At 70.9% G+C, this 110,804-nt stretch carries 106 protein-coding genes (2 of these 106 only partly in view); 52 read left to right on the top strand and 54 right to left on the bottom strand.

Features of this window, described 5'->3' with window-relative positions:
• The 5 genes in view from ACIRRY_RS04980 to ACIRRY_RS04960 are tightly spaced (each overlapping or abutting the next) and all read right to left on the bottom strand, a layout consistent with a single transcriptional unit that may run on beyond the window.
• A protein-coding gene (locus ACIRRY_RS04980; protein WP_403967979.1) for a cytochrome P450 crosses the window boundary here: on the bottom strand, positions 1–174 show its beginning. Its footprint begins 1,080 nt before the window's first position; only the first 174 of its 1,254 coding nucleotides appear in the window; the start codon lies at positions 172–174; the stop codon falls past the left edge of the window.
• A complete protein-coding gene (locus ACIRRY_RS04975; protein WP_403967977.1) occupies positions 171–779 on the bottom strand; it encodes a GTP-binding protein in 609 nt (202 codons plus the stop codon). Before ACIRRY_RS04975 ends, ACIRRY_RS04980 begins: the two co-directional genes overlap by 4 nt.
• The gene (locus ACIRRY_RS04970; protein WP_403967975.1) at positions 760–1,131 is read right to left on the bottom strand and encodes a DUF742 domain-containing protein; all 372 of its coding nucleotides are present in this window, start codon (positions 1,129–1,131) and stop codon (positions 760–762) included. The genes ACIRRY_RS04975 and ACIRRY_RS04970 overlap by 20 nt, the downstream gene beginning before the upstream one ends.
• Positions 1,128–1,538: a roadblock/LC7 domain-containing protein gene (locus ACIRRY_RS04965; protein ID WP_019057749.1), complete on the bottom strand. Its 411-nt coding sequence runs from the start codon at positions 1,536–1,538 to the stop codon at positions 1,128–1,130. The genes ACIRRY_RS04970 and ACIRRY_RS04965 overlap by 4 nt, the downstream gene beginning before the upstream one ends.
• Positions 1,535–3,253, bottom strand: a complete 1,719-nt coding sequence (locus tag ACIRRY_RS04960) for an ATP-binding protein (protein WP_403967973.1) — start codon at positions 3,251–3,253, stop codon at positions 1,535–1,537. Before ACIRRY_RS04960 ends, ACIRRY_RS04965 begins: the two co-directional genes overlap by 4 nt.
• Positions 3,254–3,514: 261 nt before the next feature.
• On the opposite strand from ACIRRY_RS04960, the gene ACIRRY_RS04955 reads away from it, so the two are divergent.
• Positions 3,515–3,877, top strand: coding sequence for a DUF1304 domain-containing protein (locus ACIRRY_RS04955; RefSeq protein WP_403967971.1), 363 nt, complete (start codon positions 3,515–3,517; stop codon positions 3,875–3,877).
• Positions 3,874–4,437: a TetR/AcrR family transcriptional regulator gene (locus ACIRRY_RS04950; protein ID WP_403967969.1), complete on the top strand. Its 564-nt coding sequence runs from the start codon at positions 3,874–3,876 to the stop codon at positions 4,435–4,437. The genes ACIRRY_RS04955 and ACIRRY_RS04950 overlap by 4 nt, the downstream gene beginning before the upstream one ends.
• Positions 4,438–4,444: 7 nt before the next feature.
• On the opposite strand, the gene ACIRRY_RS04945 is transcribed toward ACIRRY_RS04950, so the two are convergent.
• Both ACIRRY_RS04945 and ACIRRY_RS04940 read right to left on the bottom strand, forming a co-directional pair.
• Complete coding sequence (locus ACIRRY_RS04945; RefSeq protein WP_403967967.1) at positions 4,445–5,266, bottom strand: hypothetical protein; 822 nt, start codon at positions 5,264–5,266, stop codon at positions 4,445–4,447.
• 57 nt (positions 5,267–5,323) lie between these two features.
• Positions 5,324–6,271 carry a GlxA family transcriptional regulator gene (locus ACIRRY_RS04940; protein WP_403967965.1) on the bottom strand — a complete coding sequence of 316 codons (948 nt, stop codon included), beginning with the start codon at positions 6,269–6,271 and terminating at the stop codon, positions 5,324–5,326.
• 71 nt (positions 6,272–6,342) lie between these two features.
• Between ACIRRY_RS04940 and ACIRRY_RS04935 the strand changes: the two genes are divergently transcribed.
• Positions 6,343–7,293 carry an NADP-dependent oxidoreductase gene (locus tag ACIRRY_RS04935; protein ID WP_403967963.1) on the top strand — a complete coding sequence of 317 codons (951 nt, stop codon included), beginning with the start codon at positions 6,343–6,345 and terminating at the stop codon, positions 7,291–7,293.
• A 9-nt stretch (positions 7,294–7,302) separates the two neighbouring features.
• On the opposite strand, the gene ACIRRY_RS04930 is transcribed toward ACIRRY_RS04935, so the two are convergent.
• Both ACIRRY_RS04930 and ACIRRY_RS04925 read right to left on the bottom strand, forming a co-directional pair.
• Complete coding sequence (locus tag ACIRRY_RS04930; RefSeq protein ID WP_403967961.1) at positions 7,303–8,409, bottom strand: NAD(P)-dependent alcohol dehydrogenase; 1,107 nt, start codon at positions 8,407–8,409, stop codon at positions 7,303–7,305.
• Positions 8,410–8,434: 25 nt separating this feature from the next.
• Entirely contained in the window at positions 8,435–9,889 is a 1,455-nt protein-coding gene (locus tag ACIRRY_RS04925; protein ID WP_403967959.1) for an aldehyde dehydrogenase family protein, read from the bottom strand.
• A gap of 115 nt (positions 9,890–10,004) precedes the next feature.
• Between ACIRRY_RS04925 and ACIRRY_RS04920 the strand changes: the two genes are divergently transcribed.
• A complete protein-coding gene (locus tag ACIRRY_RS04920; protein ID WP_403967957.1) occupies positions 10,005–10,454 on the top strand; it encodes a MarR family winged helix-turn-helix transcriptional regulator in 450 nt (149 codons plus the stop codon).
• A 156-nt stretch (positions 10,455–10,610) separates the two neighbouring features.
• Positions 10,611–10,991, top strand: coding sequence for an anti-sigma factor antagonist (locus tag ACIRRY_RS04915; protein WP_307781824.1), 381 nt, complete (start codon positions 10,611–10,613; stop codon positions 10,989–10,991).
• A 40-nt stretch (positions 10,992–11,031) separates the two neighbouring features.
• Here ACIRRY_RS04915 and tuf read toward each other — a convergent pair whose 3' ends face one another.
• Both tuf and ACIRRY_RS04905 read right to left on the bottom strand, forming a co-directional pair.
• Positions 11,032–12,225, bottom strand: coding sequence for an elongation factor Tu (gene tuf / locus ACIRRY_RS04910; RefSeq protein ID WP_403967954.1), 1,194 nt, complete (start codon positions 12,223–12,225; stop codon positions 11,032–11,034).
• A gap of 55 nt (positions 12,226–12,280) precedes the next feature.
• Positions 12,281–13,234 (bottom strand): ribose-phosphate diphosphokinase, encoded by a 954-nt coding sequence (locus ACIRRY_RS04905; protein WP_398995142.1) that lies wholly within the window; start codon positions 13,232–13,234, stop codon positions 12,281–12,283.
• Positions 13,235–13,430: 196 nt separating this feature from the next.
• On the opposite strand from ACIRRY_RS04905, the gene otr(A) reads away from it, so the two are divergent.
• From otr(A) to ACIRRY_RS04885, 4 genes are all read left to right on the top strand, one after another.
• A complete protein-coding gene (otr(A), locus tag ACIRRY_RS04900) occupies positions 13,431–15,290 on the top strand; it encodes a tetracycline resistance ribosomal protection protein Otr(A) (RefSeq protein WP_403967952.1) in 1,860 nt (619 codons plus the stop codon).
• Positions 15,291–15,544: 254 nt separating this feature from the next.
• Complete coding sequence (locus ACIRRY_RS04895; protein ID WP_403967950.1) at positions 15,545–16,207, top strand: DUF4230 domain-containing protein; 663 nt, start codon at positions 15,545–15,547, stop codon at positions 16,205–16,207.
• 41 nt (positions 16,208–16,248) lie between these two features.
• Complete coding sequence (locus ACIRRY_RS04890) at positions 16,249–16,845, top strand: VanZ family protein (RefSeq protein WP_403968351.1); 597 nt, start codon at positions 16,249–16,251, stop codon at positions 16,843–16,845.
• 152 nt (positions 16,846–16,997) lie between these two features.
• Complete coding sequence (locus ACIRRY_RS04885) at positions 16,998–18,239, top strand: ricin-type beta-trefoil lectin domain protein (RefSeq protein ID WP_403967948.1); 1,242 nt, start codon at positions 16,998–17,000, stop codon at positions 18,237–18,239.
• Positions 18,240–18,285: 46 nt separating this feature from the next.
• Here ACIRRY_RS04885 and ACIRRY_RS04880 read toward each other — a convergent pair whose 3' ends face one another.
• Positions 18,286–18,522 (bottom strand): hypothetical protein, encoded by a 237-nt coding sequence (locus ACIRRY_RS04880; RefSeq protein WP_403967946.1) that lies wholly within the window; start codon positions 18,520–18,522, stop codon positions 18,286–18,288.
• A gap of 80 nt (positions 18,523–18,602) precedes the next feature.
• Between ACIRRY_RS04880 and ACIRRY_RS04875 the strand changes: the two genes are divergently transcribed.
• Together ACIRRY_RS04875 and ACIRRY_RS04870 are read left to right on the top strand one after the other, a co-directional pair.
• The gene (locus ACIRRY_RS04875; RefSeq protein WP_403967944.1) at positions 18,603–19,625 is read left to right on the top strand and encodes a PHP domain-containing protein; all 1,023 of its coding nucleotides are present in this window, start codon (positions 18,603–18,605) and stop codon (positions 19,623–19,625) included.
• Positions 19,626–19,818: 193 nt separating this feature from the next.
• On the top strand, positions 19,819–20,781 hold the full coding sequence (locus ACIRRY_RS04870; RefSeq protein ID WP_403967942.1) for an SDR family NAD(P)-dependent oxidoreductase: 963 nt from the start codon (positions 19,819–19,821) through the stop codon (positions 20,779–20,781).
• 70 nt (positions 20,782–20,851) lie between these two features.
• Here the strand turns inward: ACIRRY_RS04870 and ACIRRY_RS04865 are convergent, their stop codons facing one another.
• Both ACIRRY_RS04865 and ACIRRY_RS04860 read right to left on the bottom strand, forming a co-directional pair.
• Positions 20,852–22,141 carry an ROK family protein gene (locus tag ACIRRY_RS04865; protein ID WP_403967940.1) on the bottom strand — a complete coding sequence of 430 codons (1,290 nt, stop codon included), beginning with the start codon at positions 22,139–22,141 and terminating at the stop codon, positions 20,852–20,854.
• Positions 22,142–22,207: 66 nt separating this feature from the next.
• The gene (locus ACIRRY_RS04860) at positions 22,208–23,173 is read right to left on the bottom strand and encodes a phosphotransferase family protein (RefSeq protein ID WP_403967938.1); all 966 of its coding nucleotides are present in this window, start codon (positions 23,171–23,173) and stop codon (positions 22,208–22,210) included.
• A 103-nt stretch (positions 23,174–23,276) separates the two neighbouring features.
• Between ACIRRY_RS04860 and ACIRRY_RS04855 the strand changes: the two genes are divergently transcribed.
• Positions 23,277–23,876: a DinB family protein gene (locus tag ACIRRY_RS04855; protein WP_403967936.1), complete on the top strand. Its 600-nt coding sequence runs from the start codon at positions 23,277–23,279 to the stop codon at positions 23,874–23,876.
• A 74-nt stretch (positions 23,877–23,950) separates the two neighbouring features.
• Positions 23,951–24,442 carry a DUF6234 family protein gene (locus tag ACIRRY_RS04850; RefSeq protein WP_403967934.1) on the top strand — a complete coding sequence of 164 codons (492 nt, stop codon included), beginning with the start codon at positions 23,951–23,953 and terminating at the stop codon, positions 24,440–24,442.
• A gap of 113 nt (positions 24,443–24,555) precedes the next feature.
• Here the strand turns inward: ACIRRY_RS04850 and ACIRRY_RS04845 are convergent, their stop codons facing one another.
• Complete coding sequence (locus ACIRRY_RS04845; RefSeq protein ID WP_403967932.1) at positions 24,556–25,521, bottom strand: DUF3626 domain-containing protein; 966 nt, start codon at positions 25,519–25,521, stop codon at positions 24,556–24,558.
• 89 nt (positions 25,522–25,610) lie between these two features.
• Between ACIRRY_RS04845 and ACIRRY_RS04840 the strand changes: the two genes are divergently transcribed.
• Positions 25,611–26,105, top strand: coding sequence for an FBP domain-containing protein (locus tag ACIRRY_RS04840; RefSeq protein ID WP_403967930.1), 495 nt, complete (start codon positions 25,611–25,613; stop codon positions 26,103–26,105).
• Positions 26,106–26,107: 2 nt separating this feature from the next.
• Here ACIRRY_RS04840 and ACIRRY_RS04835 read toward each other — a convergent pair whose 3' ends face one another.
• Positions 26,108–27,109 (bottom strand): zinc-binding alcohol dehydrogenase family protein, encoded by a 1,002-nt coding sequence (locus ACIRRY_RS04835; protein ID WP_403967928.1) that lies wholly within the window; start codon positions 27,107–27,109, stop codon positions 26,108–26,110.
• 150 nt (positions 27,110–27,259) lie between these two features.
• Between ACIRRY_RS04835 and ACIRRY_RS04830 the strand changes: the two genes are divergently transcribed.
• Positions 27,260–27,826: a CGNR zinc finger domain-containing protein gene (locus ACIRRY_RS04830; protein ID WP_403967926.1), complete on the top strand. Its 567-nt coding sequence runs from the start codon at positions 27,260–27,262 to the stop codon at positions 27,824–27,826.
• Positions 27,827–27,833: 7 nt separating this feature from the next.
• Here the strand turns inward: ACIRRY_RS04830 and ACIRRY_RS04825 are convergent, their stop codons facing one another.
• Positions 27,834–28,427 carry a TIGR03086 family metal-binding protein gene (locus ACIRRY_RS04825; RefSeq protein WP_403967924.1) on the bottom strand — a complete coding sequence of 198 codons (594 nt, stop codon included), beginning with the start codon at positions 28,425–28,427 and terminating at the stop codon, positions 27,834–27,836.
• 126 nt (positions 28,428–28,553) lie between these two features.
• On the opposite strand from ACIRRY_RS04825, the gene ACIRRY_RS04820 reads away from it, so the two are divergent.
• The 3 genes from ACIRRY_RS04820 (at position 28,554) to ACIRRY_RS04810 (ending at position 32,237) form a co-directional block, all read left to right on the top strand.
• The gene (locus ACIRRY_RS04820) at positions 28,554–29,807 is read left to right on the top strand and encodes an aromatic acid exporter family protein (protein ID WP_403967922.1); all 1,254 of its coding nucleotides are present in this window, start codon (positions 28,554–28,556) and stop codon (positions 29,805–29,807) included.
• Between the two features lie 54 nt (positions 29,808–29,861).
• Complete coding sequence (locus ACIRRY_RS04815; protein ID WP_403967920.1) at positions 29,862–30,893, top strand: hypothetical protein; 1,032 nt, start codon at positions 29,862–29,864, stop codon at positions 30,891–30,893.
• Positions 30,894–31,007: 114 nt separating this feature from the next.
• Entirely contained in the window at positions 31,008–32,237 is a 1,230-nt protein-coding gene (locus tag ACIRRY_RS04810; RefSeq protein WP_403967918.1) for a lactonase family protein, read from the top strand.
• On the opposite strand, the gene ACIRRY_RS04805 is transcribed toward ACIRRY_RS04810, so the two are convergent.
• On the bottom strand, positions 32,205–32,930 hold the full coding sequence (locus tag ACIRRY_RS04805; protein ID WP_403967916.1) for a DUF2470 domain-containing protein: 726 nt from the start codon (positions 32,928–32,930) through the stop codon (positions 32,205–32,207). The genes ACIRRY_RS04810 and ACIRRY_RS04805 overlap by 33 nt on opposite strands.
• Positions 32,931–33,039: 109 nt before the next feature.
• Entirely contained in the window at positions 33,040–33,648 is a 609-nt protein-coding gene (locus ACIRRY_RS04800) for a TetR/AcrR family transcriptional regulator (protein ID WP_403967914.1), read from the bottom strand.
• Between the two features lie 108 nt (positions 33,649–33,756).
• On the opposite strand from ACIRRY_RS04800, the gene ACIRRY_RS04795 reads away from it, so the two are divergent.
• Positions 33,757–35,283 (top strand): cytochrome P450, encoded by a 1,527-nt coding sequence (locus ACIRRY_RS04795; protein WP_403967912.1) that lies wholly within the window; start codon positions 33,757–33,759, stop codon positions 35,281–35,283.
• Here ACIRRY_RS04795 and ACIRRY_RS04790 read toward each other — a convergent pair.
• Entirely contained in the window at positions 35,245–36,075 is an 831-nt protein-coding gene (locus ACIRRY_RS04790) for a pentapeptide repeat-containing protein (protein WP_403967910.1), read from the bottom strand. The two genes, ACIRRY_RS04795 and ACIRRY_RS04790, sit on opposite strands and share 39 nt — an antisense overlap.
• 5 nt (positions 36,076–36,080) lie before the next feature.
• Positions 36,081–36,974 carry an RNA polymerase sigma factor SigJ gene (gene sigJ / locus ACIRRY_RS04785; RefSeq protein ID WP_403967908.1) on the bottom strand — a complete coding sequence of 298 codons (894 nt, stop codon included), beginning with the start codon at positions 36,972–36,974 and terminating at the stop codon, positions 36,081–36,083.
• 145 nt (positions 36,975–37,119) lie between these two features.
• On the opposite strand from sigJ, the gene ACIRRY_RS04780 reads away from it, so the two are divergent.
• Positions 37,120–39,288, top strand: a complete 2,169-nt coding sequence (locus ACIRRY_RS04780) for a hypothetical protein (RefSeq protein WP_403967906.1) — start codon at positions 37,120–37,122, stop codon at positions 39,286–39,288.
• 21 nt (positions 39,289–39,309) lie between these two features.
• Here the strand turns inward: ACIRRY_RS04780 and ACIRRY_RS04775 are convergent, their stop codons facing one another.
• From ACIRRY_RS04775 to ACIRRY_RS04735, 9 genes are all read right to left on the bottom strand, one after another.
• Positions 39,310–39,918 carry an FxLYD domain-containing protein gene (locus ACIRRY_RS04775; RefSeq protein ID WP_403967904.1) on the bottom strand — a complete coding sequence of 203 codons (609 nt, stop codon included), beginning with the start codon at positions 39,916–39,918 and terminating at the stop codon, positions 39,310–39,312.
• Between the two features lie 56 nt (positions 39,919–39,974).
• Positions 39,975–41,279, bottom strand: a complete 1,305-nt coding sequence (locus ACIRRY_RS04770) for an alpha/beta fold hydrolase (protein WP_403967902.1) — start codon at positions 41,277–41,279, stop codon at positions 39,975–39,977.
• Between the two features lie 101 nt (positions 41,280–41,380).
• Entirely contained in the window at positions 41,381–42,412 is a 1,032-nt protein-coding gene (locus ACIRRY_RS04765; protein WP_403967900.1) for a LacI family DNA-binding transcriptional regulator, read from the bottom strand.
• An 88-nt stretch (positions 42,413–42,500) separates the two neighbouring features.
• The gene (locus ACIRRY_RS04760; RefSeq protein ID WP_403967898.1) at positions 42,501–43,913 is read right to left on the bottom strand and encodes a BNR repeat-containing protein; all 1,413 of its coding nucleotides are present in this window, start codon (positions 43,911–43,913) and stop codon (positions 42,501–42,503) included.
• A gap of 19 nt (positions 43,914–43,932) precedes the next feature.
• Complete coding sequence (locus ACIRRY_RS04755; protein WP_403967896.1) at positions 43,933–44,253, bottom strand: L-rhamnose mutarotase; 321 nt, start codon at positions 44,251–44,253, stop codon at positions 43,933–43,935.
• A gap of 17 nt (positions 44,254–44,270) precedes the next feature.
• On the bottom strand, positions 44,271–45,353 hold the full coding sequence (gene rhaS / locus ACIRRY_RS04750) for a rhamnose ABC transporter substrate-binding protein (RefSeq protein ID WP_403967894.1): 1,083 nt from the start codon (positions 45,351–45,353) through the stop codon (positions 44,271–44,273).
• Between the two features lie 125 nt (positions 45,354–45,478).
• The gene (locus tag ACIRRY_RS04745; RefSeq protein ID WP_403967892.1) at positions 45,479–46,456 is read right to left on the bottom strand and encodes an ABC transporter permease; all 978 of its coding nucleotides are present in this window, start codon (positions 46,454–46,456) and stop codon (positions 45,479–45,481) included.
• Positions 46,449–47,489, bottom strand: coding sequence for an ABC transporter permease (locus ACIRRY_RS04740; RefSeq protein WP_403967890.1), 1,041 nt, complete (start codon positions 47,487–47,489; stop codon positions 46,449–46,451). The genes ACIRRY_RS04745 and ACIRRY_RS04740 overlap by 8 nt, the downstream gene beginning before the upstream one ends.
• A 43-nt stretch (positions 47,490–47,532) precedes the next feature.
• The gene (locus tag ACIRRY_RS04735; RefSeq protein WP_403967888.1) at positions 47,533–49,050 is read right to left on the bottom strand and encodes a sugar ABC transporter ATP-binding protein; all 1,518 of its coding nucleotides are present in this window, start codon (positions 49,048–49,050) and stop codon (positions 47,533–47,535) included.
• Between the two features lie 262 nt (positions 49,051–49,312).
• Here ACIRRY_RS04735 and rhaI point away from each other — a divergent pair, with 262 nt between their 5' ends.
• The 6 genes from rhaI to ACIRRY_RS04705 all read left to right on the top strand — a co-directional run bounded on the left by rhaI (position 49,313) and on the right by ACIRRY_RS04705 (position 57,161).
• The gene (rhaI, locus tag ACIRRY_RS04730) at positions 49,313–50,473 is read left to right on the top strand and encodes an L-rhamnose isomerase (RefSeq protein ID WP_403967886.1); all 1,161 of its coding nucleotides are present in this window, start codon (positions 49,313–49,315) and stop codon (positions 50,471–50,473) included.
• A 137-nt stretch (positions 50,474–50,610) separates the two neighbouring features.
• Entirely contained in the window at positions 50,611–52,650 is a 2,040-nt protein-coding gene (locus tag ACIRRY_RS04725) for a bifunctional aldolase/short-chain dehydrogenase (protein ID WP_403967884.1), read from the top strand.
• Positions 52,651–52,658: 8 nt separating this feature from the next.
• Positions 52,659–54,110, top strand: a complete 1,452-nt coding sequence (locus ACIRRY_RS04720) for a rhamnulokinase family protein (protein ID WP_403967882.1) — start codon at positions 52,659–52,661, stop codon at positions 54,108–54,110.
• Positions 54,111–54,238: 128 nt separating this feature from the next.
• The gene (locus ACIRRY_RS04715; protein WP_403967880.1) at positions 54,239–55,012 is read left to right on the top strand and encodes a (Fe-S)-binding protein; all 774 of its coding nucleotides are present in this window, start codon (positions 54,239–54,241) and stop codon (positions 55,010–55,012) included.
• The gene (locus tag ACIRRY_RS04710) at positions 55,009–56,496 is read left to right on the top strand and encodes a LutB/LldF family L-lactate oxidation iron-sulfur protein (protein WP_403967878.1); all 1,488 of its coding nucleotides are present in this window, start codon (positions 55,009–55,011) and stop codon (positions 56,494–56,496) included. Before ACIRRY_RS04715 ends, ACIRRY_RS04710 begins: the two co-directional genes overlap by 4 nt.
• The gene (locus tag ACIRRY_RS04705; protein WP_403967876.1) at positions 56,493–57,161 is read left to right on the top strand and encodes a lactate utilization protein C; all 669 of its coding nucleotides are present in this window, start codon (positions 56,493–56,495) and stop codon (positions 57,159–57,161) included. Before ACIRRY_RS04710 ends, ACIRRY_RS04705 begins: the two co-directional genes overlap by 4 nt.
• Here ACIRRY_RS04705 and ACIRRY_RS04700 read toward each other — a convergent pair.
• Complete coding sequence (locus tag ACIRRY_RS04700) at positions 57,134–60,181, bottom strand: family 78 glycoside hydrolase catalytic domain (RefSeq protein ID WP_403967874.1); 3,048 nt, start codon at positions 60,179–60,181, stop codon at positions 57,134–57,136. The two genes, ACIRRY_RS04705 and ACIRRY_RS04700, sit on opposite strands and share 28 nt — an antisense overlap.
• A gap of 178 nt (positions 60,182–60,359) precedes the next feature.
• On the opposite strand from ACIRRY_RS04700, the gene ACIRRY_RS04695 reads away from it, so the two are divergent.
• Entirely contained in the window at positions 60,360–61,514 is a 1,155-nt protein-coding gene (locus ACIRRY_RS04695; RefSeq protein WP_403967872.1) for a betaine/proline/choline family ABC transporter ATP-binding protein, read from the top strand.
• A 15-nt stretch (positions 61,515–61,529) separates the two neighbouring features.
• Here the strand turns inward: ACIRRY_RS04695 and ACIRRY_RS04690 are convergent, their stop codons facing one another.
• From ACIRRY_RS04690 to ACIRRY_RS04665, 6 genes are all read right to left on the bottom strand, one after another.
• The gene (locus ACIRRY_RS04690) at positions 61,530–62,108 is read right to left on the bottom strand and encodes a hypothetical protein (RefSeq protein WP_403967870.1); all 579 of its coding nucleotides are present in this window, start codon (positions 62,106–62,108) and stop codon (positions 61,530–61,532) included.
• A gap of 52 nt (positions 62,109–62,160) precedes the next feature.
• On the bottom strand, positions 62,161–63,096 hold the full coding sequence (locus ACIRRY_RS04685) for an ABC transporter substrate-binding protein (RefSeq protein WP_403967868.1): 936 nt from the start codon (positions 63,094–63,096) through the stop codon (positions 62,161–62,163).
• Positions 63,093–63,764, bottom strand: a complete 672-nt coding sequence (locus tag ACIRRY_RS04680; RefSeq protein WP_403967866.1) for an ABC transporter permease — start codon at positions 63,762–63,764, stop codon at positions 63,093–63,095. Before ACIRRY_RS04680 ends, ACIRRY_RS04685 begins: the two co-directional genes overlap by 4 nt.
• Positions 63,761–64,441, bottom strand: a complete 681-nt coding sequence (locus tag ACIRRY_RS04675) for an ABC transporter permease (protein WP_403967864.1) — start codon at positions 64,439–64,441, stop codon at positions 63,761–63,763. Before ACIRRY_RS04675 ends, ACIRRY_RS04680 begins: the two co-directional genes overlap by 4 nt.
• A 61-nt stretch (positions 64,442–64,502) precedes the next feature.
• Positions 64,503–64,871, bottom strand: a complete 369-nt coding sequence (locus ACIRRY_RS04670) for a hypothetical protein (protein ID WP_403967862.1) — start codon at positions 64,869–64,871, stop codon at positions 64,503–64,505.
• Positions 64,868–65,437, bottom strand: a complete 570-nt coding sequence (locus ACIRRY_RS04665; protein ID WP_403967860.1) for a DUF4232 domain-containing protein — start codon at positions 65,435–65,437, stop codon at positions 64,868–64,870. Before ACIRRY_RS04665 ends, ACIRRY_RS04670 begins: the two co-directional genes overlap by 4 nt.
• A 210-nt stretch (positions 65,438–65,647) precedes the next feature.
• On the opposite strand from ACIRRY_RS04665, the gene ACIRRY_RS04660 reads away from it, so the two are divergent.
• Both ACIRRY_RS04660 and ACIRRY_RS04655 read left to right on the top strand, forming a co-directional pair.
• Positions 65,648–66,430 carry an ABC transporter ATP-binding protein gene (locus ACIRRY_RS04660; protein ID WP_403967858.1) on the top strand — a complete coding sequence of 261 codons (783 nt, stop codon included), beginning with the start codon at positions 65,648–65,650 and terminating at the stop codon, positions 66,428–66,430.
• 3 nt (positions 66,431–66,433) lie between these two features.
• The gene (locus tag ACIRRY_RS04655; protein WP_403967856.1) at positions 66,434–67,744 is read left to right on the top strand and encodes an FtsX-like permease family protein; all 1,311 of its coding nucleotides are present in this window, start codon (positions 66,434–66,436) and stop codon (positions 67,742–67,744) included.
• A 91-nt stretch (positions 67,745–67,835) separates the two neighbouring features.
• Here ACIRRY_RS04655 and ACIRRY_RS04650 read toward each other — a convergent pair whose 3' ends face one another.
• Complete coding sequence (locus tag ACIRRY_RS04650) at positions 67,836–68,405, bottom strand: TetR/AcrR family transcriptional regulator (RefSeq protein ID WP_403967854.1); 570 nt, start codon at positions 68,403–68,405, stop codon at positions 67,836–67,838.
• A gap of 213 nt (positions 68,406–68,618) precedes the next feature.
• Between ACIRRY_RS04650 and ACIRRY_RS04645 the strand changes: the two genes are divergently transcribed.
• Both ACIRRY_RS04645 and ACIRRY_RS04640 read left to right on the top strand, forming a co-directional pair.
• Positions 68,619–69,476 carry an AAA family ATPase gene (locus tag ACIRRY_RS04645; protein ID WP_403967852.1) on the top strand — a complete coding sequence of 286 codons (858 nt, stop codon included), beginning with the start codon at positions 68,619–68,621 and terminating at the stop codon, positions 69,474–69,476.
• A complete protein-coding gene (locus tag ACIRRY_RS04640; protein WP_403967850.1) occupies positions 69,473–70,828 on the top strand; it encodes a VWA domain-containing protein in 1,356 nt (451 codons plus the stop codon). The genes ACIRRY_RS04645 and ACIRRY_RS04640 overlap by 4 nt, the downstream gene beginning before the upstream one ends.
• A gap of 24 nt (positions 70,829–70,852) precedes the next feature.
• On the opposite strand, the gene ACIRRY_RS04635 is transcribed toward ACIRRY_RS04640, so the two are convergent.
• A complete protein-coding gene (locus ACIRRY_RS04635) occupies positions 70,853–71,557 on the bottom strand; it encodes an SDR family oxidoreductase (protein WP_403967848.1) in 705 nt (234 codons plus the stop codon).
• 150 nt (positions 71,558–71,707) lie between these two features.
• Between ACIRRY_RS04635 and ACIRRY_RS04630 the strand changes: the two genes are divergently transcribed.
• On the top strand, positions 71,708–72,703 hold the full coding sequence (locus tag ACIRRY_RS04630; protein WP_403967846.1) for a D-cysteine desulfhydrase family protein: 996 nt from the start codon (positions 71,708–71,710) through the stop codon (positions 72,701–72,703).
• A gap of 110 nt (positions 72,704–72,813) precedes the next feature.
• Here ACIRRY_RS04630 and ACIRRY_RS04625 read toward each other — a convergent pair whose 3' ends face one another.
• From ACIRRY_RS04625 to ACIRRY_RS04615, 3 genes are all read right to left on the bottom strand, one after another.
• Entirely contained in the window at positions 72,814–73,173 is a 360-nt protein-coding gene (locus tag ACIRRY_RS04625) for a cupin domain-containing protein (protein WP_403967844.1), read from the bottom strand.
• Positions 73,174–73,350: 177 nt separating this feature from the next.
• Complete coding sequence (locus ACIRRY_RS04620) at positions 73,351–74,331, bottom strand: pyridoxal-phosphate dependent enzyme (RefSeq protein ID WP_403967842.1); 981 nt, start codon at positions 74,329–74,331, stop codon at positions 73,351–73,353.
• Positions 74,328–75,053 carry a transcriptional regulator gene (locus ACIRRY_RS04615; RefSeq protein WP_403967840.1) on the bottom strand — a complete coding sequence of 242 codons (726 nt, stop codon included), beginning with the start codon at positions 75,051–75,053 and terminating at the stop codon, positions 74,328–74,330. Before ACIRRY_RS04615 ends, ACIRRY_RS04620 begins: the two co-directional genes overlap by 4 nt.
• 137 nt (positions 75,054–75,190) lie before the next feature.
• Between ACIRRY_RS04615 and ACIRRY_RS04610 the strand changes: the two genes are divergently transcribed.
• Entirely contained in the window at positions 75,191–76,414 is a 1,224-nt protein-coding gene (locus tag ACIRRY_RS04610) for a metallophosphoesterase (RefSeq protein ID WP_403967838.1), read from the top strand.
• A gap of 21 nt (positions 76,415–76,435) precedes the next feature.
• Here the strand turns inward: ACIRRY_RS04610 and ACIRRY_RS04605 are convergent, their stop codons facing one another.
• Positions 76,436–77,401 (bottom strand): pirin family protein, encoded by a 966-nt coding sequence (locus ACIRRY_RS04605; protein ID WP_403967836.1) that lies wholly within the window; start codon positions 77,399–77,401, stop codon positions 76,436–76,438.
• A gap of 171 nt (positions 77,402–77,572) precedes the next feature.
• Between ACIRRY_RS04605 and ACIRRY_RS04600 the strand changes: the two genes are divergently transcribed.
• Genes ACIRRY_RS04600 through ACIRRY_RS04590 form a run of 3 tightly spaced genes read left to right on the top strand, consistent with a single transcriptional unit; the run spans position 77,573 to position 78,900 of the window.
• Positions 77,573–78,055 (top strand): MarR family winged helix-turn-helix transcriptional regulator, encoded by a 483-nt coding sequence (locus tag ACIRRY_RS04600; protein WP_403967834.1) that lies wholly within the window; start codon positions 77,573–77,575, stop codon positions 78,053–78,055.
• The gene (locus tag ACIRRY_RS04595) at positions 78,052–78,504 is read left to right on the top strand and encodes a MarR family winged helix-turn-helix transcriptional regulator (RefSeq protein WP_403967832.1); all 453 of its coding nucleotides are present in this window, start codon (positions 78,052–78,054) and stop codon (positions 78,502–78,504) included. The genes ACIRRY_RS04600 and ACIRRY_RS04595 overlap by 4 nt, the downstream gene beginning before the upstream one ends.
• 48 nt (positions 78,505–78,552) lie before the next feature.
• Entirely contained in the window at positions 78,553–78,900 is a 348-nt protein-coding gene (locus ACIRRY_RS04590) for a tetratricopeptide repeat protein (RefSeq protein WP_403967830.1), read from the top strand.
• 62 nt (positions 78,901–78,962) lie between these two features.
• Here ACIRRY_RS04590 and ACIRRY_RS04585 read toward each other — a convergent pair whose 3' ends face one another.
• Complete coding sequence (locus ACIRRY_RS04585; RefSeq protein ID WP_403967828.1) at positions 78,963–80,354, bottom strand: PepSY-associated TM helix domain-containing protein; 1,392 nt, start codon at positions 80,352–80,354, stop codon at positions 78,963–78,965.
• A 569-nt stretch (positions 80,355–80,923) separates the two neighbouring features.
• On the opposite strand from ACIRRY_RS04585, the gene ACIRRY_RS04580 reads away from it, so the two are divergent.
• Positions 80,924–81,568, top strand: coding sequence for a peptide deformylase (locus tag ACIRRY_RS04580; RefSeq protein WP_403967827.1), 645 nt, complete (start codon positions 80,924–80,926; stop codon positions 81,566–81,568).
• Between the two features lie 38 nt (positions 81,569–81,606).
• On the opposite strand, the gene ACIRRY_RS04575 is transcribed toward ACIRRY_RS04580, so the two are convergent.
• Entirely contained in the window at positions 81,607–83,037 is a 1,431-nt protein-coding gene (locus ACIRRY_RS04575) for a dihydrolipoyl dehydrogenase family protein (protein WP_403967825.1), read from the bottom strand.
• A 121-nt stretch (positions 83,038–83,158) separates the two neighbouring features.
• Between ACIRRY_RS04575 and trxA the strand changes: the two genes are divergently transcribed.
• Positions 83,159–83,545 carry a thioredoxin gene (gene trxA, locus ACIRRY_RS04570; RefSeq protein WP_403967823.1) on the top strand — a complete coding sequence of 129 codons (387 nt, stop codon included), beginning with the start codon at positions 83,159–83,161 and terminating at the stop codon, positions 83,543–83,545.
• 22 nt (positions 83,546–83,567) lie between these two features.
• Here trxA and ACIRRY_RS04565 read toward each other — a convergent pair whose 3' ends face one another.
• Positions 83,568–85,004, bottom strand: coding sequence for a benzaldehyde dehydrogenase (locus tag ACIRRY_RS04565; RefSeq protein WP_403967821.1), 1,437 nt, complete (start codon positions 85,002–85,004; stop codon positions 83,568–83,570).
• 221 nt (positions 85,005–85,225) lie between these two features.
• Positions 85,226–86,260 carry a LacI family DNA-binding transcriptional regulator gene (locus ACIRRY_RS04560; RefSeq protein WP_403967819.1) on the bottom strand — a complete coding sequence of 345 codons (1,035 nt, stop codon included), beginning with the start codon at positions 86,258–86,260 and terminating at the stop codon, positions 85,226–85,228.
• Positions 86,261–86,400: 140 nt separating this feature from the next.
• Between ACIRRY_RS04560 and ACIRRY_RS04555 the strand changes: the two genes are divergently transcribed.
• Together ACIRRY_RS04555 and ACIRRY_RS04550 are read left to right on the top strand one after the other, a co-directional pair.
• A complete protein-coding gene (locus ACIRRY_RS04555; RefSeq protein ID WP_403967817.1) occupies positions 86,401–87,078 on the top strand; it encodes a TetR/AcrR family transcriptional regulator in 678 nt (225 codons plus the stop codon).
• Between the two features lie 38 nt (positions 87,079–87,116).
• The gene (locus ACIRRY_RS04550; protein WP_403967815.1) at positions 87,117–88,256 is read left to right on the top strand and encodes an FAD-dependent oxidoreductase; all 1,140 of its coding nucleotides are present in this window, start codon (positions 87,117–87,119) and stop codon (positions 88,254–88,256) included.
• 62 nt (positions 88,257–88,318) lie between these two features.
• On the opposite strand, the gene ACIRRY_RS04545 is transcribed toward ACIRRY_RS04550, so the two are convergent.
• Positions 88,319–88,999 carry a TetR/AcrR family transcriptional regulator gene (locus ACIRRY_RS04545; protein ID WP_403967813.1) on the bottom strand — a complete coding sequence of 227 codons (681 nt, stop codon included), beginning with the start codon at positions 88,997–88,999 and terminating at the stop codon, positions 88,319–88,321.
• Positions 89,000–89,102: 103 nt separating this feature from the next.
• Between ACIRRY_RS04545 and ACIRRY_RS04540 the strand changes: the two genes are divergently transcribed.
• Positions 89,103–89,666: an NAD(P)H-dependent oxidoreductase gene (locus ACIRRY_RS04540; protein WP_403967811.1), complete on the top strand. Its 564-nt coding sequence runs from the start codon at positions 89,103–89,105 to the stop codon at positions 89,664–89,666.
• A 72-nt stretch (positions 89,667–89,738) separates the two neighbouring features.
• Here ACIRRY_RS04540 and ACIRRY_RS04535 read toward each other — a convergent pair whose 3' ends face one another.
• Positions 89,739–90,620, bottom strand: coding sequence for an LLM class F420-dependent oxidoreductase (locus ACIRRY_RS04535; protein ID WP_403967809.1), 882 nt, complete (start codon positions 90,618–90,620; stop codon positions 89,739–89,741).
• Between the two features lie 74 nt (positions 90,621–90,694).
• Positions 90,695–91,642 carry a TerC family protein gene (locus ACIRRY_RS04530; protein ID WP_403967807.1) on the bottom strand — a complete coding sequence of 316 codons (948 nt, stop codon included), beginning with the start codon at positions 91,640–91,642 and terminating at the stop codon, positions 90,695–90,697.
• A 249-nt stretch (positions 91,643–91,891) separates the two neighbouring features.
• Between ACIRRY_RS04530 and ACIRRY_RS04525 the strand changes: the two genes are divergently transcribed.
• The 3 genes from ACIRRY_RS04525 (at position 91,892) to ACIRRY_RS04515 (ending at position 96,516) form a co-directional block, all read left to right on the top strand.
• Entirely contained in the window at positions 91,892–92,878 is a 987-nt protein-coding gene (locus ACIRRY_RS04525; RefSeq protein WP_403967805.1) for an alpha/beta hydrolase, read from the top strand.
• Between the two features lie 698 nt (positions 92,879–93,576).
• Positions 93,577–94,671 carry a PucR family transcriptional regulator gene (locus ACIRRY_RS04520; protein WP_403967803.1) on the top strand — a complete coding sequence of 365 codons (1,095 nt, stop codon included), beginning with the start codon at positions 93,577–93,579 and terminating at the stop codon, positions 94,669–94,671.
• A gap of 504 nt (positions 94,672–95,175) precedes the next feature.
• Complete coding sequence (locus ACIRRY_RS04515) at positions 95,176–96,516, top strand: jacalin-like lectin (RefSeq protein ID WP_403967801.1); 1,341 nt, start codon at positions 95,176–95,178, stop codon at positions 96,514–96,516.
• Between the two features lie 107 nt (positions 96,517–96,623).
• Here ACIRRY_RS04515 and ACIRRY_RS04510 read toward each other — a convergent pair whose 3' ends face one another.
• On the bottom strand, positions 96,624–97,619 hold the full coding sequence (locus tag ACIRRY_RS04510; protein WP_403967799.1) for an Lrp/AsnC family transcriptional regulator: 996 nt from the start codon (positions 97,617–97,619) through the stop codon (positions 96,624–96,626).
• A gap of 142 nt (positions 97,620–97,761) precedes the next feature.
• On the opposite strand from ACIRRY_RS04510, the gene ACIRRY_RS04505 reads away from it, so the two are divergent.
• Positions 97,762–99,387, top strand: coding sequence for an MFS transporter (locus tag ACIRRY_RS04505; protein ID WP_403967797.1), 1,626 nt, complete (start codon positions 97,762–97,764; stop codon positions 99,385–99,387).
• 88 nt (positions 99,388–99,475) lie between these two features.
• On the opposite strand, the gene ACIRRY_RS04500 is transcribed toward ACIRRY_RS04505, so the two are convergent.
• The gene (locus ACIRRY_RS04500) at positions 99,476–100,438 is read right to left on the bottom strand and encodes an SMP-30/gluconolactonase/LRE family protein (RefSeq protein WP_403967795.1); all 963 of its coding nucleotides are present in this window, start codon (positions 100,436–100,438) and stop codon (positions 99,476–99,478) included.
• Positions 100,439–100,603: 165 nt separating this feature from the next.
• Positions 100,604–101,272 (bottom strand): hypothetical protein, encoded by a 669-nt coding sequence (locus tag ACIRRY_RS04495; RefSeq protein WP_403967793.1) that lies wholly within the window; start codon positions 101,270–101,272, stop codon positions 100,604–100,606.
• Positions 101,273–101,525: 253 nt separating this feature from the next.
• Here ACIRRY_RS04495 and ACIRRY_RS04490 point away from each other — a divergent pair, with 253 nt between their 5' ends.
• Genes ACIRRY_RS04490 through ACIRRY_RS04480 form a run of 3 tightly spaced genes read left to right on the top strand, consistent with a single transcriptional unit; the run spans position 101,526 to position 105,159 of the window.
• A complete protein-coding gene (locus tag ACIRRY_RS04490; protein WP_403967791.1) occupies positions 101,526–102,875 on the top strand; it encodes a flavin-containing monooxygenase in 1,350 nt (449 codons plus the stop codon).
• Complete coding sequence (locus ACIRRY_RS04485) at positions 102,872–103,750, top strand: SDR family NAD(P)-dependent oxidoreductase (protein WP_403967789.1); 879 nt, start codon at positions 102,872–102,874, stop codon at positions 103,748–103,750. Before ACIRRY_RS04490 ends, ACIRRY_RS04485 begins: the two co-directional genes overlap by 4 nt.
• Positions 103,747–105,159: an aldehyde dehydrogenase family protein gene (locus ACIRRY_RS04480; RefSeq protein WP_403967787.1), complete on the top strand. Its 1,413-nt coding sequence runs from the start codon at positions 103,747–103,749 to the stop codon at positions 105,157–105,159. The genes ACIRRY_RS04485 and ACIRRY_RS04480 overlap by 4 nt, the downstream gene beginning before the upstream one ends.
• A 46-nt stretch (positions 105,160–105,205) precedes the next feature.
• On the opposite strand, the gene ACIRRY_RS04475 is transcribed toward ACIRRY_RS04480, so the two are convergent.
• A complete protein-coding gene (locus ACIRRY_RS04475) occupies positions 105,206–106,285 on the bottom strand; it encodes an AraC family transcriptional regulator (protein ID WP_403968349.1) in 1,080 nt (359 codons plus the stop codon).
• A gap of 132 nt (positions 106,286–106,417) precedes the next feature.
• Here ACIRRY_RS04475 and ACIRRY_RS04470 point away from each other — a divergent pair, with 132 nt between their 5' ends.
• From ACIRRY_RS04470 to lanKC, 4 genes are all read left to right on the top strand, one after another.
• Positions 106,418–107,617, top strand: coding sequence for an MFS transporter (locus tag ACIRRY_RS04470; RefSeq protein ID WP_403967785.1), 1,200 nt, complete (start codon positions 106,418–106,420; stop codon positions 107,615–107,617).
• A gap of 102 nt (positions 107,618–107,719) precedes the next feature.
• Positions 107,720–109,306, top strand: a complete 1,587-nt coding sequence (locus tag ACIRRY_RS04465; protein ID WP_403967783.1) for a purple acid phosphatase family protein — start codon at positions 107,720–107,722, stop codon at positions 109,304–109,306.
• 112 nt (positions 109,307–109,418) lie between these two features.
• Positions 109,419–109,541: a hypothetical protein gene (locus ACIRRY_RS04460; RefSeq protein WP_403967781.1), complete on the top strand. Its 123-nt coding sequence runs from the start codon at positions 109,419–109,421 to the stop codon at positions 109,539–109,541.
• 95 nt (positions 109,542–109,636) lie between these two features.
• Positions 109,637–110,804: the 5' portion of a class III lanthionine synthetase LanKC gene (lanKC, locus tag ACIRRY_RS04455; RefSeq protein ID WP_403967779.1), read on the top strand. Its footprint extends 1,571 nt past the window's final position; only the first 1,168 of its 2,739 coding nucleotides appear in the window; it begins with the start codon at positions 109,637–109,639; its stop codon lies beyond the right edge, outside the window.

Raw genomic sequence — 110,804 nt, 5'->3', positions numbered from 1 at the left:
GCCCTCCAGCAACACCGGTGCCACGGAGCCGTGTTCCTCGCGCAGCCGCTCGTAGATGCCTCGCGGGTCGGTCGCCGCGTCCGGTCCGTACAGCCGGGTGAGGTCGTCGGACGGGCCGTGGGCGACGGGGCAGCCGCGCGGGGCATCCTGGCCGTCCAAGGTCTGGTCGGTCATCGGGGCTCCAGTGCGACGACGGCCGAGCGGTCCTTCAAGTGCCGTATCAGCGCGACCAGTACGTCACGGCTGGAGGAGCGGTCGCGGGCGTCGCAGGCCACGACCGGGATGTCCGGGGAGATGTCCAGGGCGTCGCGTATCTCGTCGACCGGGTGCTCCGGGGAGTCGGGGAAGACGTTCAGCGCGATGACGAACGGGACGTCCTGCCGCTCCATCTCCTCGATCGCCCGGAAGCTGGAGGCGAGGCGGCGGGTGTCGACGAGGACGACCGCGCCGAGCGCGCCCTTGAACAGGCCGTTCCACAGGAACCAGAACCGCTCCTGGCCCGGTGTCCCGAACAGGTAGAGGACCAGTTCGTCGTTGATGCCGATCTTGCCGAAGTCGAGGCTGACGGTGGTCTCCGTCTTGTCGGTCACCCCGATGAGGTGGTCGACGCCGGCGCTCGCCTGGGTGAGGGTCTCCTCGGTGGTGAGCGGCTTGATGTCGCTGACCGAGCGGACCATCGTGGTCTTCCCGGTGCCGAAACCGCCGGCGATCATCACCTTCACCGAGCGGGTGCCGTCACCGACCGGTGAGCCGGGATGGTCAAAGCCTTTGAAGTCCACTGAGTACCTCCTCAAGGAGCGCGAGGTCGGGCCCGCTGCCGGCGCCGTGCGCCGGGATGGGGTCGCGGGCTTCGACGCGGTCTGCCTCCAGCAGATCCGCCAGCAGCACCGCGAGAATGTTGAAGGGGAGTCCGAGGTGGGCGCCGAGTTCGGCCACCGACAGCGGCTCGCGGCAGCGCCGGAGGATCTCCTCGTGCTCGTGCTGCATGCCCGGTACGGGGGCGGTGCGGGAGACGACGAGGGTCGCCACGTCGAGGCTCGATGCCGAACCGCCCGGTCCGCTGCGCCCTCCGGTGAGGACGTAGTAACGCTCAAGGCCGGAGGGATCCGCGGGCCGGCGGGGAGCACTCATCCAGAGTGCTCCTCCAGGCGCGCGGTGGTGCCGAGGAGCTCACCCATCCTGCGGGCCAGGTCCCGCATCTGGTGCCCGAGCAGGCCCTGGTCGAGGCCCTCGCGGGCCAGCACGCCGAGATACGTCTCGACGCCCGCACGGACGACGAAGAGATGGCCGCCGTCGACCTCGATCATCGCCAGCCTCAACTGCCCGGCGTACTTGGGGAATTGCTCGGCGACCGGCTGGGCCAGCGCCTGCAGGCCGGCCACCACGGCCGCGAAGCGGTCCACGTCGTCGGGGTCCTCCGCGCCGAAGGAGGTGATCGCCTTGCCGTCGCTGGAGGCCACGAGGGCGAAGCGGATCTCCGGGATGCTCTCCACCAGATCGCGGAGCGCCCAGCTCACGTCGGTTCCCTGTTGCGTCATGTGGACTCGTCGCTCTCTTCCGTGCTGTGCTCGGTGAACTCACGGCCTGCGGACGCCGGTTCCTCCCCCGGGGTCTCCCGCCCGGCGGTGGCGAAGGCCGCCAGCCCGGCGAAGGAGGCGTCGGGCGGAACGACGGAGACGGCCATCACCCCGGTCCGCTCGACCCGTTCGGCCACCTGGGGCCGCGCCGTCTCACCGCGTCTGCTACGGCGCCTGGGTAGCCCGCCGGGTGTGGTGTCCGCCGTCTCGACAGGCTCGGCGGGGGTCTCGGCGCCGGCCGGTACACGTGTCAGCGCCGCACTCGCGGCGGCCTGGAACGACGGGGTTCCGGTCACGGCGGCCGGGGGCAGTTGGCTGAAGTACTTGTGCGGGACCACCACGACGACGGAGGTGCCGAGCCAGGGCGAGTCCGCGAAGGTGACGCGGATGCCGTAGCGGCGGGCCAGGGTGCCGACGACGCGGAGCCCGATGCTGGCGTCCTCCGAGATGCCGCCGAGGCCGGATCCGCCGCCGGTGCCGGCGAGGGCGTGCTCGGCCTCGCGCTTGGACTCCTCGCTGAGGCCCTTGCCGGAGTCCTGGATCTCGATGCCGACGCCGTTGGGCACCTCCTTGCCGGAGACGATCACCGGCTCGGTGGGCGGCGAGTAGCGGGCCGCGTTGTCCAGGAGGTGGGCGAAGATCAGCGTGAGGTGGTCCACCAGGCCGCCGTCGACGCCGAGTTCGGGCAACTGGCGTACGTCGACGCGGTGGAAGTCCTTGATCCGGCCGATGCCGCCGCGCACCACGCTGAGCAGTCGCTGCGGCTCCTGCCACTGCCGGCCGGGCCGGTCCGAGCCGCCGAGCACACCGACGCTCGCGGCGAGACAGTCGGCGGGGCCGATCTCCTGGTCCAGCTCCATCAGACCGCGGGCGACGGCGGGCAACCGCCCGTGCTCGCCCTGGAGTTCGTGCAGTCGGCCGCGGAGCTTGCTGGTCAGTACGTGGATGCGGTTGCCGATGCTGATGACGGCCTGCTCGGCGGCGGTGGAGCGGTTGAACTCCTCCTCGACGCCGATGAGCGAGATCCTCAGCACCTTGCGCAGTTCGGCCTGGAGTTCGGCGCTGACCTTCGCGCACTCGCTCGCGACCGGCAGCAGGTCGTCGATGGCGTCACCGGCGCGCAACTGCTGGAGCGCTGCGGGGAGTTGCTCGTCCGCGAGCTTCGACACCGCGGTGAGCTGGTAGGCCAGTTGTTCCTGCCACACCTCGGCCCGGTCGGCGAGCTGTGCCTCGTAGGACTCGGCCTGCGCGTTCAGCCGCTCCTCGTACGCCCGCGCCTGCTCGGCGAGTTGGGCCTCGTAGGCACCGGAGTGGTCGGTGAGCCGACTCTCGTAGGCGCTGGAGTGCTCGGTCAGTTGGTCTTCCAGCGCGGCGCGCTCGGCGCCGAACTTCCGCTCCAGGCCCGCCACATGCTGTTGCCACTGCTGGGAGTACTCGGCCTGCGCGGTGCGGAAACCGCTTTCGGCTCGGCGTAGTCGGGTCTGGGTGCGGACCAGCAGCCGGACGCACACGGCACTGGCCGCGGTGGCCGCCGCTCCGGCCACGGTCTCGGTTATTCGCTCCGGGCTCATGAACGTGGCGGCGACCGTCCCGCCGCCTAAGGCCAGTGGCATCAGCCACCAGCCGTACCAGGCGACAGGGGCCCGCGCCGCCGGTGGCGGAGTGGCGAGTTCCATCTGCATCCTTCGAAGCGACACGAACGAACAGGGGGGGGCGTGCGAGGACGGACCGCACTCGGGAGGACGCTCCACGTGCCGACCGGTCACGATCACGCCAACTCGCTGCGCCGCACGGGAGCTTATCGGGTCTGAACCCTAAAAGATCAACCTCACGGTCTCGCGGAAGTGAGGGTTCCGTCACTCTCCGGAAAGTCTGAACATGGACAGGTGTCCAGTTAGGATGGACACCTGTCCAAGACGACGAGGAGTCGACTGATCATGGAAACGCTGGCGAACGTGCTGGTCGGACTGGTGGCCGCGCTGCACCTCTACATCCTGGTGCTGGAAATGTTCCTGTGGGAGAAGAAGCCGGGGCGCGGACTGCACGGCTTCGACCCCGAGATGGCCAAAGCCACCGCACCGCTCGCCGCCAACCAGGGGCTGTACAACGGCTTCCTCGCCGCGGGTCTGATCTGGGGCCTGATCGCCGCCGACCCGACCGGCTTCCGCGCCCAGGTGTTCTTCCTCAGCTGCGTGGTGATCGCGGGCGTCTACGGCACGGTGACGGCGAACCGGCGCATCCTGTTCGCCCAGGCGCTGCCCGGCGCACTGGCCCTGGCCGCCGTCCTGATCGCCCGGTGAGCCGCGCCGAGCCCGAGGACCGGCGGACCGCCCGCACCCGGGCACGGCTGCGCCAGGCACTCCTCGACGAGTGCGCCGAACACCCCCTGGAGGAGATCGGCGTGGCCGCCCTGGTACGGCGGGCGGGGGTCGGCCGGGCCACGTTCTACGTCCACTACGACGGCCTGGAAGCGCTTGCGGTCGACGCCTGCGCGGATGTCGTACGGGACGCGGTGGAGGCACTGCACGCGTGGCGCGGACGGCCCGATCCGGTGCACGCGCCGCCCGCGCTGTCGGAGTTCTTCTCCGGTCTGCTCCCCCACGCGGCCCTGTACCGCGCCCTGTTGAGCCCGGGCGGCGGTGGCCCGCTCGGCCGGGTCCTGCACCGGGACCTGCGCGCCTACAGCCTCCGTGAACGTGAACTCGCGGGCGCGGCGGACGCCCCGCTGGTGGCCTCGGCCGTCGCCGGGACCTTCGGCGGGGTCCTCGCCGACTGGCTCCACGGGCTGCTGGAAGGCACGGCGGAGGAAATCGCCGACCAGGTATGGCAGTTGCTGGTCGCGCTGCACATGAGCCGGTGACGGGGGCTCACAGACAGCCCTGACCGTCCTTCACCGCAGGCCAGGCCTCCACACCGTCCGGCGTGCGAACGTACGCCTTCGACGCGTCGGCCGTCAGCCACAACTGCCGGTCCTGGTAGCGGTATCCGGTGTCGCGAGCACTCGCAGGCATGGAGACGTCGCCGTCGTAGGGGGCGGTGAGCATCTCGGCCGGGAGTACGTTGTCCGGATCGCGGGCGTACAGCTTGCCCTTCTCGCCGTCGCCGGTCTGCAGGAAGTGGGCCTTCTGCCAGTCGCAGTGCGCGGCCCCGACCGAGCTGCTCACCACCGTGGTCGGCACCCGCTTGCCATTCCTGTCGGTCCAGATCTCGTATCCGTGCGCCTCGGCGAAGCTCGCCGGGAGTTCGGCCGGGTCGCAGGAGGAGCTGGTCTCCGGGCCCCAACCCGGCCTGTTCTTGCGGTCCTTGGCGACGACGACGGCGACCTTCGTGCGGCCGTCGACGTCGTAGGAGAACAGCACGCGCCCGTCCGACCTGCGCTCGACGCGGTAGCCCGTGCGCGGCACATCCGGCTGCTCGATGTCGAAGTACGCCCGCAGGCCGCCCTCGGGCGTGCCGCCGCCGTCGCCCTTGCTCCATGTCTCGGCGTCGCCGCCCGCGTACATCGCGCCGTCGCACTCCAGCGCCCGGCCTGCGGCACCCGACTCGTCGGAGTCGGTGGGCGGCACATACAGCGGTCCGGCGTAGGGCGTGGCCGGCGCGGTGCCCGCGACCACGGTGTCTCCCCCGTCCTCGGTACCGCACGCCGTCACGGCCACCAGTACGGCGACCCCTGCGAGCCCTCTGCGCATGACTGCCCCCTCACGTCTCGTTCCTACGACGCACGGGCGGGCCGAAACGTTGGGGGTTCAGCGGGCTTCCTGGAACGTACGCCGGTAGGCCTGCGGCGAGACCCCGATCGCCGCGTGCAGGTGCTGGCGCAGGGACGCGCCCGTCGCGAAGCCGACGCGGCCGGCGATCTGGTCGACCGACAGGTCGCTGGCCTCCAGGAGGTCGCGGGCGCGGGCCACCCGCTGCTGGATCAGCCAGCGGCCGGGGCTGAGGCCCACCTCGTCGTGGAAGCGGCGGGCGAAGGTGCGCAGGCTCATCCCGGCGTGCCGGGCGAGATCGGCCAGGGCGAGGGACTCGTCGAGGCGGGTCAGGGCCCAGTCGCGGGTGGCGGCCGTGCTGGTGACCGCGCGGTCCGGCACCGGCTGCTGGATGTACTGGGCCTGCCCGCCCTCGCGGAACGGCGGGACGACACAACTGCGGGCGACCGCGTTGGCGAGTTCGCCGCCGTGGTCCGTGCGCACGATGTGCAGGCAGATGTCGACTCCGGAGGCCGCGCCGGCGGAGGTGAGGATCCGGCCGTCCTGGACGAAGAGCACGTCCGGGTCCAGGTCCACCTGCGGATACAGGGCCCGGAAGCGGTCCACGACCTGCCAGTGGGTGGTGGCGCGGCGCCCGTCGAGGAGACCGGCGGCGGCGAGCACGAAGGCGGCCGTACAGATCGAGACGATGCGGGCGTCCGGGCGGATCCGGGCGAGGGCGGCGGCGATCTCGGCGGGCAGTCCCTTCGGGATGCGCGGGGTCGCCATGGAGGCGACGACGACCGTGTCCGCCGTTTCGAGGATCTCCGGCCCGTGCTCCACCGCGACCGAGAAGTCGGCGTTGGTGCGCACCGGGCGGCCGTCGACCGTGCAGGTCAGCACCTCGTAGTGGCCGTCCGCCGCGCCGAGGATACGGCTGGGGATGCCCAGCTCGAAGGGGTAGACGCCGTCGAGCGCCAGGACCACGACCCGTTCCACATGCTGCATGGCACGATCCTATCGAAGCTTGGCCATCGTGCCATTTTCTTGCCGGGCGGGACCCGGCAGGCTCAATGAACATGAGCACTGTGAACACCATGCGCGTCATCACGCAGCACGCCCTCGGCGGTCCCGAGGTCCTCGAAGTCGCCGAGGTCGAACGCCCCGCGCCGCGCGCCAACGAGATCCTGATCAAGGTACGGGCCGCCGGGGTCAACCCCACCGACTGGAAGCACCGGGCCACCGGCGGATTCCTCGGCGAGCCCCCCTTCGTCCTCGGCTGGGACGTCTCCGGCGTCGTCGAGTCCGTCGGCGTCGGTGTCGCCCGTCTCCAGCCCGGCGACGAGGTCTTCGGGATGCTGTCGTACCCGTGGGGCCACGGCTCGCACGCCGAGTACGTCACCGCCCCGGCCCGCGCCTTCGTCCACAAGCCCGCCGGGATCGACCACGTCCAGGCGGGCGCGCTGCCCCTGGTCTCGCTGACCGCCTGGCAGGCCCTGGTGGAGAACGCCGAAGTCCGGCCCGGGCAAAGGGTGTTGATCCACGCGGCGGCCGGCGGGGTCGGGCACGTGGCCGTGCAGATCGCGAAGGCGCGCGGCGCGTACGTCATCGGTACGGCGAGCGCGGCCAAGCACGACTTCCTGCGCGAGCTGGGTGTCGACGAGGCGATCGACTACCGGGAGACCGACTTCGCCGAGGCCGTGAAGGACGTCGACGTGGTCCTGGACACGCTCGGCGGCGAGACCGGGCTCAAGTCGCTGCGCGTGCTGCGGCCGGGCGGGGTCGTGGTGTCGATCATTCCGATCGGCAAGAACGATTTCCACGAGGAGGCCGAGCGGCTCGGTGTGCGGGCGGTCCGCATGCTCGTCGACGCCGACCGCGCGGACATGGAGGCCGTCGCGGAACTGGTCGAGGCGGGCAGGCTGCGCGCGACGATCGCCGGGACGTTCCCGCTGGCCGATGCCGCCGAGGCACACGCGCTCGGCGCCACCGGCCGCACTGCGGGCAAGCTGGTGCTGACGGTCGGCTAGACAAGCGGGTCAGAAGGTGAGCACCGGCTTGATCGCCTTGCCCGCGCTCATGTCCCGCACCGCCTGGTCGATGTCCGCGAAGGGATAGGTACTGATCAGGCGGTGCAGCGGGAGCCGCCCCTCCTTCACCAGCCGCACGAGCGCGGGGATGAAGCTCTGCGTCTCGCTGTCGCCGAGGGTGAGGCCCACGATTCGCTTCCCGGGGATCAACCCGTTGACGTCCAGGGCGACTTCGCTGCCGAAGGGCGGTGCTCCTACGACGACCAGGGTGCCCCGGGCGGCGAGCGCGTCGGCGCCCTGGCGGAGGACCGCGACACTGCCGGTGGTCTCCACGATGCCGTCGGCGCCGTGTCCGTCGGTGAGTACCGCGAGGGTCTCGCCGAGATCGGCCTCGGTCGCGTTGACGGTGTGGGTGGCGCCCAACTCCTTTGCCAGGGAAAGGCGTTCGGCGACCTTGTCGACGGCGATGATCCGGGTGGCCGGGGTGAGCGCGGCGGCCATCACCGCCGAGAGGCCGACGGCTCCGGCACCGAGCACCACGATCGTGTCACCGAGCCGGGGCTTGAGGACGTTCCAGACGGCGCCGACCCCGGTCTGAACTCCGCAGCCCAGCGGGGCGATCGACTCCAGAGGCACCTCCGGGTCGACTTTCACGAGGCTGCGCTCGTCGACCAACGCCCGCTCGGCGAACGAGGATTGACCGAAGAAGTGCCCGCCGAGGGACTCGCCGTCGCGGCTGATGGTGCTGCTGCCGTCGGCACGGCGACCGCCGATGAGGTTCAGCGGCAGCCAGGTCGCACAGTAAGCCGGGTGCCCGCCTTGGCAGTTGCGGCAGTCGCCGCAGGACGTGAAGGACAGCACGACATGGTCGCCGGGTACGACACCGGTGACGGCCGAACCGACCTCCTCGACGACACCGGCGCCCTCGTGACCGAGAACTCCCGGGAGCGGAAAGGGCAGTCCGCCGCTCGCCACGCCGAGGTCGGTGTGGCACAGGCCGGTTGCGACGACCCGGACCAGTGCCTCGTGCGGGCCCGGCTCGGTCAGCTCGACGTCGGTGAGGGTGAAGGGTGCGCCGCCCGACTCGACGACGGCCGCGCGCGTGATGGTGGACATCGCAGGAACTCCTAGGTGGGCGTGGTCAGTCGAGCGAGACGACGACGGACTTGGTCCGGGTGTACGCGGCGAGGCCCTCGGGGCCGTACTCGCGGCCGAAGCCGGAGTCCTTGACGCCGCCGAAGGGGACGTTTGGGTCGAGCATCGCCCAGTCGTTGATCCAGACGATGCCCGCCTGGAGCCGGTCGGCGATGCGGTGGGCGCGGCCGAGGTTGCCGGTCTGGATGCCCGAAGCCAGGCCGTAGGGCGTGGAGTTGGCGAGTTCGACGGCCTCGTCCTCGGTGTCGAAGGGCTGCACGGTGAGGACCGGGCCGAAGATCTCCTCCTGGATCACCCGGGAGTCGTTGGCGAGGTCGGCGATGACGGTGGGCTTGTAGTAGTAGCCGCCGTCCAGGTCGAGGCGTTCGCCGCCGCAGACGATGCGGGCGCCCTCCTTGCGGGCGAGGTCGACGTACTCCTCGACCTTGCGCAGGTGCTTCTCCCCCGCCATCGGGCCCACGACGGTCTCGGGCAGCCGGGGGTCGCCGAGCGGTACGCCGGGGACGGCGTCGGCGAGGATGTTGAGGAGGGTGCTGTAGACCGGGCGGGCGACCAGCAGGCGGGGGCCGCCCATGCAGAACTGGCCGGTGTTGAACACGAAGCCCTTGATGACCGCGCCGACGGCCTTCTCCAGGTCGGCGTCCTCGAAGACGAGGTGGGCCGCGTTGCCGCCGAGTTCCATGGTGACGGGCTTGAGGTTCTCGCCCGCGACGCTCGCGGCGTGCCGGCCGACGGCGGTGGAGCCGGTGAAGGCGATCTTGTCGATGCCGGCGTGCCGCAGCAGGGCCTCGCCCGCGACCGGGCCCGCGCCGGTGACGACGTTGACGACACCGTCCGGGACGCCGGCCCGCTGGAGCAGTCCGGCCATGTAGAGGGCGCTGAGCGGGGTCTCGTCGGCGGGCTTGTGGACCACGGTGTTGCCGGCCGCGAGGGCGGGGGCGAGTTTCGAACCGGCCAGAATCAACGGGAAGTTGAAGGGCGTGATCGCGGCCACCACGCCGAGCGGCTCGCGCTTGGTGTAGGCGAGGGCGTTGAGCGGGGTGTCGCGGGTGGCGCCGTCCAGGGAGTGGGCGAGGGCGGCGTAGTGCTCGTAGTCGTTGGCCGCGTTGGTCACGTCGACGGCGTGGCACAGGGTGATGGGCTTGCCTACGTCGAGGCTCTCCAGGTGGGCCAGTTCGTCGGCGTTCTCGCGGATCAGCTCGGCGACGCGGTGCAGGATCCGGCCGCGTTCGCGGCCGCTGAGACCGGACCAGCGGCCGCTGTCGAAGGCCTCACGGGCGGCGCGGACGGCCGCGTCCACATCGCCGGGGCCCGCCTCGGCGACCGTGGTGAGGACCCGGCCCCGGGACGGGTCGACCACCTCGGTGCGCGCTCCGTCGGCGGCCTCGCACCACCGCCCCCCGACGAACAGGCGGCCGGGTTCGATCTCGAAGGCGGTCATCGCCACTCCTCAGCATCGTTGCCAAGATTTCAACCAACAGGATTCCTGTTGGTTTCTCGTCTGGTTCGCAGTCTCATTACAGACAGGTTTCCTGTCAATGCTCTAGGGTGAATCCATGGCTGAATCCCTGGTTGGCGCCCACGCGACAAAGGCACCCCCGTCCCTGCTGTACATGGTCAAGCAGGTGGAGCTGGTGGTCCGCTCCCGCCTGGACGAGCTGGTCAAGCCGTACGGGATCACCGCACTCCAGTACACCGCGCTCACGGTCCTGGAGCGACACGACGGCCTGTCGGCGGCCCAGCTGGCCCGGGACTCCTTCGTCACCGCGCAGTCCATCGCCGATCTGGTGCGCTCACTGGAGGGACGCGGGCTGATCCGCCGGGAGCGCAATCCGCGCAACCGACGCGAGCTGCTGATCCTGCTGACCGACGAGGCGCGCGAGCTGCTGGCGGGGTGTGCGGCGCCGGTGCGGGAGCTGGAGGAGCGGATGGTGCGCGAGCTCACAGCGCACCAGAGCGAGCAGTTCCGTCAGGCACTTTCCAAGGCCTGGCACGCGCTGTCGTAGTGCTACCTGGAACATCTCAGAAAGCTCTGGCTCGATTCGAAGACATATGTCAATCGAACATGCTCAAATTCACTCCATCGAGGGTAACTTGCAGGGCGGGGAGCGCTTCTACGCTCAACCCCGCTTCACCGAGGGCCGGTTGGAGGCGATGTGGACGTGCAGCAGGAACCCGCGCCGCTGACCCGGCATCTGCGGATCCACCGGGAGCGTGGGTTCACGGTCCTGGAGTTCCGCGGGGAGATCGACATCGCCGCGGCGATGGAGATCCTGCCCTGGCTGGACCGGGTGACCGGGCTGCCCCGCGCGCGGATCGTGATCGATCTCCGGCAGGTCGAGTTCTTCGACTGCTCGGGGCTACGGCTGCTCTACCGGGCGCGGCAGCGGGTGCTGGAGCGAGAGGGCCGGCTGCGTCTCGTCTGCACCCACCCGCTGACGCTGCGCATCCTGCGGGTCACCGGACTGGGCCGGCTGCTGCCTCCGCAGCCGACACTGGACGCGGCCCTGGGGCAGCCCGAGGCCACGTCCGGCACGTTATGACGCTCGCGGGAAGAGCCGCTCATCCCCCTTGCGGGAAGGGCTACTTGAGGATCTTCGTGACCTGACCGGCGCCCACCGTCCGCCCGCCCTCACGGATCGCGAACTTCAACCCCTCCTCCATGGCGATGGGTTGGATCAGCTCGACATGCATGGTCGTGTTGTCGCCCGGCATGACCATCTCGGTGCCCTTCGGCAGGGTCACCACACCGGTCACGTCCGTGGTGCGGAAGTAGAACTGCGGCCGGTAGTTGTGGAAGAAGGGTGTGTGCCGGCCGCCCTCGTCCTTGGACAGGATGTAGGCGCGGGCCTCGAACTCCACGTGCGGGGTGACCGATCCGGGCTTGATGACGACCTGGCCGCGCTCCACGTCCTCGCGCTTCACGCCGCGCAGCAGCAGTCCGACGTTCTCGCCGGCCCGGCCCTCGTCGAGGAGTTTGCGGAACATCTCGATGCCGGTGACGGTCGTCCGGGTCTTCTGCTGGTGGATGCCGATGATCTCCACCTCGTTGTTGACCTTCAGCACCCCGCGTTCGATCCGGCCGGTGACGACCGTGCCGCGCCCGGTGATGGTGAAGACGTCCTCGATCGGCAGCAGGAACGGCCGGTCCACGTCCCGCACCGGCTGGGGCACGAACTCGTCGACGGCGTCCAGGAGTTCGAGCACCGAGGCGGTCCACTCCGGGTCCCCTTCGAGCGCCCTGAGCGCGGACACCTTGACCACCGGGAGGTCGTCGCCGGGGAACTCGTACTCGGTGAGCAGCTCCCGCACCTCCAGCTCGACCAGTTCCAGGATCTCCTCGTCGTCGACCATGTCCGTCTTGTTGAGGGCGACGACGATGTACGGCACGCCGACCTGCCGGGCCAGCAGGACGTGTTCCTTGGTCTGCGGCATGGGTCCGTCGGTGGCCGCGACGACGAGGATCGCGCCGTCCATCTGGGCGGCGCCGGTGATCATGTTCTTGATGTAGTCGGCGTGGCCGGGGCAGTCGACGTGCGCGTAGTGCCGGCGTTCGGTCTGGTACTCGACATGGGCGATCGAGATGGTGATGCCGCGCTGCCGTTCCTCGGGCGCCTTGTCGATCTGGTCGAACGGCGTGAAGGGGTTGAGGTCGGGGAACCGGTCGTGCAGCACCTTCGTGATGGCCGCCGTGAGGGTGGTCTTGCCGTGGTCGATGTGGCCGATGGTGCCGACGTTCACATGGGGTTTCGTCCGCTCGAACTTCGCCTTCGCCACGGCGAGTCCTCCTGATCACCTCGGTGCTGCCGAGCGTTGCTCCGTCCCCTCATGTCTATTCGTTCGGCGGCGCGTCGAACAGGGCGCTGACGGACTCGCCGTTGTGAATGCGGCGCACGGCCTCGGCGAGCGCCGGGGCGATGGACAGGATGCGCAACTTCTCGGTGCGCTCCTCCTCGGGGACCGGCACCGTGTTGGTGCAGACGATCTCCAGTACGTCGGGCTGCTCCCCGATCCGCTTCAGCGCGCCCGCCGCGAACAGGCCGTGGGTACAGGCCACTCGGATCGAGCGGGGCCCCAACTCCCTCAGCCGGTCAAGGAGTTCGAGGACGGTGCTGCCCTTGGCGATCTCGTCGTCCAGGACGATGACGTCCCGGTCGGCGATGTCACCGATGACGGAGCTGATGACGACCCGGTCGTCCGCGTACCGCTGCTTGGCGCCGGCCGCGACCTGGGCGCCGATGAGCCGGGCGAACGCGGCGGCCTCCTTGGCGTTGCCGAGGTCCGGGGAGACGACGGTGGTGCGCGAGAGGTCGTACTGCCGGAAGTGCGCGGCGAGTTCGCGCAGCGCGTGCAGGTGGTCGACCGGTACCGAGAAGAAGCCGTGCACCTGCGGCGAGTGCAGGGTCATGGCCAGGACGCGGCTCGCGCCCGCCGCGACCATCAGATCGGCGACCAGCCGGCCGCCGAGCGAGATCCGCGGGGCGTCCTTCTTGTCGGAGCGGGCGTAGGAGTAGTGCGGCATGACGACGGTGATCCGCCCGGCGGAGGCGCCGCGCGCCGCGTCGCACATCAACAGCAGCTCCACCAGGTTCTCCTGGACCGGTTTGACGAGCGGCTGGATCAGGAAGACGTCCCGTTCCCGGCAGTTGGCCTGGAGCTGTACCTCCAGGCAGTCGTTGGCGAACCGGCTGACCCGGGTCGGGCTGAGCGGTACACCGAGATGCGCGCAGACCTCCCTGGCCAACTCGGGGTGGGCACTCCCGCTGAACACGGCGATGTCTCGCACGAACGGCTCCTCGCATGATCATTCCCGGCCGTGCCTCATGCTACTGACCCGGAAAACCGCTTGCGGACCCACCGGCAAGGGGCGCCATGATGGCCGCGTCCGTGCCCTCTCCCCGTCAGGAACCCTCACATGCGCCGACTCCTCGGAATCCACCGCCCTTCCCACTGGACGACGGTTCTTGAGGACTCGACCACGCATGCACACCCTGAACATCGGAATTCTGGCCCACGTCGACGCCGGTAAGACCAGCCTCACCGAGCGGCTGCTGTTCGACCACGGCGCGATCGACCGGCTCGGCAGCGTCGACGCGGGTGACACCCGTACGGACGACGGCGCGATCGAGCGGCAGCGCGGGATCACCATCCGCTCGGCCGTCGCCGCCTTCACCGTCGGCGACACCCAGATCAACCTGATCGACACCCCCGGCCACTCGGACTTCATCGCGGAGGTGGAGCGCGCCCTGGAGGTGCTCGACGGCGCGGTCCTGCTGCTGTCCGCCGTGGAGGGTGTCCAGGCGCAGACGCGGATCCTGATGCGGACCCTGCGGCGGCTCCGGCTGCCCACGCTCGTCTTCGTCAACAAGATCGACCGCGCGGGCGCCCGCGCGGACGACCTGTGTGCGGACATCCGGCGTCGACTGACCCCGCACGTCGTGCCGTTGACGGACGTGACCGGCCTCGGCACACCGAACGCCCGCGTGCTCCCCCGCCCGCCCGACGACCCGGACCTGGCCGAAGCCCTGGCCGACGTCGACCCGTCCGTCCTCGCGGCGGTGGTCGACGGCCCGCACCCCACCCCGGACGACCTCCGCAAGTCCCTCGCCATCCGCACCGCCGACGGCTCGATCCACCCCCTCCTCTTCGGCTCGGCCCTCGGCGGCCAGGGAATCCCCGAACTCGTCGAGAACTTGGTCCGGTTGATCCCGCCCGCACCACCCGGCCCGGGCACCCCTCGGGGCACGGTCTTCGCGGTACGCCCCGGCCCCGGCCGCGAACGAACGGCGTATCTGCGGCTCTACGACGGTGAGGTGGCCCCGCAGCAGCGGCTCACGTTCCGTCGCCACGGGGCGGACGGACGGACCGTCGAGGTCTCCGGGCGGGTCACACGGCTCGATGTGGTCGGCCGCGCGGGCCCGCTCACCGCCGGGAACATCGCGGCGCTGACCGGTCCGAGGGACCTCCGGGTCGGCGACCGGCTCGGCGAACTCACCGAGCGGGCACCGCAGTTCGCGCCGCCGACGCTGGAGACCGTCGTACGGTCGCGGCGGCCCGAGCAGGCCGCGGCGCTGCGCTCGGCGCTGCTGGCGCTGGCCGACCAGGACCCGCTGCTGCACGCGCGGCCGGCCGCTTCCGGGGCGACCGTGCTGCTGCTGTACGGCGAGGTCCAGAAGGAGGTGCTCGCGTCGACCCTCGTCCAGGACTTCGGCGTCGAGGCCGACTTCGAGCCGAGCCGGGTGCGGTTCCTGGAGCGCCCGGCCGGGACCGGTGAGGCCTGGGAGGAGCGGCCGTGGCACGACGGCACCCGTTACTGGGCCACGATCGGGCTGCGCGTCGAACCGGCGGGGCGCGGCTCGGGCGGGGTCTTCGGCTACGAGACCGAACTCGGCGCGCTCCCCCGCGCGTTCCACCAGGCCGTCGAGGACACGGTGCACGCGACCCTGCTCAGCGGGCTGCACGGCGCGCCCGTGACGGACTACCGGGTCACGCTCACCCGGTCCGGGTTCGTCGGCCCGCTCAGTACGGCGGCCGACTTCAGGGGTCTCACCCCGATCGTGCTGCGCCGGGCGCTGCGGCGGGCACGGACGCGGCTGTACGAGCCGTACGTCACGTTCGAGACGGAGGTCCCGTCGGCCGCGCTCGCTCCGGTGACCGCCCATCTCGCCTCCTGCCGCGCCGAGTTCACGGGGACGACGGGTGGCGTCGGCACCTGGCTGATCACCGGCGAGCTGCCCGCGCGCCGGGTGCGGGACGTGGAGACGGCGCTGCCGGGGCTCACGCACGGCGAGGGGACGTGGTGGTCGCGCCCGTCCGGTGACCGCGAACTGCGCCCGCACTGACGCCTGTTCGGGGTGGTCGGGGCCAGTGTCACGACATGGAACGGACCGTGCTCCGGATAGGTCACGAGACGCATGGGACGAAGCCGCCGGGAAATGTTGTAGGCGGTCGGCCGGTACGCCCGGCGGGCCGGAACTGTGACTTTTCACCCCTGTGCGCCCTCCGTGCCCCCGTCAGACGGACCGTTCGACCAACAGGTCGGTCTGACAGGGCATTTGGGGGGCATGCGCATACCGAGGAAGGGAGGGCCGTCCCCATGACGACTTCCATCAGCCGTATAAACCGGCGTATGCCGGGCTGGGCGAAGGTGCTCACCGCCGTCGTCGTTGTCATCGCCGTGCTGTTCGCCGGGCTCCGGTTGGCCGTACTCCCGGGGCTGCGGGACATCTTCGGCACCGAGACCCATGACCGTTCGGGTCCGGCTCTGCTCAAGTCCATTCAGGACATGAGCCGTTACGACGCGGCCTCCGGCAACTTCCAGGTCGTGGTGGACCTGGAGAAGGACGCCAAGTTCCTGCCCGACGCGATCCGCGGCACCCGCACGCTGTACGTCGGCGCGGGCACCGTGGAGGGCTATGTCGACCTGGGCAAGCTGGGCAAGCAGGACGTGACGGTCAACGCGGACCGCACGACGGCCAGCATCAAGCTGCCGAAGGCTACGCTCGGCAAGCCGGCGCTGGACCCGGACCACTCCTACACGGTCTCCAAGCAGCGCGGTCTGCTGGACCGGCTGGGCGACATCTTCTCCGACAACCCCAACAGCGAGCAGGCCGTGCAGAAGCTCGCCTCCAAGCACATCGCCGAGGCGGCGAAGACCAGCGGCCTGACCACGCGTGCCGAGACCAACACCACCAACATGCTCAAGGGTCTCCTCGGCTCGCTCGGCTTCAAGACCGTGACCATCTCGTACAGCGCCTGACCGGACGCTGCTGAACCATGGAAAAACTGGAGGCCCCCCGCATGGCCCGTACCGTCTCGCGCCTGCGCTCCGCCAAGAAGTCGGAGGCCGAGTCGAAGCCGACCCGCCCCGATCGCGGACGCCATCGAATGTCCCTCCCCGTGCGCCTGTTCGCGATGCTGATCGGGTTCATCCTCATGGTGGGCTTCGCCGTCGTCCTGGCCAAGCTCACCCTGGAACCGTCCCCCGCGTCCAAGGCGCTCGTGCACACCAATCTGCACCCGGGCCGCTCCCTGAAGGCCTATCTCGACCAGCCGGCCATGCGGGACGCCATCAAGCAGATCGGCGGGAACGTGGTGCTCGGCATCCCGTTCGGGGTGCTGGTGCCCGTGTTCGCGCCACGGGCACGCGGCATCCTGAAGGTGCTGCTGCTGACGGCGACGGTGATGCTCCTGGTGGAGTTCGCGCAGGGCGCGCTGATCACCGGGCGGGCCTTCGACATCGACGACGTCATCCTCAACACCTCGGGCGCGCTGATCGGTTGGGTCCTGCTGGGGCGCCGGCTCGGCCGGGCGGTGCACGCGCGGAAGCCCGCCGCGAAGGCGGCAAGGACACCAAAGGCAGCGAAGGCGTCCAAAGCGCCGAAGGCCACTTCGTAACGATCAGCTACTGGCCCTAACGTTCAACTACTGGTCCGTACCAAGGTATTGACGCTCTCCTTATCTCACTCCTTAAATCAAGAGGCGACGCTTTCACCCCCCACCTCAGTCGGCGTGTCGGTCCCCACGTCCGCCGTACAGAAGGGAATGCCGTGGCCTCCCCACGCGTACTCCGCAGATGCCTCTTCGCCGCCCTGTCCGCCGCACTGATCGCGTCCGCCGCGATCGGTCCGGCGCGGGCGGCTTCCACGTCGGACGCCCAGGCCGACGCCGTCACGTTCTCCGACACCTTCGACGGGGCCGCCGGCAGTGCCGTCAACTCCTCGCGGTGGACACAGGAGACCGGCGACAACGTCAACAACCACGAGCGCGAGTACTACACGTCCGGCACCAACAACGCGGCCCTGGACGGCCAGGGCCATCTGGTGATCACGGCCAAGAAGGAGAACCCGGCCAACTACCAGTGCTGGTACGGGACTTGTCAGTACACCTCGGCGCGGCTGAACACCTCCGGGAAGTTCAGCGCGCAGTACGGGCATGTCGAGGCGCGGATGAAGATCCCGCGCGGGCAGGGCATGTGGCCCGCGTTCTGGATGCTCGGCACCGACATCGGCTCGGTCGGCTGGCCCAACTCGGGTGAGATCGACGTCATGGAGAACGTCGGCTTCGAACCCTCCACGATCCACGGCACGATCCACGGCCCCGGCTACTCCGGCGCCAACGGGATCGGCGCCGGCTACACGCTGGCGAACGGCGCGGCCTTCGCCGACGCCTACCACACCTTCGCCGTCGACTGGGCGCCCAACTCGATCAAGTGGTCGGTCGACGGGGTCGTCTACCAGACCCGCACCCCCGCCGACGTGGGCGGCAACACCTGGGCGTTCAACAAGCCGTTCTTCCTGATCCTCAACCTCGCGGTCGGCGGCGACTGGCCGGGCGACCCGAACAGCGCCACGGCCTTCCCGGCCCAACTGCTGGTGGACTCGGTCTCGGTGACCACGAGCGACACGGCCACCGGCGTGGCGATCAAGGGCCTGGCCGGCAAGTGCGTGGACGTCAACGGGGCGAGCTCCGCCAACGGGACGGCCATACAGCTCTACGACTGCAACGGCTCCGCCGCCCAGCAGTGGACGGTGGGCTCCGACGGCACGATCCGCGCGCTCGGCAAGTGCCTGGACGTGAACGCCGGCGGCACCGCGGACGGCACCAAGGTCCAGCTCTACGACTGCAACGGCTCCGCCGCGCAGAAGTGGGCCGTCAGCTCGGCGAACGACATCGTCAACCCACAGGCCAACAAGTGCCTGGACGTGACCGGCAACAACTCCGCCAACGGCACACCACTCCAGATCTGGACCTGCTCGGGCGGCGCCAACCAGAAGTGGACGGTCGGCTGAGCCCGTAGTGCCTCATGCCTGGTGCCCAGCGCCCAGCGCCCAGTGCCTAGTGTGGCAACCAGGTGAGCTTGTCCCCGCCGACCCAACGGACCACGTCCGGGTCGTCCAGGTCGCGGACCGTGATCCCGCACACGGCCGCGACCTGGAGCACGTCGGTGATCCCGGTGGCCTCGCAGACCATCTCCCCGTCGATCTCCACGATGCGGAACGGCGGGGTGCCCGGCTGCACCTTGAGCACCATGATCCGTGGGGTCGAGATGTGCGGGCTGGCGATTTCGGTCATGCAATAGAGCCTAGAACGCATCACGCGGTCGCGAGCGGTCCAAGGCGCCTGACCAGGGGCCCCTCGCGGGAGGAGGCTCGATGGATCCCCTGCAGGCACTGGACCGGATCGCCTTCCTGTTGGAACGCTCCCTGGCCCCGACCTACCGCGTACGCGCCTTCCGTACGGCGGCCAGGGTCCTCGCGGCGCTCCCCGAAGGCGAGGTCGCCTCACGCGCGGCGGCCGGGACGCTGGAGTCCCTCAAGGGCATCGGCCCGAAGACCGCGCAGGTGGCCGCAGAGGCCCTCGCCGGGCGGGTCCCCGCCTATCTGGAGCAACTGGAGGCCGAGGCCCCGGCGCCGTCCGGCCCCGGCGGCCAAGAGCTCCGGGCCCTGCTGCGCGGCGACTGCCACCTCCACTCCGACTGGTCGGACGGCGGCAGCCCGATCGAGGAGGTGGGCCGTACGGCGGCCCTGCTCGGCCACGAGTGGGCGGTGCTGACCGACCACTCGCCCCGGCTGACCGTGGCCCGCGGGCTGTCCCCGGAGCGGCTGCGCGAGCAGTTGGACGTGGTGGCCGCGCTGAACGGCACTTGGGCGCCCTTCCGGCTGCTCACCGGCATCGAGTGCGACATCCTCGACGACGGCTCGCTGGACCAGGAACCGGAGCTCCTCGACCGGCTCGACGTGGTGGTGGTCTCCGTGCACTCGAAGCTGCGCATGGACGCCCGCGCCATGACCCGCCGCATGGTGGCCGCCGTACGGAATCCGCACGCGGACATCCTCGGGCACTGCACCGGGCGGCTGCTGATCGGACGGAACGGGGGTGGTGCGCGGCCGGAGTCGGAGTTCGACGCGGACGAGGTGTTCGCCGCGTGTGCCGAGTCGGGTACGGCCGTGGAGATCAACAGCCGTCCGGAGCGGCTGGACCCGCCGAGGCGGCTGCTGCGGAAGGCCGTGGACGCCGGGGTGCTGTTCTCGATCGACACCGACGCGCACGCGCCCGGGCAGCTCGACTGGCAGATCAACGGCTGTGCGCGGGCGGAGGAGTGCGGGGTGCCCGCCGAACGGGTGGTCACCACCTGGCCGATGGACCGGCTACTGGAGTGGACCAATGGCGCGTGATGCACATCACCGCGTGTCGAGGCTTAACCAGGAACACCCGTCGACAGTCGCCCGTTGAAGGGAGTGTGGGTACGCCCACCACCTGGCCGCCCCGGCCGTGATTCCCCCGTCGCGGTCGGGGCTTCTCCATGTCCGGGCCCGCTCGGCCGCTCCGCTTGACTTCGAGCGCACTTCAATTCGTAGCGTTTCCCTCATGACCACTGCACAGCACAAGATCGGTTCGGGGTTCGGCGAGAAGAGCACCGCGGACGACGTCCTGACGGGCCTCGACCTCGGCGGAAAGCTCGCGATCGTCACCGGCGGCTACTCGGGCCTCGGCCTGGAGGCCACCCGCGCGCTCACCAAGGCGGGTGCCCGGGTGGTCGTCCCCGCCCGCCGGGCCGACGCCGCCCGCGAGGCCGTGGCCGGGCTGCCCGGCGTCGAGGTGGACGAGCTGGACCTCGGCGACCTGGAGAGCGTGCGCGGCTTCGCCGAGCGGTTCCTCGGCTCCGGCCGGGGCATCGACTTCATGATCGACAACGCCGGGATCATGGCCTGCCCCGAGACCCGGGTCGGGCCCGGCTGGGAGGCGCAGTTCGCCACCAACCACCTCGGTCACTTCGCCCTCGTCAACCGGCTCTGGCCCGCCATCGAGCCGGGCGGCGCGCGCGTGGTCTCGGTGTCCTCGCGCGCCCACCATTTCTCCGGGATGCGCTGGGACGACGTCCAGTGGAGCCACGGCTACGACAAGTGGGAGGCGTACGGCCAGGCGAAGACCGCGAACGTCCTGTTCACGGTCCACCTCGACCGGCTCGCCGCCGACCGTGGTGTACGGGCCTTCGCGCTCCACCCCGGCGGCATCATCACCCCGCTGCAGCGCCATCTCCCCAAGGCGGAGATGGTCGAGCGCGGCTGGATCAACGAGGAGGGCAACCCGCTCAACCCGGAGGGCTTCAAGACCCCTCGGCAGGGCGCGGCCACCGAGGTGTGGGCGGCGACCTCGCCCCAACTGGACGGCATGGGCGGCGTCTACCTGGAGGACTGCGACATCGCCGAGCCGGCTCCCGCCGACGGCGAGCGCGTGGGCGTCAAGTCCTGGGCGACCGACCCGGAGCAGGCGGCACGTCTGTGGAAGCTGTCCGCCGAACTAACCGGCGTGGACGCGTTCGCCGGTTAGAGCCGAACACAGCCTCATGGGCACAGCCTCACCGAGGCAGCCTGTGAGCATCTCTCAGTGCCCCGTCGCCTCAGTGCGGGGCGCGCTCCTCAAGTGCCGTGCGCCAGGCGGGTGGTGGGCCCTCGGGCTCGGGTTCGGCACGCCGGCCGCCGCGGGCGAAGAAGTCGGCGAGCGGAAGGATCGCGGCGCCGACGGTGACCGCGTCGGGGCCGAGGAGGCCCAGCTCGATGGTCACGCGTCCGGCGGGGTGGCGCAGCGCGTAGGCGGTGGCGTGGTGGCGTACGGCCGGCAGGAAGCGGGAGCCGAGCTGGAGTCCGGCCCAGCCGCCGATGAGGATGCGCTCGGGCTGGAAGAGGTTGATCAGGTCGGACAGTCCTGCGCCGAGGTATTCGGCGGTCTCCTCCAGGACGGCGAGCGCCACGGGGTCGGCCTCGGTGCCCGCGGGCGGATAGGCGGCGACCAGCAGCGCGGTCATCGCGGTCTCCTCGTCGGTGCCCTCGGGCGGACGGCCGCCCTGCTCGCGCCAGCGGTCCAGCAGCGACTCGGCACCCGCGTACGCCTCCAGACAGCCCAGGGCGCCGCAGCGGCACCGGCGGCCACGGACCCGTACGGTCAGATGCCCCCACTCGACGGCCCTGCCGTGCTCCACCTCGGGGGTCACCAGACAGGCGCCGACGCCGGAGCCGAAAAGGACGACGATCGCGTTGCGCGCGCCGCGCCCGCCGCCGAACCACATCTCCGCCTGGCCCAGGGTCTTGGCGCCGTTGTCGATGAAGTACGGGACGGCGTCGGGGAGTTGGGAGGTGGAGCGGAGCAACTCCTCCAGCGGGACCGCGTCCCAGCCGATCGTCTGGCCGTGCACGACGGCGCCGCGCTCGGGGGTGTGCTCGACTATGCCGGGGACGCCGATGCCGACGCCGAGAAGTTGTCCGGGTGCGATGTCGGCGGCGGCGAGGACTTCGGCTATGCCGTCGCGGATGTGGCCGACGATGACCTCGACCTCGTAGCGCTGCTGCTCCAACGGGCGTTCGGCGCGGGCGAGTTCGGTGAGGGTGAGGTCGAACAGCTCGACGCGGACCCGGGTCTCGCCGACGTCGACGCCGATCATGTGGCCGCTGTGCGGGGCGACTTGGAGCAGGGTGCGGGGACGGCCGCCGTCGGAGTCGACGCTGCCGGCCTCCTCGACCAGGCCGTCGGTGACGAGGTCCGCGACGACGTTGCTCACCGAGCCGGAGCTGAGTCCGGTCACCGGGCCCAGTTCGAAGCGGCTGAGGGGTCCGTCGAAGTACAGCCGTTGCAGCACGGCCGTGCGGTTGGCCCGCCTCAGGTCGCGTACCGTGCGCCCGTTCCGCCCCGCCATGTGGCTCCCTCCGAACCCTGCACCCTCTTAATTCACGCCCTGAACTAAGGGGCGGTGGGATGCACCCTACGTGGTGGAAGCCGTCTCGTCGATCTCTCCGAGGGCGGCGAGCAGCTCGGGGGCGACCCGTTCCCGCCGCCAGCGGTTCTCTTCCTCGCCGAACTCCCGGGGGACCGCCTCGGTGAGCATGATCAGGTAGAGGTAGCTGCGGTAGAGCGCGTAGCGGAGGCGGGCCGACCGGTCGAACTCGACCCGGCCTCCGGCCTCCCGGTACCCCGCGAGGAACGGCTCGTCCGTCCTGATGTCCCCGAGCAGCGCGAGGGAGACGAAGTCGGCGAGGGGGTCGCCCCAGAACATGCGCTCGCCGTCGATGAGACCGCCGATCCGGGGTGTGCCGCTCGTGCGGTCGACCAGGATGTTGCCCTGCCACAGGTCGAAGTGGACGGCGCTGGGGACGGTGACCTCGTCCAGGGCGTCGTGGGCGGAGCGTGCCGTGCGGGCGATGTCGTCGGCGGGGAGCGGCAGCCAGGCCTCGTATCGGCGGCTGTCGTCGAGGACCGCGTCGTAGAGCGTGGTGAACGCGGTGCGCCAGTCGGGGGCGAGAGGGCCGAGGGCGCCGGAGGGGTAGCCGAAGCCGGGGCCGGTGATCTCGTGCAGACGGGCGAGCTGTCGGCCCAACTCCGTTCGCAGGGCGGTGACTTCGGCGTCCGTGAGGGAGTCGTCCCAGGGTTCGCCCGGGCAGAGCGTCATCAGGAGGGTGTCGCCGTCGAGGACCACGACACGCGGCGCCGCGACCCCGGCCTTGGCGGCGGCGCCGTAGAAGTCGGCCTCGGAGACGAGCAGTTGGCGCTCGTGGGACAGGCCGGGGGCGGTGGGCGCGGTCTTGAGGACGTAGCGGCTGCCGTCGGTGAGGGTGAGTTCCTCGACGGTGTTGTAGGTGCCGCCGCCCATCGGGCGGAGCTGAGCGAGGTCGCCGGGCGGGATGCCCGCCGCACCGAGTACCTGCCGGGCTCGCTCCCAGGATTCCGTCACCGTGCGCCCACCTCTCCCTCTCGGCCGGCCGGCAGCGTACACGTCGGGTTGTCGCCCCAGCCGTGGAACCCGATTGTCAGTGCTGACTGCAAGACTGCCCGGCATGATCGAACCGAATCCGAAGGCGGACCTTCTCCGTTACCTGCAGGACGGGCGCGACGCGCTGTTGTGGAAGCTCGACGGGCTCTCGGAATACGACGTCCGCCGCCCGCTGACCCCCACGGGCACGAACCTGCTGGGGTTGGTCAAACACATTGCCAGCGTAGAGCTGGGGTACCTCGGTGACACGTTCGGGCGGCCCTTCTTCAAGGACGATGTGCCGTCCTGGTGGTACACGGAGGAGTCGGAACCCAACTCGGACATGTGGGCCACGGCAGACCAGTCGCGCGAAGAGATCATCGAGCTGTACCACCAGGCGTGGGAGCACTCCGACAGCACGATCGCGACGCTGCCGCTCGACGCGATCGGTCACGTCCCGTGGTGGCCGGAGGAACGCCGGGAAGTGACGCTGCACCACATCGTGGTGCGCGTGATCACCGATACCCAGCGGCACACCGGCCACGCCGACATCGTGCGCGAGCTCATCGACGGGAGCGTCGGGTGTTTGAAGGGCAACGAGAACATGCACGAAGGCGATCGCGCTTGGTGGGAGAACTACCGGCGCCGGCTGGAGCGCGTGGCGCGGGAAGTCGGTGACAGCTGAGCCCGCACTGCAGAGCGGTCGAACTGAGTGCGCGTACTCATGCGTGCCCCCGACCGGCCCGACAGGGTGGGCCCATGACGCACTTACTGCCCGAACGGCCGGATCGGCGCAGCAGATGGCCGTGGTCGAACAGGACCTCGCGCCCGTCGGACATCGGCGCAGCCGTCTTCCTGTTCTTCTGCGAGATCCCCGTGATCGTCTGGAAGGTCTTCGGCGACGGGATGACGGTCTGGGCGGCGCAGGGGGACCAGGACAGGATCGACGAGGCGAACCTCGCGAGCATCGCCTGGACACAGCAGTTCCTCTACGTCGCGCTCGCCCTGGTCGGGCTCGCCGCGGTGTCCCGTGCCCCCTGGACGGTGGTGTCGCAACTCCTGGTCGCCGGCCTCCTGGGCGCCATGCTCACGAGCACACAGCACACAGCACACGTACGACCTCCAACATCCCGCCCCGCGCCCACCCCGACCGTCCACTACACGCCCTGCCTCAGCGGCAGCGGCAGCGGCAGCGGCAGCGGCAGCGGCAGCGGCAGCGGCAGCGGCAGCGGCAGCGGCAAGTGTCACTGAGCAGCCTGATGGTGCTGTACGGCGTGACACAACCGCACCCTGATGGCGTTCGACCGGGCGGCTGCGTCACCGGTCGCGCTGTCCTGTGTCGGTACTGAACCGGCCTTCCGCGCCTATGCACTTGGGGTGCCGACGCCGGAGGTGTGGCCGTCGGCGCCCGCCCCGGTCGTCGACTCGGCGCAGGCCGCCCCCGCCCCCTCCGGCGCCCCGAAGCGCGCGAGGGTGTGCCACACCATCTTCAGGTCCTGGAGTGCGTAGCGGCCGGTGCGTGCCGCGTCGCCGATGACATGCGGGTCGACGACACCGCGCTCGGCGATACGGGCGCCCAGGTCGGCGTACTCCTGCCCCCGATAGTCCGCGTGCCACCTCAACTCGCCCACGGTGAGGCGGTATCCGGGGTGCCATTCGACGGGGCAGGGCAGGCGGCGGGCGGCGGTCTCGACGGGGGTGCCGCGGTAGCTCGCGTCCAGGACGAGGGCCTCGGTGTCCCCGGCGAGGACGACGCCTCCGTGCACCTGGGTCTCGATGTAGTCGTTCAGGGCGTCCTGTTCGCCGGCCTCGGCGAGTGCGATCAGGGCCATGCCGGAGGCGACACCGAAGTCGGTCGGTTCGGCCGCGCTGTCGGGGTAGCAGAAGGTCGCGCGGGCGAGGGCCGCACCGGTCAGCCGGAAGTGCGAGGAGCCGAACCTCGGTGCGGCGCCGACGAGTTGGCGTCTGAAGTTCAGCGCACCGTACACCGGTCGCTCGGGCGCGGGCGCCTCGTCGTAGGCGCCCGCGAAGATACGGCTCTCCCAGCGCCAACGGTCGCCGCCTTGACGCGCGGTGAGGCCTCCGTTGCTGGTACCGGTGACGAACTGCGAGTGGTAAGCGCCGTCTTGGGCCAGCGCGTCGAGTATCGGGCGACCGGTCGCCGTACGGTCGGGGTGGAAGTTCAGCGTGATGCGCAGGCCCGGATCGACGGCCGGGCCGGACGAGCACTCCGCCACATGTCGCAACGCCCGCACCTGTCTTGGCCCGAGGCCGCCGACGCCCTCAACTCCCTCGACGCCCTCAGCTCCCTCGACGTCCTCGAAATCCATTGGCTCCCCCACCGCTCGCCTCACTACCCTGAGCCGAAACCTAGACCCCCTAGGTTTCGGAAACGGACCTCACCCCAGGAGCCCCTCCCATGAGATCACTCACCGAGCACGACATCCGCGACTCATTTGTCAACTGCTCGAAGGGCGAGGCGAAACGGCTGGCGATCCCTCGCGATCTCGACGCCCGCCCCTGGGACGACCTCGACTTCCTGGGCTGGCGCGATCCCGGGGCGCCCGACCGCAGTTATCTGGTCGCGGAGCGGGCGGACGGGCCGATCGGGGTGACGCTGAGGTTCCCGTCCGCACGGCGCGGCTTCCTGCACCGGAGCATGTGTTCCCTGTGCGTGACGACCCACCCGGGCGGCGGAGTCTCCCTGATGACCGCGCGCAAGGCGGGGCCGGCAGGGCGGGAGGGCAACTCGGTCGGCCTGTACATGTGCACCGATCTCGCCTGCTCGCTCTATGTGCGCGGCCGGAAGATCCCCGAGTCGGGCATCCGCATCGAGGAGAGCCTCACCGTGGAGCAGCAGATCGACCGGACGGTGGGCCATCTGACCGCGTTCCTCAACAAGTTGTACGTCTGACGTCAGTCCCCCGGCACCGCGATCACGATCTTGCCCCGGTTGTCCCGGCGCTCCAGCCGCTCGTGCGCGGCGCGCGCCTCCGCGAGGGGTACGACGGTCTCGATCGGCACACGGTACGTGCCGGCGGCGACCCGCTCGGCGAGTTCACGCAGGTCCGCGCGGGGGTCGTAGCCGCCGTGGATCTGGAGGTTGGTGAGCTGGAAGCCGAGGATCGACGCGTTCTTCGGGTAGAAGTCGCGGGTGTCGACGGTGCTCGGCTCCAGGGCGACATTGGCGAGGGCGACGACCCGGCCGCCGTGCCCGATCTCGCGCAGGCTGCGCCCGAAGGCCCGGCCGCCGACGGTGTCGAGGACGACGTCCGCGCCCCGTCCGTCGGTGAGCCGCAGCACCTCGTCTACCTCGGCGTCATCGGGGTGTGCCGAGGTGTCGAGGGTGGCGTGGGCGCCGAACTCCCCGGCCCAGGCGGCCTTTTCGGGTGACCCGGCGAGAGCGATGACACGGGCGCCGGTCTCGGCCGCGATCTGCACGGCCGCGCTGCCGACCCCGCTCGCGGCGGCCTTCACGAGCACCGTGTCGTCCTTGGTGACATGGGCGAGGCGTCGCAGGCAGTACCAGGCCGACAGCCAGGCGACGGGCAGCCCCGCCGCGTGCGTCAGATCCACCCCGTCGGGCAGGACGGCGACCTGCGTGGCCGGCACGGCCGCCAACTCGGCATAGAAACCGGGTGAGTTCACGCCGTCGAGGGCCACCACCCGCTGCCCGACCGTGAATCCGGTGACACCCTCCCCCAGCGCGGCGACGGTACCGGCGCCTTCCACGCCCGGGATCAGCGGCGGCTTTCCCGCCCGGTGGTAGTTCCCTGACCTGACCAGGGCGTCCGCGCGGTTCACGCCCGCCGCGGCGACCCGCACCAGGACCTGCCCGGGACCCGCGACCGGGTCGGGCACCTCGACCGGTACCAGCACCTCGGGCCCGCCGAACTCGTCGATCCGTACCGCACGCATACCGCACCCGCTCCCTGTCCTGACCGGCGAATCCGGCCGACACCTGTTGAACTGGTGTCACCATGCGACACCCGACGAACCGGTGTCAAGGCCGGCCGACGCCCCCTTGTACACCGCATGAACCGGTGTACGAGAGGTAAGCTGGCTGTCATGACCCAACCGCCCGTCTTTCCGTTCATCGGCGGACGCCCGTGCCTGAACTTCGTGGCGACGCTCGGCAAACGGCACGGCACCCCCCTGGAGCGGCTTCCTGATCCGACGGCCCTGGCCGCGTGGATCACGGAGGCGGAGTTGTCGGCGGCCACCGAGCCGGTGCGGGTCACGGCCCGGGAGCTGACCGACGCGCGCACTCTGCGCGAGGCGCTCTACCGCGTCGTACGGGACGCGATGGCCGGGCGGGAACCGGCGGCGGCCGATGTCGAGCGGGTCAACGAGGCCGCCGCGCGCCCGGATCTCGCGCCCCAACTGGGCGAGCGGCGCTGGAAGTCGGCACATCCGGCGCGCGCGGCGCTGGCGACGGTGGCCCGGGACGGCGTGCTGCTGGTGGGCAGTTCACTGCTGGAGCGGGTCAAGGAGTGCGAGAACCCGGAGTGTTCACTGCTGTTCCTCGACGACTCGCAGGCCCGCCGCCGCCGTTGGTGCTCGATGGACCGCTGCGGCAACCTCGCGAAGATCGCGGGCTATCGATCGCGCAGCCGGGCCGTCGTGACCGAATGAGGATGGGTCAGGAGGCGGCCGGCGTCCAGTGCGGGTCGCGGCCGAGGAAGGCGAGGAGTGCCTCGACCCTGTCGTAGTCGTCCCTCGCATCGAGCGCGGGGGCGAACACCCGGTAGGCGTCCCGGAGTTGGTCGACCAGCCGGTCCGCGGCCGGCCAGATCCCTTCCGCCAGCTCCGCTCCCAGCGGCCGGTTCTGCCCCGTCGCCACCGCGATGTCCCAGGCGTGCACGGCCGCGTCCATGGCGGCCGTCGCCGCCGCGAGCGGGAGGGGCATCGGGCCCAGCGGCGTCGGCACCTGGTCGGCGTCGGCGGGCAGTTGGGCATAGCCGTCGGCCACCGCGCGCAGCACCTTGTCGAGTTCGGCGACCGGGTCCCCGGCCAGGGCGTCCGCAGGGTGGAAGGGGTCGGAGTCGGGCCGGTCGCCGGTGAGGACGAGGCCGTAGGCCTGCTGATCGATGCGGGCGTGGTTGAGGACCTGGCGGACCGTCCACTCGCTGCACGGCGTCGGCGCCGCCCAGGCGCTGTCGGGCACGGCGACGACGACCTCGCGCAGGTAGTCGTGCGAGCGGGTCAGTACCTCGATGCCTTGGATGTTCGTCATGAACGTTCCCCTCCGCTTCGTCCTGTCCGATGATGACAATCTAGGAGGCCTTGCGGACAGTTCCGGTCCTCAATGCGCACGCTGATGCGCACGTTCAGCACATCGGTGAGAGGGAATAGGCCAAGGATGCGAGATGTCCGTGAGTGGACCGCGCCACTGGTGCGGTTCGTGGGGCGGCACCGGGACCCGGTGGTCGTCCAGACGCTGCGGTCGGCGACCGCGGCGACGGTCGCGTACGTCGTCGCACTGCGGCTGAGCCCCGAGCCCGCGCCGCTGACCGCTCCCCTGACCGCGCTCCTCGTCGTCCAGGTCACCCTCTACGCCACGCTCACCAACGGCATCCGCCGCGTGAACGCCGTGGTCGCGGGCGTCCTCGTCGCCATCGCCTTCAGTCTGCTGGTCGGTCTGACCTGGTGGAGCCTGGCGCTGCTGATCGTGGCCTCACTGGTCGTCGGGCGGCTGGTCAAAGTTGATGAGTACGTGCCCGAGGTGGCGATCAGCGCGATGCTGGTCCTCGGGGTCACCACGGTCGGGAACACGGCCTGGGCGCGGGTGGTGGAGACGCTGATCGGCGCGGTCGTCGGGCTCGCCTGCAATCTGCTGCTGGCTCCCCCGGTGTGGGTGGACGAGGCCGGCGAGTCCATCGAGGGCCTGGCCCGTCGGCTGCGGCGGCTGATGCGGCGCATGGGCGAGGAGGCGGCGGGCCGCACGCCCGTCGACCACGCCACCGCGCGGCTGCACGAGGCGCGCCGGCTCGACCACGACATCATCGAGGTGGACGCGGCCCTACGGCAGGCCGAGGACAGCCTGCGGCTCAATCCGCGCGTACGGGAGGGACTGCTGCACCGGGTCGTACTGCGGACCGGCCTGGACACCCTGGAGATCTGCACGGTCGTGCTCCGCGTCCTCGCCCGCACCTTCACCGACCTGGCGAAACAGCGCGACCCCGAGCCGCTGTTCGCACCGCCGACGGGCGCGGCCGTAGAACAACTGCTGTCCGAGATCGGTGACGCCGTGGTCAGTTTCGCGGTGCTGGTGACCACCGATGTGACGGTGAGCGCCGAGTCCGCGGAGTCACGGCTCACCGCGGAGCTGCACACGGCCGCCGCGACCCGCGACAAGCTGGCCCAGTTGCTCCTGGAGGAGGTCCAGCGCGACGCGGCCCAGTGGCAACTGCTGGGCGCCATGCTGACCGAGGTCAACCGCATGCTCGACGAGCTGGACACCGAGCACCGCTCGCGCCGGCTGCTGGAGGAACTCGACCGGTGCGCCGGTGAGCAGCGCCGACGCATGCCGTGGCCGACCTGGCTGCGGGAGCGGGTCGGCGTACCGGAGCGGCTGCGCAGGAACCGGGACGGGGGCGCCGATCGTTCTAGGTGACGGAGTCACCTGGGGGCGGGCCGCCTCCGGCAGCACAGCGACGGGGGCGGGCACATGGCCGACAGCGGCGTACGGACCGACGGGAACACCTTGCGGCTGCCCGGTGGGGTGGCGGTGCGGTTCATCCGCACGCTGCGGCTGCCGGAGACCGGCACCCATCCGTTGCCACCGGGGCTCGGCGAGTTCCCGGCCCGCCGGGTCGCGGACTTCCCGGACACGGTGCCCGAGGACTGGCGGGCACGGGGCGGCGTGATGCTGCCGGTGTATCTGCGCGAGGCGATGTGGCTGAGCTTCGGGGGCACGGCCGAGCCGGCCGCCCTCCAGGTCGGGGTGGGCAAGGTGTGCGCGGTCTCGGGGAAGCCGTGGAGCGACCGGCTGTCCCGCGACCCGCAGAACTACGTCGTGCTTCCGCGTCAGCCCTGGCTCGACGGCATCAACTCCGGCAAGGGGACGGTCCGCCAGTTCGTGGCGGTCCCGCTGGGTCTCGGCGCGACGGTCGAGGGCCAGGTCACGGGCGAGGAGGTGTGGGGCGGCGTCCAGCTCCAGTCCTTCCCGCTCAATGAGCGGGAGTTGGCGAAGTGGCGTGAGGCGGAGCGGCGTCGCTCGGAGCGGGCCCGCGCGATCACGCTGCCGCCCGGCGGCTTCGGCATGCCCGCCATGCCGATGGCCGCGCAGGCCCCCGCGCGCAGCGCTCCGGCGAGTGCTCCCCGGATGGGTCTCGGTGTCGGCGGTTCGATGCGCCAGGAGGTCTACGCGGACGACCGCCCGCTGACGTCCTGGGCGAAGGAGCCCGCCGGGCGGGTCTTCGTGCACCTGGTGACACCCCCGGAGTGGCGCCGCATCACCGGCGAGGAGCCGCCGCCGTCGCCGGTGGACCGCGCCGCGTACACCCGGGCGGGCCTCCCCTGGTTCGACTACTACGACCAGGACGCCGAGGATCTCGCCCCCACCGACACCCTGGGGACGGTGCAACCGGTCGGCGACTGGCTGGGCGACGACCACGAACCCTGGCAGCAGCCCACACCAGGACAGGTGCAGCCCCTCAAGGACGCGCACGGCAAGCCGGTGGAGGACGGCGACTGGTGAGCCACCAGCCCATTGCACCCTCCGCAACGACCGTTGCCGGTCTTGCGCTCAACACGTTCTCCACGTCAAGGTTGCCGTGACGACCGAGGCGAGCGACGACCTGAGGGTGTGGGCATGACGAGTGATGCGGAGGCGTCACGCGAGGGCTGGAGCAGGCGCCGTTTCATCGGCGCCCTGGCGGGAACCGCGGCGGTGGTCGCGGTCCCGGCCCCGGCCGCACCACCGGCCGACCCCGAATCCGCTCCTACGGCGGACTCGACGGCCGCGAAGGCACCGGCACCCGCCGCGTCCCCCTCCGCCGGCAAGGCGTCCGGCCCCCGCCCGCTCCAGCTCGGCACCTACACCTCGGTCGACGGCGGCGGCACGGGCATCGGCCTGGCCACCTACGACCCGGTGACCGGCAAGATCACCGGTGCGGGAACACTCACCGGGGTCGCCGACCCGTCGTACCTCGCCGCGCACCCCGACGGCCGCACGCTGTACGCGGTCGACGAGCGCACGACCGGCGCGGTGACCGCCGTACGCCTGGCGGACCGCACGATTCTCGGCGCGCGGAGCACCGGCGGGGCGGGCCCCTGCCACCTGTCCGTGCACCCCGGCGGGCGCTGGCTGCTCAGCGCCAACTACACGTCCGGCAGCGTGGCCGTGCACCCGATCGGCGGCTCGGGCGCGCTCGGTGAACGCACCGCGCTGGTCAAGCACTCCAGCCCGAACCCGGGCCCGGGCCAGGACGGCCCGCACGCCCACCAGTTCGTGACCGGTCCCGACGGCGGCCATGTCCTCGCCGTCGACCTGGGCACCGACACGGTCTACACCTACCGCCTGGACATCACGAAAGGCACGCTCACCGAGGTCTCGCAGGCGCACACCCGCGCGGGTGCGGGCCCGCGCCACCTCACGTTCCACCCGGGCGGCCGGTACGCCTACCTCGCCAACGAGGTCGACGACACGATCGCGGTCTGCGCCTACGACCCGGCCACGGGTGCCCTGTCGATCGGCGCCCCGCAGTCCAGCGGCAGCACGGGCGACGCCACCAACTACCCGGCGCAGATCGTGGTGACGCCGAACGGCGGGTACGCCTATCTCGCCAACCGGGGCGACAACACCCTCGCCCGGTACGCCGTCGAGGCGGACGGCGCCCGGCTCAGGCTGCTCGACACGGTGCCGGTGTCCGGTGACTTCCCGCGGCAGATCGCGCTCTCGCCGGACGGGACGCTGCTGTTCACCGCGAACCAGAAGTCGGGCACGGTCAGCGTGTTCCACGTGGACGGCACGAGCGGTCAACTGCGGCTGGCGGACGAGCCGTTCGCGTCACCGGTCGCCGTCTGTGCGCTGCCGCTGTAGGGGGCGCGGGCAGGACGCGGCGCTGGCCTGGGTGAGCAGCACATGCATGCGCTCGGTGAGGTGGGAGACCGAATCGGCCGGCGCGTGAAACGGCAGTCGTACGTCGCCGTGGGCGCGGGCCCGCTCGATGCGCAGCGTCAGTCCGTGCCGGTCGACGGCGAGGGGCTGGACGCGGACCGCGCCGTGCAGGCTGTCGGGCTCGACGAGTCGGGTGAGGCGCTCGACCGCGTCGGAGTGGCAGTCGGCGAGGTGCGTCAGCAGTTGAGCCTCGGCCAGGGCCAGCGGGTCGGGTTCGGCGGCGGCGAACTCGTCGAGGTCGATGACGACCGCGCCGGTCGGCGGCCGGAGCACCACGCGCGTGGGCCGGAAGGCGAGTTGACCCTCCTCGGGCACGAACCACCCGGCCAGCCACAGCCGGGCCCGGATACGGTTGCGCACAGGGACGGGCGCGACGTCCGCGAACTCCAGGACGGCGGACGGCTCTCCGCGCGGCGCACAGATGGCGGCGGCCAACAGGGCGCTGTCGTCGGGTACTTGAAGGAGCACCCGGCCGTCGTCGTCGACGCTGTGCGCGCCGACGAACTCCTCGCGACCGCCCTCCGCGGTCACCGCGCAGGACCATGCGGCGGCGAGCACCGAGCGGGCTCGCTCGGCCGCGGCAGGCACGGCCGTCCACGTCTGGCTGTCACCCATCCTGAACCTCCTTAGGTAAGCCTTGCCTAACTTACCGAAGATCGGGGCGCACGCCAACCACGCCACGCAATGTCTCTCCCAAGTTGTCCAGGACGACCTCAGGACGGGTTCAGGGCGAGATGACTCCCAACAGCGCCCGCGCGCACAGATCCCGCACCTGCTCGCGGCTCAACTCGGGCCCCCGCAGCCACTCCAGACAGACGGCGGTGGTGAAGGCCAGCCACCCGCGCACCGCGAGCTTCGCGTCGGGCCGCTCCCCCACGGCCGGCCCGAACTCGGGATCGGCGGCCAGCGCGGCCAGGATCTGCCGCTCCTGCGCCGCCAACGCCCGCTGATAGACCCGCCGTACGGTCTGGTCCCCGGCCGCGTCGGCACGATGGAAGGCGCGGTAGCCGTGCGCGTGGGTCTGCACGTACTCCAGATAGGTGTCGAGGGCGGCGGCGAGCTGTTCGCGGGCGGGGATGCCCGGCACCGCCGCCGTCATCCTCAGCATCCGCTCGCTCTCGCGCTCGACGACGGCCGCGAAGAAGTCCCGCTTGGTCGGGAAGTAGTGGTAGAGCAGCCCGCGGGAGACCCCGGCGATCTCGGCGACCTGCTCGATCCACACATCGTCGTAGGGGTCCTCGGAGAACAACCGCGCGCCCACCGTGAGGAGTTGCTCCCGGCGCTCCTCGCTGCTGAGCCGGCGGCGCGTGCGCTCACCCTGATTGGCGGCCATTCCCGCACTTTACTTGACGTCGGTTCAACAGTGGGATCACACTGAAACACGCTATTGAACCCACGTACAACAGGCTCGAACTGCTGGTGGATCAAGGGAGATCGCGTCATGGCGGACACGACGACGGCGACGCCGACCGCGTTGCCGAAGGGATTCCGGGATGCCGAGCAGGGCTGGCCCCACCTCGACCGCATCCCGCGTCCCCCGCGCCGGGTCCCGTTCCTCGGTGACGTCATCGGCGCCGACCGCCGCACTCCCCTCCAGGACTCGCTCCGCTTCGCGCGTCAACTGGGCCCGATCTTCCGGCGGAAGGCCTTCGGCAAGGAGTTCGTGTTCGTGTGGGGCGCCGACCTGGTCGCCGACATGGCGGACGAGTCGCGGTTCGCCAAGCACGTCGGTCTGGGGGTCGCGAACCTGCGGCCGGTCGCCGGGGACGGGCTGTTCACGGCGTACAACCACGAGCCCAACTGGCAGTTGGCGCACGACGTCCTGGCACCGGGCTTCAGCCGCGAGGCGATGGCCGGCTACCACCCGATGATGCTGTCCGTGGCCGAGCGGCTCACCGACCACTGGGACCGCGAACAGGCTGCCGGGCGGGCGGTGGACGTCCCGGGCGACATGACCAAGCTGACCCTGGAGACGATCGCGCGCACCGGCTTCGGCCATGACTTCGGCTCCTTCGAGCGCGACCGCCCGCACCCCTTCGTGACCTCGATGGTGGGCACGCTCAGCTACGCGCAACGCCTCAACTCCGTACCCGCACCGCTGGCCCCGTTCCTCCTGCGCGGCTCAACTCGCCGCAACGAGGCGGACATCGCCTACCTCAACCGCACGGTCGACGACATGGTGCACACCCGCCGCGAGGCGAGCGGCGACGGAGACCTGCTCGACCGGATGCTCGACACGACCCACCCGGAGACCGGCGAACGCCTGTCCGCCGAGAACGTCCGCCGCCAGGTCATCACCTTCCTGGTCGCCGGCCACGAGACGACCTCGGGCTCCCTGTCCTTCGCGCTGCACTACCTCGCCCGCCACCCGGAGATCGCCGCCCGCGCCCGCGCCGAGGTGGACCAGGTGTGGGGCGACACTCCGAACCCGGGCTACGACCAGGTCGCCAAGCTGCGCTACGTCCGCCGGGTGCTCGACGAATCGCTACGGCTCTGGCCGACGGCCCCCGCGTACGCCCGCGAGGCCACCGAGGACACCGAACTCGTCGGGGTGCACCCCATGCGGCGGGGCGCCTGGGCGCTGATCCTGACGCCGATGCTGCACCGCGACCCCGAGGTGTGGGGCGCGGACGCCGAGGAGTTCGACCCGGACCGCTTCGACGCCAAGGCCGTCCGCTCCCGCGCCCCGCACACCTTCAAGCCGTTCGGGACGGGGGCGCGGGCGTGCATCGGCCGACAGTTCGCGCTGCACGAGTCGATGCTGGTCCTCGGACTGCTGCTGCGCCGCTACGAGTTGCGCCCCGAGCCGGCGTACCGACTGCGCGTGACGGAACGCCTGACCCTGATGCCGGACGGCCTGCGCCTGCACCTGGACCGCCGTACCGCGCCGGCCGCGCCCGCACCGAGCACGGTGGCCGAGGAGGTCCCGTCAGAGGCCCGCTGCCCAGTGCGCAGGGCGGACGACTGACTCCGGCAGCCTGGTCCCCGCGCTCCCCCGGGCCGCGTTGACCTGGGGCTGGGTGAGGAAGAACGCGCCGGTCAGATCGGCGTCCGTGAGATCGGTGTCCCGCAGATCGGCACCGATCAGATCCGCGCCGCGCAGGTCGGCCCCGGTGAGATCGGCGGCGATGAGACAGGCCCCGCGCAGGTTGGCCCGGCTCAGATCGGCGCCCTTGAGCCGGGCACCCATGAGGTCGGCGCCGCGCCGCTCCTTCTTCTTGCCGCGCGCTCCGGATCGCATCAACTCGCTGGTGCGCAGCAGGAGTTCGTTGACGTCCTGCCGGTGGGCGCCCACGTCCAGCGCGCCGAGCTGTTCGGGTGTGCCGTGCGTGAGTTCCTCGGTACGGGCCAGGGCCCGGCTCAGTTCGGGGTGGACGGACCGGGCGGCGGGCAGAGTGAGCGCCTCGGCCAAGTACCGGAGCAGTTCGTGGAGTTGGCGTACGACGGGGAACACGTCGAACATTTGGCGGGCCTGTTCCCGGGGAGCCGTACGCCAGTCCTGGCCGGCGAAGGTGACCTGTGAGACGTGTTGCCCGGCTCCGAAGCAGTCGTAGACGGTGCACCCGGTGAAGCCCGACGGGCGGAGCTTCGCGTGGATGCCGCAGCGGTGGTCTCCCTGGAGGTTCGGGCACGGCGTCCCGGGGGCCTTGTCGATCGCGAAGTCGGCCGAGGCGGCGAAGGGCAGCGCCACACAGCACAGCCCGAAGCAGCGCTCGCAGTCGCCGCGGAGGTCGGAGCGGTCGGCTATGTGATCTTCCATGGGGTTCACCGTACGGGCCCGTCGGCATCGAGGCGGGCCAGCCGGTCGGGGTCGGACAGGATGTACATCTCGGTGATCAGGCCGTCGGCGACGGTGACGCCCATGACGGACAGCACCTGTCCCTCGGGCGCGTTGACGACGCCCACCGAGCCGTTGACCAGGGCGAGTTGGGCGAAGCGGGCGAACGGCGCGAACATGAGCGCCTGTTCGGCGACCGTGCGCGCTCCGCGTATCGCCTTGGACGCGCCCGCGCCCCGTGCGAGGGCGCCGGAGTCGGCGCGCAGGGCCACGTCCGGGTGGAGGAGGGCGACGAGGGCCTCGAAGTCGCCCTCGCGGGCGGCGGCGAGGAAGGCCTCGACGATCTCGCGCTGGCGGGCGAGGTCGGGGGCCTTCGGCAGGTTCGCGCCCTGGACCCGGCGGCGGGCCCTGCTGGCCAGTTGGCGGGTCGCGGCCGAACCGCGTTCCACGATCGGGGCGATGTCGTCGAAGGGCACCGCGAACATGTCGTGCAGGACGAACGCGAGCCGTTCGGCGGGTTCCAGGGTCTCCAGGACGACGAGGAGGGCGAGGCCCACCGAGTCGGCGTGGAGCATCTCCTCCTCCGGGTCGAGTTCCGTGAGGGGTCTGACCACGGGGTCGGGCACGAAGGTCTCGTCGATGGGCTCCTCACGGCGTGCCGTACGGGAGCGCAGCAGATCGAGGCAGACCCGGCCGACGACCGTGGTCAGCCAGCCGCCGAGGTTCCTGATCTCGTCCGCGTCCGTGCGGCTGAGCTTCAGCCACACCTCCTGGACCGCGTCCTCCGCCTCCGGCACCGAGCCGAGCATGCGGTAGGCGACCGCGCGCAGCCGGCCCCGGTGTTCCTCGAAGCGGTCCGCCAGCAGGTCCTCGTCGTTCATACCGTCCCGTCCCCGTCGTGGATCCCGTGGTCACGTGCGCGAGAGCCGGGGTGATCACAGCACGTCCGCCGCCGCCATGGCCAGCCGGTTTCCGGCTCCCCCGTCCGTTTGCGGGGCGGGTGGGGCAGGACGACGATGGTGAGTCATGGACCCGGTCGGCGTCGCCTCCCGCAGGCTGCCGCGCCTCGCGGCCCTGATCCTGGCCGTTCTCGCCACGGCCGTCCTCACCACCGCGGCCACGGCCCGCTCCACTGTGGTCTCCCCGGGTTTCTACCAGTCCGTACTGGACGAGCAGAAGGCCTACGACCGCCTGTACAACCAAGTGCTGGTCGATCCCCGGACGGCGGCGGTCACCCGGGGGCTGTTGGCCCGGCTGCCGGTTCCGGAGGCCCAGGTCACCTCCAATCTCAAGCTGGTGCTGCCGCCGGAGACGGTCCGGGATCTCACCCGGCAGCAGATCGACGCCGTGGTGGGCTATCTGGGCGGCGAGCGCGACTCCCTGGTCCTCAAGGTCGAACTGCGGCCCGTGCTGGCCAACCTCAACGACCTGGCCCAGATCTACTTCGGTGATCTCGTCGCGTCGGTCCAGGACCGGCCCGAGCCCGACTTCGGGCGCTTCTCGACCGACCTGTCCACAGCTCTGGGTGCCGTGGTCGCGGGGCACGTGCCCGCCGGGCTGCCCGCCCTGCCGTTGACCGAGGCGCAGGCGGACCAGGCGGCCGCGACGCTGGTGAGCGGTCTGCCCGTCGCGGACCGGGATGCCCTGCGCCCGGCGGTCGAGGCGGCGCTCCGGGACGGCGATGTCGCGACCGCGCTCGCCACCGTGGCCCCCGCCGTCGTGACAGACCGGACCCGTACGGCCGCCACGCAGCTCCGGGCGGCCACGGACGGCGGGAGATGGAACCTCACGGACACCCTGGCCGCGTCCGGCAACGACCTGGCACCTCTCCACCGCGCCCGCGTCTACACCGCCGTCGGCCTCGGCCTCGCGGAAGCCCTCGCCTCGGCGTTTCTCATCGTCGCGCTGGTGGTGTTGTGGATCGGAGGCGGCTCGTCGTCTCCCGGCCGCCGACTCCTCCCGCTGGGCTGGTCGCTCGCGGGCGGTGGGGTACTGGCCGGGCTCGTCGCCGTCCTCTTCCGGCTGGTCAGCGGCGGGCGGGTGATCGATCCGCCGGGTTCCTGGCCACCGAGCCTGGCCCGGCTGGTCGACGACGTGCAGCGCACCGCCCTGGACCGGCTCACGGCCACCGCCCTGACGACCGCCCTGGTCCCCGTCCTGGCCGGTGCCCTCCTCACCGGCGTGGGCTGGGCCCTCCAGGTCAGGCCGCACATGCCCGCTCTCCCCCGCCTCCGCTGGCTGGGCCTGGCGACCGGCGGGGCCGCCGTCGCCGGCGTCCTGCTGGTGCCGTACGCGGTGACGCCCACCGCGTCCCGGACCTGCGAGGGCAGCGCGGAGCTGTGCGACCGGTCCTACGACGAGGTCGCCTACCTCACCTCGCACAACGCGATGTCGACGACCGTGGACCGGTTCATCGGCCCGCTCCAAGACCCGTCCATCACCGCCCAGTTGGACGACGGGGTGCGCGCCCTGCAGATCGACACCTACCGGTGGGAGCGGCCGGACGAGATCACCGCGCGGCTCACCGAGTCCGACTTCACCCCGGAACAACGGAAGTTCATCGCCTCGGCCGTCAACAAGGTCAATCCGCCGCGCGAGGGGCTGTGGCTGTGCCACTCGGTGTGCCGGGCCGGGGCGATCGCCCTGGTGCCCGCGCTGCACGAGATCGGCGACTGGATGCGCGCCCATCCGACCGAGGTCGTCACGCTGATCGTGCAGGACGCGATCAGCGGCAAGGACACCGAACAGGCCGTCGCGCAGGCCGGGTTGAGCGACCTGGTGCACACCCCGGACGCCGATCCCGCGAAGCCGTGGCCCACCCTGGGCGACCTGATCGACAGCGGGCGCCGGCTTGTCGTCTTCGCCGAGGAGGCCGACGGCCCGGCGCCCTGGTACCGGAACTTCTACGACTACGGGATGGAGACGCCGTTCGCGTTCCGCACGCCGGACGCGATGAGTTGCGTACCGCATCGCGGCGGCAGCGACAAACGGCTGTTCCTGCTCAACCACTTCATCACCATCGACGGCGGCAGCCGCCTGGACGCGGGTGAGGTCAACGCCCGCCGTTTCGTGCTCGACCGCGTCCACCGCTGCGAGCGGGAACGCGGTCGGCCGGTGAACTTCGTCGCCGTCGACTACACGACGATCGGCGACGCGGGCGGAGCGGTGGACGAGCTCAACTCCGGGCGCGGATAAGCCCGTCGCCGACGAACGTGCTCAATAGCGTTGCGCCTTCGCCAACTTGGGGGTCAGGACCGGCTCCGGCGGCTTGGTGCTGATGGCGACCGGCTGGGCCTTCGCGCCGGGGGCGAGGTTCTCGGCGCCGACATAGCGGGTCTCCACCACCTTCCCCGAGGAGTCGAGGAAGTCGACCTGGACGGCGTAGGACGCCTTCTTTTCGGTCTTGTTGGTGATGGTGACGAGGACGGCGAGGAGCCCGCCGGTCTGGGCGCGCGGTTTGCCGGTCATGGCGACCTCGGACATAGCGTTGCCCTGACCGTCGACGCCCTTGAGCTCGTTCTGGGCGTCCTTGCTCGCGCGGGCGACCTCGGCCGAGACCGAGGCCTCGAAGGAGGACGCCGCCGCTGACGCCGAGGACGCGGCGGCGGAGGCCTGTGCGCGGGCCGACGCGACCGCCGAGGAGGCGGCCGACTTCAGGGCCGAGGGGGTCATGCCCGAGAAGGATGCCTTGTCCGGAGTCGCGGACCGCGAGCTGCCGGAGCTGTCGTTGTCGTCGCCGCAGGAGACCAGCGCGACCGTGCTCGCCGCGACGACGGCGAGGACCAGGGCGGCCGGGCGGACCCGGCGAGGAGACGTGGTATTCATCGAAATGAACCTTATGTCGGAAATTCCGAGGTCACATCTCGTCGCCGGTCCCGGTCTCAGACCTCGTCGCGCGTGAGGGCGATCAGCCGGTCCAGGACGCGTGGGCCTCCGGACCGTACGCCGTCGTGCTCGAACTCGTCGGTGACCCAGGTGCGCAGGCCCCGGATGGAGCGGGCGGTCCGGAGCGAGTGGTCCGCGTCGACGTACATGTCGTCGTGGTACACGGCCGCGGCGACCGGAACCTCGTTGGCGGCGAGGCGCCCCGCGTCGTAGAGCGGCTGCCAGTCGGTGCGGGCGGCGAGGAGTTCGGCGGTGTCGCGGAGCGGGCGCAGGGCGGGGTCGCAGTCGAACATCCAGGGGTGGATGGTCTCGCCGGTGAAGAGGAGAGGACTGTCGCCCGCGAGGGTCTTGGCCGCGTCGAACTGCGGGAACTCGCCGCGCACGCGCTCCGCCGACCAGGCGGTGGGGCGGGAGTCCTGGCCGTAGGTCGCCTCGTGGACGAGGGCGTAGAGGGGGTGGCCGGCGAAGGAGAGGGAGTTCTGGACCTCTTCCTGGAAGGCGTCGGAGAGTTCGTGGCCCTGCGGGGTGCGGACGAAGGCGTTCTCCAGGAGGAAGTGGAGGCGGTGGCTGCCCTCCTTGCCGCCGAGCATGATGCCCAGGGACTGGAAGGCCTCGACGGTGAGCCGGTAGCCGTTCGGCAGGACCGGCTCGTGGCGCAAGAGGTGTTCGGCGATGCGGCGGGCGCGCTCCACGTCCTGCGGGTAGCGGTCGTAGTGGGCGACGACCTTGCGCTCGATGCGCGGGTAGGCGGCCCGGTAGACGTCGTCGGCGTGGGCGTCGAGGGACGGCAGGCCGCCGGTGAGGTAGGCGGTGCGCAGGCCTTCGGGGGCGGTGGACAGGTAGTTGACCGTGCAGAAGCCGCCGAAGCTCTGGCCCAGGACGGTCCAGGGGGCGCCGCCGGTGAGCGCCGGGCGGATCGCCTCGCAGTCGCGGACGATCGAGTCGGCGCGGAAGCGCGTGAGGTGCTCGGCCTGCTCGGCGGGGCCGCCGCGCAGCGGGAGCGTCTGCCGGTTGAGGGGAGTGGAGCTGCCGGTGCCGCGCTGGTCCAGGAGCAGGACGCGGTACTCGTCGAGCGCGCGGCCGAGCCAGGCCTGTCTGCCGACGAAACGATTCGCTCCGAATCCGGGTCCGCCCTGGAGGTAGAGCAGCCACGGCAAGTCCTCGCGGTGCGCCTTGTCGCTCGCGACGACCTCACGGGCGTAGAGCTCGATGGTCTCGCCCGTGGGGTCCTCGTGGTCGAGGGGTACGGCGAAGTGGCGGTCGGTGAGGACGACGCCGGGCTGGCGGTAGCTGACGGACAACGCGACTCCTGGTACGGACGAATGACGGGCCGCGTCACAGTTCAGCACATGCGCGTCCGATATCCGACCCCCCGGATCATGAAATCCTACTGACCGGCCGATCAGCGGGCGGCGAGACTGGAGCGGCGCACCACCAGTTCCGGCTGGAGGACGACCCGCCGGTGCTCGTGCGGACGGGCCGCCGGATCCGCCTCCGCCTCGGTCTCCTCCAGCAGCAACTCGGCGGCCAGGGCGCCCATGGTGACGGCGGGCTGGCGGACCGAGGTGAGCGGTACGGCGGCGGCGGCCGCGAACTCGATGTCGTCGTAGCCGACGATCGCGAGGTCGTCGGGGACGCCGACCCCGGCCGCGAACATGGCCTGGAGCACGCCGAGGGCGAGCAGGTCGTTGGCGCAGAAGACGGCCGTGGGCCGGTCGGCGAGGCCGAGCAGCCGGGCGCCCGCGTCCCGGCCGGCCGCCACGTCGAGCCGGTCGGTGGGCAGCTCGCGCAGCGCGTCGGGGTCGAGACCGGCCTCCGCGAGCGCGTTCTTCGCACCCGTACGACGGTCCCGCACCTGGTTGAAGCCGGGCGGGCCGCTGACGTACGCGATGGAGCGGTGCCCCGCGTCGACCAGGTGCCGCACGGCGAGCGCGCCGCCGGCGACGTCGTCCACGGAGACCGAGCACTCGGTGGTGCCCTCGGCGACACGGTCGACGAGCACGAAGGGGATGCCGTGCCGACGGAACGACTCGATGTTGCGTCCGGTCGCGTCGGCCGGGGTCAACAGCACGCCCCGCACCCGCTGTTCGGCGAAGAGCGAGAGGTAGTCGGCCTCCTCGACGGGGCTCTGCGCGCTGTTGCAGACCATCACGCCGAGCCCCGACTCGCGCGCGGCCCGCTCGGCGCCACGGGCCACGTCCACGAAGAACGGGTTGCCCATGTCGAGGACGAGCAGCCCCATGATCCGGCTGCGGCCGGCGCGCAACTGCCGCGCGGACTCGCTGCGGACATAGCCGAGGCGGTCGATCGCGGACAGCACCCGGGCCCGGGTCTCCGTGGCGACGGTGTCCGGACGGTTGATGACGTTCGAGACCGTGCCGACGGAGACTCCGGCGGCGCGGGCGACGTCCTTGATACCCACCGGCTGGGCCATCAGGCGGAGACCTCCAGGGTGACGTGGGACGGCGGGAAGGTCTTCACATTACCGCCATGACCTGTGGCGACTCCCGCGCCCGTGCCCCTCACGCGGGCAGGGCGAAGTCGACGACATGGAGTGCCGAGGGGGTCGTACCGCTCGACTTCTCCTGGTACATGAACGACAGCACGTTGTCCGCCTTCACGCGCAACTCGTCGACGACGACCTCGCCGAAGGCGTTCAGGCCGCTCCCGTCGTACAGCAGCGCCCAGTCGGTGTACCCGGAGGACTTCGAAGCGCCCGCGACACGGCCGAACGGCAGGACCGCGTAGGCGTTGTCGTACTTGTCCAGGACCAGCTTGGTGCGCTGGCTGGAGTTCAGGGCGATCGGGATCTCGGTCTTCTGCCAGGTGCCGGCGGAGGTCTTGCGGACGTGGAAGGCGCGGCCGTTGGCGGTGCGGTCGGTGACGTAGTTCGTGGTGCACTGACCGAAGCGGCCGGGCACATAGCTGATGATCGCGTGCGGAAGGCCGGTGGAGTCGGTGGCCTGACTCTCCTGGTTCATGAGGGAGTGGTCGGGATTGAGCGAGTCGACGACGAGACCGGCGTCCGTGACGGCCACGGTGTCCGAACCACCCGTGGTTCCTACGGCAGTTCCGGCGTCGTTGCGCCAACTGCGGCCCCGGTCGGTCGAGTAGACGTAGCCGGTGTCGTGGTTGGTGATGCCGCCGCTGTTGCACATCACGGCGGCGGCCTGCTCGCGCCAGGTGAAGAAGGAGTGCAGCCGGCCGTTGACGTCGTAGTCGATGCCGTGCAGGTACATGTTGCGGGCGGTGCTGGAGCCATGGGTACTGGTGTAGGTGCCGGTGGAGCCGCTCCACTCCCCCAGCGCGGTCCAGGCCGAACCGTCGTACTCCGCAAGGGCGTTGCGGCCGTTGCCGGAGATCCCGACGCGGTAGCTGAGCTGGAGCCTGCCTTCAGGGGTGGCGATGAACTGGGGGTAGGTGAACTGCGAGGTGAGCGCCACACCGTCCAGCGAGGTCCCTACGGCGCCGAGGACGGCCGAAGTCCAGGTGGTGGACGCCGGGTTGTCGAGCAGGCCGGCGACCGACTTGACGTAGAAGAAGCCGTCGCTGTGGGAGTCCATGTTGAGGTGGAGGCGGCCGTCGATCTTGGACACGCCCATGGAGATGACGTTGTGGGAGTCGTCGCTCTTGAGCTGGTGGGAGAGGGTGACGGTGGACCAGGTGGAGCCACCGAGCACCCGGCGGCCGACGACGGCGTACTTGGTGGACGTGTACCAGGCCGCGTACTGGTAGCCCTTGTAGGTCAACAGCCCGTTCTTCTGGAACGAGTTGTTGTTGACCAGGCCGTCGTACGAGACGAAGTAGACGGCCTGGGCGTCGAGTTGGGTGGTGCTGTTCTTGGTGACGGACGGGCCGGGGTCGGCCGCCCGTGCGATGCCCGGCGTTGCCACGGCCGCAAGTATGGCGGTCGTCAGCACGGCGCGTCTTCTCATGAGCGGCTCCTGTGGGGGATCACGCGAGGTGGAAGACCTCGGTGAGGGGCTTCATCGCTTCGTCGGGACGGGCGCCGTCCAGGGACTCGAAGAACGGCGCCATCTCTGCCTGCCAGTGGGAGTTGATGTCGGTGGCTTCCATGCCGGCCTGGGCGGCGGCGAAGTCCTCGGTCTCCAAGTAGCCGACCAGCAGGCCGTCCGTGCGGAGGAAGAGCGAGTAGTTGTGCCAGCCGGTGGCCGAGAGCGCGTCGAGCATCTCGGGCCACACGGCGGCGTGCCGCTCGCGGTACTCGTCGAGGCGGTCCGCCCGGACCTTCAGCAGGAAGCACACGCGCTGCATCAACATCCCTGTATCTGCTAGAAGTTGAACTGGTCGATGTTCTTCGCGTCGAACACGGTCGGCTTGCCGAGGCTGATCACACCGTCCTTGCCGATGGTGTACGACGTCCCGCCGGCCGTGAAGGTCTCGCCCTCCTTGCCGGTGATCTGCCCCGACACCAGCGCCACCGCGGTCTGCGCGGCGAGGGCGCCGAGCTTCGCCGGGTCCCACAGCTCGAAGCCGTCGACGGTGCCGTTCTTGACGTACTTGCGCATGTCGTTCGGGGTGCCGAGACCGGTGAGCTTGACCTTGCCCTTGTACTTGGAGCCGGACAGGTACTGGGCGGCGGCCTTGATGCCGACGGTGGTCGGGGAGATGATCCCCTTCAGGTTCGGGTGCTCCTGGAGGAGGCCCTGGGTCTGCTGGAAGGACTGCTGGGCGTCGTCGTTGCCGTAGGCGACCTTGACCAGCTTGATGTCCTTGTACTTGGGGTCCTTCAGCTCGTCCTTCATGAACCCGATCCAGGTGTTCTGGTTCGTCGCGGTCTGCGCGGCCGACAGGATCGCGATCTCGCCCTTGTAGCCGATCTGTTCGGCGAGCAACTGCACCTCGGTGCGGCCGAGGTCCTCGGCGCTGGCCTGCGAGACGAAGGCGTTGCGGCACTCGGGGTTGGTGTCCGAGTCGTAGGTGACGACCTTGATCTTGTTGCTCATGGCCTGCTTGAGCGCGGTGCACAGCGCACCCGGGTCCTGCGCGGAGACGGCGATCGCGTTCACCTGCTGCTGGGTGAGCGTGTTGACGTAACTCACCTGGCCGGCGGTGTCGGTGGCACTGGTCGTGCCCACCTCCTTGTACTTCTCGCCCAGTTCGGTGAGCGCCTTCTCGCCGCCCTTGTCCGACGTGGTGAAGTACGGGTTGTTGACCGCCTTCGGCAGAAACCCGACGGTGAGCCCCTTCTTGAGAGCGGCACTCGGGTCCGCCTTACCACCGGTGACGGCCGACCCGGTGTTCTCGTCCTTCACATCCTTCTTGGTGGTACCACCGCAAGCGGTGGCGACGAGGGTGAGAGAAGTGACGGCGACGACCGCCGCACAGGCACGACGAAGAGATGACTTGCGCATGGCATGGGTTCCTTCGATACGAGGGTGAGCGGGAGCGCCCCTTCAGGGGCGCGGGGCTGTATTGATTTGCGGCTACCGCCGCGTGAGCGCGACCGGCCACGAACCGGCCGCAGACGCCAAACGACCTATCCGGTGGAACGAGCCGCGGCCCTGGCAACAGTCACTTGCTTGGCGACCCGAGGGCCGAGCACCGAAACAACAAGCAGCACACCGGTGACGACGATCTGCGACTGCGCGGAGACATTGAGAAGGCTCATCACGTTCTGCAACGCCCCGAGCAGAAAGACACCCGCGATCGCCCCGCCCAACGTCCCCTTCCCGCCGTCGAAGTCGATCCCACCGAGCAACACAGCGGCGACGACGGACAGTTCGAGCCCGGTCGCGTTGTCATACCGAGCACTGGCGTAATGCAGCGCCCAGAACACACCGGTGAGAGAAGCCATCAACCCCGTCACCGTGAAGAGGATCAGCTTCTGCCGCCGAACCCGAATACCGGCGAAGCGGGCGGCCTCCACGTTGGCTCCGATCGCGAACAACGACCGCCCGAACGGCGTCGCGTGCAGCACGACCACCCCGATCGCGAGCAACACGAGGAAGGGCAGCAACGCCTGCGGCAAGAACGTGCCCCCGAGCCGCCCGGACGCGAAGTCCAGGTACTGCGTGGGGAAATCGGTCACGGCGTCGGAGCCGAGCACGATCTGCGCGATCCCCCGGTACGCGGCGAGCGTGCCGATGGTGACGGCCAGGGACGGCAGACCGAGCCGGGTGACGAGGAGCCCGTTGACCAGCCCGCAGGCCACGCCCAGCAGCAGGCAGATCGGGATGATCGTCTCGATGGTCATGCCGTCGTTCCACAGCTTGCCCATCACCGCGCCCGAAAGACCGGCCGTGGAGGCGACCGACAGATCGATCTCACCGGCGACGACCAACAGGGTCATCGGGAGCGCGATCAGTGCGATGGGAAGGGTGTTGCCGATCAGGAACGACAGGTTCAGCGCGTTGCCGAAGCCGTCCACGAAGGAGAAGGAGAACAGCAGCAGGACGATGAGGAGGGCGCCGACGACCGTGTCCCAACGGACCGCGTGCGTCAGGGAGTCAGGCATGGCGGGCGTTCCTCTTCTTCAGTGCGGTGGCCACACGCAGGGCGACGATCCGGTCGACGGCGATGGCGAGGATGAGCAGGATGCCGTTGATGGCGAGCACCCAGACGGAGCTGACGCCGAGGGCCGGCAGCACACTGTTGACCGAGGTCAGCAGGAGTGCGCCGAGGGCCGCGCCGTAGACGCTGCCGGAGCCGCCGGTGAAGACCACGCCACCCACAACTACCGCGCTGACCACGGTGAGTTCATAGCCGGTGCCGGTTCCCGAGTCGACGTTGCCGAAGCGGGCCAGGTACATCGCGCCGGCCAGTCCGGCCAGCCCGCCGCAGAACGTGTACGCGGCGAGGATCCGCTTGCGGACGGGGATACCGGCGAGCCGCGCCGCCTCGGGGTTGGAGCCGAGCGCGTACAACTCCCGTCCACTGCCGAAGTGTTTGAGGTAGTAGGCGGTGGCGATCAGCACGACGAGCGCGATCATCGCCAGCCAGGGCACCGCGGACAGTCCGCCGGAGCCGAAGTCCACGAATCCGCCCGGGAGATCGGCGGCGGTGATCTGCCGGGAGCCGACCCAGATGGAGTCGACACCCCGGATGATGTAGAGCGTGCCGAGCGTGACGACCAGGGCGGGCACCTGGCCGAGGCTGACCAACAGTCCGTTGACCAGGCCGAGTCCGATGCCGAGCAGCACTGCCAGCAGGATCGCGATGACAGCGTTGCCGCCGCCCTGGAGATAGGTGCCCGTGGCGAACGCGGTGATGCCGAGCGTGGAGCCCACCGACAGGTCGACGTTGCGGGTGATGACGACCAGCGACTGGCCGGTGGCGACCAGGACGAGGATCGTCGCGTTGAGGAGCAGGTCCTTGATGCCCTGCTCGGACAGGAACTCGCTGTTGCCGGCCTGAGTGATGCCGATCATCACCAGGAAGACGACCAGGATGGCGAGTTCACGCATCTTGAAGACCCGGTCGACCAGCCGGGTGCTGCTCGACTCGGGCACCTCGGCGGCGGGCGCGGGATTGGGAGCGGTGACCGTCATACGGCGGCCCTCCCGGAAGCTGCGGTCGTCATGAAGGACCTGGTCATACGGCGGCCCTCCCGGTGGCTGCGGCCATCACGGTTTCCTCGGTGGCTTCGGAGCGGGGGATCTCGGCGGTGAGGCGGCCCTCGTGCATCACCAGCACACGGTCGGCCATGCCGAGGATCTCGGGCAGATCGGAGGAGATCATCAGGACGGCGACCCCGTCGGCGGCCAACTCGCTGAGCAGCCGGTGCACTTCGGCCTTCGTCCCGACATCGATGCCACGGGTCGGTTCATCGACGATCAGCACCTTCGGACCAGTGGCCAGCCACTTGGCGAGGACGACCTTCTGCTGGTTGCCGCCGGAGAGGGTGTTGACGGTGTCGGCGATCCGCGCGTACTTGACGTGCAGCTTCACCGCCCAGTCGAGGGAACGGCTGCGTTCGGCGCCCCGGTCGACGAGGCCCGCCTTCACGGTCGTACGCAGGCCGGTCAGGCCGATGTTGCGCTCGATGGACATGTCCATCACCAGGCCCTGGGCGCGCCGGTCCTCGGGGACCAGGGCGAGGCCCGCGGCCATCGCGGTCGAAGGGGCGCCGTTCGTCAGCGACCTGCCGTCCACCTCGACCCCGCCCGCGTCCCACCGGTCGATGCCGAAGACGGCCCGCGCCACCTCGGTACGGCCGGCGCCGACGAGCCCGGCCAGGCCGACGATCTCCCCGCGCCGTACATCGAAGGAGACGTCGGTGAAGACGCCCTCGCGGGTCAACCGTTTGACGCTCAGGGCGACTTCGCCCGGTTCGACGTCCTGCTTGGGGTACAGCTCGTCGAGGTCGCGGCCGACCATGCGGCGTACGAGATCGTCCTCGGTCATTCCCTCGATCGGTTCGCTGGAGATCAGGGCGCCGTCGCGCAGGGTCGTGACGCGCCGGCAGATCTGGAAGATCTCCTCCAGGCGGTGCGAGATGAACAGGACGGCGGCGCCCTGTTCGCGCAGGGTGCGGACCACGCCGAAGAGGCGGGCCACCTCGCTGCCGGTGAGGGCGGCCGTCGGCTCGTCCATGATGAGGACGCGGGCGTCGAAGGAGAGCGCCTTGGCGATCTCCACGATCTGCTGGTCGGCGATGGAGAGGCCGCGCGCCGGGCGGTCGGGGTCCAGTTCGACGCCGAGCCGCTTCATCAGCTCCGCGGTCGCCGCGTACGTGGCCTTGTGGTCGATACGGCCCAGGGCGCGGCGGGGCTGGCGCCCCATGAAGATGTTCTCGGCGATCGACAGGTCGGGAAAGAGGGTCGGTTCCTGGTAGATCACGGCGATACCCGCGTCGCGGGCGTCACCGGGGCCGTGGAAGAGGACGGGCGCGCCGTCGAGCAGCACCTGGCCGGCGTCGGGCCGGTGCACACCGGCGAGGGTCTTGATGAGAGTGGACTTGCCCGCGCCGTTCTCACCGGCGAGTGCGTGCACCTCACCGGGGAACAGTTCGAGGGACACGTCCCGCAGGGCGCGCACCGCGCCGAAGGACTTGGAGATGCCCTTGAGCGCGAGCACCGGGGCCGGACCCGTGTCTGACGGGTGGGTCATGAGGGGCTCCTCGACGACGCCGGCGGGTAGGCCCTCACAGCGTCGTGAAAGGTTTCAACTTGGTTGCCGGGACGTTAGGCGCGTCGGCGTTGTCACGTCAATGGGTCCGCCTCGAAAAACTTTCGATAGCCAAAGGTCACGTTGAAGTCACGGGACACAGGCTTCGCCGTAGGACTTGACACCCCTTCGGGACGCTCATAGCTTCGCTCTCTGAATCGTTTCATACATACGTCGTTCCGTCGCACGTCACAGGAGCCCTCAAGTGACCGAGCTCGCCGCGGTGAAGGCCGCTCTCAAGACCCAGGCAGTCGAGACGCCTTCGTGGGCGTACGGGAACTCGGGGACCCGGTTCAAGGTCTTCGCCCAGGAGGGCGTGCCGCGCACCCCGCAGGAGAAGCTGGAGGACGCGGCCAAGGTCCACGAGTTCACCGGCGTGGCGCCGACGGTCGCCCTGCACATCCCCTGGGACCGGGTCGACGACTTCGCGGCGCTGGGCAAGTTCGCGCAGGACCACGGGCTGAAGCTCGGCGCGATCAACTCCAACACGTTCCAGGACGACGACTACCGGCTCGGCAGCGTCTGCCATCCCGACGCGGCGGTGCGGCGCAAGGCGCTCGACCATCTGCTGGAGTGCGTCGACATCATGGACGCGACGGGCTCCGCCGATCTCAAGTTGTGGTTCGCGGACGGTACGAACTATCCGGGGCAGGACGACCTCTCCGCGCGGCAGGACCGGTTGGCTGAGGCGCTCGCTGCGGTGTACGCGCGGCTGGGGGACGGGCAGCGGATGCTGCTGGAGTACAAGTTCTTCGAGCCGGCCTTTTACGCGACCGATGTTCCTGACTGGGGGACGGCTTACGCGCATTGTCTGAAGCTCGGGCCGAAGGCGCAGGTCGTGGTCGACACCGGGCATCACGCTCCCGGCACCAATATCGAGTTCATCGTGGCGACGCTGCTCCGTGAGGGGAAGCTCGGGGCGTTCGACTTCAACTCGCGGTTCTATGCGGACGACGATCTGATGGTGGGGGCGGCTGATCCGTTTCAGTTGTTCCGGATCATGTACGAGGTGATTCGGGGTGGGGGGTTCACTCCGGATGTGGCGTTCATGCTGGATCAGTGTCACAACATCGAGGCGAAGATTCCGGCGATCATTCGGTCGGTGATGAATGTGCAGGAGGCTACGGCGAAGGCGCTGCTCGTGGACGCGGTGGCGTTGGGTGCGGCGCAGCGGGCTGGGGATGTGCTGGAGGCGAATGCCGTGGTGATGGACGCGTACAACACGGATGTGCGGCCGTTGCTCAGGGAGTTGCGGGAGGAGCAGGGGCTTGCTCCTGACCCCATTGCTGCGTATCGCGCCGGCGGGTGGCAGGAGCGGATTGTCGCTGAGCGGGTTGGGGGGCAGCAGGCGGGTTGGGGGGCGTAAGCGTCTGCCGGGATCTGTTGAATGCGGGGTGCGGGTCCGTTGTGGCTGGTCGCGCCCACGCGGCGGAGCCGCACATTGAAACAGCCCCGCGCCCCTAGGGAATTAAAGTCACCACTCTTGAAAAGGACTGGACGTTCATGGCACCGCACCACGAAGCCGCCGATCTCATCGCCCGTTCTCATCGGCTTGGCGCTGATGCTCGCAATACCAATTACGCCGGCGGGAACGCGTCCGCGAAGGGGACTGACATCGACCCCGTCACCGGGGGTGATGTCGAGCTGATGTGGGTGAAGGGGTCCGGAGGGGATCTCGGGACGCTTACCGAATCCGGGCTCGCCGTGTTGCGGCTGGATCGGATGCGGGCCCTGGTCGATGTGTATCCGGGGGTCGAGCGCGAGGACGAGATGGTGGGGGCGTTCGACTACTGCCTGCATGGGAAGGGGGGTGCGGCGCCCTCCATCGATACGGCCATGCACGGGCTCGTGGGCGCGGCTCATGTCGATCATCTGCATCCTGACTCGGGGATCGCGCTGGCTTGTGCCGCCGACGGGGAGAAGCTGACCGCCGAGTGTTTCGGGGACTCCGTGGTGTGGGTGCCCTGGCGGCGGCCCGGGTTTCAGCTGGGGCTGGACATCGCCGCCGTCAAGGAGGCCAATCCGCAGGCCGTCGGGTGTGTGCTCGGGGGGCACGGGATCACCGCGTGGGGTGCGAGTTCCGAGGAGTGCGAGAGGAACTCGCTGCACATCATTCGTACCGCTGAGGTGTTCCTCGCCGAGCGTGGAAGGCCCGAGCCCTTCGGGCCCGTCGTCGAGGGGTACGGTCCGCTCGGCGACGGTGAGCGGCGGGAGCGCGCCGCCGCGCTCGCGCCGTATGTTCGTGCCGTCGCCTCTCAAGACCGGGCGCAGGTGGGGCACTTCACCGATTCCGAGGTCGTGCTCGATTTTCTCGCGCGGGCCGAGCATCCGCGGCTCGCGGCGCTCGGTACCTCGTGCCCCGATCACTTTCTGCGGACCAAGGTCAGGCCGCTCGTTCTCGATCTGCCGCCCACCGCTCCGCTGGACGAGGCGATCGCCCGGCTGAAGGAGCTGCACTCCGTCTATCGCGAGGAGTACGCCGCCTACTACCAGCGGCATGCCCTGCCCGACTCCCCCGCGATGCGGGGCGCCGATCCGGCGATCGTGCTGATCCCCGGCGTGGGCATGTTCTCCTTCGGCAAGGACAAGCAGACGGCGCGGGTGGCCGGCGAGTTCTACGTCAACGCCATCAACGTGATGCACGGCGCCGAGGCCGTGTCGGCGTACGCGCCGATCGAGGAGTCGGAGAAGTTCCGCATCGAGTACTGGGCCCTGGAAGAGGCCAAGTTGCAGCGGATGCCGAAGCCCAAGCCGCTCGCCACGCGCATCGCGCTCGTCACCGGTGCGGGCAGTGGGATCGGGAAGTCCATCGCCCGGCGGCTGGTCGACGAGGGCGCGTGCGTCGTGATCGCCGATCTCGACGCCGAGAACGCGGCCTCCGTCGCCGAGGAACTCGGCGGGCCCGACAAGGCCGTTGCCGTCACTGTCGATGTGACGGACGAGGGGCAGATCGCCGCAGCCTTCAAGTCCGCTCTGCTCGCCTTCGGTGGGGTCGATCTCGTCGTCAACAACGCGGGGATCTCCATCTCCAAGCCCCTGCTGGAGACTTCGGCCCGGGACTGGGACCTCCAGCACGACATCATGGCCCGTGGTTCGTTCCTGGTCTCGCGTGAGGCCGCCCGGGCGATGATCGCCCAGGGGCTCGGCGGTGACATCCTCTACATCGCGTCCAAGAACGCCGTGTTCGCCGGTCCCAACAACATCGCGTACTCGGCGACCAAGGCCGACCAGGCCCATCAAGTACGGCTGCTGGCGGCCGAGTTGGGCGAGCACGGCATCCGGGTCAACGGGATCAACCCGGACGGTGTCGTGCGGGGTTCGGGGATCTTCGCGGGCGGCTGGGGTGCGCAGCGGGCGGCGACCTACGGGATCGAGGAGGAGAAGCTCGGCGAGTTCTACGCCCAGCGGACCATCCTGAAGCGTGAGGTGTTGCCGGAGCATGTCGCCAACGCCGTCTTCGCCCTCACGGGTGGGGACTTGACGCACACCACCGGGCTGCATGTCCCGGTCGACGCCGGCGTTGCGGCCGCCTTCCTTCGGTGAGCGCGGACATGAAGGCGTATGCCGCGGTCGACCTCGGCGCGTCCAGTGGGCGGGTCATGGTCGGCCATGTGGGTCCGGACTCCCTGGAGTTGGCGGAGGCGCATCGCTTTCCCAACCGGCCCCTCCGCACGCCCGAGGGGCTGCGCTGGGACATCCTCGCGCTGTACGCGGGTGTCCTCGACGGGCTCCGGGCGGCGGGCGCGGTCACCGGTGGGCGGCTCGACTCGGTCGGCATCGACAGCTGGGCCGTGGACTACGGGCTGTTGGACGCGGACGGGGCCTTGTTGGGCAATCCCGTGCACTATCGGGACGCCCGCACGGAGGGGGTCGCCGAGAAGGTGTGGGCGACCGTGCCCGCGAGCGAGTTGTACGCGTCGACCGGGTTGCAGTACGCGCCCTTCAACACCCTGTACCAGTTGGCGGCGGCCCGCGACTCGGCCCAGCTGGCGCACGCCGAGCGGCTGTTGCTCATTCCCGATCTGCTGTCGTACTGGCTCACCGGGGAGCAGGGCACCGAGCTGACGAACGCCTCCACCACCCAACTCATCGATCCCCGGACGCGCGACTGGGCGTACGGCATCGCCTCGCGGCTCGGTGTCGACCTCGGGCTGTTCGCTCCTCTGCGGCAACCCGGCGATCCGGCGGGGGTGTTGCGGGCCGAGGTGGTGGAGGAGACGGGACTGGAGGGGCCCGTGGCGGTGACGGCGGTCGGATCGCACGACACCGCGTCAGCTGTCGCCGCCGTTCCGGCAGTCGAGGAGCGGTTCGCCTATATCTGTACCGGGACCTGGTCCCTGGCCGGCCTTGAGCTCGACGCTCCGGTACTCGGTGAGGCGAGCCGGATCGCCAACTTCACCAACGAGCTGGGGCTCGACGGCACGGTCCGCTATCTGCGCAACATCATGGGGCTGTGGCTGCTTCAGGAGTGTGTACGGGCCTGGGGCGAGCCGGAGTTGGGAGAGCTGCTGCGCGGGGCGGCCCGGGTTCCGGCGTTGCGGTCGGTCGTGGACGCGGGGGACTCGGCGTTCCTGGCGCCGGGGCGGATGCCTGAGCGGATCGCCGACGCCTGTCGTGGCTCGGGGCAGCCGGTGCCGGAGTCCCGGGCGGAGATCACGCGCTGCATTCTCGACTCCCTCGCGCTCGCCCATCGGCGGGCGGTCTGCGACGCCCAGGAGCTCGCCGGCCATCCGGTCGACGTCGTGTACGTCGTCGGGGGCGGTACCCGTAACGCGCTGCTGTGCCAACTGACCGCCGACGCCTGCGGGTTGCCGGTGGTCGCGGGGCCGACCGAGGCTGCCGCGCTGGGCAATGTGCTCGTCCAGGCGCGGGCCCACGGGCTCGTCGGTGACCTGGCCGGGATGCGGGGGCTCCTCGCCCGTACTCAGCCGTCCACGCGCTACGAGCCGCAGGGCGACACCGCCCGCTGGCGGGCGGCGGAGGCCCGGCTCGCCGCGCGGTGAAGCGGGGCCCAGGAAAATCCCCTCCGGATCGGAGGCCCGGCTCGGCGCCCGTCGAGCTGGGGGCTCCCCCAGACGGTGACCTCCGACTACGCTGCACCCATCCGATGATCGACCACTAAGGAGCCGCGATGCGTGTCGCCCTGTTCCTGACTTGTGTCAACGACACACTCTATCCGGACACCGGGCGCGCCGTGGTGAAACTGCTGACCAGGCTGGGCGTCGAGGTCGACTTCCCGATGGGCCAGACCTGTTGCGGGCAGGCGCACTACAACACCGGCTACCGCCATGAGGCCGAGCCGCTCGCCCGGCATTTCTCCGATGTCTTCGGGGAGTACGAGGCGATCGTCACGCCGTCCGGGTCGTGCGGGGCGATGGTGCGCGAGCTGTATCCGCGGATGGGGGAAAGGGCCAGGGCGGAAGGGCGCGGTGACACCCTCGCGGCCACGTTGGCGCCGGTGGTGCCGAAGACGTACGAACTGACCGAGTTCCTCGTGGACGTGCTCGGGGTGACGGACGTCGGGGCCTCCTACCCGCACAAGGTCACCTATCACCCCACCTGCCACGGGCTGCGCAGCCTGGGCCTCGGTGACCGGCCGCTCAGGCTCCTCCAGGCCGTCAAGGGGCTGGAGTTGGTCGAGTTGCCCGGTGCCGACGAGTGCTGCGGCTTCGGCGGGACGTTCGCCATGAAGAACGCCGACGTCTCGGCGGCGATGGGCGCCGACAAGGTGCGCAACGCGGAGTCGACGGGCGCCGAGGTGCTGTGCGCTGCGGACAACTCCTGTCTGATGCACATCGGCGGCACGATGGCCCGGCTGCACACCGACATGCGGCCGGTGCACATCGCGGAGATCCTTGCCGCCACGGAAACGGAAACCGCCACGGAAGAGGAGTCACGCGCATGAGCGGCACGTTCGTCGGGATGCCGGCCTTCCCGGCCTTCCCCGTGGCCGCCCATGAGGCCGTCAACAACCAGACGCTGCGCGGAAATCTGCGCCACGCCACCCACACGATCCGCGCCAAACGGGCCAAGGCCGTGGCCGAACTGTCCGACTGGGCCGCGCTGCGCGAGGCCGGCAAGCAGATCAAGGACCACACCCTCCGTCATCTCGACCGGTATCTGGTCCAGTTGGAGGAGTCGGTGACGGCGGCCGGCGGCGTCGTCCACTGGGCCGCCGACGCGGACGAGGCCAACCGGATCGTCACCCGAATCGTCCAGGAGACGGGCGAGTCGGAGGTCGTCAAGGTCAAGTCGATGGCCACGCAGGAGATCGGGCTCAACGAGGCCCTGGAGGCGGCGGGCATCCGGGCCTACGAGACCGATCTCGCCGAGCTGATCGTGCAGTTGGGCAAGGACCGGCCCTCGCACATCCTGGTGCCCGCGATCCACCGCAACCGCGGTGAGATCCGGGAGATCTTCGTCCGCGAGATGAGCGAGTGGGGCCGTCCGGCGCCGGACGGGCTGACCGACACCCCCGCCGCACTCGCCGAGGCCGCCCGCGTCCATCTGCGGGAGAAGTTCCTGCGCGCCAAGGTCGGGGTCTCCGGCGCCAACTTCATGGTCGCCGAGACCGGCACCCTCGTCGTCGTCGAGTCGGAGGGCAACGGCCGGATGTGCCTCACTCTCCCCGAGACGCTGATCTCGGTCGTCGGCATCGAGAAGATCGTGCCCACCTGGCAGGACCTGGAGGTGTTCCTCCAGACCCTCCCCCGCTCCTCGACCGCCGAGCGCATGAACCCGTACACCAGCACCTGGACCGGCACGACCGACGGGGACGGGCCGCGCACCTTCCATCTGGTCCTGCTCGACAACGGCCGCACCGACACCCTCGCCGACGAGGTCGGCCGCCAGGCCCTGCGCTGCATCCGCTGCTCGGCCTGTCTGAACGTCTGCCCGGTGTACGAGCGGGCCGGCGGCCACGCCTACGGCTCGGTCTATCCGGGCCCGATCGGCGCGATCCTCAGTCCCCAACTCCGGGGCACCGCAAGCGAGATCGACGCCTCGCTGCCGTACGCCTCGTCGCTGTGCGGTGCCTGCTACGAGGTGTGCCCGGTCGCCATCGACATCCCCGAGGTGCTGGTGCATCTGCGGGAGCGGGTCGTGGAGGGCGGGCCGGTGACCCGCGAGGGCAACAAGGTCGTCCTCCAGCCCGCCAAGGGCCATGCCGCCGAGCGCGCGGCCATGCGGGCGACCCGCTGGACGTTCACGCACCCGGGCGCCCTGCGCGCCGGGCAGCGGCTCGCCTCCCGCACCCGCCGCTTCCATCCACGGACCCTGCCCGGCCCCGGCAGGGCGTGGAGCGGCACCCGGGACCTGCCCGCCGTGCCCCCGGAGCCGTTCCGCGACTGGTGGCAGCGCACGCAGGGTGGAATGGACGGTGCCAAGTGAGCAGCAGGGAACGGATCCTGGGCCGCGTGGAGCGCGCGCTCGCGGACGTACGCGCGGACGACACTCCGTACGAGCAGGCGGTACGACGGGACTATCTGCGTGAGCACGGGGACCGGAGTGTCGAGCAGACGGTCGACCTGCTCGCCGAGAACCTGGCGGACTACCGGGCGCTCGTACACCGGTGCACGGAGGCCGAACTGGCCGCCACGATCGCCGGGTTGCTGGCCGAGCGGGGCTCGCGGACGGTCGTCGTACCGTCGGGTCTGGAGCCTTCCTGGCTCGCGGCGGCCGACGTCGAACAGCTCGCGGACCGGGCCGAGAACACCCCGCACGAGCTGGACCGGGTCGACAGTGTCGTCACGGCGTGCGCGGTGGCCGCCGCCGAGACCGGGACCATCGTCCTGGACGGTGGCCCGGACCAGGGCCGCCGCCGGATCACGCTCGTCCCCGACCATCACATCTGTGTCGTACGGGTGCCGGACCAGGTGGTGTCGTCCGTGCCCCAGGCGCTCCAACGCCTCGACCCGGCACGCCCGTTGACCTGGATCTCGGGTCCGTCGGCGACCAGTGACATCGAGCTGGACCGGGTCGAGGGGGTGCACGGTCCGCGCACCCTGGAGGTGGTGCTGGTGAGCGGTCAGGCGAGCGTGGACGTCAACTCGTAGCGGCCCGAAGGCAGTTCGAAGGACGCGGTGCCGTCCGCGAAGCCGAGGAACTCGACGCCCAGGGCCGCGGCCAGCGGCCTCCCGTTCTCGTGGACGGTCGACGGGTCGGCGGTGGGGATGCGCAGGGTCGCCGTACTGTTCGCGGGAACCACCGCCCGATACGTCAACCGCCCTTCCCGCACGGTCCATTCGCTGACGATCTCGCCGTAGGGCGAGATGTGTGAGCCGCTCACCCGGGTTATCCCGCCGGTCGGGTCGAGGTGCGGGCGGAGGAAGAAGTGCTTGAAGCCCGGGTGTTCGGGGTTCTTGGCGATGCCGGCCATGCTCTCGTACATCCACTCCATGATCGCGCCGTAGGCGTAGTGGTTGAACGAGTTCATGTCGACCGGACCGAAACCGTCCTGCTTCGAGTACGAGTTCCAGCGCTCCCAGACGGTGGTGGCGCCGTTGGCCACCGAGTAGAGCCAGGACGGCATCGCGTTCTGGTGGAGGAGACGGTACGCCAGGTCGGCGCGGCCCTCGCCGGTGAGGACCGGGGCGATGACGTTCACGCCGAGGAAGCCCACGGAGAGGGTGTTCTCCGCGTACTCCACGCGGGTGCTGTCGGGGTGGGCAGCTTTGTAGGCCTGGCCGTTGCCTATGTTGTCGGCGAGCAGCGTGACCAGTTGGCGGTGCTGGAACTCCGTGTCGTAGAAGCCGAGTTTGAGGATCCAGAGCAGGGCGGTCTGGGTGTTGTCCTCGGTCCTGCCCGCGCTGTTGCCGGGGGTGTGGGGCGGTGGGTCGCCGAGGCTCGACCGGACGGTGAGCTGTCCGGTGAGGGCGTCGGTGGCGAAGTACTTGCTGATGAAGGCTCGTTTGACGTGGCTGAACAGCCGCTCGTAGGTGGCTGTTTCGGCGCTGCGGCCGGTGGCGCGGGCCATGTCCGCCATGAGGCGGGCGCTGTAGCCGTAGTAGACGTCGCTGATGAGCTGGGTGCTGGTGATCTGGAAGGCGAGCCAGTCGCCGAAGACAGCGCCCTGACCGGCGTAGGTGTCGCCGGTGCGGTGTCGGATCCAGTCGAGGTACTTGGTCATCGCCGTCCAACTGCGGTCGATGATCGTGGTGTCGCCGGACATCTGCCACACCGTCCACGGCACGACCACTCCGCAGTCGGCCCACCCGCTGGCGGGAAGCGGCCGGCCGTAGCGATGGCCCGGGGCGACCCAGGGGAACTGGGCCCTCCCCGCGCCGTAGGTGTGCTGCGAGTCGATCAGCGTGTCCTGGAAGTGGCTCAGGAAGGGGACGGCGTCGGTGTTGAACAGGGCTGTGTTGCAGAAGAGTTGGGTGTCGCCGGTCCAGCCGAGGCGTTCGTCGCGCTGCGGGCAGTCGGTGGGCACCCAGAGGTAGTTGCCGCGCTGGCCCCAACGGACGTTGCTGATCAGCTGGTTGACGGCGGCGGCGTCGGTGGTGACGGTGCCGAGGTCGTGCAGGGCGGAGGTGGCCACACGGCCCGTGAGGTCGACGAGCGTCACGGTCTCGGTCGTGGTGACGGAGACGTACCGGAATCCGTAGAAGGTCAGCGAGTCCTGGTGGGTCTCGCCGGCCGGGTCGCCCTTGAGGACGTAGGTGCTGGTGGCCTCGGCGGTGCGCAGGTTCGCGCGGTAGACCGAGCCCACGGGTCCGTCGGCGCCCTCGCCGGCGTCGTTGAGCATCTCCCCCGGTTTGCAGGTGACTTGGGCGCCCGCCGGGCCGCGCAGGGTGTAGCGGGGGACGCCGACGAGGTTCTGGCCGAGGTCGACGACGGCGGTGTCGCCGGGGTGCAGGGTGAGAGGGAGGGTGGCGGCCCGGGTGGGGTCCGTGGCTCCCTTGTGGACGGTGACGGACCGCGGCTCGCGGTCCCACTCCGGCATCAGACGGGCGCTCTCGCCGGGATAGGCGATCAACCGGGCGTCGGGGAAGGGGTCTTGAGCCTCGACGGCGGACCAGGCCGAGGCGTCGAAGCCGTTCGCCGTCCAGCCGGGGAGTTCCCTGCGGGCGTCGTAGGTCTGGCCGTCGTAGATGTCGTCGGCGCGGTAGGGGCCGGTGTCGGTGGCCCGCCAGTCCTCGCCGGGTGCGGTGACGATCGTCCGGGTGGAGCCGTCGGCGTACCGGATCAGGAGTTTCGCCTTGAGGGCGAGGGGGTTGCCGTCGGCCGAGTAGTAGGCGCTGTTCTCGGAGATGCGGCCGTTGTACCAGCCGTTGCCGAGCACGGCCGCGAGGGTGACCTGCGAGGGGTCCGTGAGCAGGTCCGTGACGTCGTAGGTGAAGTAGTTGACGGTGGTGTCGTAGTTGGTCCAGCCGGGGGTCAGCAACTCGTAGGTCGTGCCGTCGCCCTGCGGAACCGGGACGCGTCGGCCGTTGACGTAGGCGTCGTACACGCCGAGCGCGGACACGTACAGGCGGGCCTCGGTCACCTCCCCGCCGGTCAGTGCCGTCTGGTTGCGCAGGAGTGGTGCGCCGGGGCTGTTCGGGCGCTTGCCCGCCATGCCGATCCACCGCGCGCCGTCCCAGCCGGTGACTCCGTCGGTGCTGAGGAGGCCGGTCTCGAAGTGGGTGCCGGGTGCCGCGGTGACGGCGCGGCCGTGTTCGTCCCAGACCGTCACCGTCCAGTGGTAGCGGGTCGAGGCGCGCAGTTCGGGGCCGGAGTAGCGCACGGCGACCGAGTCCGCCGAGTCGACGCGGCCGCTGTCCCAGACGTCGGCGCGGCCGTGGGCGAGCTGCTCGGGCGTGGTGGCGAGCAGGATCCGGTACGCCGTCTGGCGCCGGCCCCGTACGGTGGAGGCCGTACGCCAGCCGAATCGGGGGTGTGCGGCGTCGACGCCGAGGGGGTCGGTGCGGTGTTCCACGGTCAGGTCCGACACCGTGGTGCCGGCCGCCGCGCTTCCCCCGGCTCCGTTCCCTCCCGCCATCGCCGCGGGTACGACGCTCAGGGCCGCCGTGCCGAGCAACGTGCGGCGGCGCAGCCTTCCGGTGCGGGCCGTTCCGTCGACTCCGTCGTTCATGCCACGTGTCCCTTCGGCTGTCGTGCCGGCCGTCATGTCGGCCGTCATGTCGGCCGTCATGTCGGCCGTCCGAGAGATCCAGTTCCTTCGGATCATTCCAGGGTCGGCATGCCCTCGTCACCAGCCGGTAGGCCCCCGCTGATGGGCGGTACGCGACCGGCGCCGCTAGCGTGAGGACATGATCCGGTTCGAGCAGGTCAGCAAGCGGTACCCGGACGGTACGACGGCCGTGGACGGGCTGTCCTTCGAGGTGAACGAGGGCGAACTCGTCACGCTCGTGGGCCCGTCCGGCTGCGGCAAGACGACGACCATGATGATGGTCAACCGGCTCATCGAGCCCACCTCCGGCCGGATCCTCGTCAACGGCGAGGACATCGCCTCCGTCGACCCGGTGCAACTGCGCCGCCGTATCGGATACGTCATCCAGCAGGTGGGACTCTTCCCGCACCGCACGGTCCTCGACAACACGGCGACCGTGCCGTCCCTGGTCGGCTGGAAGCGGGCGAAGGCGCGGGCCCGGGCCGCCGAGCTGCTCGATCTGGTGGGCCTCGACCCGAAGACGTACGGTCCGCGCTATCCGGAGCAGTTGTCGGGCGGGCAGCGGCAGCGTGTCGGGGTGGCGCGGGCGCTGGCCGCCGATCCGCCGGTGCTGCTGATGGACGAGCCGTTCGGCGCGGTCGACCCGGTGGTGCGGGAGCAGTTGCAGGACGAGTTCCTGCGGATGCAGGCCGCCGTGCGCAAGACGGTGCTGCTGGTCACGCACGACATCGAGGAGGCGGTACGGCTCGGTGACCGGATCGCCGTGTACGGGCAGGGGCGGATCGAGCAGTACGACACCCCCGGCGCGGTGCTCGGCAAGCCGGCGACGCCGTATGTCGCCGAGTTCGTGGGCGCGGACCGGGGTCTGAAGCGGTTGTCGGTGACGGAGATCGAGCCCGACGACCTCGAACAGCCGCCGGTCGCCCGGGTGGACGAACCGGCCCGGCGCGCCGCCGACCGGCTCCGCGTGGAGGGCGCGCGGTGGGCGGTGGTCCTCGACCAGCAGGGTGAACTGCAAGGGTGGGTCAAGGCCGACGAACTCGGCGCGGGCGGCACCGTCGGTGAACTCGCCCACCGGATGAACGCGTGGGTACCGGTGGGCGCCCCCTTGAAGCAGGCGTTCGGCGTGATGCTCCAGCACGACGCCGGGTGGGTCGCCGTACTGGACGGAGCACGCTTCCTCGGCGTGCTGACTCCGGCGAAATTGCACGAGGCGCTCCGGCGGTCCGTGGACGCGGACGCGCTTGGAGTGCCCCGGGGGCAGGTGGACTTCGACTCGGTGGCGGACGCGTGAGGGTTGCTTCGCGGGTCAGGAATAGGTGATGGGGCAGCCCTGTCGCAGTGAGTGCTGGGCGGCACGCAGGTACAGGGCCACGTAGAAGGCCGTGTCCAGGTCCTCGCTCCAGCGGCCGGGCCGGGCAGCGGCCAGTTCCTCCGCCTCGCCCTCCAGGAACCAGAAGGTGAGCGCGAGGTTCTCGGTCGCCTCCGGTATCTCGGCGGGCAACTCCAGTGCCGTCGCCAGGCGTTCGGCGAGGGCGAGCACCTGGGGCGCTCCCACGATCACCGTCTCGTCCGTGTAGGCGGAGCCGATCGGCAGCCGTATCTCCGCGTCGAGCGAGACCGGCACCAGCACCGACCAGTCGCCGATCAACTGATGTTCCTCAGGCGTCAGTCGAGCTCGGCAGAGCGCGTCGAAGCCCTTCATCGACGGGCTCAGTTTCTCCTCGAAGCCCAGCGCCCCGTCCCGCTCCGGCGCGGGTGCGTACGGCGGCAGCCCGCGCCGGGTCAGCTCCGCGTCGAGTCCCTTGGCGATCGCCCCCATTCCCCCTTCCCCCGTGTCCTCACGCAGCCACTCTTCCGTACCGACATCGATCAGATAGACACCCATGCCCGAACGCTACAAGCCACCACTGACAATCCCCCGAAGCTCATGGGGACCCTCACTTCAGCAGGCCCTTTTCCTTCAGATAGGTCCGCGCCACGTCCTGGGCCAACCGCCGCCAACTGTCGACCTGTTGGTTCATGGAGGCGAGGTCGGCCGTGGTAAGAACGTCGTTGAGCTTCCCCAGCGCCTTGGTCACGCCGGGACTCCCCGCCCGGGAGCGGTTGACGACCGGGACGACGTAGTCGGCGTTCTGGAGGTGCTTGTCGTCGGTGAGGAGGACCAGGCCGAAGGCGTCGAGGGTGGCGTCGGTGGTCGTGGTCAGCACCATCTGGTCCTGCCCGTTCTGCACCGCGCTCTTGGCCTGTGTGGTGCCGACGCCCTTCGGGTCGACGGCTGTGATGTCGATGCCGTAGGTCTTCTTCAACCCCGGTTCGCAGTAAGGCCGTTGGACGCACTCGTCGCCCGCCGCGAGCCGCACCTTCAGTCCCGAGGCGCCGAGGTCGCTGAGGGTCTTGAGGTGGTGTTCCCGAGCGTACGAGCGGGCCACCGCGAAGGCGTTCTGGTCGACGGCCTTGCCGGGGTCGAGGACGGTCAGCCCACGCGGGGTGGCGAGTTCGCGCAGTGCCTTCATGGTGGTGGCGAGGTCGGGTGAGCCGACGGCCGGTGCGTCGGGGCCGTTGGTCTTGGCGTTGAGCCAGTCGGCGAAGGTGGCCGCGTACTCGGGTACGACGTCGATCTGCCCTGATTCCAGGGCGGGTTCGTAGAGTTCGCGGTTGGCGACGGTGAGCAGGGACGTCTGGTAGCCGGCCTGCTTCAGCAGGAGCGCGTACATCTGGGCGAGCAGGTCGCTCTCGGTGAAGCCGGCCGAGCCGATGGTGAGGTGGTGGCTGTCGCCGGGTGGCGCGGTGACGGCGCTCTGGTTCTCCAGGGACGGACCGGTCGAACAACCGGTGACCAGGAGCAGGGCGGCCAGGGCCATGCGTCGTTTCATCGCGCTCTCCCCGCCCATCGGGGTGCCAGCCGTTCGGTGACCGCGAAGACGCCCTCGACGAGCAGCGCGAACACGGCGACGAGCACCGCCCCGGCGACCACCTGCGCGGTGTTGGCGAGGTTGAAGCCGGCGGTGATGATGCGGCCGAGTCCGCCGCCGCCCGCGAGCGCGGCGATGGTGGCGGTCGCGACGAGTTGGACGGCCGCGATCCGTACGCCGTTCATCAACAGCGGGAGGGAGAGCGGCAGTTCGACACGGAACAGCATCTGCCGTCCCGTCATGCCCATTCCGCGCGCGGCCCGCACCACGTCGCGGTCGACCTCGCGCATCCCGACGTAGGCGTTGGTGAGCAGCGGCGGTACGGCGAACAGGACGAGGGCGACGACGGTGGGTCCCTCGCCCCACTTGCCGATCGGGGTCAGGAGCAGCAGGACCAGGACGGCGAAGGTGGGCACCGCGCGGCCGATGTTGGAGATGTTGACGGCGAGCGCGCCGCCCTTGCCGAGGTGGCCGAGGACGAGCGCGACCGGCAGCGCGATCAGGCAGCTGATGACGAGGCAGACGACGGTGAGGACGAGGTGCTGCGCGAGCCGGTGCCAGATGCCGTCGTCGCCGCTCCAGTGGGCGGAGTCGGTGAGCCAGTGCCAGGCGTCGGTGAGGGTGTTCATCCGCGCACCGCCCTGGTCCAGGGGGTGATCAGCCGTTGCACGAGCAGGAGGAGCAGGTCGGCCAGGATCGCGATCACCACGCAGAGCACGGACGCGGTGAGCACCTGGGCCTTGAAGTAGGTGTTCATGCCCGCGTAGATGAGGTTGCCGAGTCCCCCGAAGCCGACGATCGCGCCGACCGTGACCAGGGAGACCGCCGAGACGGTGGCGATGCGCAGGCCGGCCATCGCGGCGGGCAGCGCGAGGGGCAGTTCGACGGTGAGAAGGAGGCGGATCGGGCCGTAGCCCATGCCGCGTGCGGCCTGTCGGGTCTCCTCGGGTACGGCGCGCAGGCCGGCGAGGATGTTGCGGACGAGCAGGGTGAGCGAGTAGAGGACGAGCCCGGCGACGACGAGGGTGGCGGAGAGGCCGTAGACCGGCAGGAGCAGGGAGAACATCGCCAGGGACGGGATCGTGTAGAGGATCGTCGTGATCGCGAGCACTGGTCCAGCGGCCCAGCCCCAGCGGCGGGCCACGACCGCGAGCGGCAGCGCGACGGCCAGGCCGATCAGGACCGAGATCGCGGTGAGCTGGAGATGCTGGCCGACCGCGTCGAGGAGGATGTGGCGGCGGGTGCTCAGGTACTCGCCGCAGATCCACTCGTTGCGGGCGAGGCAGTCGTCCGGGGGCGCGGTCACAGGTCCATTGCATCGGGCGGGCCCGGGGGCGGCTCGTTCTGGTGACCCGTACGGGCGTCGGTCAGGGGTTCCAGTAGGTGGAGAGGGAGGCGACGAAGACCGCCGCGGAGGTGAGGACCACGAGTTGGGCGGCGGCCGTGGTCCAGAGCCGGCAGGCGATCGCCAGGGCGACGGTCACGGCCTCGGCCCGGCACAGGAAGACGACACAGCCGTACTGGTAGGAGGCGCCCGTGGAGTCCATGATCCCGGCGTAACCCATCCAGTCCTCGGTGAAGATGCCTTCGCTGCCGAGCAGCAGGATCAGCGCGACGAGGAGGACGTCGAGGCCGACGAACAGCGCGCACGTGACGGCGTCGGCTTTCCGGTGGGCGCGCGAGCGGCGCAGAAGGCGCTGCGGGAAGCCGTCGACGCGGGTGCCCCGGTCCGTCATCGGGTGCCTCCGGTGGCGCGCCACGGTCCGACGCCGAGTCGGCCGGTGGTCCCGAGGTCGAGTCCGCCGTCCGGTGTCAGGAGGACCGGCAGTGAACCGGCCTGCGCCGCGACCGTCAGATACGGCACGAGGGCCGCGCCGCCGAGGCCGCTGACCGTGTTGCGCCACAGCAGGCCGGCGGACGCTCGCTCACCGGGTGCGAGCGTCACCGTGTCCGGCGGGTCGTCGAACCCGGTCACCGTGGCGATGCCGCCGCTGCCGTGGACCACCGTCACGCCGGTGAGGCTCCGCTGGTCCCGGTCGAGCAGCCGGATCTCGGGGTAGCCCTGGACGCGGTAGGCGCGGGTGCCGCAGTTCTCCAGGGTGAGATCCATGGCGCGCAGGCCCAGCGCGGGGTTCACCGGTCCGGCGGTGACCCGGATGCCCTCGTCCGGGCAGATCGGGCCCGACATCGACCAGCCGGCGGCGGGATCGTCGTAGGCCACGGCCGAGACGGTCCAGATGGCGGCCCCGACGAGGAGCCCCACCAACGCGACCAGCACGGTGTCGTACACGCTTCTCCGCATCCGCAGAGTCGATCAAGGCCGGCCCGGGACCGCTGTGGCGGAAGCCATACCTCCGGTCACAGCCCTGTCACAACGGGTCCCGCGCACCCGACCCCGAGGGTGTCGCTGAGTACACCCCGCGATACGGGTTCTGCGCCCAATGTGCCTGGGCCGCCTGCTCCGTAGCGTCGTCTGCGAGGCACAGGGCGTGCCGCACGGAGGGTGAGGGCGATGTTTCGCACCGCACGACGGACGCACGACAAGGGACCCGCCGCCGAGGCACTGCGGCTGGTCAAGGTGAGCAGGACCTACGGCCGTGACGACAGCGCCGTGACCGCCCTGGACGGGGTCACGCTGAGCCTGGAGCGCGGCACGTTCACCGCGGTGATGGGACCTTCGGGGTCGGGCAAGTCGACGCTGTTGCAGTGCGCGGCGGGTCTCGACCGGCCGGACAGCGGGATCGTGATGGTCGACGGCGCGGAGCTGACGGGCGGGAGCGAGGCCGAGCTGACGCGGTTCCGGCGCGGTCGGATCGGGTTCGTGTTCCAGCAGTACAACCTGCTGGACACGCTCACCGTCGCGCAGAACACCGTGCTGCCGCTGAAGCTCGCCGGGCGACGCGTCGACCGGCGGCGGGCCCAGGAGATCCTGACCGCGGTCGGTCTCGGGGACCGGCTCGGGCACCGCCCCGAGCAGCTCTCCGGCGGTCAGCGGCAGCGGGTCGCGATCGCCCGCGCTCTGGTCACCGAACCCCGGGTGATCTTCGCGGACGAGCCGACCGGCGCCCTGGACACGCGTAGCGCGCGGGACGTTCTGCTGCTGTTGCGTGAGGCGGTGCGGGTACACGGACGGACCGTGGTGATGGTGACGCACGACCCGGTCGCGGCCTCGTACGCCGACTCGGTGGTGTTCCTCGCGGACGGCCGGCTCGCCGGCCGGATGCACGCGCAGACCGTCGACGCGGTCGCCGAGCGGCTGGCGCACCTGGGCGACGACGTGACGGTGGGGGTGTGAGCGATGTTCGTACTGGCGATGCGTTCGATCCGGCGGCGGCCGGGGCGGTTCCTGGCGACGCTGCTGGCCGCGTTCCTCGGCGCCGCGATCATCATGACGTTCAACTCGCTGCACGACACGGCGGCACAGCACGGCGTCGACCCGGTCAGTGCCGAGACGCTGTCCACGTCGGCGAGTGTCGTCGGCGGCTACGGCACCCTGCTGGTGTTCTTCGCCGTCGCCTCGACGCTGACGGTCAACGTGCGGCAACGGTCACGGGAGTTGGAGACGCTGCGCTGCTCGGGGGCGACCCCGGCGCAGCTCAACCGGATGGTCGTGGGTGAGGCGGTGGCCGTCGCGCTGCTGGGCGCGGTGCTGGCCGTCGGTCCCGCGATGCTCGGCGGGCGGGCGCTGCTCGGGGTGTTCCAGGACAGCGGTCAGGTGGCGCGGTCCGTCGACTACTCCTTCGGCCCCTTCGCCCTCCAATCGGGCCTCGGCATCACGCTGTCGGCATCGGCGGGCGCCGCGTTCCTGGCCGTACGGCGGGCCACGCGCGGGCGGCAACAGCGGGGCCGGGCACGGACGTTGTCCGCCTACGCCGCGCTGGTCGCGGGTGTGGTGTCGGTCTCGGCGACGTTCGCGTTCTCCGCGACGGACGCGGCGCTGATGGCGGCGCCCGCGTACGGGGCGATCCTGCTGTCGGTCGGCTTGGCGCTGCTGGCGCCCCGGCTGTTGAAGGGCCTGCTCGACCGGCTCCAACTGGCCGGTGCGAGTGGGTGGTTGGCCGTCCGCAATCTGCGCGAGCGGGCCGACCAGGTCGCCGGGATCCTGATGTCACTGATCCTGTTCACGGCGGTGTCCACGGCCACGCTGTACATGCAGGCGGTGGAGAGCGACGCGGTGAATGCGTCCGGCCTGAAGAAGTCGGTGGACGCGAAGAACCTGGAGACCCTCAACTTCACGGTCGTCGGCATCATCGTGGTCTTCGTCTGCGTGATGCTGGTCAACTCACTGTACGCGGCGACGACTTACCGCGCCCGGGAGTTCGGCGGACAGCGACTGGCGGGCGCGACGCCGGGGCAGGTGCTCCGCACGGTCGGCATCGAGACGGCGATCCTCACGGTCACCGGGGTGCTGTCCGGCACGGCGGCGGCACTGGCGGGGATCGTGCCGTTCACCGTGGTCCGCACGGACTCGGTGCTGCCGCACCAGGGGCTCGGGATCTGGCTCGCGGTCGTCGCGGTGGCGGCGACGGTGACCCTGGGGACGAGCCTGCTGACGGCACGGCGGGTGCTGCGGATTCCGGCGGTGGAGTCGGTGGGACTGGCCGCGTGAGCACGGGGAGCGTTCCGGTTCGGTTCGCTTGACGTTCGGGTTCCAGTTCGGGTTCGGGGCAGTCGTTGCGGCGGCTGCCCCCGCCGCACGTCTACTTCACGCCCGCCGCGTCCAGCAGGATCGCCACGGTCGGTGTCGTCAGCCCCTCCAGGGTCTCCACCTTGGCGCCGGCGCGAGCACTCGCTCCGTCGAAGATCAGCATCAACTGGCGTGCCAGCAGGGCGGGATCATCTGCGCCCCCCAGCTCGGCCTGGGCGCGGAAGGCGTCCTGCAAGGTCTCCTTGGCGGTGCGGGCGACCACGCTCGCCGGGTGCTCGGGGTCCTTCAGCTCGACGAGTGCGGCAAGGAACGGGCAGCCCATGTACGCGGGCTCGGTCGAGGCCTTCTCCGCCTGCTCGAAGACGTACAGGATCCGTTCGCGGGGCGTACCGGCGTCGTCCGGGCCGGGCATGAGCCGCGCCGCGTAGCCCGGGGCGCGGCGTTCCAGGCTCGCGGCGAGGACCTGGTCCTTGCTCTCGAAGAGCTGGTACATCGACCGTTTCGAGACTCCGGCGGACCGGCACAGCGCCTCGACGCCGATGGAGACGCCGTCGCGGTAGAACAGCTCGGCCGCCGCGTCGAGCAGCCGGTCTCGGGGGGACGCCTTGTCTGTCGTGGCCATACTGCGAGGTTACCGCGCCGCGAGCCAAGAGGAAACCGATCGGTGTACAGGCTTGCGCGGTGGTCCGGTCGCGGGCGACAGTGGAGGTGAACAAGCGCTTAGACATGTAGCCGAACGCCGCGGACACGCAGCTGGACGCCTTGAACCTGCAGCTGAGCGCGCTGAAAAGGTAGCTGGACGCTGACGCACCACCCGTGAACCGCCGGAGGCCCCGTGTTCCGTTCCGTCGACGAAGTCGCCGCACGCCTCGCCGAGACCGGCTATCTGGCCTCGCCCGCGGTCGCCACGACCGTCTTCCTCGCCGACCGCCTCGGCAAACCGCTCCTCGTCGAGGGCCCGGCCGGCGTCGGCAAGACCGAACTCGCCAAGGCCGTCGCCGAGGTCGCCGGCGCCCGGCTGGTCCGGCTCCAGTGCTACGAGGGCGTCGACGAGTCCCGCGCGCTGTACGAGTGGAACCACGCCAAGCAGTTGCTGCGCATCAGCGCGGGCCGCGACGAGAGCTGGGACGAGACCCGCACCGACATCTTCAGCGAGGAGTTCCTGCTCCCCCGCCCGCTGCTCACGGCGATCCGCGGCGACGACCCGAAGGTCCTGCTGATCGACGAGACCGACAAGGCCGACGTCGAGGTGGAGGGTCTGCTGCTGGAGGTGCTCAGCGACTTCCAGGTCACCGTCCCGGAACTGGGCACGATCACCGCGACCCGCCGCCCCTTCGTGGTCCTCACCTCGAACGCCAGCCGCGAACTCTCCGAGGCGCTGCGCCGCCGCTGCCTGTTCCTCCATATCGGCTTCCCCGACGAGGAGTTGGAACGTCGGATCGTGCGGCTGAAGGTGCCGGGGCTCGGCGAGGCGCTGACCGAGTCGGTGGTCCGGGTGGTCGGGGCGCTGCGCGAGATGGAGCTGCGGAAGGTGCCCTCGGTGGCCGAGACCATCGACTGGGCCCGCACCCTCCTGGCGCTCGGCGCCGACACCCTGGACGAGACGGTCGTACGGGACACCCTCGGCGTGCTCCTCAAGCATCAGGACGACATCCTCAGGGCGGCGGCGAAGCTCGATCTGGACGCGGTGTGAGTGCCGCCGGTGTCACCGAGCGGCTGACGGGCCTCGTCGGGGCGCTGCGCGCGCACGGTCTGCGCATCGGCACCGGTGAGACCGTGGACGCGGCGCAGGCGATGGAGGCGCTCGGGTTCACGGATCGCGAGCTGCTGCGCGAGGGACTGGCCGCGACACTGCTGCACGGCACGGGTCAACGCCCGGTGTTCGACCCGGTCTTCGACCTCTACTTCCCGCGCGGCATCGGGGCACCGCAGGGCGAACCCGCCGGCCGCGAGGACCTGCGCGACCGGCTCGCGGCGGCACTGGCCGCCAACGACCGCGCCCTGATGGGGCAGTTGGCGGCGGAGGCCGTCGACGGTTTCGGCGGCTACGGCAACTCCCCCACGTCTGACGGCTGGTCGTCGTACCAGACCCTGGAGTGGCTGCGTCCGCAGACGCTGCTGGCCCGGGTGCGGACGAGCATCCGGGAGCAGGGCGGGGAGGCCGGGTTCACCGACCGGCTGCTCGACGACGAGATCCGGCAGCGGATCGAGGGCTTCCGGCGGCAGGTCGCCGCGGAGGCGCGGCGCCGGGTGGCCGAGCGGCGCGGCCGGGACGAGCTCGCCCGGCGGGCGGTGCCGCCGACGGCCGACCGCGTCGACTTCCTGTTCGCCGGCCGGGCCCAACTGGCCGAACTGCGCAGGGCTGTTCAGCCGCTGGCCCGGAAGCTGGCCACCCGGCTCGCCGCGCGCCGCCGGCGCGCCTCGCGGGGCACGATCGATCTCCGGCGCACCCTGCGTGGCTCACTGTCCACGGGCGGGGTGCCGATGCGGCCGGTGCTGCGCCGACGTCGGCCGGTCCGGCCCGAACTGGTGCTGCTGTGCGATGTGTCGGGCTCGGTGTCGGGCTTCTCCGACTTCACGATGCTGCTGGTGCAGGCGCTGCACGACCAGTTCAGCAAGGTGCGCGTGTTCGCCTTCGTCAACCGCCTCGACGAGGTGACCCCGCTGCTCGTCCACGGCACGGCCGACCCCGAGGGCCTCGGCACCCGCATCCGCGACGAGGCCACCCTCACCGGCTGGCACGGCAGCAGCGACTACGGCGTCGCCCTGGGCGAGTTCGCGGAGCGGTACGGCGACGCGGTCGGCCCGCGCACGACCGTGTTCGTCCTCGGGGACGCCCGCACCAACATGAGCGACCCGAATCTGCCGGCCGTCCGGCAGATCACCCAACGGGCCCGCCGCGTCTACTGGTTGAACCCCGAGCAGCGCTCCCAGTGGGGCACCGGCGACTCGGCCGCACCCGGCTACGCGGAGCTGGTCGAGATGCACGAGTGCCGCAACGCCCAGCAACTCAGCGCGCTGGTCGGCCGGTTGCTGCCGATCTGACCGGGCATCCGGCCCGGCATCCGACTAGACGGTCGCCAACTGCGGGTACAGCGCGCCGCCTTCCGCGGACAGTCCGGCCTTCACCTGCCGGGTCAGGTCGTCGGCAAGTACCTCGAAGGCGCCGGACTCGATGCCGTCGAGGGCCTGTGCGGCCACGCTCTCGGGAGTGGACTTGGGCCCGTCGACATGCGCGGCCATGTCCGTGTCGACGTAGCCGACATGCAGTCCGGTGACCTCGATGCCGCGCGGCTTCAGGTCCAGGCGCAGGGAGTTGGTCTGCGACCAGAGGGCCGCCTTGGAGGCGCTGTAGGAGCCGAGGACGCCGAGCCAGGACAGGACCGAGTGGACGTTGAGGATGTGTCCGCCGCCATTGCGCTCGATGATCGGCACGAACGCCCGGGTGACGAGCAGGGGGCCGTAGAAGTTGGTCTCGAACTCGCGGCGGACGTCCTCGACGGGCGAGTCCAGGAAGTTCGCGTTCACGGACGCGCCCGCGTTGTTGATCACGATCGTGACGTCCTGCGCCTGCTCGGCGGCCGCCGCGACGGACGCGGGGTCACTGACCTCGAGCGCCAGCGGTACGGCGTCCGGGTGGGTGACCGTCTTCGGGTCGCGGGCGGTGGCGTACACCTTCTTGGCGCCCCGCTCGTACAGGGCCTCGACCAGCGCGCGGCCGATGCCACGGCTGCCGCCGGTGACGAGGACGACGGCGCCTTCGATGTTCGTCATGGAGATCTCCCGTGGTGAGGGGGTGCCGTACAGCACCCGGCCCAAGTTGGAAACCGATCGGTTCCCTCATGTCGACCACAGTAAACCGATCGGTTTCCATGGGCAAGCCCGCCCGCCGTCGAACTGCCGGAGCGCGCGATGATGTACGCCATGAGCGACCCCCGCGTAGAACTGGCCACCTTCCCCACCCCCGTCGAACCGGCACCCCGGCTGGCCACCGCGATCGGGCTCGGCCCGGACGACCTGTGGATCAAGCGCGACGACCTGACCGGCCTCGGAGGCGGCGGCAACAAGATCCGCAAGCTGGAGTGGACCGTGGGCGCGGCGCTCGCCGAGGGCGCGGACACCCTGGTCACCACGGGCGCCTCGCAGAGCAACCACGCCCGTCTGACCGCCGCCGCCGGAGCGCGGCTGGGCCTGGACGTGGTGCTGGTGCTGCGCGGATCGCCGGGTGGGTCGCGCTCGGGGAACCTCGCCCTCGACGGGCTGTTCGGCGCCCGGATCGCCTGGGCGGGCGAGGTGGACCAGGCCGGACTGGACGCGGCGGCGGCCGAGGTGAGCGACCAGTTGAGGGCCGCGGGTGCCAGACCCGCGCTGATCCCGTTCGGCGGCTCCAGCGCGCTCGGCGCACGCGGCTATGCGCGCTGCGGTGAGGAACTGCGCCGCCAGCTCCCCGATCTGCGTACCGCCGTCGTCGCGCTCGGCTCGGGCGGCACGATGGCGGGGCTGGTGGTCTCGCTCGGGGCGTCCGCGGTGCTCGGCGTGGACGTGGGCGCACTGCCCGAACCGGCCGCCGCCGTAAGGGAGTTCGCGGGACTGACCGCATCCGCATCCGCATCCTCGTCTTCATCCTCATCGGATTCGGATGCGCTGCGGATACGACGGGACCAGGTCGGCAGCGGCTACGCCACACTCACCGAGCCCACCGCCGAGGCCCTCGCCCTCGCCGCCCGCACCGCCGGGCTCGTCCTCGACCCGACCTACACGGGCCGCGCGATGGCCGGCCTGATCGCGTCCGTCCGGGACGGCGACATCAGGCCGGGCGAGCGGACCGTGTTCGTGCACACGGGCGGGCTGCCCGGGCTGTTCGGGCACGCGGAAGCCGTCGCGTACGCGGAGGAGCGGGTCGTCGAGTACCGCGCGTGACGGTCGAGTACGGCGCGTGACCGTCCCGTGCCGCGCACGACCGTCCCGTACCGCGCATGACATACGCGCCCGGCGGGTGCGGTGCCGCAGGGCGCGTACGTCCGGAGGGACTACGGGGCCTTCGCGTAGCCCGTGGCCATCGCGCCCGCGAAGTCGTACACGATCGCCTGTTCGTCACCGACGACCCACGCGTCATGTCCGGGCGGGCACACGAACACGTCGCCGGGGCCGACTTCGGCCTCGCCGCCGTCGTCCATGCGGAGGTGCATCCGCCCCTGGAGCACATAACCGTTGTGGTGGATCTCGCAACTCGCGGTGCCGGCGATCGGGGCCACCGACTCGGACCAGCGCCACCCCGGTTCGAAGGTGGCCACGGCGAAGTCGAGCCCGGTGAGGTGGACGGCTTCGAGGTGGCCGCGGGGGAAGTCACGTCGCTCGTCCGGCTTGTCGACCGTCTTCACTTCCAGCATGACGGCTGCCTCCGTTCCGGCCGTGTGCGGCACGGCCGGGGCCGGTCTCCGTCTCCCGGCGGCCACGAACGGCGTCGGCGCTTCGGCGGGGGCCGCGCCCCACCACACCATCGTCTTCCCGTCCAGCCGGGAGCGCCATTCGGGGGAACGCGGATACGGGGACGGATACGGGGACAGTCAGGAAGTGCCCGGCGCGCAGAGCCTCGCGAACCGCTCGCTGTCGATGTTTCCGCCCGAGACGATCATCCCCACCCGGCCCGACAGCCGGCCCGCGCGCCCGGCGAGGAGCGCGGCCAGCGGGGTCGCGCCGCTCGGCTCGACGACGATCTTCAGCCGCTCGAAGGCGAACCGCATCGCGTCCTTGATCTCCTCGTCGCTCACCAGCGCGATCTCGTCGACCAGCCGTCGGTTCACGGAGAAGGTCAACTCACCGGGTGTGTCGGCCGCTTGTCCGTCGGCGATGGTGCGCGGCACCGGGATGGACACCCGCCGGCCCGCCTCCAGCGAGCGCTTGGTGTCGTCGCCGGCCTCCGGTTCGACGCCGATCACACGGGTGCGCGGGTGCAGCCCCTTGACGGCGGTGGCCGTCCCGGCGATCAGCCCGCCGCCGCCCACGGGCACCAGTACGGCATCCAACTCCCCGACTTCCTCGACGAGTTCGAGTCCCGCCGTGCCCTGCCCCGCCATGATGTGCGGATGCTCGTAGGGCGGGATGAGGGAGAGCCCGCGCTCGGCGGCCAGGGCCTCCCCGATGGCAACCCGGTCGCCGCTGTAACGGTCGTACGTGACGATCTCGGCGCCGTACCCCGCGGTGGCGGCGAGCTTCGAGGCCGGGGTGTCCTCGGGCATCAGGATCACCGCGGTGGTGCCGAGTTCGCGGGCGGCGAGGGCGACGGCCTGGGCGTGGTTGCCGGACGAGTAGGCGGCGATGCCGCGCGCGAGGTCCGCCGACGTCAGCCGGGAGGCGGCGTTGTAGGCGCCGCGGAACTTGAAGGCGCCGATGCGCTGGAAGTTCTCGCACTTCAGGAACACCTCGGCGCCGACGCGTTCGTCGAGGGTGCGTGAACGCAGCACCGGTGTGCGGTGGGCGACGCCCTTGATCTGCGCGGCGGCGTCACGCACGTCGTCGAGGGTGATGGGCGGGGCAGCGGTCGTCACGCGTCTCCTCCAGTGGAATCGGGATCGGGATCGGATTCAGGCTCGGGATCGGACGACGGGGCCGTCGCCGCCCGGGCCTGCGAGAGGTAGCTGTAGGCGGAGGCCCGGGAGATGCCCAGCCGGACGGCGACCTGCTCGATGGCCCGGCGCACGGCGAACACCCCGTGCTCGTCGAGGCTGCGGAACAGCAACAGGCGCTGCGCGCGGTCGAGTTGGACCCAGGTCCTGCCCCGCCGTAGCTGATGGTCGTCGACGATGGCCTCGACGACGGAGTCGATGTCGTTACCGAACGTGGTGGTGGTCGACGCCTTGGCCGCGCCCCCTCCACCGATCCCGGCCAGCAGGGCCTGCGCCTGCTGTACGGCGGTGACGTCGACGTTGACGCAGAGCGCGCCGAACACCGCGCCCGAGGAGTCCCGTAGGACCATCGTGGACGACTTGAGCTGTTGGCCGCCCCTGGTGCGGGTGACGTAGTTCAACTCGTCGGCGGCCTCGTCCCCGCGCGCGAGCATCCGCAGCCCGATCTCACTCATCGCCCCGCCCACGGACCGCCCGGTCAGCACTCCGGCAACGGCGACCACCGACTTCTCCGGGTCCCGGTAGTCGTGCAGCACCACCTCGCACACCGGACCGAAGGTCGCCGCGATCCCGTCGACGAGGGGCGTCAACGCGGCGATGATCGCGTCCCGCTCGGCGTGCGGGGGCGGGGTGTCGTGCGCCATTCCAGCCTTTCGGTTCGGACTGTATGTCCAGGAACTATACCCACAGTCCAACACTCGCTCCACGAACACCCCTCCACCCAGCCCGAGGACGACCGGATACAGTGCGCGAGACGGCAGCCTGGCCAGAGAGGGGCAGCGTGACCGACACCAGCGACACCCGATCCGCCGACAGCAGCGCAGAACGCGCTCAGCGGCGGAGCCCAGTGCTCCGCCTGATGCGCTATCTCCCCCTGGTCGCCCCTGTCCTGCTGTGGGCCGTGCCGTGCTGGGTGCTCCTGTACACCGGCCAGCACTGGCCGTTGCCCGTCACGCTGGTCGGGACCGCGCTGTTCGTCCTCGGCCTGGTCGGTATGCCGCTCGCGATGGTGCGTGGTCACGGCCGGCGCCAGCAGGACCGGGTGGCGGTCGTCGGGGACTCCCTGCTGGGCGGCAGCTGGGTTCTGTTCACCTGGTCCGTTCTGCTCGGCGTGCTGTTGCGGCTCGTCCTGACCGTGGCCGGCGTCGGCGAGGGGCAGGACCGGGCCCGCATCGTCACCTGGGCCGTCCTCGGCACGACCGCCGTACTGCTCGCCTGGGGGTACGCCGAAGCCCGCCGCGTGCCGCGCGTGCGCCGCCTCGACGTGCAACTCCCGCGGCTGGGTGCGGGGTTGGACGGCACCCGCGTCGTCCTCATCACCGACACCCACTACGGCCCGCTCGACCGCGCCCGCTGGTCGGCGCGGGTGTGCGAGACCGTGAACACGCTGGAAGCCGACCTGGTCTGCCACACCGGCGACATCGCGGACGGCACGGCCGAACGCCGCCGTGCCCAGGCCGTCCCCCTCGGCACCGTGCAGGCCACCAAGGCCCGGGTCTACGTCACCGGCAACCACGAGTACTACAGCGAGGCCCAGGGCTGGGTCGACCTGATGGGCGAGCTGGGCTGGGAGCCGCTGCGCAACCGCCATCTGCTCCTCGAACGCGGCGGCGACACCCTCGTGGTCGCCGGCGTGGACGACGTCACCGCCGAGTCCTCCGGCCTGGCGGGCCACCGCGCCCACCTCGCCGGAGCCCTGGACGGCGCCGACCCCGACCTGCCCGTCCTGCTCCTGGCGCACCAGCCCAAGTTCGTCGACCGGGCGGCAGCAGCGGGCATCGACCTCCAGCTCTCCGGCCACACCCACGGCGGCCAGATCTGGCCCTTCCACCACCTGGTCCGCCTCGACCAGCCCACCCTCGCCGGCCTCAGCCACCACGGCGCCCGCACCCTGCTCTACACCAGCCGAGGCACCGGCTTCTGGGGCCCGCCGTTCCGCGTCTTCGCCCCCAGCGAGATCACGCTGCTGGTGCTCCGCTCCCCGGACCTGCCCAGCACGCCGTGACACCGGGCGCGCCCCAACACGTCAGCGCACCCGCCCCCGCGGCTTCAACCCCACCGGCGGCAACTCGGGCGCGGGCAGCGGATCGCCGTCGTAGCCCTTCACCTCGCCGAAGCGTGACCCGGTCATCCAGTCCGTGCGGGCCTGCTGGATCTCCTCCTGGGTGCGGCCGATCCAGTTCCAGAACATGATCAGCTCCTCGTCGAACGGCTCGCCCCCCAGCAGCATCAGGCCCGCGTCCGACGCGGCGCGCAGCGGGAGTTCGGTGCGGCCGCAGCCGAGGTAGAGCATCGAGCCCGGGAGGACCGGGACGCCGTCGACGTGGGCCTCGCCGGACATGGCCAGGACGGCGTACTCGAAGTCCGGCTCCAGCGGGAGGCGTACGTCCGCGCCGGCGGCGAGGGCCAGGTCCGCGCCGACGATCGGGGTGTACGTCGTGCCGGGCGAGGCCGCGCCGTCGACGTCGCCGAGGACGATCGTGGCGCGCAGGCCCGGCGCCGTGACGACCGGCAGTTCGGCGTGGTGCTCGAAGCGCGGGTCGACGTGCCGGTGGCTGTCGGGGAGGGCGACCCAGAGCTGCGCGCCGTGCAGGAAGCGCGCGTGTGTCCTGGGGCTCTGCTCGGCATGGCTGATCGCGCGGCCGGAGGTCATGAGGCCCAGTTCGCGCGGGCGGATCGTCGCGACGCTGCCGGTCGAGTCGCGGTGCAGCACCTCGCCCTCGTGCAGCCAACTCACCGTCTGCAGGCCCATGTGCGGGTGCGGAGGCACCTGCATCCCCGGCTCGTCGGCGATGTCGTCGGGACCGTAGTGATCCACGAAGCACCAGGCCCCGACCATACGGCGGCCCAGGTTGGGCAGCAGTCGGCGGACTTCGGTGGACTCGCCGAGCTGCACCCGGCGCGGACTGAGGAGTTCACGGACGGGCTCCGCCACCACGAAACCACGGCCGCCGCACAGGGCCGGAACCGCTTCGCGATCAAGATTGCTCATGGCGACAACCTAGCCCCGCCGAGGCCGTTCCGTCAGTCCTCAGCAGTCCGTCGGGCCCCCGCCGGTGCCGTCTCCCTCACCCCTCCCTCGACGCCCTCCTCCCGAATCCCCCGACGCCCTCCTCTCGAACAATAGTAGCCATGGACATAGTAGCCATGTACTGTATCGGTCATGAGTACGGCATCCGAGGGCGCGACGCCCGGTTTCCTGGTCTGGCGACTGTCGATGAAGTGGCGGGTGGCGGTCGACCGCGCGGTGGCACCCCTGGGGCTGACCCATGCGCAGTACTCCCTGGTGGCGTCGCTGTACGGCATGCAGCGCTCCGGGCTGCGCCCCAGCCAGCGGCACCTCGCCGACCACACCGGCCTCGAAGCCCTCTACGTCTCGAAGCTGGCCCGCGCCCTGGAGTCCGCCGGCCTCGTCGAGCGCACCCGGGACCCCCGCGATCCCCGCGCGGTCCAACTGGCCCTCACCGAGCAGGGCCGCGATGTGACCCGGCGGGCGATCAAGGTCGTCCACGGACTTCTGGAGCAGTTGCTTGAGCCGCTCGGCGGCCTCGACAGCGCGCGGGCCCGGGAGTTCGGCCGGGACCTGGCGACCCTGCTCGACACACCCCTCGACCATGCGAGTGAGCACGAGAAGGAGCAGTCATGACCACCACCGCACCCCGACTCGACCCCCGCGTCATCGGCCTCGCGCACTACGCCGGACGCGCCGTCCTGGAGAGCGTCCTGATCCGGCACGGCCTCGACTTCCAGCAGCAGATCACTCTCCGGCTCGTCGCCGTCGCCGACGGCCCCCTCGTCCGCGAACAGCTCGTCGGCGAGGTCGTCTCGGCGTTGAAGGTCGACGAGGCCACCGTGCGCGAGGTCCTCGACCGGCTGATCGCGGCGAAGCTGGTCGAGGCCGACGGAGTCGACGGGACCGAGGTCGGGATCACGGACGCCGGACGTGAGCGGTTCGAGCGGGTCGGCGGCGAGACCGGCGCCTACACCGCCCGGATCTACGCCGACATCCCGGACCAGGACCTGGAGACGGCCGGCCGGGTGCTGACTCTGATCACCGAGCGGGCCAACGCCGCGCTGGCCGCCGCAGCGGAGTAGTGGAATATTCAACCAACATGGTCCGTTGAGCCCGTCGAAGGAGGTCAAGTGGATATGACGTACTACGACCACGGGACGCCGGCGGAGCGCTGGGAGCGCGCGCAGATGTTCTTCGACGCCAAGGACTACGCCGCGGCGGCGCGGGTGTTGGGCGGGCTGGTCGAGGAGGTGCCCGAGCAGACCGGACCGCGCCTGTTGCTGGCGCGCGCCTACTACCACTCGGCCCAACTCCAGCGCGCCGAGGCCGAGTTGCGGATCCTCGTGGAGCGCGACCCGGTGGAGCACTACGCGCGGCTGATGCTGGGCCGCACCCTGGAGCGGCAGGGGCGGCACGAGGAGGCCGGCCCGCATCTGCGGATCGCCTCGGCGCTCGCGGGCGACTTCGAGCGGGTCTGACGGACAGCGAGTACGGCGGGGCCCGGTTCCTTGAATGGGACCGGGCCCCTTCGCGTGCGTCGCTACTTGGCGTACGTACGGCTGCCCCGGCGGTGGGCCACCTCGCCGAGCACGACGTCCACGGCGATGAACGCGGCCAGCGGGATGCCCAACAGCGGTACGAAATAGCCGAGTACGGCGATCACCGCCAGGCACGGGACGAGAACCAGCGGGGACATCTGGGCCCAGGCGCCGCGCGGGATCGGGCGGCCGAAGGAGGAGCCCCGGCCGCGCTGCCACCACATCCGGTAGCCCCACACGATCAGCAGGATCAGGGAGCCGGCGAGCAGCATCAGGGCTATCTGGTTCGCCAGGCCGAAGAGGACACCGGTGTGCAGGTCGATGCCCCAGCGGGTCAGTTTGGCGAGCAACGGGTAGTCGGCGAACCGGAGTTCGTCGGTGACCTTGCCGGTGGTGGGGTCGACGGCGACCGCGTCCTGTTTCTCGGGCCAACTGCGCTGGACCTGTTTGACGACGTACGCCGAGTTCGCGTCGGCGGGCGGCACGATCTCGACGGGGTTGCCCAGCCCCTCGGCCCGCGCGGCGGCGAGGATCTTGTCCAGGCCCACACCGTGTTCGGCGGCGCCGGTCGCGGTGGAGCCGCCGTGGCCCGCGTGCTCACCGCTCGCCGCCGCGGACACCGAGGGCGTGGACTGGCCCAGGGAGGTGCGGAGTTCGTCGATGTTGGCGCCCGCGTAGGTCGACCAGGTCAGTCCGGTCGCCGACAGGAAGATGAAGCCGACGGCGGCCCAGACGCCCACCGTTCCGTGCAGGCCCAGGGTGCGGCGCCGTCCGCTCGTGCCGCGCACCTTGCGCAGGGCGCGACGGCGGGAGAACCACAGCACCAGGCCACCGCCCGCGATGACCCACAGCCAGCTCGCGGCGAACTCGCTGTACAGGCGGCCGGTTTCACCGAGGTTGAGATTGCGGTGCAGGTCGTCCGTCCAGGTGCGCAGCGGGAGCGCGCCCGTCGAGCCGTACTGTTCGAGCGCACCGCGCACCTTTCCGGTGTACGGGTCGACGAACACGGCGAGGGTGTGGTCTGCGCGGACGCCCTTGACGCCGGAGAGCATGACGCGGGTGGTGGCGCCCGCCTCCGGAGAGGGGCGGACCGCCGAGACCGTGCCCTCGGGGTGCGCCTTGCGGGCGGCGGTCACCTGCTGCGAGATCGGCAGCTCACGGTCGCCGACGGGGACGGTCAACTCATGGGCGTAGACGATCCGTTCGGCCTGGAACGCACCGGCGTACAGAAAGCCGGTGGTCGCTGCGACGAGCAGGAACGGGGCGACGAGCACGCCGGCGTAGAAGTGCAGACGCAGGACCAGGGGACGCAGCGGGGCCCAGCGGCTGGGGGACGGCGCCGGGGCCGGCTCTTGCGGGACCTCGGCCGTGGCCGTCGAGGGAGCGGTGGACATGGGCGGGCTTCTCCGAGGGGCAGGGGGCGGGGACGGTTGGACCGGGGAGGGAGGCAGAGTCGGGCGGACGGGGGACGGGGGCAGATGAACCGGGAGGCAGAGGCAGGTCGGCCAGCGGCGGGACAGATGGGCGAGCGGCCGAGGCAGGTCGGCCAGGGACGGAGGCAGAGGCTGGCGAACCAGGGGGCAGAGGCAGGTGAACCGGGAGGCAGAAGCGAGTGGACCAAGGGGCAGTGGGAGATGGGCCGACGGGCGGGACCGGTGGTCCAGGGACAGGGCCGGTGGACCGGGAGCGGGTGTCTGAACCGGCGGGTGGGGGACGAGGGAGGCGGTGGTCGGATGACGGCAAAGCAGGGGACGACAGGGCTAGTGGCTACCTGGCAGGCGACAACTGGGCGGGTGGCTGATGGGCCGGTGGCTGCGAAGCCAACGGACGGGCGGGGCACGGCGCTTGGGGGTGTGGAAGCCGTAGTGGTCCAGTAGTCGGCGGGTGAAGGCGTCGAGTTCCCGTGGCTTCGCGTGGCGTGGGTCACATCGGGTGGCGCCGGAGGCCATGGCATCCTGGCGCGATGGCACTTCCCAGTGATCAAGCACCCCTGGCCGAGCGGGTCGAGGAACTCCTCGTCGGCGGCGGCCCGTTGCCCATCGTCGCGGCCGGTGACCCGGTGCTCAGGCGCGTAACCGAGCCGTTCGACGGTCAGTTGGAGCCCGCGCTGCTGGCCCGGTTCATCGAGGCCTTGCGCGTGACGATGCACGCGGCGCCGGGGGTGGGGGTCGCGGCCCCGCAGGTCGGGGTGGAGCTGCGGATCGCGGTGATCGAGGATCCCGCACCGGTGCCGGACGAGGTGCGGGTGGTGCGCGGGCGGGTGCCGCAGCCGTTCCGGGTGCTGGTCAATCCGTCGTACGAGCCCGTCGGTGACGGGCGGGCCGCGTTCTTCGAGGGGTGTCTGAGTGTGCCGGGCTGGCAGGCGGTGGTCGCGCGGCACGCCTCGGTGCGGCTGACCGGGCAGGACGAGCACGGGCGGGCGGTGGACGAGGTGTTCACCGGGTGGCCCGCGCGGATCGTGCAGCACGAGACGGACCACCTCGACGGTCTGCTCTATCTGGACCGGGCCGAACTGCGCTCGCTGTCGTCGAACGAGGCGATGGCGGAGCGCTGGGCGCAGCCGGCGCCGGACCTGGCGTCGGCTGCGCTCGGCTTCGAACTTCCGTAGCGAAGCGGGCTTCAACTGCCGTAGGGCATCAGGGGTGTTCAGCCCCGGTAGGCCTCCAGCAGGCGGAGCCAGACCTCGCTGATCGTCGGGTAGGACGGGACCGCGTGCCACAGGCGGTTGATCGGGACCTGGCCGGCTACCGCGATGGTCGCGGAGTGGATCAGTTCGCCGACGCCGGGGCCTACGAAGGTGACGCCGCGCAGGGTCTCGTCGTCGAGGTCGACGATCATGCGGGCGCGGCCCCGGTAACCGTCGGCGTAGAGGCCCGCGCCTGCCACCGAGGAGAACTCGACGTCGACCGCGCGGACGCGGTGGCCGGCCGCTTCGGCCTCGGCGAGGGAGAGGCCGACGGCCGCCGCCTCCGGGTCCGTGAAGACGACCTGGGGTACGGCGTCCTGGTCGGCGGTGGCCGCGTGGGCGCCCCAGGGGTCGGTCTCCAGCAGCGGGACGCCCTCGGCGCGGGCGGCGATCGCGGCACCCGCGATGCGGGCCTGGTACTTGCCCTGGTGGGTGAGGAGGGCGCGGTGGTTGACGTCGCCGACCGCGTACAGCCAGTCGCTGTCCTGGACACGCAGGGAGTCGTCCACCGTCAGCCAGGACCCCGGTTCCAGGCCGATCGTGTCGAGGCCGACGTCGTCGGTGTGCGGGACGCGTCCGGTGGCGAAGAGGATCTCGTCGGCCTCGATGCGGTCGCCGGTGTCGGTGACGGCGACGACGGTGCCGTTCTCGCGGGTCACCGCCGTGACGGACGTACCGGTGCGCAGGTCGACGCCGGCCTCGGCGAGCGCGTCGGCGACCAGTTCGCCGGCGAAGGGCTCCATGCGGGGCAGCAGGCCCTTGCCGCGGACGAGGAGGGTGACCCGGGAGCCCAGGGCCTGCCAGGCGGTCGCCATCTCGACGGCGACGACCCCGCCGCCGACCACGATCAGCCGGCCGGGCGCGGCCTGGGCGCTGGTGGCCTCGCGGCTGGTCCACGGCTCGACGTCGGCGAGTCCGGGCAGGTCGGGGAGGAGGGCGCGGGTGCCGGTGCACACGGCGACCGCGTGCCGGGCCGTGAGGACGTGCCGTACGCCGTCGGGGCCGGTGACCGTCACCCGGCGGGGGCCGTCGAGGCGGCCCTGGCCGCGGTAGAGGTCGGCGCCGATGCCGTCGAGCCACTGGACCTGGCCGTCGTCCTTCCAGCCCGAGGCCTCGTAGTCGCGGTGGGCGAGCACCGCGGCGGTGTCGAGGGGGCCCTGGACCAGGTGGCCGAGGCCGGGCACGCGGCGCGCGTCGGCGCGGGCGATGACCGGGCGCAGCAGGGCCTTGCTGGGCATGCAGGCCCAGTACGAGCACTCGCCGCCGATGAGTTCGCTCTCCACGATCGCGGTGGAGAGACCGGCCGCACGGGTGCGGTCGGCGACGTTCTCCCCCACGGGCCCGGCCCCGACCACCACGACGTCGTACACGATGGATTCCGTTTCCGTCATGGGGCCAGTCTGCTGGGTGGTGTGCGCTGAGGCCACACGGGTAGGGGCGCGGAATACGGGACCGGACGACCGTGTTGTCCGGGACGGCTTCGCCCCCACACCGAGAAGAGGGAATCACGTCATGAGCAGCACCGTGGAGCTCACCAAGGACAACTTCGACCAGACGGTCACGGACAACGACTTCGTCCTGATCGACTTCTGGGCGTCCTGGTGCGGGCCGTGCCGTCAGTTCGCCCCGGTCTACGAGAAGGCGGCCGAGGACAACCCGGACCTCGTCTTCGGCAAGATCGACACCGAGGCCCAGCCCGAGCTGGCGCAGGCCTTCGGCATCCAGTCGATCCCCACGCTGATGATCGTCCGTGACCGTGTCGCCGTGTTCGCCCAGCCCGGCGCCCTGCCGGAGGCCGCCCTGACGGACGTCATCGGCCAGGCCCGCAAGCTCGACATGGACGAGGTCCGCAAGTCGGTCGCCGAGCAGCAGGAGCAGGCCGAGCAGAACGGTCAGTAAGTCCGGGAGTTCTCAAGGACTTTCAGAACGGGTACGACGCCACGTCCCCGCGCACCGTCGTCCAGCGCACGTCGGTGAAGGCCTCCAGATTGGCCTCGCCGCCGAAGCGGGCGCCGGTGCCGGACGCGGCGACCCCGCCGAAGGGGGCCACGGCCTCGTCGTTCACGGTCTGGTCGTTGATGTGGACGATCCCGGTGGGGATGCGTTCCGCGAGGTCCAGGCCGCGGGCGCTGTCGCGCGTGACGATCCCGAGCGACAGGCCGTACGGTCCGGACGCTGCCAGCGCCGCCGCCTCCTCGGTGGTGGCGAAGGACCGTACCGGCGCCACCGGGCCGAAGACCTCCTCCGCGTAGGCGGGGGTGTCGTCGTCGACGCCGGCGAGGACGGTCGGCCGGTAGAAGAGTTCCTCGTGCGTGCCACCGGCCGCCAGCCTGGCGCCACTTGCCGTGCTGGCCTCAACGAGGCCGTGAATCTTGGTGAGTTGGGCGCTGTCGATGATCGGGCCGAGGTGGACCTGCGCGCGGTGCGGGTCGCCCACGGCGAGCAAGTCGGCCTTGGCGGCAAGGCGTTCGACGTACTCCTCGTAGAGCGACTCGTGGACGAGGTGGCGCCCGGTCGTCATGCAGATCTGGCCCTGGTGGAAGAACGAACCCCAGGCCGCCGTCGAGATCACCGCGTCCAGGTCGGCGTCCGCCAGCACGATCAGGGCCGAGTTCCCGCCCAACTCCAGGTGGGCGCGCTTGAGATGACGCCCCGCCGCCTCACCGACCGCGCGTCCGGCGGCGGTTGAGCCCGTGAAGGAGATGACGGGCACCTGCGGGTCGGCGACCAGCGCGGCTCCCACCTCCGCGCCGCCGGGCAGGACTTGGAGCAACCCGTCGGGCAGGCCCGCCTCCGCGAAGACCGCCGCGAGCGAGAGTCCCCCGCAGACCGCCGTGCGCGGGTCCGGCTTGAGGACGACCGCGTTGCCGAGCGCGAGCGCCGGGGCGACCGAGCGGATCGAGAGGATCAGCGGGGCGTTGAACGGCGCGATCACGCCGACGGCTCCGACCGGGATGCGGCGGGTGTACGACAGCCGGGGCGCCTCCGTGGGGAGGACCTGTCCTGCGGGGCGGGAGGCGAGCGCGGCGGCCTCGTAGCACTCCTGGGCGGCGACGTGCAGCTCGAAGTCCGCCTTGCCGGGGATCGACCCGGACTCCCGCACGAGCCACTCGCGCAGCTCCTCGGCGTGCGCGGCGAACAGGTCACCGGCCCTGCGCAGCACACCGGCGCGGACGAAGTGCGGGACGCGCGCCCACTCGGTCTGCGCGGCGAGGGCCGCCCGCACGGCCGGCCGTATGTCCTCGGCGGCGGCGAGCGTGACGGTACCGAGCGTGTCGCCGGTGGCGGGCTCGGTGACCGGGTACTCGGGGCCCGACAGGGGGCGGGGCTGCCAGGTCTTGGAGTCGAGCAGCGGCATGGCGGTTCTCCGATCCGTCACCGGCGGGACCCGCCCGGGGCGGCGCGAGTCCCGTGTCTTCGCGGCCGGTTGAGCGACCGCGTGCCGGGATGCGGTGATCCGGCGCAGCCGTGGGAGCCGCGTCGGTGGTCGCACGCATCCCCGTGGTTGAGCACGCAACATTCTAGTCGCGTACGGCCGTTTCGCCCCGGGCGCGGTTCTTGGGCCCGGGGCGGCCCGGATCAGGTGGAGTCGCGGTGCACCACCGAGGCGCCGAGCAGTTCGTGCGTGCCGGGTACGGCGGAGGGGTCGCGTACCGCGCAGTCGACCAGTTCGGCGAGGTCGCGGCCGGACGGCAGCTGGATGTGGACGGTGCTCAGGCGCGGGCGCAGCAGCCGGCCGATCATCAGGTCGTCGGCGCCGATCACGGCCGTGTCCTCGGGGATGCGGATGCCTTCGTCCTGGAGGGCGCGCATCAGCAGCATCGCGTACTCGTCGTTGTACGTGAACACGGCGTCGAGGCCGAGCGCGCGCCAGCCCGCGGCGACCTTGGCGGCGCTCTCCTCGCTGTAGGCGAGCGGGAGTTCGGTCACCGTGGCATCCGTGTCGAGCAGGGCGCGGCGCACACCTTCGAGGCGCGGGCGGGAGAAAGCCTCCAGGCCGGGTTCCTCGGGCACGACCACACCGATCCGGCGCCGGCCGCGGCCGTAGAGATGCGTGCCGGCGTGGTGGCCGACGCTCACGTGGTCCAGGAGGAGGGCGTGGGCGCCCTCGACCCGCTCGGGGCCGAGGGTGAGGACGGCCCGGGCGCCGGAGCGTTTGAGGACGGCGACGCCCTGCGGGCCGAGTCCGGCGCCGGGCACCAGGACGGCGACCGGGCGGAGTTCGGCCCAGGCGCGGGCGGCCTCGTCGCCGTGCAGCCCGACGGAGCCGTGCTGCACGACCGTGTAGTCGAGACGGCTGAGCGCCCACTGGAGTTCGGCCATGAACTGGCTGTAGAGCAGTCCCACCGGCACGGTCGGCGCCGGCATCAGCACCATCCGGCTGTGCCCGGCGCGCAGACTGCGGGCCGCGGCGTGCGGGACGTACCCCAGTTCCTTGGCGGCCTCGTGGACACGGCGACGGGTGGGTTCGCTGATCCGTACGGCGCTGGTGTTGTTGAGGACGTAGGAGACGGTCGCGCGTGAGACGCCCGCCAGCCGGGCCACATCGGCGCTCGTGGGAACGGAGCGCGGTGCGGGCGACAAAGCTGCGGGCGTTTTCGGTATCTGCACCATGACGTACGGCATCTTGGCAGAAGCCGGGGCCGAAGAGTGCGGCGGGGGAACGGCCGTCACGAGAGCAGCATGGTCCGGTATTTTACGAACATGTTCGTCACGAACTTGTTCGGAGCGAACATGTTCGTTATCGTGAAGGCATGACAGCTCGCCCCGACACCCCGCGCAGCCGCCGTGACCGACCGGCGAAACCCGCCCTGAGCAGGGAGGGAATCGTCGCCGCCGCACTGACGGTGCTCCGCGCGGAGGGCCTGAACAAGGTCACCATGCGACGCCTGGCCCAGGAGCTCGACACCGGTCCGGCCTCGTTGTACGTGTACGTCCGCAACACCGCGGAGCTGCACGCGGCGGTCCTGGACGAGCTGCTCGGCACGATCGGTCCCGCGCCCGCCGAGGGTTCCTGGCGCGAGCGGCTGGAGCAGGTGCTCACGGCGTACACGGCGATGCTCTTCGAGCACCCGAGCCTCGCCCGTTCGGCGCTGACGGCCTGGCCCAGCGGCCCGCACTACCTGAACCTGATCGAGACCCTGCTGGCCCTGCTCGACGAGGGCGATGTCCCACCGGCGCAGGCCGCGTGGGGCGTGGACCTGCTGCTCCAGCAGGCCACGGCGACGGCCGCCGAGCACTCGGGCGAGGACGCCGCCCAGGAGGACTGGGACACCCTGACCGATGCCGTGCGCAATGCGTCCGACCGGACCCACCCGCACATCGCGGCCCGCTCCGGCGACCTGCTCGCGGGGGCGCCCCTGGCCCGTCTGTCATGGCGGTTCCAGGCACTGATCACCGGGATCGAGAAGACCGCCGTTCCCCCCAACTGACCCTTTTTCCCGGCCACTTCGCTTCAAGGAGGCCCATCATGACCACCACTCCCCATCACCCCGTCGCCATCGTCGGCGGCGGACTCGGCGGGCTCACACTCGCCCGGGTCCTGCACGTCAACGGCATCGAGGCGGCCGTCTTCGACCTGGACGCCTCCCCCGCCGCCCGCACCCAGGGCGGCATGCTCGACATCCACGACGACTCGGGCCAGCCGGCACTGCGCGCGGCGGGCCTGTACGAGGAGTTCCGCGCGCTGGTCAACCCGGGCGGCGAAGCCACCCGCGTCCTGGACAAGACCGCCGCGGTCCTCCTGGACGACCCCGACGACGGCACCGGCGGACGCCCCGAGATCGACCGCGGCCAGTTGCGCGACCTGCTGCTCGGCGCGCTGCCCGACGGCACCGTCCGCTGGGGCGCGAGGGTCACCGGCGCCCGCCCGCTCGACGGCGGCCGGCACGAGGTGACCCTCGCGGACGGCACCTCCTTCACCACCGATCTGCTGATCGGCGCGGACGGCGCCTGGTCCAAGGTGCGGCCCCTGCTCTCGGACGCGCGGCCCGCGTACACCGGCATCTCGTTCGTCGAGGTGGACCTGCCGGACGCCGCCGTACGGCATCCCGTGAGCGCCGAGGTCGTCGGCGGCGGCATGATGATGGCGCTCGGCGCGGGCAAGGGCTTCCTGGCCCACCGCGAGACCGACGGGAGCCTGCACATCTACGTGGCGCTCGGCGTCCCCGAGGACGCGTTCGACGGCGTCGACTTCACGGACACCGAGGCGGCGAAGGCGTACACCCTGGAGCACTTCGCGGACTGGGACAAGAGCCTGCGGGCGCTGCTCGCCGACGCGGACGGGCCGCTGACCCCGCGGCAGATCCACGCCCTGCCGATCGGGCACCGCTGGGCTCGGGTGCCCGGGGTCACGCTGCTGGGCGACGCGGCCCATCTGATGTCACCGTTCGCGGGCGTGGGCGCCAACCTGGCCATGCTCGACGGCGCCGAACTGGGCCAGGCGCTGGCCGCGTACCCGGGCGACACGGAGGCCGCGCTGGCCGCGTACGAGGAGAAGCTGTTCCCGCGCGGCGAGGAGTCGGCGGCGGAGTCGGCGGCGAACGGCGTCCTGATGTTCCGCGAGGACGCTCCGCAGGGCATGCTCGACTTCTTCGCCGGCCTCGGCTGAGGCGGCACGGCAGCAGAGGCTCGGCGGGACGGGCTCGGCCGAGGAGGCTCAACAGAGCTGATTCAGCAGGGATTTGGCGTCCGGGTCACGCGCGCGACGAGGTCGATCCAGCCGGCCTCAAGCCGCTCCATCGGCATCCCGCACTGCCTGGTCAGATGATTGATCAGGGCGGGGTCGAGATACGCCATGAGCGTCTGGGAGAGCAGTTCGCAGTCGGCGTCCGGCACGATCTGCCGCAGCAGCATCATCACGTGGGTGTGCAGCGCCCGGAGCGCGGAGTGGGCGAACCGCCGGGTGGGCTCCGGCTGGGCGGCCAGTTGCAGGTCCAGTTGCTCGGCACTGCGGTACAGCACCGCCACACCGAAGGCGCGCAGCCGCTCGACGGGCGGGGCTCCGGGGCCCAGCGGGGGCGGGCCGCCGAGGAAGTCGGCCTGGAGCGTTTGCGCGGAATGGTCGAGCAGCGCCATCAACAGGCCGGTGCGGTCGCCGAAGCGGCGGAAGACCGTTCCCTTGCCGACCTCGGCGGCGGCGGCCACGGCCTCCATGGTGACGCCGGCCACGCCGTGCTCGGCGATCAGCCGGGCGGCGGCCTCCAGCAGCTTGGCACGGTTGCGGGCCGCGTCGGCGCGCAGGCAGGGGTTGTCGGCGAAGGAGCGGACCTCCAGCAACTGGGGTTCGCTTATGGACTCCTCGGGCTTCGGGAAGGGTGGCAGGGCGCTGGACATGAAGACAGCGTAAAGCACCGGGAAGAAAACTGGACCGCGGTCCGCTTAGGCTGGTACAACTTTTAAACGGACCTCGGTCCGGATCGTTACAGCAGTGTTTCAGCCCCCCTTTGGAGTCTCCATGTCTGTTCGTATCCTCGCGCTCGTCGGCAGCCTGCGTGCCGGCTCGCACAACCGCCAGCTCGCCGAGGCCGCCGTGAAGTTCGCGCCCGAGGGCTCCGACATCGAGATCTTCGAGGGTCTCGCTGACATCCCGTTCTACAACGAGGACATCGACGTCGAGGGCGACGTCCCGGCCGCCGCCGCCAAGCTGCGCGCCGCCGCCGGTGCCGCGGACGGGTTCCTCTTCTTCTCCCCCGAGTACAACGGCACCATCCCGGCCGTCCTGAAGAACGCCATCGACTGGCTGTCCCGCCCCTACGGCGCCAGCGGCTTCGGCGGAAAGCCGGTCGTCGTGGTCGGCACCGCCTATGGCCAGTTCGGCGGCGTGTGGGCGCAGGACGAGGCCCGCAAGGCCGTGGGCATCGCCGGCGGCAAGGTCATCGAGGAGCTCAAGCTCTCGATCCCCGGTTCCGTGGTCCGCTTCGCCGAGACCCACCCGTCCGAGGACGCCGAGGTCGTCGCCCAGCTGACCGAGGTCCTCTCCCAGCTGAAGGGCCACGCGGGCGAGGCCGTCGCCGTCTGATCGAGGCACCCCGCTTCACCGTGAAAGGGGCCGGAGTCCTGTGAACTCCGGCCCCTTTCACGTCGGTTCACGTCAGTCCAGCTCGGCCAGGCGCGGTACCGCCGGTGCCACGAACCGCTCGATCCACTCGGCCGGCTCCCCGGTGCGCGGGCCCAGGATCACCGTGTCGATCCCGAGCTTCGTGAAGCCGGTGATCTCCCGCAGGAAGGCCTCGGTGTCCCCCGTGGTGACCGACTCGCCGGTGTGGACGATCGTCTTGCGGATACGGTCGTAGTCGCGCCCCAGCCGATCACAGTGACCCCGCAGCACATCGAGCTTGTGCCGCAGCTCGTCCGGTGTCGACACGATCAGGTTGCAGGCGTCGGCGTACTGGGCGACCAGGCGCAGTGTCTTCTTCTCGCCGCCCCCGCCGATCATGATCTCGGGGTGCGGGCTGCTGACCGGCGCGGGCACGCACAGGGTCTCGGCCAGCCGGTAGTGCTTGCCCTCGAAGGGGCCGTTCGCCTCCGGGTCCCACATCTGGAGGCAGATCCGCAGGGTCTCCTCCAGCCGCTCGAAACGCTCCGCGACCGGCGGGTAGTGCACGCCGAGACCGTGGTGCTCACGGTCGTACCAGGCCGCCCCGATACCCAGCGTGGCCCGGCCGCCGGACAGGACGTCGAGCGTGGTGGCGATCTTGGCGAGCAACCCCGGGTTCCGGTACGTCACACCGGTCACCAGCGCGCCGAGCCGGACCGTGGAGGTGTGGCCGGCCAGGAAGCCCAGCGTCGTGTAGGCCTCCAGCATGGCGTCCTCGGCGCCGCCGTTGAACTCCATCTGGAAGTAGTGGTCCATCACCGAGAGCCAGCTGACGCCCGCCGCCTCGGCAGCGGCGCCCGCCGCGGCCAGCTCGGGCCCGATCGCGGCCGGCCCTCCGGGATGGTTGAACCGGTTGATGTGTACGCCGACCCGCATGTCCGACTCCGTTCCACAGTTCCCCCGGACCTTCACCGTCCCTCGTGACGGTAGGTCTTCGAGCGTTCTCGAAGTCAAGCGCTTTGCGTCCTCGTGGCGCGCAGGCTGGTGAACGTGGTCACCGCGAGGACCAGCACGATGAAGCCGAGAGAGAAGGGGATGGAGATCTGCGGGACGTGCACCCCGGACTCGTGCAGGGCGTGCAGCACCAGTTTGACGCCGATGAAGCCGAGGATGATCGACAGGCCGTAACTGAGGTGGACGAGCTTCTTCAGCAGGCCGCCGATGAGGAAGTAGAGCTGCCGCAGGCCCATCAGGGCGAAGGCGTTGGCGGTGAAGACGATGTACGGGTCCTGGGTGAGGCCGTAGATCGCGGGGATCGAGTCGAGCGCGAAGAGCACGTCGGTGGAGCCGATGGCGAGCATCACGACCAGCATCGGGGTCATGATCCGCTTGCCGTTCTCCGTGATGAACAGCTTGGTGCCGTGGTAGCGGTCGGCCACGCCGAAGCGGCGCTCGGCGATCTTGAGGAGCTTGTTCTCCTCGTACTCCTCCTCGTGTGCACCCTTGCGGGCGTCCTGGACCAGCTTCCAGGCGGTCCAGATCAGGAACGCGCCGAAGAGGTAGAACACCCAGGAGAACGTGGAGATGATCGCGGCGCCGGCCGCGATGAAGCCGGCGCGCAGCACCAGGGCGATGAGGACGCCGACCATCAGGACACGCTGCTGGTACTGCGAGGGCACCGCGAACTTGCCCATGATCAGCACGAAGACGAAGAGGTTGTCGACGCTGAGCGACTTCTCGGTGATGTACCCGGCGAAGAACTCCCCGGTCGGCCCACTCCCGCCGAAGATCAGGATTCCGAGCCCGAACAGACAGGCCAGGACGACCCAGATCACGGTCCAGACGCCGGCTTCCTTGATGGACACGTCGTGGGGTTTGCGGCCGATGAGGAAGTCGACGCCGACGAGTGCGCACAGGGCGGCGATCGTCAGCAGCCAGCCGGTCAGGGAGATGTTCACGGGTGGTGCTCCTGGTGCGGGGGTGGGGGGAGGTGGTCCATGGCATGGATGGGGTGATCCAAGCCAGTTCGGACATCGTTGTCGACACGAGGGATCACTTCCACGTCCCTCGGGTGAACAACAGATCACGTGCTGGCAAGGCACCCGCCGTACGGCGGAGAGGTTCCGCCGTACGGCGGTGGGCTGATCCGGGGCATACGCGCGGAGTATGACCGTACGAGCCGCAGCGCCCAGTGTCAGGAGAAGCGCATGACGTCGTCCGTCCCGCCCCCGCCCCCGTTCGACCCGGAACTCGCCGGAGCGCTGGAGTTGATCCGGGAGTTCATCTCACCGGGGATGACCTTGGAGGACATCGACGAGATCCGCCGGGGCCCGGCGATCACGCAGTCGATGCAGATGGACCTCACTCTGGACGGGGCCTTCGCCGTCGAGGACAGGGAGGTGGCGGGGCCGGCCGGGGAACCCGACATCACGCTGCTGGTCTGCCGTCCGACCGCCCCGGCGACGGCGGGCGCGCTGCCCGTCATCTACCACGTGCACGGCGGCGGGATGGTGCTCGGCGACCGGCGGGTGGGGGTGACCGGGGCACTGGAGTACGCGCGGGAACTGGACGCGGTGGTCGTGTCGGTGGAGTACCGGCTGGCGCCCGAACATCCGCATCCCGCGCCGATCGAGGACGTGTACGCCGGGCTGCTGTGGACGGCGGAGCACGCGAAGGAGATCGGTGGCGACCCGGAGCGGATCGTCGTGATGGGCGCGAGCGCCGGCGGCGGGCTGTCGGCGGCGCTGGCCCTGCTCACCCGGGACCGCGGCGGACCGCGCCCGATCGGGCAATTGCTGCTGTGCCCGATGCTCGACGACCGCAACGACACCCCGTCCGCGCACCAGATGGTCGGCGTCGGCGTCTGGGACCGCACGGCGAACGAGACCGGCTGGACCGCCCTCCTCGGCGACCGCCGCGGCGGCCCCGACGTCTCGCCGTACGCCGCACCGGCCCGGGCCGAGGACCTCACGGGTCTGCCCCCGGCCTTCCTCGACGTCGGCTCGGCGGAGACCTTCCGCGACGAGGTCGTCACCTACGCGTCCCGCCTCTGGCAGTCGGGCGGCATCGCCGAACTCCACGTCTGGCCCGGCGGCTTCCACGGCTTCGACGGCTTCGCTCCCCAGGCGGCGGTGTCCCAGGCGGCCCGGGCGGCACATGTGAGCTGGCTGCGGAGGTTGCTGGCGACGGCTTGAGCGGGGGCGGGGGTACGGCTGGGGGTGAGACGGGTGTGCTCCGTCGCCGCGGTTCGACCGGGCGCACCGCCTGGGTGGCTGCGGGGATCCTGGTGAGTCGCCTACGGGCACGGAGAAGGGTACGGGGGCCTCAGCGACAGTGACTCATGGGCGCTCCGAAGGTGATCCCCGGTTGGCCGGAACGGGGTCCGAAACAGCCGGAGCGCCGGACGGTCCTCGGTACGGAGGGAGGCTGGGGACTGCCGCTGGGTGGCCGCTACGTGGCCGCTGGACAGCCGGAGCGTCACCGGAGGACGGCGTCGAATTCGACCGGACGCCGACCACGAGTCGGGGGCGGCCGACACGGAAGCCGACCCGTGCACCGTGCCCGTGTCCCGTCGCGCGCTCTCCCCCGCCAGTTCCTTGACACGGCGACTGTGGAGAACGCCCGCTGCGGCGGCATCAGTCCGCCATGCACGAGCAGCACACCGGAAAACAGCTCGCCCGTACTCCCCGCAACCCATCCCCCCTCCCCGACAACCCCACAACGCACCGCCCGGAGCGCGTGCCGTCGGGCTGACCGCAGGGGCCCACCACACCGGCCTGCCGTGCACGACCAGCACCCCGGGCAAGCTCCTGCGCCGCTCCGAAGACAGCCCCCGCACACTCCCCCGCCCCCATCCCTCCACTCCACCCGTTCCATGCCGCACCATGGGCACATGAAAGAGCTGGCCGGGCGCCTGACCGCGCTGGATCCGGACGCCGGTGCCGCCGTGCGGGTCATCGGGTACTTCGATCGGCTCGCCGAGTCGCGGGCCGGGCTTGAGGCGCTGGTGCGTGGGGCGGCGGTGCTGGCCGGGTGCGCCGCGCGGCTGGTCGACGCCGAGCGGCGGGTCCGGGTGCGGGTCGAGGCGGACGGTACGCGCAGGGACAGCGCGTCACCGCCGGATCCCGCCTGGCCGTCCGCCGCGCTGACGCCGGGCGGGGCTTCCGCGCTCTGGCTGGAGCGTACGGCGCTGGCGGCGCCCAGTGTCGTCGACGCGGTGATCCTGGAGCGGGCGGCCGGTGCCGTACGGATCGTGCTCGATCGCACCCGGGGCCGGGTTCCCCTCGACGACCCCGAGTTGATCGAGACCCTTCTCGACCCGACGGCACCCGAGGCGGCCCGGCTGCACGCGGCCCGCCGTCTCGGCCTCGACCCCGCCGACCCCGCGACCCGGGTCCGGGTCGTCGCCCGGCCCGACGGACCGCCCCGGGTCGTCGCCGCACCCCGGGACACGGGCGTACGGCCCGTCCCCCTCGCCCCGCACCCGGACGGCGATCCGCAGACGGCCCCGGACCGCGCCGGCGCCCAACCACCGCACACCGAGACCGAGTTGCCCGCAGGACGACTGGGCATCGGCCCCGCCGTCCCCGTACTGGACCTGCCCCGCTCCTGGGCCGGCGCCCGCACCGCCCTCCGTTTCACCTCCGACGGCACCGCACAGGACCCCGGCCGGCGCATCGTGCACGCCGACGAACTCGGCGGCATCGCCCTCCTCGCCGAACTCGTCGTACCGGGCGCCGAACCGCCCCCCGACGTCCGCGACTTGGAGGCGGCGGCGGTGCACACACCCTGGCTGCTGGCCACGCTGAACGCGGTCGCCACCACCACGAGCCTGCGGGCGGCGGCGACCGAGATCAACGTCCACCACTCCACGCTCCAGGACCGGTTGACCCACGCGGAGTCCCTGCTGGGCTGGCCGGTACGGACCCCACAGGGACGGCTACGGCTCCAACTGGCGCTGACCATGCGGCATTTGGCGCGACCTTAAGGATCACCGCCGAAGGCCGTAGCAGTCACCGCTGACCACCGGGGGCACGTCCCCCATCCCGGCCGCCCCGGTCACCACCGACACCCGGAGGGTCAGCCTCCCACCCCGGGCGTAGCAGTCACCGCCGACCACCGGAGAGGACCGACCTCCCGTCCCGCCCGTAGCACTCGCCACCGCGCCCCTCTGAACCCAAGCCCCACGCCTCACGCTCCAAGCCTCACGCTCCAAGCCCCGAGCGCCCCCACATCTTGGCGGCAAGGAGCTCGCTCGGATCCTTCGCCCTGATCTGGTCCCCGTCCCCGTGCGACACCGGCCAGGACCGTATCCCCCCGCACTGACAACAAACGGGCACGCAACGGGACTTGGCCATCCGCCGGTCACCCGGAATTCCAGATTCAGTGCGGTTGAGGGGGAGTCATAGCAAGCGCTTGTCGCTACATTTTGGCGTGACCGCCGCAACACCCTCACCCTCCCCCTCTGTCACTCCGCAGGAGGCACTTCCCCATGCGCAGACTTCTCGCCTGTCTGGCGGCCGCTGCCGCGGCCCTGGGCGGGCTCACGGTGGCCGCCGCGACACCGGCCGCCGCCGCGACCTCGGGCAGCTTCAGTGTGCTCAGCTACAACGTCGCCGGGTTGCCGGAGTGGTTGTCCAGCGCCTCGACGCCGCGCGACACGAGCACCACCGCGATCGGCACGCGCATCGCCCCGTACGACATCGTGAACGTGCAGGAGGACTTCAACTACCACGCCTACCTGTACTCCACCGACACCCACCCCTACCGCACCGCGACCAGCGGCGGCGCGGGCATCGGCAGCGGGCTCAACACGGTCTCCAACTACGCCTGGGACGGCGACGACTTCGAGCGGGTCGGCTGGAACTCCTGCCAGATCGACTCGGGCGACTGCCTGACCCCCAAGGGCTTCACGTTCATGCGTGAGCGCCTCTCCGAGGGTGTGTACGTCGACTTCTACAACCTGCACACCAACGCGGGTACGAACGACGGCGACGAGGCCTCCCGCGCGGACAACCTCAACCAGCTCACCTCGTTCATCAGCACCCACTCGGCGGGCAACGCCGTCGTGGTGATGGGTGACACGAACACCCGCTACACCCGCACCGCCGACACGATCGCGGAGTTCGGCGCGGCCAACGGTCTCACCGACGCCTGGGTCAAGGTGATCCGCGGCGGCGTCGCGCCGGCCAAGGGCAGCGACACCCTGCTGTGCGACCAGACCGGTGCCACCGTCCCCAACACCTGCGAGGTCGTGGACAAGGTCCTCTACCGCAGCAGCAAACTCGTCACGCTGAACGCGACCTCGTACAACAACGAGCACGCCAAGTTCCTGACCTCGGACGGGCTGATGCTCTCCGACCACGACCCGATCACGGTCGGCTTCACCTGGTCGCAGAGCGCGGACTTCCAGCTCAGCGATCAGTTCGGCGGCCCGCACGGCGACTACTACCAGGACATTCCCAGCGTCCCGGCCGCCGCCCGCGCCACCAAGATCTCGCTGCGCTCCGGCTCCCGCGTCGACCAGGTCGGCGTCACCCTCGCCAACGGCACCACGCTCACCCACGGCGGTACGGGCGGCACCGCGTCCTCGCTGACGCTGGGCAGCGGCGAGTACGTGACCTCGGCGTACCTCTGCGAGGGCAAGTACAGCGACACCACGCGGATCTTCTACGCCAAGTTCACCACCAACCTGGGCAACACCCTGGCCGGTGGCACCACCACCTCGGACTGTGTGACCCGCACCGCCCCGTCCGGCTGGCAGATCGCCGGCTTCCACGGGCGCTCCGGTGACGAGCTGGACAAGGTCGGCTTCATCTACACGAAGCGCTGACCCCGCCGCCGTAGCGGCGAAGTGGCAAGCGCCGTACGGCAGTTCAGACCGGTCCGGATCATCCGCCGCCGCGGGTGATCCGGCTCCGTGCGTTCCGGCCGCGCGCACTACGCGAACGCCGTGGGCACCAGCCGTCCGCGTGAGATGAGCGAGGTCGCCTGCTTCAGGCGTTCGACGTGGATGCTCACGCCGTAGCCGTCGATGCCCGTGACGGCGGCGACCTTGGTGGTCAGATACCGGTACAGGTCCTCCGTGTCGCGGCAGATGACGACGACCATGACGTTGGAGTCGCCGCTGATGGCGGCGGCGAAGGCGACCTCGTCGTGGCCCGCGAGTTCCTCGCCGACGCTTTCGAGGCGGGCCGGGGCGACGCGCAGCCACAGGGTGGCGTTGAGCGCGAACCCCAGGCGGGCGGCGAGCAGTTCGACGTCGTAGAGGAGGGCGCCCGAGTTCTCCAGGGCGTCCAGGCGGCGGGCGACGCGGGCCGTGGACCAGCCGGTGACGTCGGCGAGCTGGGTGTGGGTGGCGCGGCCGTCCTCCGCGAGGGCGTCGAGGAGCGGGGTGTCCTCCTCGGTGAGGCGTGCGGGTGGTCCAGCGGGGGTCAACGGCCGCTCGCCGACGAGGAGTTGGATCTGCTCGGGCGTGAGCCGGCCGCCGTGGCCCGTCCAGTCGCTGCGGCCGGATGTGCCGAAGGGATGGATGAGCAGGTCGATGCTGACGTCCAACACCGAGGCAGACTTGGGCAGTTGGCGCAGCAGGACGTCGTCGCGCCGCACGTGCACCGGCGCGCTGATGACACAGATGATCTCCGAACCGCCGGACGCGAGGCCCGCGTAGGCGATGTCGGGCCGGCGGGCGAGCGCGTCGGCGAGCGGGCCGACCCGGTCGGGGCGGCAGCGGATCCGGGCCATCCAGCGCGCGTCGCCGTGGACGGCGGGGTCGACCAGGCCGACCACCCGCATCACGCCGGAGCGGCGCAGGGCGTGGAAGCGACGGGCGGCGGTCTGCTCCGAGACCCCGGCCACCTCGCCGATCAGCCGGAACGAGGCACGCGGCGCGCACTGGAGCGCGCGGAGGATTTTCCCGTCGACTTCGTCTGTCATGGGGGAAGTCTGACACCGTTCATGAGTGGCATGGAGGTTTCCGGTCGCTTCCCGGTCCTGCGTTGGTGATTGTCCATGCCGGAGCCGATCCTGGGGCGCGTGCCTGTTCGAGGGCATCGCACCGAAGCAAGGAGAGTTCCCCGTGAACGTCACGACCCCGGCGAGCGGTCGGCCCGACCGGCGGGCGGCCACCCTCGTCATGGCCTGCCTCGGCGTCTTCGTCGCCTACTTGCCGGTGACCACGGTCGCCGTGAGCCTGCCCGCCATCCAGGCGGCGCTGAACGCGTCGACCGCCCAACTGTCCTGGGTCCAGGACGCGTTCGTCCTGCCCATGGCCGCGTTCATCCTCACCGCCGGTGTCTTCGGCGATGTGCGCGGACGCAAGAAGGTGTTCCAGGCGGGCCTGCTGTTCGCCGCCGCCGGTGCCGCCGTGGCGCTGTGCGCGCAGTCGGTGCAGGTGCTGTGGATCGGCCAGGCGTTCGCCGGTCTCGGCGCGGCGACCCTGCTGCCCACCACGCTGGCGCTGATCAGCCACGCGGTGCCCGACCACCGGGAGCGCGGCAAGTTCATCGGCCTGTGGGCGACCGCCCTGATGGCCGCGCTGGCCGTCGGTCCGCTGATCGCCGGCGTCATCCTCGACCACACCACCTGGCGCTGGATCTACCTGATCTCCGTCCCGGTCCCGCTGCTGGCGCTGGCCGTCGCCGCCCGTCTGCTGCCCGACTCGCGGGCCCCGCACGGCCGGAAGCTGGACTGGCCCGGCCAGCTCACCGCGACCCTCGCCATCACCGCGCTGGTCTACGGCGTGATCGAGGGCGGCGCCGGTTCCTTCACGGACGTCAAGGTCATGGTGGCGTTGTTCACGGCGGTGGCCGGCGGGGTCGCGTTCGTGCTCGCCGAGCGGCGCAGCGACAGTCCGATGCTGGATCTGACGCTGTTCCGCAGCCCGGCGTTCACCGCCACCACGCTGGTCGCGATGATCACCTTCCTGGCGCTGATCGGCTTCTTCTTCCTGCTCAGCCTCTACTTCGGCCTGGTGCAGCAGCTCGACACGCTCCAGGCGGCCTGGCGGCTGTTCACGGTCTGCGCGGCGGCGATCGTGGTCGGCGCACCGGTCGGACGGGTGATGCACCGGGTCGCTCCGCGCGTCCTGATCACCGGTGGGCTACTGGTCATCTCCGCCGCGCTGTTCTCGCTGACCGGCGTCGACGCCGGCACGTCGTTCGCGTCCATCGCCTGGCGGCTGGCGCTGCTGGGCCTGGGCATCGGGACCGTCGTGACGCCGATGACCGCGACCGCCGTGGCCTCCGTGCCGTATCAGCAGGCGGGCATGGCGGCGGCCGGCAACAACGCGTTCCGGCAGGTCGGCGGCGCGCTCGGCCCGGCCGTCCTGGGCGCCCTGCTCTCCACCAAGGCGCTCGACACCCTGCCGGGGCACCTCACCGACGCCGGGGTGACGGGCGAGACCCAGCGGACCATCGTCGCCACGGCCGACGCCAACGGCCTGGGCGCCGTCGCCCATCTGAACCTCGGCGCGGACACCGGGCGGGCCCTGGGCGCTCTGGGCGACTCCTTCCTGGACGGCATGCGCCTGTGCCTGGTCGTGGCCGGGTCGCTGACGCTCCTCGCCGCGCTGGTGTGCGTCCTGCTGCTGCGCCCGCGACAGGCGTCAGCGTCTACGACGACTGCGGTGGCCGGTGCTGACACCGCCGGGCAGCCGTCAACCGCCGTCGCCGTAGCGGCAGTTGACCCGACGCCGAACCGCTGAACGGCTGAACGGCTGAAGCACGAACTGTCCGCGGGCGGGGCTCACTTGAAACGTGGCACATCGTGCCGGAGCCCCGCCCGCGGCCGTCTCAGATGGACACGGCGACGGCGGTGAACGTCGTATCGGGTGTCTGCGGGGTCGTGAAGCGGGCGTTGACGAGATAGAGCCGGTTGCCGAAGCGGGCGGCGGTCGTCGGGACGTCGAAGCGCGGATCGGTGATCGTACGGCGGAGGGTCGCGGTGACGGCCTTGGCGTCGAGGTCGAACACGCTGATCCGGTTCAGCCGGTTCTGGACGACGTACAGGGTCCGGCCGATCCGGAAGAGCCCGTCCCCGTTGACCACGTCCGACACCCCGCTCAGGCCGATCTCCGTGGCGTAGCCGGTCTTCAGGGACACGTTGTAGAGCCTGCCGGGGCTGCTGCTGACCACGATCAGGCCGTGCCCGTCCGGGGTGCCGACGATGCCGTTCGCGTTGTTCACGCCCGGGGTCTGCACCCAGTCGCCGGTGAGCGGCAGGGCGGTGACCTCGCCCGTACGGCCGCGCGGTACGCCGTAGAGCACCGCGTCGAGCGAGTCGGTGAACCAGGCGCGGTCGCCGAGCAGGGTGACGTCGTTGATGAAGTGGCCGGTGGACGGCGTGAGTTGATAGCTCGTCCGGACCTCGCCGGTGCGCGAGTCGACGACTCTGGCGACCCCGGTGCTGCCGGCAACGTACAACAGGCCGTCGTGGTCCAGTTTCAGCCCGACCGAGACCAGGCCGGTGGCGCCCGGGGACAGGATCTCGCCCTCGCCAGTGCGCAGGTCGGTGCGGAGGATGGCGCCGTTGGCACGGGAGCCCATATAGGCGTACGGCCTGCTGCCGATGGCTATGCCCTCGGGGAGGAAGGCATTGGGCAGCGGGAACTCGGTCGGCCAACTTGCCTGTGGGGCAGAAGAGTTGGCGCTTGCCGTGCCCGTTCCGGTGGTCACCGCGAGGGCCGTCAGGGCGGCGCCGCCGAGCAGGGCGCGCCGGGTGGGCCGGGAGTGTGCGTGGGGGTGGATCCGGGTCATCGTTCGGGCCTCCGGGGTCGATTGCGGGTGATCGGGAGTGAACGGGTGCTGATGGAAGGGGCGTTGGGCGGTCTGGGTGACTCGGGCGATCGGCCTGCACACTCGGGGCTCGGGTGAAATCTTCTTCAACTCCGCCCCAAGAAGCGGTCTTTGCGTAACGGCCCGTCACTTCCCGAAGTTCCCAGGCACCCCACCCGCACCCACACCCACAGGCTCATCTCCCGTCCCCTGTACCGGTGTTGCCTTCAGGAGCGCTCTCCCCTCGACATCGAGGTCGGGCAGGATCCGGTCCAGCCAGGCCGGCAGCCACCAGGCGCCCCGGCCCGCGAGCGCGAGCACCGCCGGTACGAGTGTCATGCGGACGGCGAAGACGGTGAACATGATCAGGGCGGCGGCGGTGACGACCCGCACGCTGCGCCGTGCGCCGTCGACGACCGACTGCCGGGCCCGGCCGGTGTGGGCCCACTCCTCGCGGATCTCGCGGACCAGCCGGTCGGTGCGGACGCTGTCGGGGCCGGAGGCGGGGAGGACGGTGATGACGCTCTGCGTCGGGTCGCTGGTGGGCTGGGGCGGCAGGACGGCCTTGACGTCCTTCAAGGTCCGCAGTTTCGCCGCCACTTGGGCACCGACCTGTGAACTCGCGGTGGCCGTACGGTCGTTGTTCTCGGCCGGGACGAGCAGGAGGCCGTTGAAGCCGGGGCCGAACTCGGCGCTGATCGTGTCGTAGGCGGTGCGCTGGGTGGAGGCGTGCGGGGCGGAGCCGTTGTCGGGAAGGGCCAGGCGCAGGTCGGCGGCGGGAAGCATGAGGGTCACCAGGATGCCGGTGACGGCCACTACGGTCAGCAGCGGTTTGGCGATGACCCACGGCGCTCGGCCGCGGACACATGAGCCATGGGCCCGCTATAGCGACTGAGTCTTACGAACCAGTCGACCGCTCAAGTCAGGTTCGCACCCCACCTGCCTTCCCCCGGCCACACCCCGGCCGCTGAGGTCCGGTCTCTGGCCGCGCGGGTCAGTTCCCGCAGCTCAGCGCGTGCATACGGTTCCTCCACCAGCCGTGGAACGGGACGAACGAGGAGGCAGGCTCGTGAAGGAAGACAGCCAGTTGGACACGTGTGTGATCGGGGCGGGGCCTGCCGGGCTCGCCGTCGCCAGGGCGCTGGCCGAGCGGCGGCTGCCGTACACGCATCTGGAGCGGCACACCGGGCTCGGCGGTATCTGGGACATCGAGAACCCGGGCGGCCCGATGTACGAGTCGGCCCACTTCATCTCCAGCCGGACCCTGTCGGGCTTCGGTGGTTTCCCGATGCCGGAGCACTTCGCGGACTATCCGCCGCACCGGCAGATCCTGTCGTATCTGCGGTCCTTCGCCGATGCCTACGGGCTGAGCGACCGGATCGAGTTCGGCGTGGGCGTGGAGAGTGTGGAGAAGAACGCGGACGGCACCTGGACGGTCGTCCGGGCCGACGGGCGGGAGAGCCTGCACGGGCAGGTCGTGGTGTGCACGGGCTCGCAGTGGAGTCCCAACATCCCTGAGATTCCAGGCGAGTTCGCCGGGGAGGTCCGGCACACCGCCGGCTATCGCAGCGCGGAGGAGCTGCGCGGCAAGCGGGTGCTGGTCGTGGGCGCGGGGAACTCCGGCTGCGACATCGCGTGCGACGCGGCCCGGACGGCTGACCGTGCGGTGATCAGCATGCGGCGCGGGTACTGGTTCATCCCGAAGCATCTGTTCGGGCGGCCGGTGGACACGATCGCCAACAGCGGGCCGCACCTGCCGATGTGGTTCGCGCAGCGGGTCTTCGGTGGACTGCTGCGGATCGTCAACGGCGACCCGACCCGACTGGGCCTGCAGAAGCCGGACCACAAGCTCTTCGAGACCCACCCCGCCATCAACTCGATGCTGATCCACCACCTCCAGCACGGCGACATCACCGCCCGGCCCGGCATCGCCCGCGCCGAGGGCAGCACCGTGCACTTCACGGACGGCACGAGCGACGACTTCGACCTGATCCTGTTGGCCACCGGCTATGTGCACAAAGTGCCGGTCGCGCAGCGGTACTTCGGGGACGAGCAGCATCCCGACCTGTATCTGTCGTCGTTCTCTCGGGAGCATCGGGGCCTGTTCGGCATCGGGTTCGTCGAGACCAACTCCGGCGCGTACCAACTCTTCGACACCCAGGCGCAGTTGATAGCCGGGTATCTGAGCGACGCACGTCATGGTCTGCCCAGCGCCGAGCGGTTCACGCAGATGGTCCGTGCCGACCGGCCCGACCTGTCGGGCGGGCTGAGGTTCGTCGACTCGCCCCGCCACACCGGCTACGTCGACAGCGGGGCGTTCGTGAAGTACCTCGGCAAGGTCGCCCGGCAGATGGGCTGGCGCACCGAGGGCCAGGCACCGCCGGTGCGGTCCGCGCATCGCGTGGAGGCGACGGCATGAGCCGGTTCGACTTCACCGACAAGGTCGTGCTGGTGACCGGCGGCGCGGGCGGCATCGGCAGCGCGCTGTGCCACCGCTTCGCGTCGGGCGGCGCCCGCTGTGTCGTCGTCGACATCGACGGGGTCCGCGCCGAGCAGGTGGCCGCGGAACTGCCCGGCGCCGGGCACACGGGCATCGGCTGCGATCTGCTCCAACGCGCCGAGCTGGAGCGGCTGTTCGCGCGGATCGCCGATGTCTACGGCCGTCTCGACGTGCTGGTGAACAACGTGGGCATGACCAGCTCGGAGCGCTTCGACGTCCGCAGCGTCGAGAGCATCGAGCGGGAGATCTCCCTCAATCTGACCTCCCCGCTGGTCGCCACCCGGATCGCGATCCCCCTGCTGAAGGCCTCCCGTGACGCCCGCGTGGTCACCACCGTCTCCCTCGGCGGGATCTTCCCGCTGGGCGAGACCCCGATCTACACGGCGTCCAAGTTCGGGCTGCGCGGCGCGATGCTCGCCATCGGCCTCGATCTGCGGGGCAAGGGCATCCTGGCAGGGTCGGTGCTGCCCTCGGCGACCGACACCCGGATGCTGCGCCAGGAGGCGGTGGACGGCGGCAACTCGATGCAGTTCCAGGACCAGCCGCAACAGCCGGGAGACGTCGTCGACGCCGTCGTGAGTCTGCTGGACCGGCCCCGTCTGGAGGCCTACCCCCGGTCCGGCGAGTCCCTGCTGGTGCGCTGCGCCATGCTCGTGCCGAACCTGCTGCCCAGGGTCTTCCCCCTGTTCCGCAGGCGCGGTGACCGCGGCATGGCCCGCTATCTGGAGGAACTCCGCAGCCGCGGACTGGCCCGACAGACCGACGGCCGCTGGGAGTTGGTGGAGGAGGCATGACCACGAACGACACGCTGACCATCGTCAACCCCGCCACCGGTCAGCCGCTCGCCGCCCTCCCCGCCGCGAGCGCCGACGACGTCACCAAGGCCGCCGAACAGGCCCGCCACGTCCACGACTCCGGGGTGTGGTCGCGGCTCCCGGTTCGTGAGCGGAGCGCCGTACTGCTCCGCCTCGCCGACCTGATGGAACGCGACGCCGAGTTCCTCGCCCGGCTGGACAGCGAGGACGCGGGCAAGCCCATCACCGAGTGCCGTACGGGGGATGTGCCGGGCGCTATCGAGTCGGTCCGCTGGTTCGCCGAGGCGGCGGACAAGGTCTTCGGCCGGGTCGCCCCGAGCGGACCCGACGCCCTCGGTCTCGTCACCCGTGAACCGGTCGGCGTCGGCGCGGCGATCCTCCCCTGGAACTACCCCCTGGCGATGGCCTGTTGGAAGCTCGGCCCCGCCCTCGCCGCCGGCAACTGCCTCCTGCTCAAACCGGCCGAGGCGACCCCGCGCTCGGCCCTGCACCTGGCCGCCCTCGCCACCGAGGCCCGCCTCCCCGACGGCGTACTGACCGTTCTGCCCGGCCACGGCGGGGTAGCCGGAGCGGCCCTCGCCCGCGACCCGCTCGTCCAGGCCCTCTCCTTCACCGGCTCCACCACCACCGGCCGCCACATCCTCAAGGCCGCCGCCGACAGCAACTTCAAGCGCGTCTCCCTGGAGATGGGCGGCAAGAGCCCCCAACTCCTGATGCCCGACGCGCTCTCCTACGGCGACGAGCTCATCGGCGACATGATCGAGGCCGCGTTCCTGACGACGGGGCAGAACTGCACCGCCGGTTCAAGGGTGTTGGTGCATCACAGCATCGCCGAGGAGGTCGTGGAACGGTTCGTCGCGGCGGCACGGGAGCTGCTCATCGGCGATCCGGCCGACCCGCGCACCCGGCAGGGACCGCTCATCGACCGCGCCGCCCTCGACCGGGTCGCCGGCGCCGTGGAGGCCGCGCGGGCGGCCGGGGCCCGGATCCACACCGCGGGGCTCCCCCACGGGCTGCCCGCGTACGGCGCCTACTACCCGCCCACCGTGATCACCGGAGCCCCCGCCGAAAGCGCCGTACTCACAAGGGAGTTGTTCGGTCCCGTGGTCACCGTCGAGACCTTCGGCTCCGAGGACGAGGCGGTACGGAAGGCCAACGCCACCGAGTACGGGCTCGCCGCGTCCGTGTGGACCCGTGATCTCGACACGGCGCTGCGGCTGGCGCGGGGCATCGAGGCGGGGGTGGTGTCCGTCAACGCGTACAGCGAGGGGGACATCACCACGCCCTTCGGCGGCTGGAAGCAGTCGGGGTTCGGTGGCGCGGAGAAGTCGACGAACGCCTTCGAGCAGTGGACGCGGGAGAAGACGGTCTGGATCCGCACCCGTTGACCGGTGCGCGCGCGAACACGCCCTGGACAGTGCCCTGTTGACCAGGTCACTCGCGGTGCTCGGCCGCCCGGACCAGTTGCTCCCGCAGCCGGACCGGGGAGGTGCCGTGCCAGCGGCGTACCGCGCGGCGCAGGGCCCGTTCGTCGGAGAAGCCCGCGCGGTGCGCGATCTCACGCAGGGTCAACTCCGGGCGCAGCAGCAGTTGTTCGACGCGTTCCCGGCGTACGCCCTCGGCCAGTGCCTCGTAGGTCGTGCCGCAGTCGGCGAGTCTGCGGCGCAGGGTCCGTTCGCTCGTCGCGTGCCGTCGGGCCTGCTCGCCGAAGGACGGGATCACCGGGAGGCTCTGCGCGACGGACACCTCCAGCACTTCGAGGAGGTCCTGCCGGCCGGTGCGGGAGGCCAGTTGGGCGTCGAGGGTCTCCAGGGTCGAGGCGTACGTCACCGGGTCCCGGCCGGGCATCCGGGCGCGGGCCCACGCGGGGTCGATGACGATCCGGTCGGCCGGGGCGCGAAAGCGGACCGGACAGCCCAACAGGGCGCCGTACAACTCGCGTTGGCGGGGTGGCGGCGCGGAGAACTCCACCACGCGCGGGGCGAAGTCCGGGCCGACGGCGAGTCGGGACAGCGTGATCACGGAGGCGAAGCCCTCCTCGATCAGGAAGGACGCCACGCTCGGGTCGACGGCGGGGTCGGGGAGGTCGGCGCGCAGGACGAAGGCGCCGTCCTCGCCGAGTCCGGTCGACCACACGGTCATCGCGCCGGAGAGGTTCTGGTAGTTCACGCCGGTCTCGATGGCGTGCCGGAGCGTGTCGTCGGCGAGCAGCGCGAAGCCGAGCAGCCCCCACGCGGTCAGGTGCTGGGCCGCGCCGACCCGCAGGCCGAGCCGTTCGTCCCCGGTGAGTTCCACCGCGCGCCGGATCACCGCGCTGCCCTGCCGGTACGACACCCGTAGCGCGGCGGAGCTCATCACCGTCTCGTCGAGGCCGACCTCGTTCAGCAGGGGCCGTAGGTCGATGCCGCGCGCGTCGGCGACGATGACGAGATAGCGCAGGATGTTCGGCTGGATCGTGGCGGACGTGCTGCGGCTGGTCCCGGGCGGGTCGGCCGGGGCGGGGGCAGGGAACATCGCGGTCACCTCCTCGTGGGCGACCACCGTAAGCATGGGGGCGCCACCGGTCGTGGGTGCTGGCCGCCAAAGTCCCCTCAACGGCCCCCGACGTCCTGCGTCCACCCCGTCACGGCTGACTACGGTCTGCGCATGTCAGTCAGTACTCCGGGCCGAGCCCGGGTCGGACGCCCCGCCGACCGGGCCGGTGCCCGCAGGGCGACGACCCTCGCGTTCGCCGCACAGGGCATGTCCGTCGCCGCCGTGTACACGACCGTCCCGGCCGTCACCGAACACCTGGGACTGTCCCCGCTCCTGACCACCGCCACGCTGGTCGGGGTGGCCCTGACGGCGGGGGTCGGCAGCTTCCTGGCCCTGGCCGCGGTCCGCGTCGCCGGCCCCGTCGCCACGGTGCGCGGGGCCCTGCTCACGGCCGCCGTCGCGCTCACGCTGATCGGCTGGGCTCCCGGCCCGCAGACCGTCATCTGCGCGTACGTCCTCTTCGGCCTCGCCGTCGGCGGCCTCGACGTCGGGATCAACACCCGGGCCGCCGCGATCGAACGCGCCTACGGCCATAGCGTCTTCGGGTCCTTCTTCACCGCCTGGAGCGCAGGTGGTGTGCTCGCGGCCCTGCTCACGGCCGGGGTGGCGCGGCTGGACCGGCCGGTGGGCGACGGGCTGGCCGTGCAGGCGGGCGTCCTGTTGCTCGTCGCGGCCTGCCTGCGCACCCACACGCTTTCCGCCTCCCCTCCCTCCCAAGAGCCGTCCGCGCAACCGCCGTTGGGACGCGGGCTGTGGCTGCGGCTCCTCCCCTTCGGGCTGGTCCTCCTCGTCGTCTACGTCGTGGACTCGACCGTGTCGGCCTGGTCGGCGGTGTATCTGCGACAGACCCTCGACGCCTCGCTCTCGGTGGCGCCGATGGCGTACGCGGCGTACCAGGCGGGCACGGTCGTCGGCCGGGTGACCGTGGACCGGCTGGTGCAGCGGGTCGGCAGCGTCGCCGTCGTCCGGGCGGCGGCCCTGGTGGTGGCGGGCGCCCTGGTGGGCATGGCCGCGGCCCCGAGCTGGCCGGTCGCCGTGCTGGCGGCGGGCGGGGTGGGGCTGGGGGCCTCGGTGCTGGCCCCGCTGTGTCTGGCCTCCGCCGCGCGGCTGCGGCCCGCCGCCTCGGAGACGGTGCTGGCCCGGCTGAACCTCTTCAACTACGCGGGCGTCGTCACCGGCGGCGCGGTGAGCGGAGTCCTCGGTTCCACCGGCGAGTTCCGGCTCGCGAACGCGGCGCCGGCCGTCCTGGCGCTGCTCGTCCTGACCGGTGCACGCCACTTCACCGGGCCGCCTGGGACCTCCGAGGCGTAGAAGACAAGCCAGGCGATGGGCGGGATATGGCCAGTCCATGGGTAGACGGCAATCGGTCGTTCAACCGCCGCTGCCAGCGTCGCGCCCATGAACACTCCTCGCATGGGTCTTCCCGACCGGCTCGCCGACACCCTGAGCATGCCCGAGCAACACGAGTACCTCCGCCGCGCCTTCTCCCGGCGCGGTGTGCTGCGCGGTGGCGCGCTCGCCGCCACCGGTGTCGCCCTCGCGGGCGGCGGGGGTGTCGCGGCGGCTGCAACGCCCACGCTGGTGACGGGTTCCGCCACCACCGCCGTACACGGCTCGCTGGTCGCGCCGTTCGGCCGGCACCTGGCCTACGGCGCCGATCCGCGGACCCAGATGCGCGTGTCGTGGCAGGTGCCGCTGCCCGTCCGCAAACCGTTCCTCCGTATCGGCAGAAGCCCCCTCGACCTGAGCCACCGCATACCGGCGGAGGTGCGCGACCTGTTCACGCCCACCGGGATCGGCAAGAGCGCCGACATCGACCAGTACTACGTGCACGCGGCGCTGGACAACCTGAACCCCGACACGACGTACTACTACGGCGTCGGCCACGACGGCTTCGACCCCGCCGACGCGGGTGCCGCGCACACGATCTACTCCTTCAGGACCGCGCCCCGCACGCACAGCACCCGGCCGTTCACGTTCACCGCCTTCGGTGACCAGAACCCGAGTTACACCTCGATCGGCCTCAACTCCCTTGTCCAGGCACAGAATCCGGCGTTCCATCTGCACGCGGGCGACATCTGCTACGCGGAGGAGACCGGGCACGGGCTGCCCGGGGACGCGGGCAACTACGACGCCCGCCAGTGGGATTCGTTCCTGGCGCAGATCGAGCCGCTCTCCAGCCGGGTGCCGTGGATGGTGGCGTTCGGCAACCACGACATGGAGTCCTGGTACTCCCCCAACGGCTACGGCGGCAACGAGGCCCGTTTCACCCTGCCCGGCAACGGTTTTGACGCCGCGTCAGCTCCCGGCGTCTACTCCTTCGTGCACGGCAACGTGGGGGTGGTGTCGGTCGACGCGAACGACGTGTCGTACGAGATCCCCGCCAACATCGGCTACACCGGCGGCAAGCAGACCGCCTGGCTCGACAAGCGGCTCACCGAACTGCGGGCCCGTGCGGACGTCGACTTCATCGTCGTCTTCCATCACCACTGCGCCTTCTCGACCACCACCTCGCACGCCTCCGAGGGCGGGGTGCGCGAGCAGTGGGTGCCGCTGTACGAGAAGCACCAGGTGGACCTGGTGGTCAACGGCCACAACCACGTCTACGAGCGCACCGACCCGGTCGTCCAGGACAAGGCCGTACGGACCCTGCCCATCGGCGGCACCCACGAGCCGACCCGTGGCGGTGTCGTGTACGTGACGGCGGGCGCGGGCGGCGAGAGCGTGTACAGCTTCCCGGTGACCGACAGCTACGAGGGCCACGAGGACGCGATCGACTCGGTGCCGACGTACTGGACGGGCAAGAACGGCCAGGTCACCGAGAACGTCGACTGGTCCCGGGTGCGCTACACCGGCTACTCGTTCATCCGCGTCGACGTCGCCCCCGCGACGCCCGGCCGTACGACGACCCTCACGGTGCGGGCGCTGGCCGCGACCGGTGCGGAGGTCGACCGGTTCACGGTCTCCCGCAAGGCGGGTGCGGTCGGGCACGGCCACTGAAATACCGGATCCAAACCATTGGCATGCCGTTTGTGAAGCGGCTCTCTCCAGCATGGGACAGGTCAGCGGATCCCGCTGACAGCACCTGACACCACTGAGACCGGAGACCGCCATGGCCCACAACATCGAGTCCGTCGACGCCGAGTTCGTCCTGTCCCTGCAGAGCCTGGAGATCGAGACCCCGACCAGCTCCATCGTCTTCAGCTGCAGCTCCTGCGCCATCACGAGCTGCTGACCCACCCAAGCGCAGGGCGGTCCCGGGCGATCTCGTCCGGGACCGCCCACAGGGTCGAACACACCGGACGCGGGACACAAGGGGAGCGGGCCGACATGCAACTGCCATGGGAGAACGTGCTGTCGTACATGAACCACGATCCACGGTGGTTCGAGGACTTCGGCCGGCGCCCACCGAGCGGCGAGCACCTGCGCGAGTACCAGGCGGTCGTGCCCGACGCCTGGCGCACCTGGCGCCGGGGCTACTGGGTCATCGCCGAACCGCCGGGCGCGCCCATGCTCGGCGAGGGCTGGAAGCTGCATGTCTCGGCGACCTCGCGCACCAGCGCCGAGATACTGCGCCGGTCGTTGCCGGTGCTGCGCGACGCCGGGGTGCGTTTCAAGTTCCTGATGGACGCGGCGGCGGTGCGCGAGGCCAACGGGAAGTCGTTCCCGCGGGCTTCGAGCGGGAAGTTCATCACCGTCTACCCGGACGGCGACCCGCAGTTCCACGCGATCGCGGCCGAACTCACCGAAGCGCTCAAGGAGTTCGACGGGCCGTACATCCTCTCCGACCGGCGCTGTCCGGGCTCGAACGTCGTGTCCTACCGCTACGGCGGGTTCATCAGCCGCTTCGAGCTCAAGCCGCTCGGGCTGCGGGACCTGATGATCCAGGCCCCGGACGGCTCGCTCGTCCCCGACGTGCGCACCCCCTTCTGGTTCGCGCCGAGTTGGGCCCGGGACCCGTACACGGACACGGACCGCGAGGCGGGGGCGGGCGGGACCTCGGGGGGCGGCGGCCAGGGCCTGCTGCACGGCCGGTTCAAGGTCGAGCGCGCGCTGGCGTTCAGCAACCGCGGCGGCATCTACCGCGGCGTGGACACCGAGACGGGCGCCGACGTCGTCCTGCGCGAGGCCCGGCCCGGTGTCGAGGTGGGCCCCGAGGGCATCGACGCGGTCGAACTGCTGCGCCACGAGTACGAGTTGCTGACCGAACTGGCCGACACCGGTCTGTTCGTACGCCCTGTCACGTTCTTCGAGCAGTGGCAGCACGCGTTCATCGCCGAGGACCACATCGACGGCAGCCACCTGGGCCACCTCGGCGTCGCCAACAACCCGCTCTACGGCCTCGACCTGACCCCGGCCGCGCTCACCGACTACTACGACCGTTTCAGGCTGCTCTGGCTCCAGGTCGCGGACGCCATCGCCGCCTGCCACGAACGCGGCATCGTCCTGGGCGACTTGTCACCGACGAACATCATGGTCACCGCCGACGACCGCATCC

Source organism: Streptomyces sp. NPDC101776 (assembly GCF_044766845.1).
GTDB lineage: Bacteria > Actinomycetota > Actinomycetes > Streptomycetales > Streptomycetaceae > Streptomyces.
Note: the sequence above shows the minus strand (reverse complement) of the source record. Positions and strands in the feature narration are given on the sequence as shown.

Excerpts from the sequence above, each read along its gene's own strand:
- ACIRRY_RS04835 (WP_403967928.1), bottom strand. The coding sequence starts at position 27,109 with ATGCGTGCGGTACGGATCGACGAGTTCGGCGGGCCCGAGGTGCTGGTA.
- ACIRRY_RS04935 (WP_403967963.1), top strand. The coding sequence starts at position 6,343 with ATGAGCACTGTGAACACCATGCGCGTCATCACGCAGCACGCCCTCGGC.
- rhaS (WP_403967894.1), bottom strand. The coding sequence starts at position 45,353 with ATGCGCAAGTCATCTCTTCGTCGTGCCTGTGCGGCGGTCGTCGCCGTC.
- sigJ (WP_403967908.1), bottom strand. The coding sequence starts at position 36,974 with ATGAACGACGAGGACCTGCTGGCGGACCGCTTCGAGGAACACCGGGGC.
- ACIRRY_RS04780 (WP_403967906.1), top strand. The coding sequence starts at position 37,120 with ATGGACCCGGTCGGCGTCGCCTCCCGCAGGCTGCCGCGCCTCGCGGCC.
- ACIRRY_RS04760 (WP_403967898.1), bottom strand. The coding sequence starts at position 43,913 with ATGAGAAGACGCGCCGTGCTGACGACCGCCATACTTGCGGCCGTGGCA.
- ACIRRY_RS04515 (WP_403967801.1), top strand. The coding sequence starts at position 95,176 with ATGCGCAGACTTCTCGCCTGTCTGGCGGCCGCTGCCGCGGCCCTGGGC.
- ACIRRY_RS04695 (WP_403967872.1), top strand. The coding sequence starts at position 60,360 with ATGATCCGGTTCGAGCAGGTCAGCAAGCGGTACCCGGACGGTACGACG.
- ACIRRY_RS04800 (WP_403967914.1), bottom strand. The coding sequence starts at position 33,648 with ATGGCCGCCAATCAGGGTGAGCGCACGCGCCGCCGGCTCAGCAGCGAG.
- ACIRRY_RS04830 (WP_403967926.1), top strand. The coding sequence starts at position 27,260 with ATGACCCAACCGCCCGTCTTTCCGTTCATCGGCGGACGCCCGTGCCTG.
- ACIRRY_RS04470 (WP_403967785.1), top strand. The coding sequence starts at position 106,418 with ATGTCAGTCAGTACTCCGGGCCGAGCCCGGGTCGGACGCCCCGCCGAC.
- ACIRRY_RS04720 (WP_403967882.1), top strand. The coding sequence starts at position 52,659 with ATGAAGGCGTATGCCGCGGTCGACCTCGGCGCGTCCAGTGGGCGGGTC.
- ACIRRY_RS04680 (WP_403967866.1), bottom strand. The coding sequence starts at position 63,764 with ATGAACACCCTCACCGACGCCTGGCACTGGCTCACCGACTCCGCCCAC.
- ACIRRY_RS04740 (WP_403967890.1), bottom strand. The coding sequence starts at position 47,489 with ATGACGGTCACCGCTCCCAATCCCGCGCCCGCCGCCGAGGTGCCCGAG.
- ACIRRY_RS04585 (WP_403967828.1), bottom strand. The coding sequence starts at position 80,354 with ATGTCCACCGCTCCCTCGACGGCCACGGCCGAGGTCCCGCAAGAGCCG.
- ACIRRY_RS04840 (WP_403967930.1), top strand. The coding sequence starts at position 25,611 with ATGAGATCACTCACCGAGCACGACATCCGCGACTCATTTGTCAACTGC.
- ACIRRY_RS04710 (WP_403967878.1), top strand. The coding sequence starts at position 55,009 with ATGAGCGGCACGTTCGTCGGGATGCCGGCCTTCCCGGCCTTCCCCGTG.
- ACIRRY_RS04970 (WP_403967975.1), bottom strand. The coding sequence starts at position 1,131 with ATGAGTGCTCCCCGCCGGCCCGCGGATCCCTCCGGCCTTGAGCGTTAC.
- ACIRRY_RS04635 (WP_403967848.1), bottom strand. The coding sequence starts at position 71,557 with ATGACGAACATCGAAGGCGCCGTCGTCCTCGTCACCGGCGGCAGCCGT.
- ACIRRY_RS04920 (WP_403967957.1), top strand. The coding sequence starts at position 10,005 with ATGGCTGAATCCCTGGTTGGCGCCCACGCGACAAAGGCACCCCCGTCC.
- ACIRRY_RS04940 (WP_403967965.1), bottom strand. The coding sequence starts at position 6,271 with ATGCAGCATGTGGAACGGGTCGTGGTCCTGGCGCTCGACGGCGTCTAC.
- ACIRRY_RS04810 (WP_403967918.1), top strand. The coding sequence starts at position 31,008 with ATGACGAGTGATGCGGAGGCGTCACGCGAGGGCTGGAGCAGGCGCCGT.
- ACIRRY_RS04475 (WP_403968349.1), bottom strand. The coding sequence starts at position 106,285 with ATGTTCCCTGCCCCCGCCCCGGCCGACCCGCCCGGGACCAGCCGCAGC.
- ACIRRY_RS04690 (WP_403967870.1), bottom strand. The coding sequence starts at position 62,108 with ATGGGTGTCTATCTGATCGATGTCGGTACGGAAGAGTGGCTGCGTGAG.
- ACIRRY_RS04845 (WP_403967932.1), bottom strand. The coding sequence starts at position 25,521 with ATGGATTTCGAGGACGTCGAGGGAGCTGAGGGCGTCGAGGGAGTTGAG.
- ACIRRY_RS04825 (WP_403967924.1), bottom strand. The coding sequence starts at position 28,427 with ATGACGAACATCCAAGGCATCGAGGTACTGACCCGCTCGCACGACTAC.
- ACIRRY_RS04930 (WP_403967961.1), bottom strand. The coding sequence starts at position 8,409 with ATGTCCACCATCACGCGCGCGGCCGTCGTCGAGTCGGGCGGCGCACCC.
- ACIRRY_RS04925 (WP_403967959.1), bottom strand. The coding sequence starts at position 9,889 with ATGACCGCCTTCGAGATCGAACCCGGCCGCCTGTTCGTCGGGGGGCGG.
- ACIRRY_RS04795 (WP_403967912.1), top strand. The coding sequence starts at position 33,757 with ATGGCGGACACGACGACGGCGACGCCGACCGCGTTGCCGAAGGGATTC.
- ACIRRY_RS04890 (WP_403968351.1), top strand. The coding sequence starts at position 16,249 with ATGGCCCGTACCGTCTCGCGCCTGCGCTCCGCCAAGAAGTCGGAGGCC.
- ACIRRY_RS04480 (WP_403967787.1), top strand. The coding sequence starts at position 103,747 with ATGACCACGAACGACACGCTGACCATCGTCAACCCCGCCACCGGTCAG.
- ACIRRY_RS04670 (WP_403967862.1), bottom strand. The coding sequence starts at position 64,871 with ATGACGGACCGGGGCACCCGCGTCGACGGCTTCCCGCAGCGCCTTCTG.
- ACIRRY_RS04580 (WP_403967827.1), top strand. The coding sequence starts at position 80,924 with ATGGCACTTCCCAGTGATCAAGCACCCCTGGCCGAGCGGGTCGAGGAA.
- ACIRRY_RS04790 (WP_403967910.1), bottom strand. The coding sequence starts at position 36,075 with ATGGAAGATCACATAGCCGACCGCTCCGACCTCCGCGGCGACTGCGAG.
- ACIRRY_RS04865 (WP_403967940.1), bottom strand. The coding sequence starts at position 22,141 with ATGGCGGGGCGGAACGGGCGCACGGTACGCGACCTGAGGCGGGCCAAC.
- ACIRRY_RS04820 (WP_403967922.1), top strand. The coding sequence starts at position 28,554 with ATGCGAGATGTCCGTGAGTGGACCGCGCCACTGGTGCGGTTCGTGGGG.
- trxA (WP_403967823.1), top strand. The coding sequence starts at position 83,159 with ATGAGCAGCACCGTGGAGCTCACCAAGGACAACTTCGACCAGACGGTC.
- ACIRRY_RS04500 (WP_403967795.1), bottom strand. The coding sequence starts at position 100,438 with ATGACCCGGATCCACCCCCACGCACACTCCCGGCCCACCCGGCGCGCC.
- ACIRRY_RS04595 (WP_403967832.1), top strand. The coding sequence starts at position 78,052 with ATGACCACCACCGCACCCCGACTCGACCCCCGCGTCATCGGCCTCGCG.
- ACIRRY_RS04965 (WP_019057749.1), bottom strand. The coding sequence starts at position 1,538 with ATGACGCAACAGGGAACCGACGTGAGCTGGGCGCTCCGCGATCTGGTG.
- ACIRRY_RS04855 (WP_403967936.1), top strand. The coding sequence starts at position 23,277 with ATGATCGAACCGAATCCGAAGGCGGACCTTCTCCGTTACCTGCAGGAC.
- ACIRRY_RS04735 (WP_403967888.1), bottom strand. The coding sequence starts at position 49,050 with ATGACCCACCCGTCAGACACGGGTCCGGCCCCGGTGCTCGCGCTCAAG.
- ACIRRY_RS04465 (WP_403967783.1), top strand. The coding sequence starts at position 107,720 with ATGGGTCTTCCCGACCGGCTCGCCGACACCCTGAGCATGCCCGAGCAA.
- ACIRRY_RS04485 (WP_403967789.1), top strand. The coding sequence starts at position 102,872 with ATGAGCCGGTTCGACTTCACCGACAAGGTCGTGCTGGTGACCGGCGGC.
- ACIRRY_RS04555 (WP_403967817.1), top strand. The coding sequence starts at position 86,401 with ATGACAGCTCGCCCCGACACCCCGCGCAGCCGCCGTGACCGACCGGCG.
- ACIRRY_RS04765 (WP_403967900.1), bottom strand. The coding sequence starts at position 42,412 with ATGGCCCAGCCGGTGGGTATCAAGGACGTCGCCCGCGCCGCCGGAGTC.
- ACIRRY_RS04565 (WP_403967821.1), bottom strand. The coding sequence starts at position 85,004 with ATGCCGCTGCTCGACTCCAAGACCTGGCAGCCCCGCCCCCTGTCGGGC.
- ACIRRY_RS04520 (WP_403967803.1), top strand. The coding sequence starts at position 93,577 with ATGAAAGAGCTGGCCGGGCGCCTGACCGCGCTGGATCCGGACGCCGGT.
- ACIRRY_RS04650 (WP_403967854.1), bottom strand. The coding sequence starts at position 68,405 with ATGGCCACGACAGACAAGGCGTCCCCCCGAGACCGGCTGCTCGACGCG.
- ACIRRY_RS04510 (WP_403967799.1), bottom strand. The coding sequence starts at position 97,619 with ATGACAGACGAAGTCGACGGGAAAATCCTCCGCGCGCTCCAGTGCGCG.
- ACIRRY_RS04605 (WP_403967836.1), bottom strand. The coding sequence starts at position 77,401 with ATGAGCAATCTTGATCGCGAAGCGGTTCCGGCCCTGTGCGGCGGCCGT.
- ACIRRY_RS04630 (WP_403967846.1), top strand. The coding sequence starts at position 71,708 with ATGAGCGACCCCCGCGTAGAACTGGCCACCTTCCCCACCCCCGTCGAA.
- ACIRRY_RS04960 (WP_403967973.1), bottom strand. The coding sequence starts at position 3,253 with ATGGAACTCGCCACTCCGCCACCGGCGGCGCGGGCCCCTGTCGCCTGG.
- ACIRRY_RS04725 (WP_403967884.1), top strand. The coding sequence starts at position 50,611 with ATGGCACCGCACCACGAAGCCGCCGATCTCATCGCCCGTTCTCATCGG.
- ACIRRY_RS04660 (WP_403967858.1), top strand. The coding sequence starts at position 65,648 with ATGTTTCGCACCGCACGACGGACGCACGACAAGGGACCCGCCGCCGAG.
- ACIRRY_RS04575 (WP_403967825.1), bottom strand. The coding sequence starts at position 83,037 with ATGACGGAAACGGAATCCATCGTGTACGACGTCGTGGTGGTCGGGGCC.
- ACIRRY_RS04460 (WP_403967781.1), top strand. The coding sequence starts at position 109,419 with ATGGCCCACAACATCGAGTCCGTCGACGCCGAGTTCGTCCTGTCCCTG.
- ACIRRY_RS04880 (WP_403967946.1), bottom strand. The coding sequence starts at position 18,522 with ATGACCGAAATCGCCAGCCCGCACATCTCGACCCCACGGATCATGGTG.
- ACIRRY_RS04665 (WP_403967860.1), bottom strand. The coding sequence starts at position 65,437 with ATGCGGAGAAGCGTGTACGACACCGTGCTGGTCGCGTTGGTGGGGCTC.
- ACIRRY_RS04685 (WP_403967868.1), bottom strand. The coding sequence starts at position 63,096 with ATGAAACGACGCATGGCCCTGGCCGCCCTGCTCCTGGTCACCGGTTGT.
- ACIRRY_RS04715 (WP_403967880.1), top strand. The coding sequence starts at position 54,239 with ATGCGTGTCGCCCTGTTCCTGACTTGTGTCAACGACACACTCTATCCG.
- ACIRRY_RS04850 (WP_403967934.1), top strand. The coding sequence starts at position 23,951 with ATGACGCACTTACTGCCCGAACGGCCGGATCGGCGCAGCAGATGGCCG.
- ACIRRY_RS04625 (WP_403967844.1), bottom strand. The coding sequence starts at position 73,173 with ATGCTGGAAGTGAAGACGGTCGACAAGCCGGACGAGCGACGTGACTTC.
- ACIRRY_RS04775 (WP_403967904.1), bottom strand. The coding sequence starts at position 39,918 with ATGAATACCACGTCTCCTCGCCGGGTCCGCCCGGCCGCCCTGGTCCTC.
- ACIRRY_RS04805 (WP_403967916.1), bottom strand. The coding sequence starts at position 32,930 with ATGGGTGACAGCCAGACGTGGACGGCCGTGCCTGCCGCGGCCGAGCGA.
- ACIRRY_RS04815 (WP_403967920.1), top strand. The coding sequence starts at position 29,862 with ATGGCCGACAGCGGCGTACGGACCGACGGGAACACCTTGCGGCTGCCC.
- ACIRRY_RS04600 (WP_403967834.1), top strand. The coding sequence starts at position 77,573 with ATGAGTACGGCATCCGAGGGCGCGACGCCCGGTTTCCTGGTCTGGCGA.
- ACIRRY_RS04540 (WP_403967811.1), top strand. The coding sequence starts at position 89,103 with ATGTCTGTTCGTATCCTCGCGCTCGTCGGCAGCCTGCGTGCCGGCTCG.
- ACIRRY_RS04745 (WP_403967892.1), bottom strand. The coding sequence starts at position 46,456 with ATGCCTGACTCCCTGACGCACGCGGTCCGTTGGGACACGGTCGTCGGC.
- ACIRRY_RS04535 (WP_403967809.1), bottom strand. The coding sequence starts at position 90,620 with ATGCGGGTCGGCGTACACATCAACCGGTTCAACCATCCCGGAGGGCCG.
- ACIRRY_RS04525 (WP_403967805.1), top strand. The coding sequence starts at position 91,892 with ATGACGTCGTCCGTCCCGCCCCCGCCCCCGTTCGACCCGGAACTCGCC.
- ACIRRY_RS04655 (WP_403967856.1), top strand. The coding sequence starts at position 66,434 with ATGTTCGTACTGGCGATGCGTTCGATCCGGCGGCGGCCGGGGCGGTTC.
- ACIRRY_RS04955 (WP_403967971.1), top strand. The coding sequence starts at position 3,515 with ATGGAAACGCTGGCGAACGTGCTGGTCGGACTGGTGGCCGCGCTGCAC.
- ACIRRY_RS04700 (WP_403967874.1), bottom strand. The coding sequence starts at position 60,181 with ATGAACGACGGAGTCGACGGAACGGCCCGCACCGGAAGGCTGCGCCGC.
- ACIRRY_RS04895 (WP_403967950.1), top strand. The coding sequence starts at position 15,545 with ATGACGACTTCCATCAGCCGTATAAACCGGCGTATGCCGGGCTGGGCG.
- ACIRRY_RS04755 (WP_403967896.1), bottom strand. The coding sequence starts at position 44,253 with ATGCAGCGCGTGTGCTTCCTGCTGAAGGTCCGGGCGGACCGCCTCGAC.
- ACIRRY_RS04945 (WP_403967967.1), bottom strand. The coding sequence starts at position 5,266 with ATGCGCAGAGGGCTCGCAGGGGTCGCCGTACTGGTGGCCGTGACGGCG.
- ACIRRY_RS04550 (WP_403967815.1), top strand. The coding sequence starts at position 87,117 with ATGACCACCACTCCCCATCACCCCGTCGCCATCGTCGGCGGCGGACTC.
- ACIRRY_RS04875 (WP_403967944.1), top strand. The coding sequence starts at position 18,603 with ATGGATCCCCTGCAGGCACTGGACCGGATCGCCTTCCTGTTGGAACGC.
- ACIRRY_RS04560 (WP_403967819.1), bottom strand. The coding sequence starts at position 86,260 with ATGGTGCAGATACCGAAAACGCCCGCAGCTTTGTCGCCCGCACCGCGC.
- ACIRRY_RS04615 (WP_403967840.1), bottom strand. The coding sequence starts at position 75,053 with ATGGCGCACGACACCCCGCCCCCGCACGCCGAGCGGGACGCGATCATC.
- ACIRRY_RS04870 (WP_403967942.1), top strand. The coding sequence starts at position 19,819 with ATGACCACTGCACAGCACAAGATCGGTTCGGGGTTCGGCGAGAAGAGC.